The organism is Leifsonia sp. NCR5 (assembly GCF_002105485.1).
Taxonomy (GTDB): Bacteria; Actinomycetota; Actinomycetes; order Actinomycetales; family Microbacteriaceae; genus Leifsonia.
Genome location: NZ_NCSR01000009.1, coordinates 55,949 through 170,095, shown reverse-complemented (window position 1 = coordinate 170,095; position 114,147 = coordinate 55,949). Strand labels below are relative to the sequence as shown.

Annotated in this window: 106 protein-coding genes, 1 pseudogene and 1 riboswitch (1 of these 108 running past the window's edge); of the genes and pseudogenes, 73 read left to right on the top strand and 34 right to left on the bottom strand. The window is 69.2% G+C overall.

What is annotated here, in order from left to right; genetic code table 11:
* A pseudogene (locus B7438_RS09990) lies at window positions 1–189 on the bottom strand (hypothetical protein); the annotation flags it as partial.
* A gap of 157 nt (window positions 190–346) precedes the next feature.
* On the opposite strand from B7438_RS09990, the gene argS reads away from it, so the two are divergent.
* The 8 genes from argS to prfA all read left to right on the top strand — a co-directional run bounded on the left by argS (window position 347) and on the right by prfA (window position 11,418).
* Window positions 347–2,029: an arginine--tRNA ligase gene (gene argS / locus B7438_RS09985; RefSeq protein WP_085369411.1), complete on the top strand. Its 1,683-nt coding sequence runs from the start codon at window positions 347–349 to the stop codon at window positions 2,027–2,029.
* 10 nt (window positions 2,030–2,039) lie between these two features.
* On the top strand, window positions 2,040–2,834 hold the full coding sequence (locus B7438_RS09980; protein WP_085369395.1) for a DUF2993 domain-containing protein: 795 nt from the start codon (window positions 2,040–2,042) through the stop codon (window positions 2,832–2,834).
* Between the two features lie 148 nt (window positions 2,835–2,982).
* Complete coding sequence (gene lysA / locus B7438_RS09975; protein WP_085369394.1) at window positions 2,983–4,410, top strand: diaminopimelate decarboxylase; 1,428 nt, start codon at window positions 2,983–2,985, stop codon at window positions 4,408–4,410.
* Window positions 4,407–5,777, top strand: coding sequence for a homoserine dehydrogenase (locus tag B7438_RS09970; protein ID WP_085369393.1), 1,371 nt, complete (start codon window positions 4,407–4,409; stop codon window positions 5,775–5,777). Before lysA ends, B7438_RS09970 begins: the two co-directional genes overlap by 4 nt.
* Window positions 5,777–6,883, top strand: a complete 1,107-nt coding sequence (gene thrC / locus B7438_RS09965; RefSeq protein WP_085369392.1) for a threonine synthase — start codon at window positions 5,777–5,779, stop codon at window positions 6,881–6,883. The genes B7438_RS09970 and thrC overlap by 1 nt, the downstream gene beginning before the upstream one ends.
* Window positions 6,880–7,842, top strand: coding sequence for a homoserine kinase (gene thrB / locus B7438_RS09960; RefSeq protein ID WP_085369391.1), 963 nt, complete (start codon window positions 6,880–6,882; stop codon window positions 7,840–7,842). Before thrC ends, thrB begins: the two co-directional genes overlap by 4 nt.
* 219 nt (window positions 7,843–8,061) lie before the next feature.
* Window positions 8,062–10,248 (top strand): transcription termination factor Rho, encoded by a 2,187-nt coding sequence (gene rho, locus B7438_RS09955; RefSeq protein WP_085369390.1) that lies wholly within the window; start codon window positions 8,062–8,064, stop codon window positions 10,246–10,248.
* Window positions 10,249–10,341: 93 nt separating this feature from the next.
* Window positions 10,342–11,418 carry a peptide chain release factor 1 gene (gene prfA / locus B7438_RS09950; protein ID WP_085369389.1) on the top strand — a complete coding sequence of 359 codons (1,077 nt, stop codon included), beginning with the start codon at window positions 10,342–10,344 and terminating at the stop codon, window positions 11,416–11,418.
* Window positions 11,419–11,501: 83 nt separating this feature from the next.
* Here the strand turns inward: prfA and epsC are convergent, their stop codons facing one another.
* Both epsC and cysK read right to left on the bottom strand, forming a co-directional pair.
* Window positions 11,502–12,074 (bottom strand): serine O-acetyltransferase EpsC, encoded by a 573-nt coding sequence (gene epsC, locus B7438_RS09945; RefSeq protein ID WP_085369388.1) that lies wholly within the window; start codon window positions 12,072–12,074, stop codon window positions 11,502–11,504.
* A gap of 4 nt (window positions 12,075–12,078) precedes the next feature.
* Complete coding sequence (gene cysK / locus B7438_RS09940) at window positions 12,079–13,017, bottom strand: cysteine synthase A (protein WP_085369387.1); 939 nt, start codon at window positions 13,015–13,017, stop codon at window positions 12,079–12,081.
* Window positions 13,018–13,130: 113 nt separating this feature from the next.
* On the opposite strand from cysK, the gene prmC reads away from it, so the two are divergent.
* A complete protein-coding gene (gene prmC, locus B7438_RS09935; protein ID WP_085369386.1) occupies window positions 13,131–14,009 on the top strand; it encodes a peptide chain release factor N(5)-glutamine methyltransferase in 879 nt (292 codons plus the stop codon).
* A gap of 18 nt (window positions 14,010–14,027) precedes the next feature.
* Here the strand turns inward: prmC and B7438_RS09930 are convergent, their stop codons facing one another.
* Window positions 14,028–14,972, bottom strand: a complete 945-nt coding sequence (locus B7438_RS09930; RefSeq protein WP_085369385.1) for a TetR/AcrR family transcriptional regulator — start codon at window positions 14,970–14,972, stop codon at window positions 14,028–14,030.
* A 119-nt stretch (window positions 14,973–15,091) separates the two neighbouring features.
* Between B7438_RS09930 and B7438_RS09925 the strand changes: the two genes are divergently transcribed.
* Entirely contained in the window at window positions 15,092–16,015 is a 924-nt protein-coding gene (locus B7438_RS09925) for an ATP-binding cassette domain-containing protein (RefSeq protein WP_085369384.1), read from the top strand.
* Window positions 16,012–16,827 (top strand): ABC transporter permease, encoded by an 816-nt coding sequence (locus B7438_RS09920; RefSeq protein ID WP_085369383.1) that lies wholly within the window; start codon window positions 16,012–16,014, stop codon window positions 16,825–16,827. Before B7438_RS09925 ends, B7438_RS09920 begins: the two co-directional genes overlap by 4 nt.
* A 40-nt stretch (window positions 16,828–16,867) precedes the next feature.
* Here the strand turns inward: B7438_RS09920 and B7438_RS09915 are convergent, their stop codons facing one another.
* Window positions 16,868–17,503, bottom strand: coding sequence for an HAD family phosphatase (locus B7438_RS09915; protein ID WP_085369382.1), 636 nt, complete (start codon window positions 17,501–17,503; stop codon window positions 16,868–16,870).
* A gap of 63 nt (window positions 17,504–17,566) precedes the next feature.
* Between B7438_RS09915 and B7438_RS09910 the strand changes: the two genes are divergently transcribed.
* The 13 genes from B7438_RS09910 to B7438_RS09850 all read left to right on the top strand — a co-directional run bounded on the left by B7438_RS09910 (window position 17,567) and on the right by B7438_RS09850 (window position 28,441).
* Window positions 17,567–18,289 (top strand): L-threonylcarbamoyladenylate synthase, encoded by a 723-nt coding sequence (locus tag B7438_RS09910; RefSeq protein ID WP_085369410.1) that lies wholly within the window; start codon window positions 17,567–17,569, stop codon window positions 18,287–18,289.
* A 3-nt stretch (window positions 18,290–18,292) separates the two neighbouring features.
* Window positions 18,293–19,549, top strand: coding sequence for an MraY family glycosyltransferase (locus B7438_RS09905; RefSeq protein WP_085369381.1), 1,257 nt, complete (start codon window positions 18,293–18,295; stop codon window positions 19,547–19,549).
* Complete coding sequence (locus B7438_RS09900; protein WP_085369380.1) at window positions 19,546–20,064, top strand: hypothetical protein; 519 nt, start codon at window positions 19,546–19,548, stop codon at window positions 20,062–20,064. Before B7438_RS09905 ends, B7438_RS09900 begins: the two co-directional genes overlap by 4 nt.
* Before the next feature lie 172 nt (window positions 20,065–20,236).
* Entirely contained in the window at window positions 20,237–21,034 is a 798-nt protein-coding gene (gene atpB, locus B7438_RS09895) for a F0F1 ATP synthase subunit A (protein ID WP_085369379.1), read from the top strand.
* Window positions 21,035–21,085: 51 nt separating this feature from the next.
* Window positions 21,086–21,316 carry an ATP synthase F0 subunit C gene (gene atpE / locus B7438_RS09890; RefSeq protein ID WP_085369378.1) on the top strand — a complete coding sequence of 77 codons (231 nt, stop codon included), beginning with the start codon at window positions 21,086–21,088 and terminating at the stop codon, window positions 21,314–21,316.
* A gap of 32 nt (window positions 21,317–21,348) precedes the next feature.
* On the top strand, window positions 21,349–21,906 hold the full coding sequence (locus B7438_RS09885) for a F0F1 ATP synthase subunit B (protein ID WP_085369377.1): 558 nt from the start codon (window positions 21,349–21,351) through the stop codon (window positions 21,904–21,906).
* On the top strand, window positions 21,906–22,700 hold the full coding sequence (locus tag B7438_RS09880; protein ID WP_085369376.1) for a F0F1 ATP synthase subunit delta: 795 nt from the start codon (window positions 21,906–21,908) through the stop codon (window positions 22,698–22,700). Before B7438_RS09885 ends, B7438_RS09880 begins: the two co-directional genes overlap by 1 nt.
* 23 nt (window positions 22,701–22,723) lie before the next feature.
* Complete coding sequence (atpA, locus tag B7438_RS09875; protein WP_085369375.1) at window positions 22,724–24,361, top strand: F0F1 ATP synthase subunit alpha; 1,638 nt, start codon at window positions 22,724–22,726, stop codon at window positions 24,359–24,361.
* 45 nt (window positions 24,362–24,406) lie between these two features.
* The gene (locus B7438_RS09870; protein ID WP_085369374.1) at window positions 24,407–25,306 is read left to right on the top strand and encodes a F0F1 ATP synthase subunit gamma; all 900 of its coding nucleotides are present in this window, start codon (window positions 24,407–24,409) and stop codon (window positions 25,304–25,306) included.
* A gap of 41 nt (window positions 25,307–25,347) precedes the next feature.
* Entirely contained in the window at window positions 25,348–26,811 is a 1,464-nt protein-coding gene (gene atpD / locus B7438_RS09865) for a F0F1 ATP synthase subunit beta (RefSeq protein WP_085369373.1), read from the top strand.
* Window positions 26,812–26,813: 2 nt separating this feature from the next.
* Entirely contained in the window at window positions 26,814–27,074 is a 261-nt protein-coding gene (locus B7438_RS09860; RefSeq protein ID WP_055892062.1) for a F0F1 ATP synthase subunit epsilon, read from the top strand.
* Between the two features lies 1 nt (window position 27,075).
* Window positions 27,076–27,633, top strand: a complete 558-nt coding sequence (locus tag B7438_RS09855; protein WP_085369372.1) for an ATP-binding protein — start codon at window positions 27,076–27,078, stop codon at window positions 27,631–27,633.
* 1 nt (window position 27,634) lies between these two features.
* On the top strand, window positions 27,635–28,441 hold the full coding sequence (locus B7438_RS09850; protein ID WP_085369371.1) for a YaaA family protein: 807 nt from the start codon (window positions 27,635–27,637) through the stop codon (window positions 28,439–28,441).
* A gap of 391 nt (window positions 28,442–28,832) precedes the next feature.
* Here the strand turns inward: B7438_RS09850 and B7438_RS09845 are convergent, their stop codons facing one another.
* Both B7438_RS09845 and B7438_RS09840 read right to left on the bottom strand, forming a co-directional pair.
* Entirely contained in the window at window positions 28,833–29,471 is a 639-nt protein-coding gene (locus B7438_RS09845) for a DNA-3-methyladenine glycosylase I (protein ID WP_085369370.1), read from the bottom strand.
* Window positions 29,468–29,965, bottom strand: a complete 498-nt coding sequence (locus B7438_RS09840; RefSeq protein WP_085369369.1) for a methylated-DNA--[protein]-cysteine S-methyltransferase — start codon at window positions 29,963–29,965, stop codon at window positions 29,468–29,470. The genes B7438_RS09845 and B7438_RS09840 overlap by 4 nt, the downstream gene beginning before the upstream one ends.
* A gap of 113 nt (window positions 29,966–30,078) precedes the next feature.
* Here B7438_RS09840 and B7438_RS09835 point away from each other — a divergent pair, with 113 nt between their 5' ends.
* From B7438_RS09835 to B7438_RS09820, 4 genes are all read left to right on the top strand, one after another.
* On the top strand, window positions 30,079–31,050 hold the full coding sequence (locus B7438_RS09835; RefSeq protein ID WP_085369368.1) for an aldo/keto reductase: 972 nt from the start codon (window positions 30,079–30,081) through the stop codon (window positions 31,048–31,050).
* A gap of 122 nt (window positions 31,051–31,172) precedes the next feature.
* Entirely contained in the window at window positions 31,173–31,847 is a 675-nt protein-coding gene (locus B7438_RS09830) for a TetR/AcrR family transcriptional regulator (protein WP_247597337.1), read from the top strand.
* 20 nt (window positions 31,848–31,867) lie between these two features.
* The gene (locus B7438_RS09825; RefSeq protein WP_085369367.1) at window positions 31,868–33,601 is read left to right on the top strand and encodes an ABC transporter ATP-binding protein; all 1,734 of its coding nucleotides are present in this window, start codon (window positions 31,868–31,870) and stop codon (window positions 33,599–33,601) included.
* The gene (locus B7438_RS09820; protein WP_085369366.1) at window positions 33,598–35,580 is read left to right on the top strand and encodes an ABC transporter ATP-binding protein; all 1,983 of its coding nucleotides are present in this window, start codon (window positions 33,598–33,600) and stop codon (window positions 35,578–35,580) included. The genes B7438_RS09825 and B7438_RS09820 overlap by 4 nt, the downstream gene beginning before the upstream one ends.
* A gap of 97 nt (window positions 35,581–35,677) precedes the next feature.
* On the opposite strand, the gene B7438_RS09815 is transcribed toward B7438_RS09820, so the two are convergent.
* From B7438_RS09815 to B7438_RS09805, 3 genes are all read right to left on the bottom strand, one after another.
* On the bottom strand, window positions 35,678–37,072 hold the full coding sequence (locus B7438_RS09815; protein WP_256921961.1) for an FAD-binding oxidoreductase: 1,395 nt from the start codon (window positions 37,070–37,072) through the stop codon (window positions 35,678–35,680).
* 99 nt (window positions 37,073–37,171) lie between these two features.
* Window positions 37,172–38,584 (bottom strand): aspartate aminotransferase family protein, encoded by a 1,413-nt coding sequence (locus B7438_RS09810; protein ID WP_085369365.1) that lies wholly within the window; start codon window positions 38,582–38,584, stop codon window positions 37,172–37,174.
* Window positions 38,581–39,063 (bottom strand): Lrp/AsnC family transcriptional regulator, encoded by a 483-nt coding sequence (locus tag B7438_RS09805; RefSeq protein ID WP_055892090.1) that lies wholly within the window; start codon window positions 39,061–39,063, stop codon window positions 38,581–38,583. The genes B7438_RS09810 and B7438_RS09805 overlap by 4 nt, the downstream gene beginning before the upstream one ends.
* An 88-nt stretch (window positions 39,064–39,151) precedes the next feature.
* Here B7438_RS09805 and B7438_RS09800 point away from each other — a divergent pair, with 88 nt between their 5' ends.
* The 9 genes from B7438_RS09800 (at window position 39,152) to B7438_RS09760 (ending at window position 55,581) form a co-directional block, all read left to right on the top strand.
* Entirely contained in the window at window positions 39,152–40,585 is a 1,434-nt protein-coding gene (locus B7438_RS09800) for a gamma-aminobutyraldehyde dehydrogenase (RefSeq protein ID WP_085369364.1), read from the top strand.
* 80 nt (window positions 40,586–40,665) lie between these two features.
* The gene (locus tag B7438_RS09795; RefSeq protein ID WP_085369363.1) at window positions 40,666–41,895 is read left to right on the top strand and encodes an FHA domain-containing protein; all 1,230 of its coding nucleotides are present in this window, start codon (window positions 40,666–40,668) and stop codon (window positions 41,893–41,895) included.
* Window positions 41,892–42,728 carry a protein phosphatase 2C domain-containing protein gene (locus tag B7438_RS09790; protein WP_085369362.1) on the top strand — a complete coding sequence of 279 codons (837 nt, stop codon included), beginning with the start codon at window positions 41,892–41,894 and terminating at the stop codon, window positions 42,726–42,728. The genes B7438_RS09795 and B7438_RS09790 overlap by 4 nt, the downstream gene beginning before the upstream one ends.
* Window positions 42,729–42,926: 198 nt before the next feature.
* The gene (locus B7438_RS09785; protein ID WP_256921960.1) at window positions 42,927–44,297 is read left to right on the top strand and encodes a serine/threonine-protein kinase; all 1,371 of its coding nucleotides are present in this window, start codon (window positions 42,927–42,929) and stop codon (window positions 44,295–44,297) included.
* A complete protein-coding gene (locus tag B7438_RS09780) occupies window positions 44,294–50,248 on the top strand; it encodes an Ig-like domain-containing protein (RefSeq protein WP_143465761.1) in 5,955 nt (1,984 codons plus the stop codon). Before B7438_RS09785 ends, B7438_RS09780 begins: the two co-directional genes overlap by 4 nt.
* Before the next feature lie 92 nt (window positions 50,249–50,340).
* On the top strand, window positions 50,341–51,312 hold the full coding sequence (locus B7438_RS09775) for a MoxR family ATPase (RefSeq protein WP_085369359.1): 972 nt from the start codon (window positions 50,341–50,343) through the stop codon (window positions 51,310–51,312).
* Complete coding sequence (locus B7438_RS09770; protein WP_085369358.1) at window positions 51,309–52,652, top strand: DUF58 domain-containing protein; 1,344 nt, start codon at window positions 51,309–51,311, stop codon at window positions 52,650–52,652. The genes B7438_RS09775 and B7438_RS09770 overlap by 4 nt, the downstream gene beginning before the upstream one ends.
* Window positions 52,652–55,012: a transglutaminase domain-containing protein gene (locus tag B7438_RS09765; protein WP_143465759.1), complete on the top strand. Its 2,361-nt coding sequence runs from the start codon at window positions 52,652–52,654 to the stop codon at window positions 55,010–55,012. Before B7438_RS09770 ends, B7438_RS09765 begins: the two co-directional genes overlap by 1 nt.
* 23 nt (window positions 55,013–55,035) lie before the next feature.
* Window positions 55,036–55,581, top strand: a complete 546-nt coding sequence (locus B7438_RS09760; protein ID WP_256921959.1) for a hypothetical protein — start codon at window positions 55,036–55,038, stop codon at window positions 55,579–55,581.
* 35 nt (window positions 55,582–55,616) lie between these two features.
* On the opposite strand, the gene ald is transcribed toward B7438_RS09760, so the two are convergent.
* Window positions 55,617–56,732 (bottom strand): alanine dehydrogenase, encoded by a 1,116-nt coding sequence (gene ald / locus B7438_RS09755; RefSeq protein ID WP_085369356.1) that lies wholly within the window; start codon window positions 56,730–56,732, stop codon window positions 55,617–55,619.
* A gap of 419 nt (window positions 56,733–57,151) precedes the next feature.
* On the opposite strand from ald, the gene B7438_RS09750 reads away from it, so the two are divergent.
* The 4 genes from B7438_RS09750 to B7438_RS09735 are packed head-to-tail and all read left to right on the top strand — an operon-like array spanning window position 57,152 to window position 61,225.
* Window positions 57,152–58,297, top strand: a complete 1,146-nt coding sequence (locus tag B7438_RS09750; protein ID WP_247597340.1) for a PotD/PotF family extracellular solute-binding protein — start codon at window positions 57,152–57,154, stop codon at window positions 58,295–58,297.
* Window positions 58,297–59,496: an ABC transporter ATP-binding protein gene (locus B7438_RS09745; protein WP_085369355.1), complete on the top strand. Its 1,200-nt coding sequence runs from the start codon at window positions 58,297–58,299 to the stop codon at window positions 59,494–59,496. The genes B7438_RS09750 and B7438_RS09745 overlap by 1 nt, the downstream gene beginning before the upstream one ends.
* Window positions 59,496–60,422, top strand: a complete 927-nt coding sequence (locus B7438_RS09740; RefSeq protein ID WP_085369354.1) for an ABC transporter permease — start codon at window positions 59,496–59,498, stop codon at window positions 60,420–60,422. Before B7438_RS09745 ends, B7438_RS09740 begins: the two co-directional genes overlap by 1 nt.
* Window positions 60,419–61,225 carry an ABC transporter permease gene (locus B7438_RS09735; protein ID WP_085369353.1) on the top strand — a complete coding sequence of 269 codons (807 nt, stop codon included), beginning with the start codon at window positions 60,419–60,421 and terminating at the stop codon, window positions 61,223–61,225. The genes B7438_RS09740 and B7438_RS09735 overlap by 4 nt, the downstream gene beginning before the upstream one ends.
* 85 nt (window positions 61,226–61,310) lie before the next feature.
* Here B7438_RS09735 and B7438_RS09730 read toward each other — a convergent pair whose 3' ends face one another.
* The 6 genes from B7438_RS09730 to gabT form a co-directional block, all read right to left on the bottom strand.
* Window positions 61,311–62,111: an energy-coupling factor transporter transmembrane protein EcfT gene (locus B7438_RS09730; RefSeq protein ID WP_085369352.1), complete on the bottom strand. Its 801-nt coding sequence runs from the start codon at window positions 62,109–62,111 to the stop codon at window positions 61,311–61,313.
* Window positions 62,108–63,748, bottom strand: a complete 1,641-nt coding sequence (locus B7438_RS09725) for an ABC transporter ATP-binding protein (RefSeq protein ID WP_085369351.1) — start codon at window positions 63,746–63,748, stop codon at window positions 62,108–62,110. Before B7438_RS09725 ends, B7438_RS09730 begins: the two co-directional genes overlap by 4 nt.
* Complete coding sequence (locus B7438_RS09720; protein ID WP_085369350.1) at window positions 63,745–64,338, bottom strand: ECF transporter S component; 594 nt, start codon at window positions 64,336–64,338, stop codon at window positions 63,745–63,747. Before B7438_RS09720 ends, B7438_RS09725 begins: the two co-directional genes overlap by 4 nt.
* Complete coding sequence (locus B7438_RS09715) at window positions 64,335–64,961, bottom strand: Ykof family thiamine-binding protein (RefSeq protein ID WP_256921958.1); 627 nt, start codon at window positions 64,959–64,961, stop codon at window positions 64,335–64,337. Before B7438_RS09715 ends, B7438_RS09720 begins: the two co-directional genes overlap by 4 nt.
* A 57-nt stretch (window positions 64,962–65,018) precedes the next feature.
* Window positions 65,019–65,128: riboswitch (TPP riboswitch) on the bottom strand.
* 46 nt (window positions 65,129–65,174) lie between these two features.
* Window positions 65,175–66,170, bottom strand: a complete 996-nt coding sequence (locus B7438_RS09710) for an asparaginase (protein ID WP_085369349.1) — start codon at window positions 66,168–66,170, stop codon at window positions 65,175–65,177.
* Window positions 66,167–67,528, bottom strand: coding sequence for a 4-aminobutyrate--2-oxoglutarate transaminase (gabT, locus tag B7438_RS09705; protein WP_085369348.1), 1,362 nt, complete (start codon window positions 67,526–67,528; stop codon window positions 66,167–66,169). Before gabT ends, B7438_RS09710 begins: the two co-directional genes overlap by 4 nt.
* A 37-nt stretch (window positions 67,529–67,565) precedes the next feature.
* Between gabT and B7438_RS09700 the strand changes: the two genes are divergently transcribed.
* A complete protein-coding gene (locus B7438_RS09700; RefSeq protein ID WP_085369347.1) occupies window positions 67,566–68,039 on the top strand; it encodes an OsmC family protein in 474 nt (157 codons plus the stop codon).
* A 3-nt stretch (window positions 68,040–68,042) separates the two neighbouring features.
* Here B7438_RS09700 and B7438_RS09695 read toward each other — a convergent pair whose 3' ends face one another.
* Window positions 68,043–68,261, bottom strand: coding sequence for a hypothetical protein (locus B7438_RS09695; RefSeq protein WP_179150777.1), 219 nt, complete (start codon window positions 68,259–68,261; stop codon window positions 68,043–68,045).
* Window positions 68,262–68,328: 67 nt separating this feature from the next.
* Here B7438_RS09695 and B7438_RS09690 point away from each other — a divergent pair, with 67 nt between their 5' ends.
* Window positions 68,329–68,853, top strand: a complete 525-nt coding sequence (locus B7438_RS09690) for a CGNR zinc finger domain-containing protein (RefSeq protein ID WP_085369346.1) — start codon at window positions 68,329–68,331, stop codon at window positions 68,851–68,853.
* Here the strand turns inward: B7438_RS09690 and B7438_RS09685 are convergent.
* From B7438_RS09685 to B7438_RS09675, 3 genes are read right to left on the bottom strand one after another with little or no spacing between them, the layout of a single operon-like run.
* Window positions 68,822–69,580, bottom strand: coding sequence for a 1-acyl-sn-glycerol-3-phosphate acyltransferase (locus B7438_RS09685; protein WP_085369345.1), 759 nt, complete (start codon window positions 69,578–69,580; stop codon window positions 68,822–68,824). The two genes, B7438_RS09690 and B7438_RS09685, sit on opposite strands and share 32 nt — an antisense overlap.
* Window positions 69,581–69,630: 50 nt before the next feature.
* Window positions 69,631–70,497, bottom strand: coding sequence for a hypothetical protein (locus B7438_RS09680; RefSeq protein ID WP_085369344.1), 867 nt, complete (start codon window positions 70,495–70,497; stop codon window positions 69,631–69,633).
* 7 nt (window positions 70,498–70,504) lie between these two features.
* Window positions 70,505–71,851, bottom strand: coding sequence for an aminotransferase class III-fold pyridoxal phosphate-dependent enzyme (locus tag B7438_RS09675; protein WP_085369343.1), 1,347 nt, complete (start codon window positions 71,849–71,851; stop codon window positions 70,505–70,507).
* An 83-nt stretch (window positions 71,852–71,934) separates the two neighbouring features.
* On the opposite strand from B7438_RS09675, the gene B7438_RS09670 reads away from it, so the two are divergent.
* From B7438_RS09670 to ispG, 4 genes are read left to right on the top strand one after another with little or no spacing between them, the layout of a single operon-like run.
* Complete coding sequence (locus B7438_RS09670) at window positions 71,935–72,900, top strand: FKBP-type peptidyl-prolyl cis-trans isomerase (RefSeq protein WP_256921957.1); 966 nt, start codon at window positions 71,935–71,937, stop codon at window positions 72,898–72,900.
* Between the two features lie 35 nt (window positions 72,901–72,935).
* On the top strand, window positions 72,936–74,018 hold the full coding sequence (locus B7438_RS09665) for a 1-deoxy-D-xylulose-5-phosphate reductoisomerase (RefSeq protein WP_085369342.1): 1,083 nt from the start codon (window positions 72,936–72,938) through the stop codon (window positions 74,016–74,018).
* A 58-nt stretch (window positions 74,019–74,076) separates the two neighbouring features.
* Window positions 74,077–75,408 (top strand): RIP metalloprotease, encoded by a 1,332-nt coding sequence (locus B7438_RS09660; RefSeq protein ID WP_179150776.1) that lies wholly within the window; start codon window positions 74,077–74,079, stop codon window positions 75,406–75,408.
* Window positions 75,409–75,463: 55 nt separating this feature from the next.
* Entirely contained in the window at window positions 75,464–76,618 is a 1,155-nt protein-coding gene (gene ispG, locus B7438_RS09655) for a flavodoxin-dependent (E)-4-hydroxy-3-methylbut-2-enyl-diphosphate synthase (RefSeq protein WP_179150775.1), read from the top strand.
* A gap of 29 nt (window positions 76,619–76,647) precedes the next feature.
* Here the strand turns inward: ispG and B7438_RS09650 are convergent, their stop codons facing one another.
* Window positions 76,648–78,075: an RNB domain-containing ribonuclease gene (locus tag B7438_RS09650; RefSeq protein WP_085369339.1), complete on the bottom strand. Its 1,428-nt coding sequence runs from the start codon at window positions 78,073–78,075 to the stop codon at window positions 76,648–76,650.
* 59 nt (window positions 78,076–78,134) lie between these two features.
* On the opposite strand from B7438_RS09650, the gene B7438_RS09645 reads away from it, so the two are divergent.
* Complete coding sequence (locus B7438_RS09645; RefSeq protein WP_179150774.1) at window positions 78,135–79,901, top strand: proline--tRNA ligase; 1,767 nt, start codon at window positions 78,135–78,137, stop codon at window positions 79,899–79,901.
* 18 nt (window positions 79,902–79,919) lie between these two features.
* On the opposite strand, the gene B7438_RS09640 is transcribed toward B7438_RS09645, so the two are convergent.
* Window positions 79,920–80,708: a DUF1206 domain-containing protein gene (locus tag B7438_RS09640; RefSeq protein WP_085369338.1), complete on the bottom strand. Its 789-nt coding sequence runs from the start codon at window positions 80,706–80,708 to the stop codon at window positions 79,920–79,922.
* A gap of 106 nt (window positions 80,709–80,814) precedes the next feature.
* Here B7438_RS09640 and nusA point away from each other — a divergent pair, with 106 nt between their 5' ends.
* The 4 genes from nusA to rbfA all read left to right on the top strand — a co-directional run bounded on the left by nusA (window position 80,815) and on the right by rbfA (window position 85,575).
* Window positions 80,815–81,822, top strand: coding sequence for a transcription termination factor NusA (gene nusA, locus B7438_RS09635; protein WP_085369337.1), 1,008 nt, complete (start codon window positions 80,815–80,817; stop codon window positions 81,820–81,822).
* Between the two features lie 33 nt (window positions 81,823–81,855).
* Complete coding sequence (locus B7438_RS09630) at window positions 81,856–82,134, top strand: YlxR family protein (protein WP_085369402.1); 279 nt, start codon at window positions 81,856–81,858, stop codon at window positions 82,132–82,134.
* Window positions 82,135–82,217: 83 nt separating this feature from the next.
* Complete coding sequence (infB, locus tag B7438_RS09625; protein ID WP_085369336.1) at window positions 82,218–85,052, top strand: translation initiation factor IF-2; 2,835 nt, start codon at window positions 82,218–82,220, stop codon at window positions 85,050–85,052.
* Window positions 85,053–85,137: 85 nt separating this feature from the next.
* Window positions 85,138–85,575: a 30S ribosome-binding factor RbfA gene (gene rbfA / locus B7438_RS09620; protein WP_085369335.1), complete on the top strand. Its 438-nt coding sequence runs from the start codon at window positions 85,138–85,140 to the stop codon at window positions 85,573–85,575.
* Between the two features lie 104 nt (window positions 85,576–85,679).
* On the opposite strand, the gene B7438_RS09615 is transcribed toward rbfA, so the two are convergent.
* Window positions 85,680–86,555 carry an A/G-specific adenine glycosylase gene (locus B7438_RS09615; RefSeq protein WP_085369334.1) on the bottom strand — a complete coding sequence of 292 codons (876 nt, stop codon included), beginning with the start codon at window positions 86,553–86,555 and terminating at the stop codon, window positions 85,680–85,682.
* Between the two features lie 42 nt (window positions 86,556–86,597).
* Here B7438_RS09615 and B7438_RS09610 point away from each other — a divergent pair, with 42 nt between their 5' ends.
* The gene (locus B7438_RS09610; protein ID WP_085369333.1) at window positions 86,598–87,185 is read left to right on the top strand and encodes a hypothetical protein; all 588 of its coding nucleotides are present in this window, start codon (window positions 86,598–86,600) and stop codon (window positions 87,183–87,185) included.
* Here the strand turns inward: B7438_RS09610 and B7438_RS09605 are convergent.
* Window positions 87,182–88,183: a ketopantoate reductase family protein gene (locus tag B7438_RS09605; protein WP_085369332.1), complete on the bottom strand. Its 1,002-nt coding sequence runs from the start codon at window positions 88,181–88,183 to the stop codon at window positions 87,182–87,184. The two genes, B7438_RS09610 and B7438_RS09605, sit on opposite strands and share 4 nt — an antisense overlap.
* A gap of 55 nt (window positions 88,184–88,238) precedes the next feature.
* Window positions 88,239–89,705: a DHA2 family efflux MFS transporter permease subunit gene (locus B7438_RS09600; RefSeq protein ID WP_085369331.1), complete on the bottom strand. Its 1,467-nt coding sequence runs from the start codon at window positions 89,703–89,705 to the stop codon at window positions 88,239–88,241.
* Window positions 89,706–89,795: 90 nt separating this feature from the next.
* On the opposite strand from B7438_RS09600, the gene B7438_RS09595 reads away from it, so the two are divergent.
* From B7438_RS09595 to B7438_RS09570, 6 genes are read left to right on the top strand one after another with little or no spacing between them, the layout of a single operon-like run.
* Entirely contained in the window at window positions 89,796–90,422 is a 627-nt protein-coding gene (locus B7438_RS09595; RefSeq protein ID WP_085369330.1) for a TetR/AcrR family transcriptional regulator, read from the top strand.
* Window positions 90,419–91,327: a tRNA pseudouridine(55) synthase TruB gene (gene truB, locus B7438_RS09590; RefSeq protein WP_085369329.1), complete on the top strand. Its 909-nt coding sequence runs from the start codon at window positions 90,419–90,421 to the stop codon at window positions 91,325–91,327. Before B7438_RS09595 ends, truB begins: the two co-directional genes overlap by 4 nt.
* Complete coding sequence (locus B7438_RS09585; RefSeq protein ID WP_085369328.1) at window positions 91,324–91,692, top strand: hypothetical protein; 369 nt, start codon at window positions 91,324–91,326, stop codon at window positions 91,690–91,692. The genes truB and B7438_RS09585 overlap by 4 nt, the downstream gene beginning before the upstream one ends.
* A gap of 25 nt (window positions 91,693–91,717) precedes the next feature.
* On the top strand, window positions 91,718–92,194 hold the full coding sequence (locus B7438_RS09580) for a hypothetical protein (protein ID WP_085369327.1): 477 nt from the start codon (window positions 91,718–91,720) through the stop codon (window positions 92,192–92,194).
* Window positions 92,191–93,135, top strand: coding sequence for a bifunctional riboflavin kinase/FAD synthetase (locus tag B7438_RS09575; protein ID WP_085369326.1), 945 nt, complete (start codon window positions 92,191–92,193; stop codon window positions 93,133–93,135). Before B7438_RS09580 ends, B7438_RS09575 begins: the two co-directional genes overlap by 4 nt.
* Complete coding sequence (locus B7438_RS09570; RefSeq protein WP_085369325.1) at window positions 93,135–94,355, top strand: CynX/NimT family MFS transporter; 1,221 nt, start codon at window positions 93,135–93,137, stop codon at window positions 94,353–94,355. The genes B7438_RS09575 and B7438_RS09570 overlap by 1 nt, the downstream gene beginning before the upstream one ends.
* A 66-nt stretch (window positions 94,356–94,421) precedes the next feature.
* Here the strand turns inward: B7438_RS09570 and B7438_RS09565 are convergent, their stop codons facing one another.
* The gene (locus tag B7438_RS09565; protein ID WP_085369324.1) at window positions 94,422–95,363 is read right to left on the bottom strand and encodes an ROK family protein; all 942 of its coding nucleotides are present in this window, start codon (window positions 95,361–95,363) and stop codon (window positions 94,422–94,424) included.
* 98 nt (window positions 95,364–95,461) lie between these two features.
* On the opposite strand from B7438_RS09565, the gene B7438_RS09560 reads away from it, so the two are divergent.
* From B7438_RS09560 to B7438_RS09540, 5 genes are all read left to right on the top strand, one after another.
* Window positions 95,462–96,412, top strand: coding sequence for a sugar-binding transcriptional regulator (locus tag B7438_RS09560; protein ID WP_168690811.1), 951 nt, complete (start codon window positions 95,462–95,464; stop codon window positions 96,410–96,412).
* 13 nt (window positions 96,413–96,425) lie between these two features.
* Window positions 96,426–97,457, top strand: a complete 1,032-nt coding sequence (gene deoC, locus B7438_RS09555) for a deoxyribose-phosphate aldolase (protein ID WP_085369322.1) — start codon at window positions 96,426–96,428, stop codon at window positions 97,455–97,457.
* A 24-nt stretch (window positions 97,458–97,481) separates the two neighbouring features.
* Window positions 97,482–98,990: an aldehyde dehydrogenase family protein gene (locus tag B7438_RS09550; protein ID WP_085369321.1), complete on the top strand. Its 1,509-nt coding sequence runs from the start codon at window positions 97,482–97,484 to the stop codon at window positions 98,988–98,990.
* On the top strand, window positions 98,987–99,847 hold the full coding sequence (locus B7438_RS09545) for an aldehyde dehydrogenase (RefSeq protein WP_085369320.1): 861 nt from the start codon (window positions 98,987–98,989) through the stop codon (window positions 99,845–99,847). The genes B7438_RS09550 and B7438_RS09545 overlap by 4 nt, the downstream gene beginning before the upstream one ends.
* A gap of 113 nt (window positions 99,848–99,960) precedes the next feature.
* Window positions 99,961–100,554: a GDSL-type esterase/lipase family protein gene (locus tag B7438_RS09540; protein ID WP_085369319.1), complete on the top strand. Its 594-nt coding sequence runs from the start codon at window positions 99,961–99,963 to the stop codon at window positions 100,552–100,554.
* An 82-nt stretch (window positions 100,555–100,636) separates the two neighbouring features.
* Here the strand turns inward: B7438_RS09540 and B7438_RS09535 are convergent, their stop codons facing one another.
* The 3 genes from B7438_RS09535 to B7438_RS09525 are packed head-to-tail and all read right to left on the bottom strand — an operon-like array spanning window position 100,637 to window position 102,788.
* Window positions 100,637–101,983, bottom strand: coding sequence for a M20/M25/M40 family metallo-hydrolase (locus B7438_RS09535; RefSeq protein WP_256921956.1), 1,347 nt, complete (start codon window positions 101,981–101,983; stop codon window positions 100,637–100,639).
* On the bottom strand, window positions 101,980–102,507 hold the full coding sequence (locus B7438_RS09530; protein ID WP_085369318.1) for an O-acetyl-ADP-ribose deacetylase: 528 nt from the start codon (window positions 102,505–102,507) through the stop codon (window positions 101,980–101,982). Before B7438_RS09530 ends, B7438_RS09535 begins: the two co-directional genes overlap by 4 nt.
* A 2-nt stretch (window positions 102,508–102,509) precedes the next feature.
* Window positions 102,510–102,788, bottom strand: coding sequence for a metal-sensitive transcriptional regulator (locus tag B7438_RS09525; protein ID WP_085369317.1), 279 nt, complete (start codon window positions 102,786–102,788; stop codon window positions 102,510–102,512).
* A 61-nt stretch (window positions 102,789–102,849) separates the two neighbouring features.
* On the opposite strand from B7438_RS09525, the gene B7438_RS09520 reads away from it, so the two are divergent.
* The 5 genes from B7438_RS09520 (at window position 102,850) to B7438_RS09500 (ending at window position 108,663) form a co-directional block, all read left to right on the top strand.
* The gene (locus B7438_RS09520; protein WP_085369316.1) at window positions 102,850–103,074 is read left to right on the top strand and encodes a heavy-metal-associated domain-containing protein; all 225 of its coding nucleotides are present in this window, start codon (window positions 102,850–102,852) and stop codon (window positions 103,072–103,074) included.
* Window positions 103,071–105,293: a cation-translocating P-type ATPase gene (locus B7438_RS09515; RefSeq protein WP_256921955.1), complete on the top strand. Its 2,223-nt coding sequence runs from the start codon at window positions 103,071–103,073 to the stop codon at window positions 105,291–105,293. The genes B7438_RS09520 and B7438_RS09515 overlap by 4 nt, the downstream gene beginning before the upstream one ends.
* Window positions 105,294–105,473: 180 nt before the next feature.
* Complete coding sequence (locus B7438_RS09510; protein WP_085369314.1) at window positions 105,474–105,899, top strand: RbsD/FucU family protein; 426 nt, start codon at window positions 105,474–105,476, stop codon at window positions 105,897–105,899.
* 93 nt (window positions 105,900–105,992) lie between these two features.
* Window positions 105,993–106,334, top strand: a complete 342-nt coding sequence (locus B7438_RS09505; protein WP_256921954.1) for a DUF6804 family protein — start codon at window positions 105,993–105,995, stop codon at window positions 106,332–106,334.
* A 172-nt stretch (window positions 106,335–106,506) separates the two neighbouring features.
* Entirely contained in the window at window positions 106,507–108,663 is a 2,157-nt protein-coding gene (locus B7438_RS09500) for a DEAD/DEAH box helicase (RefSeq protein ID WP_085369312.1), read from the top strand.
* Between the two features lie 26 nt (window positions 108,664–108,689).
* Here the strand turns inward: B7438_RS09500 and B7438_RS09495 are convergent, their stop codons facing one another.
* Together B7438_RS09495 and B7438_RS09490 are read right to left on the bottom strand one after the other, a co-directional pair.
* The gene (locus tag B7438_RS09495) at window positions 108,690–108,884 is read right to left on the bottom strand and encodes a hypothetical protein (protein ID WP_085369311.1); all 195 of its coding nucleotides are present in this window, start codon (window positions 108,882–108,884) and stop codon (window positions 108,690–108,692) included.
* Between the two features lie 45 nt (window positions 108,885–108,929).
* On the bottom strand, window positions 108,930–109,322 hold the full coding sequence (locus B7438_RS09490; protein ID WP_085369310.1) for a DUF3224 domain-containing protein: 393 nt from the start codon (window positions 109,320–109,322) through the stop codon (window positions 108,930–108,932).
* A 75-nt stretch (window positions 109,323–109,397) separates the two neighbouring features.
* Here B7438_RS09490 and B7438_RS09485 point away from each other — a divergent pair, with 75 nt between their 5' ends.
* From B7438_RS09485 to B7438_RS09470, 4 genes are all read left to right on the top strand, one after another.
* Window positions 109,398–110,027 carry a CYTH domain-containing protein gene (locus B7438_RS09485; RefSeq protein ID WP_085369309.1) on the top strand — a complete coding sequence of 210 codons (630 nt, stop codon included), beginning with the start codon at window positions 109,398–109,400 and terminating at the stop codon, window positions 110,025–110,027.
* 96 nt (window positions 110,028–110,123) lie between these two features.
* Window positions 110,124–111,152, top strand: a complete 1,029-nt coding sequence (locus B7438_RS09480; protein ID WP_085369308.1) for a 6-phosphofructokinase — start codon at window positions 110,124–110,126, stop codon at window positions 111,150–111,152.
* Window positions 111,153–111,195: 43 nt separating this feature from the next.
* The gene (locus B7438_RS09475; protein WP_085369307.1) at window positions 111,196–112,119 is read left to right on the top strand and encodes an NADP-dependent oxidoreductase; all 924 of its coding nucleotides are present in this window, start codon (window positions 111,196–111,198) and stop codon (window positions 112,117–112,119) included.
* Between the two features lie 98 nt (window positions 112,120–112,217).
* Window positions 112,218–112,625, top strand: coding sequence for a hypothetical protein (locus B7438_RS09470; protein WP_085369306.1), 408 nt, complete (start codon window positions 112,218–112,220; stop codon window positions 112,623–112,625).
* A 52-nt stretch (window positions 112,626–112,677) separates the two neighbouring features.
* Here B7438_RS09470 and B7438_RS09465 read toward each other — a convergent pair whose 3' ends face one another.
* Together B7438_RS09465 and B7438_RS09460 are read right to left on the bottom strand one after the other, a co-directional pair.
* Entirely contained in the window at window positions 112,678–113,955 is a 1,278-nt protein-coding gene (locus tag B7438_RS09465) for an alpha-hydroxy-acid oxidizing protein (RefSeq protein WP_085369305.1), read from the bottom strand.
* Window positions 113,956–113,997: 42 nt separating this feature from the next.
* A protein-coding gene (locus B7438_RS09460) for a LysR family substrate-binding domain-containing protein (protein ID WP_085369304.1) crosses the window boundary here: on the bottom strand, window positions 113,998–114,147 show its 3' end. The gene runs 582 nt beyond the window's last position; the window shows 150 of its 732 coding nt (coding positions 583–732); its start codon lies off the right edge, out of view — the gene reads right to left on this strand; its stop codon occupies window positions 113,998–114,000.

Genomic DNA, 114,147 nt, shown 5'->3' with positions numbered 1-114,147 from the left:
GTCCGTCGGCGTCGGGGTGGGGGTCGGCGTCGGCGCCTTCGTGCCTCCCGCGTTCGCGGACGCGGAGGGGGACGATGAGCCGCCCGCGCTCTTCGACGGGCCGGCGCACGCGGTCATGGCCAGGGTGCAGGCGAGGATCGCCGTGACGGCAGCCGCTGCTCGGGCGGCGGTTCTGGTGGGGTTGGCCATGCGTGTTCGTTCTCCGTCGGATGGTCGGGATTCACTGCGAGTGGATGCGCGGCGGCGCACATCGCGATGACCCTATCAAGCCGGGCGGAGAGGACCCGCCGTCGCGGCCCGTTCGTTAGGCAATCGATGCAGCGCGTGCCCGGTAGAATCGTTGATCGTGACTCCTGCTGACCTCTCTGCTGCCCTGCTCGACATCGTGACCTCCGTTGTCGAGCGGCGACGCGGGGACGGCGCGGAGGGTGCAGGGGATGCTGTCGTCGTCACGATCGACGACGTCCCCCTCGAGCGCCCCAAGAACCGCGAGCACGGCGACTGGGCGTCCAACGTCGCCATGCGCCTGGCGAAGAAGGTCGGCGCCAACCCGCGGGAGCTGGCCACCGAGATCGCCGAGGCCGCCGCATCCATCGACGGCGTCGCCTCCGCAGAGGTCGCCGGTCCTGGCTTCATCAACTTCCGGCTGGATGCTGCTGCGGCCGGCCAGCTGGCGAAGACCATCGTCGAGGCGGGCGACGACTACGGCAACGGGCACCTCTACGACGGCCTGACCGTCAACCTGGAGTTCGTCTCCGCCAACCCGACCGGCCCCATCCACATGGGCGGCGTGCGCTGGGCGGCCGTCGGCGACAGCCTCGCGCGCATCCTCAAGGCCGAGGGCGCGGACGTCACGCGCGAGTACTACTTCAACGATCACGGCTCGCAGATCGACCGCTTCGCCAGGAGCCTCCTCGCCGCATACCTGGGTGAGCCGACGCCGGAGGACGGTTACGGCGGAGCGTACATCTCCGACATCGCCGCCCAGGTGGTCGAGCGCTACGACGGCGACATCTCCTCCCTGTCGCGCGACGAGCAGCAGGAGGTGTTCCGTTCGGTTGGCACCGAGCTGATGTTCGCCGAGATCAAGGAGAAGCTGCACGGTTTCGGCGTCGACTTCGACGTGTACTTCCACGAGGACTCGCTGCACGAGTCCGGGGCCGTCGAGCGCGCCATCGAGCGACTGCGCGAGCAGGGCCACATCTTCGAGGAGGACGGAGCCGTCTGGCTCCGCACCACCACGTTCGGCGACGACCGCGACCGCGTCGTCATCCGCTCGAACGGAGAGCCGGCGTACATCTCCGGCGACCTCGGCTACTACCTGAACAAGCGCGAGCGCGGCTTCGAGCAGAACCTCATCATGCTCGGCGCCGACCACCACGGCTACGTCGCGCGGCTCCAGGCCGCCGTCGAGGCGTTCGGCGACGTCCCGAACGTCAACCTGCAGATCCTGATCGGCCAGATGGTCAACCTGGTCCGCGACGGTGAGCCCGTCAAGATGTCGAAGCGCGCCGGCACCATCGTCACGCTCGACGACCTGGTGGATGCGGTGGGCGTCGACGCAGGCCGCTACGCCCTGGTGCGCTCGTCCAGCGATTCGCAGCTCGACATCGACCTCGACCTGCTGAGCAAGCGCAGCAACGAGAACCCCGTCTTCTACGTGCAGTACGCCCACGCCCGCACCCGGTCCGTCGCCGCCAACGCCGCGGCCGCCGGTGTCGACCGCAGCGCGTTCGCGCCGGAACTGCTCACGCACGAGAGCGAGTCCGCTCTGCTCGGCGGGCTGCAGGAGTTCCCGCGGATCGTCGCGCAGGCGGCCGAACTGCGCGAGCCGCACCGGGTCGCCCGCTACATCGAGGAGCTCGCTGGGCTCTACCACACCTGGTACGCAGCGACCCGCGTCATCCCGCTCGGCGACGAGCCCGTCACCGACCTGCACCGCACCCGCCTGTGGCTGAACGACGCCACCGGCCAGGTCATCCGGAACGGTCTCGGGCTCCTCGGGGTCTCCGCTCCGGACAGAATGTGAGCATCCGCCGATGACTGACACGCAGGCGACTGAGGTGATCGTGGAGACGGCCAGGCCGCCGAAGCGGAGGCGCACGCTGCGGCTGGTGCTGTGGATCGTCATCCCGATCGTCGTGCTCGTCGGGCTGTTCTTCGTCGCGGACGCCATCGTGCGCCAGGTGGCGCAGCAGCGCATCTCGGCCGAGGTGGAGAAGAGCCTCCCCGCCGAGGTGAAGGGCGACGTGTCGACCAGCATCGGCGGCGTCTCCGTGCTGCAGCAGTATCTGAGCGGCCGGTTCGAGAAGGTTGTCCTGGATGCGCCGGCGCTGAGTGTCAACGGCTCGCCCATCCACGCCAAGGTCACGGCCACCGGCGTGCCCGCCGACTTCTCCAAGCCGGTGCAGAGCATCGACGGTGCGCTGACCATCTCGCAGTCGTCGCTGAACAAGCTGGTCACGGTCCCCGGCGTCGACGGCGATCTCGCCCTCGGTAAGGGCACCATCAGCTACGACGGCACCGCCTCGCTCCTCGGCCTGCCGATCGGCTACCAGGTCACCGTCTCCCCGGAGGCGGCGGGCAAGACGGTCAACCTGCTCCCGGTGGATGCGAAGGTCACCACGGGCGCGGCCGACACGGCCCTCGACCTCTCCACCCTCGTCAAAGCGCTGACCAACCGCGGCCCCATCCCGGTCTGCGTCGCCCAGTACCTCCCGGACGGCGTGCTGGTGAACGACATTGCGATCAGCAAGGGCATGGCCACGGTCACCCTGAACGCGCAGGACTTCGTGGTGAACGAGAAGTCGCTGAAGAGCAAGGGCAGTTGCTGAGGGGCGACGCCCCCGGTCCGTAACACGGGCGAATCCCCAGCCCGGCCCCCGATAGACTTCCGGTACTTCTCCACCGGCTTCAGGGACCAATCCGGGTCCGCTCGCCTCCGAGAGATCCCCACTCGATTCATTCCGTGAGGTTTTCCCAGTGGCCTTTGACACGCACGCGGCAGCCAATCCGCTCGCCCCCGAATGGCTCGCCGTTCCCGGCGACGCCAACGCCCTCCATCCCGGCCTCTGGTCGCGCACGGTGGAACGACGGGACGGCGAGCTCGTCGTCGGCGGTGTGAGCGCCGCCGAACTCGCCGCCCGCTACGGCACCCCTGTCTACATCGTCGACGAAGTGGATGCGCGGGAGCGCGCTACCGAGGTGCGCTCCGCCCTGGTCGGCGCTTTCGAGCGCGTCGGGGGCTCCGCGAAGGTCTACTACGCGGGCAAGGCGTTCCTCAGCATCGAGGTCGCGCGCTGGATGAGCGAGGCCGGCCTCAACATCGACGTCTGCAGCGGTGGGGAGCTGGCCGTCGCCGTCGCAGCGGGCGTCGCCCCGGAGCGTCTGGGCTTCCACGGGAACAACAAGTCCCTCGCCGAGATCGACAGGGCTGTCTCGCTCGGCATCGGCGCCATCATCATCGACAGCGTGCAGGAGATCGAGCGCGTCGCAGAGGCCGCCGCCAGGCACGGTCGCGTCCAGTCGGTGCGGCTGCGCGTCAACAGCGGGGTGCACGCGCACACGCACGCCTTCCTCGCGACCGCGCACGAGGATCAGAAGTTCGGGATCGGGCTGGCGGCCGCCGCGGACGCCGCCGCGCGCATCCGGAGCCACGCGTCGCTGAACTTCCTCGGCCTGCACTGTCACATCGGCTCGCAGATCTTCGGGGCGGACGGCTTCGCGGAGTCCGCCGCCCGGCTGCTCGCCGTGCACACCGAGCTCCTGGCCGGTGGGCCGGTTCCCGAGCTGAACCTGGGCGGCGGCTTCGGCATCGCGTACACGTCCGTCGACGACCCGACGCCGATCGAGGAGCTGGCGGAGACCATCGCGCAGACGGTCGCCGCGGGCTGCGCCGAGCTGGGCATCCCGCTCCCCGTCGTGGCGTTCGAGCCCGGCCGGGCGATCATCGGACGGGCGGGGCTCACGCTCTACACCGCCGGCACGACCAAGGATGTGCCCGTGGCGTTCCAGGACGACGGGGAGACCGCGATCCGCCGCTACGTGAGCGTCGACGGCGGCATGAGCGACAACGCGCGGCTCGCGCTCTACGGGGCCGACTACTCCGTGCGCATCGCCGGACGGCAGTCCGTCGCGCCCGCCGAGCTGGTGCGCATCGCCGGCAAGCACTGCGAGAGCGGAGACATCGTCGTCGACGCCGACTACCTTCCCGGCGACGTCGCCCCCGGCGACCTGCTCGCCGTCCCTGCGACCGGCGCATACTGCTGGTCGCTCGCGAGCAACTACAACCACGTGGGCAGGCCGGCCGTGATCGCCGTCCGCGACGGCGCATCCCGCGTCATCGTGCGCGGAGAGACCGAGCACGACCTGCTGATGCGCGACGCTGCGTACGAAGGAGCCGACGCATGATCGAGTACCGCAACCTCCGGGTCGCCCTCCTGGGCGCAGGCTCCGTCGGATCGCAGGTGGCACGGCTGCTGCTGGAACAGGGAGACGAGTTCGCCTCCCGGGTCGGCGCGAAGCTCGAACTGGTCGGCATCGCCGTCCGCGACCTGGATGCGCAGCGCGACGTCGACCTGCCGCGCGAGCTGTTCACCACCGACGCTGCCTCCCTGATCCTCGGCGCGGACATCGTGGTCGAACTCATGGGCGGCGTCGAGCCTGCCCGCGGCTACGTGCTGCAGGCCATCAACTCCGGCGCGGACGTGATCACCGCCAACAAGGCGCTGCTGGCCACGCACGGTCCCGAGCTGTTCGAGGCGGCGGAGCAGGTCGGCGCCCAGCTCTACTACGAGGCGGCCGTCGCCGGAGCCATCCCGATCATCCGGCCGCTGCGCGACAGCCTCGCCGGCGACAGGGTCAACCGCATCCTCGGCATCGTGAACGGCACCACCAACTTCATCCTCGACCGCATGGATGTGAACGGCGAGTCCCTGCAGGACGCCCTCGCCACCGCCACCGACCGGGGTTACGCCGAGGCGGACCCGACGGCCGACATCGGCGGATACGATGCCGCGCAGAAGGCCGCGATCCTCGCGAGCCTCGCCTTCCACACCACGGTGCCGCTCGAATCCGTCTACCGCGAGGGCATCACCTCGGTCACCACGGCGCAGGTCGACGCGGCCAGGGAGGCGGGGTCCGTGATCAAGCTGCTCGCGATCTGCGAGCGCCTCACCGACCCGGAGACCGGCCAAGAGGGCGTGTCCGCGCGGGTGTATCCCGCGCTGATCAGCCGCGACCATCCACTGGCTGCCGTGCACGGCGCGCACAACGCGGTGTTCGTGCAGTCCGCCGCCGCCGGCGACCTCATGTTCTACGGTGCGGGCGCCGGGGGAGTGGAGACGGCGTCCGCCGTGCTCGGCGACCTCGTCTCTGCGGCCAGGCGGCACGTGGTCGGCGGCCCGGGCGTCGCGGAGTCGACGCACGCGCAGCTTCCCGTGCTCGACATCGGCCGCGTCGTCACCCGCTACCAGATCACTCTGGATGTGGCGGACCAGCCCGGCGTGCTGGCCGCGGTCGCGCGCATCCTGAGCGATGGCGGCGTGAGCGTGGAGACGGTGCAGCAGTCCGTGCCGAGCACCACAGGGCCCGTCACGATCCCGAGCGCTGTCATCGCAGGTAACGCTGCGGTTCACGGCAACGGCGCGCCCACCGCTACCCTGGTTATCGGCACCCACGAGGCCGAGGAGGCCGCACTCGCGGCCACCGTTGAGGCTCTCGCGGCGAGCGACGCCGTGACAGCCATCTCATCCGTACTCCGAGTCGAAGGATCGTAATGCCCGAGAAAGCGAATAGTCGTCAGTGGCGGGGCGTCCTGCGTGAATACGCGGACCGCCTGAACATCAGCGATGCCACTCCGATCGTGACGCTCGGCGAAGGCGGCACGCCGCTGCTGCCCGCTCCTGCGCTCTCCGCGCGCACGGGTGCGAACGTGTTCGTCAAGTTCGAGGGTATGAACCCCACCGGCTCCTTCAAGGACCGCGGCATGACGATGGCCATCTCGAAGGCCGTCGAGCACGGCGCGAAGGCCGTCATCTGCGCATCCACCGGCAACACCTCCGCGTCGGCCGCGGCGTACGCGACGCACGCGGGCATCCAGGCCGTCGTGCTGGTGCCGGAGGGCAAGATCGCGATGGGCAAGCTCAGCCAGGCCATCGCGCACAACGCGCAGCTGCTGCAGGTGCAGGGCAACTTCGACGACTGTCTCGACATCGCCCGCGAACTCGCGACCAACTACCCGGTCCACCTCGTCAACTCGGTGAACCCCGACCGCATCGAGGGCCAGAAGACGGCAGCGTTCGAGGTCGTCGAGGTGCTCGGCGACGCCCCGGACTTCCACATCGTCCCCGTCGGCAACGCGGGCAACTACACGGCGTACCACCGCGGATACACCGAGGAGCTGCAGCGCGGAGAGGCCACCAAGCTGCCCAGGATGTTCGGCTTCCAGGCCGCAGGCAGCGCCCCGATCGTTCTCGGCCAGCCCGTCAAGGACCCGGACACCATCGCCACGGCCATCCGCATCGGCAACCCGGCGTCGTGGGAGCTCGCGCTCAACGCGCGCGACGACAGCGACGGCTACTTCGGCGCGATCTCGGACGAGCACATCCTCGAAGCGCAGCGCATCCTGTCCGCCGAGGTCGGCATCTTCGTCGAGCCGGCCTCCGCGATCAGCGTCGCCGGTCTGCTGGAGCGCTCGGCCGCCGGGGTCATCCCCGCCGGCGCGACCGTCGTCCTCACCGTCACCGGCCACGGCCTGAAGGACCCGCAGTGGGCCCTCCGCACCGCTGACGGCTCCGACGTCCAGCCCACCGTCGTCCCCGTGGACACCACCGCCATCGCCGACGTGCTCGGTCTGGTGGCGAGCGAAAAGGCAACCGCGTGACCTCGCAGGCCGCCGACCTGAGCGGCCGCGCCGTCACGGTCAAGGTTCCGGCGACCAGCGCCAACCTCGGCCCGGGCTTCGACACCCTCGGTCTCGCCCTCGCGCTCTACGACGAACTGCAGGTGTCGGTCCGCGACGAGCCCGGCGCGACCGTCGAGGTCATCGGCGTCGGAGCCGGCGAGGTGCCCACCGACGAGAGCAACCTCGTGGTCCGGGCCATCGCGCACACCTTCGAGTCCGTCGGCATCCCGATGCCCGGGCTGCAGCTCGTCGCCCGCAACAACATCCCGCACGGCAGGGGACTCGGTTCCTCCGGTGCCGCCATCGTCTCCGGCATCATGGCGGCGAAGGGGCTGCTCGACGGCATCGTCGACATCGACGCCCAGGGTCTCCTCGCGCTCGCCAACGACATGGAGGGCCACCCGGACAACGTGGCCCCCGCGCTCTTCGGAGGACTCACCATCGCGTGGGTCACCCCCGAGGGCCCGCGGTTCAAGAAGCTGATCGTGCACCGCGGCGTCTCTCCGCTCGTGCTCGTGCCGCAGCACGTCATGTCGACGGCGCTCGCCCGCAGCCTGCAGCCGCAGTCCGTGCCCCACGAGGATGCGGTCTTCAACGTCTCGCGGTCCGCGCTGCTGGTCGCCGCCCTCATCCAGAGCCCAGAGCTGCTGCACGCCGCAACGGAGGACAAGCTCCACCAGAGCTACCGCGCCTCCGCCATGCCGGAGACCGACCGGCTGATCACGCTGCTGCGGGAGAACGGCTTCGCCGCTGTCGTCTCGGGAGCAGGTCCGTCGATCCTCGTGCTCTGCAGTGACCCGAGCCAGCGGCTCGCCGCCGCCGAGCTGGTGGCCGCGCAGTCGGAGACGCCCTGGCAGGCGCTCATGCTCGCGGTCGACTTCAAGGGCGCAACGGTCTCGCAGCTCGCCGCGAAAGCGCTGGACACGCCGGTCGCGTAGCGTCAAGAGCAGTCCCGCATCAGTGGTAAACTGTGCGTGCACCCGCAGAAACCTCTCCATGAGCGAATCTGATCTTCGGGTGATTTCTAGCAATCATGCCGTCACTCCTACCTGTGCACCCGAGTACCTTTCGGTGACACCCCAGAACCGGTAGTTCATGTGACGAGTGCTCCAGAACGACGGCGAGAATCGCGCGTCGGGGGAAAGGAATCCTCTTCAGTGACTGATGTCGAACTCCACGCCGGGGGCGTGGACACCAGCGACCTGACCTCCCTCAAGGTGGCAGAGCTTCAGGCTCTCGCCGCCCAGTTGGGACTTCAGGGAGCAACCAAGCTTCGCAAGGGCGAACTCGTGACGGCCATCGCCGCCGCGCGTGCGGAGGCCGCGGGTTCCGCGACCCCCGCAGCCGAAGCACCCGCTGCCGCACCGGCAGCGGAGAACGCCCGTGCAGCATCCCAGGTCCTCATCGAGCCGCTCATCGCAGAGCCGGCATCGGAGGAGCCGCACGTCGGAGAGCCCGTGCTGCCGGACGCAGCCACCGCTCCCGCCGAGCAGGCGCCCCGCCGCCGCGGCTCGCGCCGCGTGTCGAGTGCAGACGGCACCGGGATCGCAGCAGCGACCCACGTGAACACCGGCGCGACCGGCGTCGACTCGCTCATCCCGGATGTGGATGCACTGCTCGACTCCGCGCTCGCCAACCGCGAGTCCGCCGCCCAGCAGGCCGGCGCCGACGGCGACAAGCAGCCGGAGCAGGGCCAGGGTCAGAGCCGCAACCGCCGCCGCGGACGTGGACGGGACGCCGACCAGAACGCCCAGCAGGACCAGGGCGAGAAGGCCGACAACGGCGCAGGATCGCAGGATGCGGGCGACGCGCAGGCTCAGGGCGACGCCCAGGGCGACGGCGACCAGCAGCCCCGTCAGGGCCGCAACCGCAACAGGAACCGCAACAAGAACGGTCAGGGCCAGAACGGCCAGCAGGGCGGAGACGCCCAGCAGGCGCAGAACCAGCAGGGCGGCCAGCAGGCCGACCGCGACAGGGACCGCGACGACCAGAAGCAGGGCGGCCAGAACGGCCAGCAGAACCGCAACGGTCAGCAGAACCGCAACGGCGGCCAGGACACCCAGGCCGACGGCGACCGCGCAGGCCGCAGCCGCTACCGCGACCGCAAGCGCCGCGGAAGCACCGGAGCAGACGAGCTCGAGCCCGAGATCAGCGATGACGACGTGCTCATCCCCGTCGCGGGCATCCTGGATGTGCTCGACAACTACGCGTTCGTCCGCACCTCCGGCTACCTGCCGGGTGCCAGCGACGTCTACGTCTCCCTCGGCCAGGTCAAGAAGTACAACCTGCGCAAGGGCGACGCCGTCGTCGGAGCGATCCGCCAGCCGCGCGAAGGCGAGAACAACACCCGTCAGAAGTACAACGCCATCGTCAAGGTCGACTCGATCAACGGCCAGACCATCGACGAGGCGGCAGGCCGCGTCGAGTTCGGCAAGCTGACCCCGCTCTACCCGCAGGAGCGCCTGCGCCTCGAGACGGAGCCCGGCAAGCTGACGCAGCGCATCATCGACCTGGTCGCCCCGATCGGGAAGGGCCAGCGCGGCCTCATCGTCGCGCCGCCGAAGGCCGGCAAGACGATCGTCATGCAGCAGATCGCGAACGCCATCACCACGAACAACCCTGAGGTGCACCTCATGGTCGTCCTGGTCGACGAGCGTCCGGAAGAGGTCACCGACATGCAGCGCACGGTGAAGGGTGAGGTCATCGCCTCCACCTTCGACCGTCCGGCAGAAGACCACACCACGGTCGCCGAGCTCGCCATCGAGCGTGCGAAGCGTCTGGTGGAGCTCGGCCACGACGTCGTCGTGCTGCTCGACTCGATCACCCGCCTGGGCCGCGCGTACAACCTGGCTGCCCCCGCATCCGGTCGCATCCTCTCCGGTGGTGTCGACGCCTCTGCGCTGTACCCGCCGAAGCGCTTCTTCGGAGCCGCCCGCAACATCGAGCACGGCGGATCGCTCACGATCCTCGCTTCTGCGCTCGTCGAGACCGGTTCCAAGATGGACGAGGTCATCTTCGAGGAGTTCAAGGGCACCGGCAACATGGAGCTCCGCCTGTCCCGCCAGCTGGCGGACAAGCGCATCTTCCCCGCTGTCGACGTCAACGCATCCGGCACCCGCCGCGAAGAGATGCTGATGGGCGCGGACGAGGTCAAGATCACCTGGAAGCTGCGTCGTGCCCTCGCCGGCCTCGACCAGCAGCAGGCGCTCGAGATCGTGCTCGGCCGTCTCAAGGAGACCTCGAGCAACGTCGAGTTCCTGATGCAGGTCCAGAAGTCGATGCCCGCGCCGGCCAACGGCCACGGCACCGCGCACTCGCACGGCCACGAGAACGACCACCGCTAGCTGAGAAGTGCCCGCCGACCCCGCAGAACCGCGGAGTCGACGGGCACTTTTCCGTTCCCGGACACGCTCGTACCCACTCAGAAAGAAGACGCAATGTTCGAATCGGTGAACAGCCTGATCGCCGAGCACGACGACCTGCAGGAGCAGCTCGCCGACCCGGAGCTGCACAGCGATCCCGTGCGCTCCAAGAAGGTCAACCGGCGCTATGCGGAACTCAGCCGCATCGTCGCCGCGTACCACCAGTGGAAGCAGCTGGAGGACGACCTCGCGGCGGCGAAGGAGCTGGCAGCGGAGGACGAGGCGTTCGCCGAGGAGGTGCCAGGGCTCGAAGCGAGCCTGGAGGAGTCCGGCGAGAAGCTGCGCAGGCTGCTGATCCCGCGCGACCCCAACGACAGCCGCGACGTCATCATGGAGATCAAGATGGGCGAGGGCGGGGCGGAGTCCGCGCTGTTCGCCGCCGACCTGCTCCGGATGTACCTGCACTACGCGGAGTCGAAGAAGTGGAAGACCGAGATCCTGGAGCAGACCTCCAGCGACCTCGGCGGCATCAAAGACGTCCAGCTCGCGATCAAGGGCTCGTCCAGCGACCCGGCGGAGGGCGTCTGGGCGCACCTCAAGTACGAGGGCGGGGTGCACCGCGTGCAGCGGGTGCCGGCGACCGAGTCGCAGGGACGCATCCACACGTCGGCGGCGGGCGTGCTCGTCTTCCCCGAGGTGGATGAGCCGGAGGAGGTCGAGATCAACCAGAACGACCTGAAGATCGACGTCTACCGGTCGAGCGGCCCCGGCGGCCAGTCGGTCAACACGACGGACTCCGCCGTGCGCATCACGCACCTCCCGACCGGCATCGTCGTGGCGATGCAGAACGAGAAGAGCCAGCTGCAGAACCGCGAGGCCGGGATGCGCGTGCTGCGCGCCCGAGTGCTCGCGCGCCAGCAGGAGGAACTGGATGCGGAGGCCGCCGCCGTGCGCAAGAGCCAGATCCGCACGATGGACCGTTCAGAGCGCATCCGCACGTACAACTTCCCGGAGAACCGGATCGCCGACCACCGCACCGGCTACAAGGCGTACAACCTCGACGCCGTCATGAACGGTGCCCTGGAGCCGGTCATCGACTCCTGCATCCAGGCCGACGAGGAGTCCCGCCTGGCCGACCTCGCCACCGACTGAAAAAATCGAGTCCGAAGTTGTTCACGCGACACGCCGGTGTCGGGCGTGAACAACTTCGGACTCGATTGCTTGGGGGCCGCGCGTCAGATGTAGATGGCCGGGTCGAGGAAGTCGTCGCCGGGGATCTGCTCGTGGCCGGTGCGCGGGCGAGCGCGGGCCGGGACGCCGGTGAGGACGGACCCCGACGGGGAGTCGTGGATGACGACGGCGTTCGCGCCGATCACGGTGTGCGACCCGATCGAGATCGCGCCGAGCACCTTCGCCCCTGCGCCGACGATCACACCGTCGCCGATCGTCGGGTGCCGCTTGCCGTGACCGCTGCCCTTCCCGCCCAGGGTGACGCCGTGGTACAGCATCACGTCGTCGCCGACGAAGGTGGTCTCGCCGATCACCACGCCCATCCCGTGGTCGATGAAGAAGCGCCGTCCGATCGTGGCGCCCGGGTGGATCTCGATGCCGGTCAGGAACCGGGTGAACTGCGACAGGAACCGCGCAGGCATCTTCAGTCCTGACCGCCACAGCCGGTGGGCGAGGCGGTAGGACCAGATCGCGTGCAGGCCGGAGTACGCCGTGAAGACCTCGAAACCGCTGCGCGCTGCAGGATCGTGTCTGCGCGCGTTCGCGATGTCCTCACGGATGCGGGAGATGAACGCCAATGGATCAGTCCAGCAGGTCGGCCCAGAGCGGGGTCGAGATGTAGCGCTCACCGGTGTCGCACACCACGGCGACGATGGTCTTGCCCGCGTTCTCCGGCCGCTTCGCGAGCTGCAGGGCAGCCCAGACGATCGCTCCGGACGAGATCCCGGCGAGGATGCCCTCCTCGCTGGCGAGCTTCTTCGCGATGTCGAGAGCGTCGTCGAACGACACGTCGACGACCTCGTCGTAGATCGTGGTGTCCAGGATCTCCGGCACGAAGTTCGCGCCGATGCCCTGGATCTTGTGCGGCCCTGGCTTGCCGCCGTTCAGGATGGGGGAGTCGATCGGCTCCACGGCGACCACCTGCACGCCGGGCTTCCGCTCCTTCAGCACCTGGCCGACACCGGTGATGGTGCCTCCTGTGCCGACGCCGGCGACGAAGATGTCGACACCGCCGTCGGTGTCCTCCCAGATCTCCTCCGCGGTCGTCGCGCGGTGGATGGCGGGGTTGGCCTCGTTCGCGAACTGTTGCGCCCAGATGGCGTTCTCGGTGTTCGCGACGATCTCCATGGCTTTCTCGACCGCTCCGCGCATCCCGTCCGGTCCCGGCGTGAGCATGATCTCCGCGCCGAACGCGCGCAGCAGCACGCGGCGTTCCTTGCTCATCGTCTCCGGCATGGTCAGGATCACCTTGTATCCGCGGGCGGCGCCGACCATCGCGAGCGCGATGCCGGTGTTGCCGCTCGTGCCCTCGACGACGGTGCCGCCCGGACGCAGCGCTCCCGCCTTCTCCGCCGCGTCGATGATCGCGACGCCGATGCGGTCTTTGACGCTGCCGGCCGGGTTGTAGAACTCCAGCTTGCCGAGCACCGTCGCGCCGACGCCTTCGGCGATGCGATTGAGCTTGACGAGCGGGGTCCTTCCGACCGCCTCGGTGATGTTCTCGTAGACGTGACCAGTCATGGCTCTTCCTCGTTGACGCGGGTGGACGGTGTGAAAGCCCTACAACTCTATTCCCGTCGCGGCGGGTAACCGTCTGTGTGACTCCTGGGGGCGTGCCGTAGGCTCGACGGGCGATGTCATCCGAAGCCAGCTCCCCTCCGTCCGTCCGCTCCGTCAGAGACGAGGTCGCAGCGCTCCTCGCGCGCGCGGGCGTCCCCGACCCGGAGGTCGACGCCGACCTGCTCGTCGGCCATGTGCTCGGCGAGGGGCGCGGGCGCGTGCAGGCGCTCATCCACCTGGATGCGACGGTCCAGGATGCGGACGTGTCGCGCATCAGAGAACTCGCAGAACGCCGCGCCACCCGCGAGCCGTTGCAGCACATCACCGGCACCGCCCCGTTCCGCTCGCTGGAGCTGGCCGTCGGGCCCGGCGTGTTCGTCCCGCGGCCCGAGACCGAGCAGGTGGTGCAGTTCGCGATCGACGCGCTGCGCTCCGTGCCGAGTGCAGAGCCGATCGGCGTCGACCTCGGCACAGGGAGCGGGGCGATCGCGCTGGCGATGGCGACGGAGGTGCCGCACGCGCGCATCCACGCCGTCGAGAACTCGCCGGAGGCGTTCATCTGGGCCAGACGCAACGTGGAGGAGTCCGGCGTCACGAACGCCAGGGTCGTGTTCGTGGACCTGGCCGACGCGCTGCCCGAACTCGACGGCACGGTCGACGTCGTCATCTCCAACCCGCCGTACATCCCAGCCGAGGCGATCCCGCGCGACCCGGAGGTGCGGCTCTACGACCCGCCGGCCGCGCTGTACGGCGGCCAGGACGGCCTCGACGTCGTCCGGACGATCTCGCGCGTCGCCCAGCGGCTGCTGCACGACGGGGGAACACTCGTCCTGGAGCACGGCGAGCTGCAGGGGGCCGAGATCCGGGAGCTGCTCACCGCGGACGGATGGCGTGCCGCCGCGACGCACCGCGATCTGACGACGCGCGACCGCACGACGACCGCGATCCGCTAGTCCTTCTGCCGCGAGCCGCTAGCCCTTCTGCCGCGCGCGGCGCTCCTCCTCCTTCGCCAGCCGCTCGCGCACCTTCGCGATCACCTCGCGCTCCCGCTTCCGCGCCTCCCGCAGCTGCGACTCCGCCTCCCTGCGGGCCTTCGCCGCCTCGCGGATCGCCTTGTCGTTCGGCACAGGCTCCGGCCGGGGCTCGTAGGCCGTGACCGGCTCGCCGCTGCGCCGGGACGACACGTAGTGCTCGATGCCGTCCAGGATGCGTTCCAGCCCGAACGCGAAGTCGTCCTGGTCGTCGTCGCCCTCTGCGTCCGAGTACGTGCCGGAGAGCACAAGCGGCGACAGGTATGGGAAGCGCTCCGGGGTGACGAGCTCGGCCAGCGCCGCGGTGAACGCCTCGCCGCGCTGCGGAGGGCCTTCCAGCTGCCGGGAGCGGGTCACATCCCGTTCGACCACCGCGGTCGCGCGCGCGTACGAGCTGAGCAGCAGGGCCGTCGACATCTTTTCCGGCTCGGTGAGCGGCAGGTCCTTCATCACCCGCAGTCCCCAGTCGAGCACCGCGAGGTTGTTCGGCATCAGCGGCATCCCCGCGATCGGGATGTCGGGGAACCAGGGGTGCGCCTGGACCACCTGGATGCTCGCCATCGCCCAGAGCCGCAGCCCGCTGCGCCAGTCGGTGTCCTCCTCCTCGGAGGGGATCGGCACGGCGCAGACCGCATCCTGCATCAGGGCGAGCACGTCGTCCTTGCTGGTGACGTAGCGGTAGAGGGACATCGTGGTGAAGCCGAGCGCCGTCGCGATCTTGCTCATCGAGACTGCCGCGAGGCCCTCGTCGTCGGCGAGCTGGATCGCAGCATCGACGATCCGCTCGATGCTGAGCTCGCGTTTCGGCCCGCGCTGCGGGCGCTCTGCGACTCCCCAGCTGAGCGCTACGGCTCGGGGGAGTGCTTCTTCGACGGCATCGGCCATGTCGCGCCCTTTCGGTTGTTGACACCCATCCTAGAACTGTGTATACCTTAAACAAAACAGTGTGCACCATAAACAGTTTGCGTCGTACTCAGAAGAGTGGATGCAGAAAGGAACCGATCATGACAGCTCAAGCGATCCAGATCGCCGGCCTCCGGAAGTCCTTCGGCGACCAGCGTGTGCTGGACGGCATCGACCTCAGCGTCGCGGCGGGAAGCGTGTTCGCGCTGCTCGGGCCGAACGGCGCAGGCAAGACGACGCTGATCAACATCCTGTCCACTCTGGTGGCTCCGGATGCAGGCCAGGCCACCGTCTGCGGCCACGACGTCGTGCACGACAGGGAGGGCGTCAAGCGCTCGATCAGCCTCACCGGTCAGTCCGCCGCCGTCGACGACGTGCTCACCGGCGAGGAGAACCTGCGCATGATGGCGAGGCTCTCCGGATACACCGCAGCAGGAGCGCGGACGCGGACGGCGGAGCTCATCGAGCGCTTCGACCTCGGCGACGCGGCCCGCAAGCGCGTCAAGGCGTACTCCGGCGGGATGCGCAGGCGTCTCGACCTCGCCATCAGCCTGGTCGCGACCCCGCCGGTCATCTTCCTCGACGAGCCGACCACCGGACTCGACACCCGCAGCAGGCAGACGCTGTGGGCGATGATCCTCGACCTCGCTGCACAGGGCATCACCATCCTCCTCACCACGCAGTACCTGGAGGAGGCCGACCAGCTCGCCGACCGCATCGCCGTGATCGACCACGGCGTCGTCGTCGCGGAGGGCACGGCCGCCGAGCTCAAGGCGCGCGTCGGGGGAGAGGTCGTCGAGCTGAGGGACGCCGACGACGAGATCGTCCGCGAGCTCCCCACCGACGGCACCGTCCACGGACTCCGCGCCGCCATCGATCAGCTGGATGCGCACCTCCTGCCCGGCGGCAGCGTCAGCATCCGCAAGCCCAGCATGGACGACGTGTTCCTCGCGCTCACGTCGAGCCCCGCGTCACCCGCATCCACCGCATCCCGTGCAGCAGAAGAAATGGAGGTCACCCGATGACCGTCGCACTGGACACCCGCCCGACCGCGGCCCCCGCCGCCGTCGACCGTACCGTCTCCCGCCTCACGAGCACCGTCGTGTTCGTCGGCCGCAGCCTCCGCCACACCGTGCGCAACGTCGAAGCGCTCACGATGGCGATCCTGCTCCCGATCATGCTCATGCTGCTGTTCACGTACGTGTTCGGCGGCGCGATCGACGGAGGAGGGGACTACGTGAACTACGTCGTCCCCGGCATCATCCTGCTCTGCGCGGGCTTCGGCTCGTCGAGCACCGCGGTCGACGTGGCCGACGACATGACGAACGGCATCGTCGACCGGTTCCGCACCATGCCGTTGCACGCCAACGGGGTCATCACCGGCCACGTGGTGGCGAGCCTCGTGCGCAACCTCCTGGCCACCGGCGTCGTGATCGGCGTGGCCCTCGCGGTCGGCTTCCGGCCGACGGCGAACGCGGCGCAGTGGCTCGGCGCCATCGCGGTGATCGCCCTGTTCATCCTCGCGATCACCTGGCTGTACGCCGCGATCGGGCTGGCCGCGAAGAACCCGACGGCCGCGAACGGCTACGGCTTCGCCCTGCTGTTCCTGCCGTACCTGTCGAGCGCGTTCGTGCCGACGGACACGATGCCGACCTGGCTGCAGTGGATCGCCGAGAACCAGCCGATCACGCCCATCATCGAGACGATCCGCAGCCTCCTCTTCGGCACGGACGCAGGCACCCGCCCGCTCTGGGCGATCGGCTGGTGCCTCGCGATCATCGTCGGCGCCTACCTCTGGGCGGCCATCCAGTTCCGTCGCAAGGCCGGCCGCCGCTGACCGGCGATCCCGTCCCCGCCCAGATGGCTGCGCTCGACGGCTATGGGCGGGGACGGGTGGAGAAGGTGTGGATGGCGGCGCGGAGGCCGTCGGTGTCGAAGGTGCCGTCGGCCAGCTTGGTGAAGTGGAAAGCGTGCATCCCGGCCTCGCGGGCGCCCTCGACGTTGGCGAGGGAGTCGTCGAACAGGATCGCGTCTGCAGGGTCGACGCCGAACCGGCCGAGCGCCCTGGTGAAGATGCGCCGCTCCGGCTTGCGGGCGCCGAGCACCGCGGAGACGAGGTCGTTGCCCTGCAGCACGTCGACGATCTCGGGGGTCAGCACCGGCAGCGAGTCCTTGAACGGGATCGGGTTGTTGGACAGCAGAGAGACCGTGCCGAGCGTCGCCGCCTCGTGCAGGGCGTCGATCGATCCCTGGATCGGTGTCATGGCCGCTTTTCTGGCCTGCTGCCACTGCTCCAGCGTGAGGCGGGCGCCCGTCACGTCGGCGAACGCATCCAGGTATTCGGCGCTCGTGGAGTACTCGCCGATCTCCGCCGCGCGCTCGAACCCTCCCGCCCACCAGCTGGAGGCCAGGCGGTACTGGCTCACGCCGCCGAGCTGCGCCAGCGCGGGCAGGCGCTTGTGGAAGTCGTAGTCGTAGAGGGTCTTGTCGCAATCGAAGAAGTAGACATCCATCAGGACAAGTATCGACCTTCCAGCAGGGAACGCCCTGATCGCTCATCTATCATGGTGGGCGACATGTCTCCCATCTACGACTGCTCCGTCGACTCCGAACTCCTCACCGGCATGCGGCTCGCGCGCGCCGCCATCGGGCGGGGCGAACTCGTCGTGATACCGACGGACACGGTCTACGGGGTCGCGGCGGACGCCTTCAACCCCGCCGCCGTGCAGCGCCTCCTGGATGCGAAGGGTCGCGGCCGTCAGTCGCCTCCCCCCGTGCTCATCCCCGGCATCCCGACCCTCGCCGCCCTGGCTGAAGAGGTCCCGCAGGCCGTGACCGACCTCGTCCAGGAGTTCTGGCCGGGCGGGCTGACCGTCGTGCTGCCCGCGCAGCCGTCGCTGGTCTGGGACCTGGGGGAGACCCGCGGAACGGTCGCCCTGCGCATGCCGAGCGACACCATCGCCCTCGAACTCCTCTCCGAGACCGGCCCGCTCGCGGTCTCCTCCGCCAACCTCACCGGCCGCCCCGCCGCCCGCACCGCCGCGGAAGCAGAGGCCATGCTCACCGACTCCGTCTCCGTGTACCTCGACGGGGGAGAGGCGGGCGCCGGGTACGACCGCGTCGACGGCAAGGACAGCTCGTCCACCATCGTCGACGCGACCGCGCTGGCCGCAGGAACGGGAAAGCTCCGCATCCTGCGTCACGGCGTGATCTCGGCGGAGCAGATCCGTGCCGTCGTCGGCGACCAGCTCGCGGACGACAGCGTGGTGGAGCCCACCGATTCCTCCCCGGGCGCCTGAGCCGTGACCCTCCTCCTCGCCCTCGCGCTGATCTCGGCCGTCATCACCTTCGGGATGTCGCTCGTCGTCTACAAGCTGAGCCTCAAGTACCGGCTGTACCCGAAGATCCGGGAACGGGATGTGCACACCAGGCCGACTCCGCGGCTCGGCGGCATCGCGATGTTCCTCGGCATCCTGGTCGCGTTCGGCGTCGCCTGGCTGCTGTCCAGCCAGTTCGGCGTGCTGACGTTGATCTTCTCCGACTCCGGGCCGATCATCGCCATCCTGGGCGCCTCGCTGCTGATCGTGGTCATCGGCGTCGCCGACGATATCTGGGACCTCGACTGGATGACCAAGCTGGCCGGGCAGTTCGTGGCGGCCGGGCTCGTGGCCTGGCTGGGCGTGCAGATCTACTCCCTGCCGATCGGCGGCCTGACCGTCGGGTCGCCGGTGATGAGCATCATCATCACGCTGTTCGCCATCGTGCTCGTGATGAACGCCATCAACTTCATCGACGGCCTGGATGGTCTCGTGGCGGGCGTGGCGCTCATCGCCAACGGCTCGTTCCTCGTCTACACCTATCTGCTGCAGCGCGAGATCAGCCCGCAGAACTACTTCAGCCTCGCCGGCGTCATCGCGGCCATCCTGGTCGGAGCGTGCGCCGGGTTCCTGCCGCTCAACTGGCATCCGGCGAAGATGTTCATGGGAGACGCGGGAGCGCTCCTGATCGGGCTGCTCATGGCCACCTCGGCCATCTCGGTCACCGGCACGATCAACCCGGAGGCGCTGCAGACCCTCGGCAAGTCGTCGCTCGTCCCCGCGTTCGTGCCGATCATCGTCCCGTTCGCCGTGCTGATCGTGCCGCTCCTCGACTTCGGGCTCGCCGTCATCCGGCGGCTGCGGGCGGGGAAGTCGCCGTTCAGCGCCGACCGCAAGCACCTGCACCACCGGCTCCTCGACATGGGGCACACCCACCTGCACGCCGTGCTGATCTTCTACGGCTGGACCGCCGTGCTGTCGATCGGCTGCCTGCTGTTCTTCTTCGACCCGTACTGGATGGCGATCGTGTTCATCGCCGTCGGCCTGGTGGTGTGCGCGGCGTTCACGCTCGCCCCACTGAGCCGCAGGAAGGCCAACGAGGCCGCGGCGGAGCTCGCCCCGGCCGGAACGGACGAGGCGGACGCGACCGCCCGCTACGACCAGCTGGACGCCGCGAGCGAGCACGCCCCCACCACCGCGCCCACCCCGGCGACCACCCCCCTCAGCAAGGAGACACAATGACCGACCACGACGGCGGAACCCCCGCCGACGGCCGGCCCGACGAACCCGCCGCACCGCAGCAGGCGGCGCCCGCCCAGCCATCGTCGACCCCCATCCTCAAGGACGTGCTGAAGTACGGCCTCATCCTCGCGCTGGTCATCGCCGTCGTCGGCGCGATCCTCGGCGGCGTCTTCGCCGGATGGATCGGCGTGACCAGCGCCCTCATCGGCACGCTGATGGCCGTGGTGTTCCTCAGCATCACCGCTCTGAGCATCCTGATCGCCAACAAATTCGTCGGCACCGATCTGTTCGTCGGCCTGTTCTTCGGCATCGTGCTCGGCGGCTGGCTGCTCAAGTTCGTACTGTTCCTCGTGCTCGCCTTCGTGCTCAGGGACCAGCCGTGGATCAACCCGATCGTGCTCTTCCTGAGCCTGATCGCAGGGGTCATCGGGTCGCTAGTCGTCGACATGATCGTCGTCTTCCGGTCCCGCGTGCCATACGCCAGCGACGTCACGCTGCCCGGTGAGAAGCGCTGACCCGTGTCCGATTCGTTACCCTGCGAAAACTCTTGTAGAGTTGTGGTGATTCCCCACCCGCATAGCGCCTCAGGCTTCAATCGGCGCATGATCCCGGGTGTCCAAATGTTCGTCGCTGCGAGAGCTTTGGCTCGACGCCCCGAAACAGGAGATAGCGCTGTTAGCTAACGCTGTGAACCTGCTGGTCCAGACCGCAAGCTCCGATGATGGTAGCTTCCACGGTCCGTCGATCGATGAGTTCTTCCCGCCCGCAATCTTTTCCATCGGTGGCTTCGAGGTCAACCGGATCATGGTCATCCGCTTCATCGCGGTCCTGGCCATCGTCCTGATCTTCTGGCTCGGCACCCGTCGCATGAAGGTCGTCCCCGGACGCTTCCAGTCGATCGTGGAGATGGGGCTCGACTTCGTTCGGGTCAACATCGCAGAGGACCTCCTCGGCAAGAAGGACGGTCGTCGCTTCCTGCCGATCCTCACCACCATCTTCTTCATGGTGCTGTTCATGAACCTGACGGGCATCATCCCCGGCCTGAACATCGCGGGCACCTCGGTGATCGGTGTCCCGCTGGTGCTCGCCATCGTCGCGTACATCTCGTTCATTTACGCGGGCATCAAGGCGAGCCCGGGCAACTTCTTCAAGAACTCGCTGTTCCCGCCCGGTGTGCCGAAGGCGCTCTACATCATCGTGACGCCGATCGAGTTCATCTCGACTTTCATCCTGCGCCCGATCACGCTGACGCTCCGACTTCTGATGAACATGGTCGTCGGCCACCTGCTGCTGGTGCTGTTCTTCAGCGCGACGGCGTTCTTCCTCTTCACCGCCGGAAGCTGGTGGTCGCTCTTCGGAATCGGCACCTTCGCGTTCGGCTTCGCATTCACCCTGTTCGAAATCCTGGTCGCAGTCCTCCAGGCCTACGTCTTCGCGCTGCTCACGGCTGTCTACATTCAGCTCGCAGTCGCCGAGGAACACTAATAACGTTCCGCGCACTCGCACGGAACGCCATCACGGAAGGAAACACATAACGTGGACATCGCTGCTATCTCCGGCAACATTGCCACCGTTGGATACGGTCTCGCGGCCATCGGCCCGGCCATCGGCGTCGGCATCGTCGTCGGCAAGACCATCGAGGGCGTCGCTCGCCAGCCCGAGCTCGCCGGCCGTCTCCAGGTTCTGATGTACATCGGTATCGCGTTCACCGAGGCGCTCGCGTTCATCGGTATCGCTACGTACTTCATCTTCACCACCGGCCAGTAGTCCTCTTTATCACTCTTCAGTAAGGAGGAACGATGCTCTACGGTTTGGTTCACGCCGCCGCGGAGGCCGAGCAGCGCAATCCGCTCATCCCCGAGTGGTATGACGTCGTCGGTTCATTCATCTGCTTCGTCATCATCCTGTTCTTCTTCTGGAAGCTCGTGCTTCCGCGGATGAAGAAGCTCCTGGATGAGCGCGCAGAGGCGATCGAAGGCAACATCGCGAAGGCCGACGAGGCTCAGCACAAGGCGGAGGCACTCCTCGAGGAGTACACCGCCCAGCTCGCCGACGCCCGCGCAGAAGCGGCCAAGATCCGTGAGCAGGCTCGCACCGACGGACAGAAGATCGTCGCAGAGGCGAAGGACAACGCGACGGTCGAGGCCGCCCGCGTCACCTCCAACGCCCAGGCGCAGATCGAGGCAGAGCGCCAGTCCGCCGTCGTCGCTCTCCGCAGCGAAGTCGGCTCGCTCGCCATCGACCTGGCATCGGGTGTCATCGGTGAGGCTCTCAACGACGACAAGAAGTCGCAGGCGATCGTCGACCGCTTCCTGGCCGACCTCGACGCCAGCGAAAAGGCAGGGTCGAACAAGTAATGGGAAGCGCCTCCAGAGAAGCACTGGCCAGGTCCGTGTCGGCTCTCGCCGCTCAGGGCTCCAAGGCCGATCTGGCGACGGCCGAAGACCTGTTCGCCGCAGGACGGGTCGTCGCAGACTCCGCCCAGCTCCGAGCGGTCGTCAGCGATCCCTCGGCCGACTCGGCGGGCAAGACCGCGCTCGTGCAGCGCGTCTTCGGCTCGCTCTCGGCGCCGGCCGTCGAGCTGCTGGGTGTCGTCGCGTCCGAGCGCTGGTCGAGCCAGGACGACGTCCTGGCCGCGATCGAAGAGCTCGGTGTCCGGTCGATCGCCCAGTCGGCGCCGAAAGACGTCGACATCGCCGCAGAGCTGTTCGCCTTCGGAGGCGCCGTGACCTCCAACGCGCAGCTCGAACTCGCACTGCGCAGCAAGCTCGCAGACCCGGCATCCAAGAGCGCGCTCGTCGAGCGCCTGCTCGACGGCAAGGCCTCCGTTCAGACGGTCGCCATCGTGCGCCAGCTGGTGCTGCAGCCTCGCGGCCGCAGCATCCGCGAGGGTCTGCGCGAAGCAGCCCGCGTCGTCGCGGCCCAGTCGGGACTCACCGTCGCGACGGTGTTCACCGCGAAGCCGCTCCCCGCCGCGCAGGCCGAGCGCCTGCAGGCGGGCCTCGCAGCGAAGTACGGACAGAAACTCAAGATCAACCAGGTCGTCGACCCCACCGTCCTCGGTGGACTGCGTGTGCAGATCGGCGACGACGTGATCGACGGCAGCATCGCCTCGCGCATCACCGATTTACGACTTCAGCTGGCGGGCTGACCGCCCCAAGATAGGGAACAACGATGGCAGAACTAACGATCAGCCCCGACGAGATCCGGGACGCGCTCAAGGACTTCGTCACCAAGTACGAGCCCACCAAGGCAGCGACCACCGAGGTCGGACACGTCATCGACGCGTCCGACGGCATCGCGCACGTCGAGGGTCTCCCCGGCGTGATGGCGAACGAGCTCATCCGCTTCTCCGACGGCACCCTGGGCCTCGCCCAGAACCTCGACGAGAACGAGATCGGCGTCGTCGTCCTCGGCGAGTTCGACGGCATCGTCGAAGGCATGGAGGTGACCCGCACCGGCGAGGTCCTCTCCGTCCCCGTCGGCGACGGCTACCTCGGTCGCGTCGTCGACCCGCTGGGCAAGCCGATCGACGGCCTGGGCGACATCGCCTCCGAGGGTCGCCGCGCACTCGAACTGCAGGCGCCCGGCGTCATGCAGCGCAAGAGCGTGCACGAGCCGCTCCAGACCGGCATCAAGGCCATTGACGCGATGATCCCGGTCGGCCGCGGCCAGCGCCAGCTCATCATCGGCGACCGCCAGACCGGCAAGACGGCCATCGCGATCGACACGATCATCAACCAGAAGGCCAACTGGGACTCGGGCGACGTCAACAAGCAGGTTCGCTGCATCTACGTCGCCATCGGCCAGAAGGGCTCGACCATCGCCTCGGTGAAGGGCGCGCTCGAGGATGCAGGCGCGATGGAGTACACCACCATCGTCGCGGCTCCCGCCTCCGACCCCGCCGGCTTCAAGTACCTCGCTCCGTACACCGGCTCGGCCATCGGCCAGCACTGGATGTACGGCGGCAAGCACGTCCTGATCATCTTCGACGACCTGTCGAAGCAGGCAGAGGCCTACCGCGCCGTGTCGCTCCTCCTCCGTCGTCCGCCGGGACGCGAGGCATACCCGGGTGACGTGTTCTACCTGCACTCCCGTCTGCTGGAGCGTTGCGCCAAGCTGTCCGACGAGCTGGGCGCCGGCTCGATGACCGGTCTCCCGATCATCGAGACCAAGGCGAACGACGTCTCGGCGTACATTCCGACCAACGTGATCTCGATCACCGACGGCCAGATCTTCCTGCAGTCCGACCTCTTCAACGCCAACCAGCGTCCGGCGGTCGACGTGGGTATCTCGGTCTCGCGCGTCGGTGGCGACGCGCAGGTCAAATCGATCAAGAAGGTGTCGGGCACGCTCAAGCTCGAGCTGGCCCAGTACCGCTCCCTCGAAGCCTTCGCGATGTTCGCGTCCGACCTGGATGCGGCCAGCCGTCGTCAGCTCGCCCGTGGCGCACGCCTCACCGAGCTCCTGAAGCAGCCGCAGTACTCGCCGTTCCCCGTCGAGGAGCAGGTCGTCTCGATCTGGGCCGGCACCAACGGCAAGCTCGACGAGGTCGCTGTGGAAGACATCCTGCGCTTCGAGGCAGAGCTGCTCGACCACCTCCGTCGCAACACGGACGTCTTGAACGTGCTGCGCGAGACCAACCAGCTGTCCGACGAGACCGTCGCGACGCTCGAGGCAGAGGTCGACAAGTTCAAGCTCGAGTTCCAGACCGGAGAGGGCAAGCCGCTCGCCTCCGTCGGGCGCGAAGAGTTCGAAGCGATCGCCGAAGAGGATGTCAACCAGGAGCGCATCGTCAAGGCGAAGCGCTGAGCCGCGGCATCGCCCGGCGACAGCAGATAGTTACGTAGGAGAGACATGGGAGCGCAACTTCGGGTCTACCGGCAGAAGATCAAGTCTGCCCAGACGACCAAGAAGATCACTCGGGCCATGGAGCTGATCTCCGCCTCACGCATCCAGAAGGCGCAGGCGAGGGTCGCCGCTTCAACGCCGTACGCCCGCGCCATCACGCGCGCGGTGTCGGCCGTGGCGACGTACTCGAACGTCGAGCACGTGCTCACGACGGAGCCGGAGAAGATCGAGCGCGCAGCGATCGTCATCTTCTCCTCCGACCGTGGACTCGCAGGCGCGTTCAACTCGAACGTGCTGAAGGAGTCCGAGCAGCTCGCAGAGCTGCTCCGGAGCCAGGGCAAGGATGTCGTCTACTTCCTGATCGGACGCAAGGCGAGCGGATACTTCAGCTTCCGCCGCCGCGCGTTCGAGCGGGTGTGGACGGGCGGCACGGACGCTCCGGAGTTCGAGCAGGCCAAGGAGATCAGCGACGCGATCCTCGAGTCCTTCCTCCGCGACTCCGCGGACGGCGGGGTCGACGAGATCCACATCATCTACAACCGCTTCGTGAGCATGCTCACGCAGGAGCCGGAGGTCGTCCGACTGCTTCCGCTCGAGGTCGTGGAAGGTGTGGAGGAGCCTGGCGACAAGCAGATCCTCCCGCTCTACGAGTTCGAGCCGGATGTCGGCACCGTTCTCGACTCGCTCCTCCCGGTGTACATCGAGAGCCGCATCTTCAACGCCATGTTGCAGTCGGCTGCGTCGAAGCACGCTGCGACGCAGAAGGCGATGAAGTCCGCGAGCGACAACGCGGACAAGCTCATCACCGACTACACCCGCCTGGCCAACAACGCGCGCCAGTCCGAGATCACCCAGCAGATTTCCGAGATCGTCGGCGGTGCGGACGCACTGAGCTCCGCCAAGTAACTCGGACGACACACGTTTAGCAAACGAGAAGAGAAGACACCATGACTACCGCAACCGCCGAAGCTCAGGCTTCGACCGCGCAGCCGGCCGGCGTCGGGCGCATCGCCCGCGTCACCGGCCCTGTCGTCGACATCGAGTTCCCCCACGACTCGATCCCTGGCATCTACAACGCGCTCAAGACCACGATCACGATCGGCGAGGAGTCGACCGAGATCACCCTCGAGGTCGCACAGCACCTCGGAGACGACCTGGTCCGCGCCATCGCGCTCAAGCCGACCGACGGCCTGGTCCGTGGCGGAGAGGTCCGCGACACCGGAGCACCGATCTCGGTGCCCGTCGGTGACGTGACCAAGGGCAAGGTGTTCAACGTCACGGGCGACGTTCTCAACGCAGAGCCCGGCGAGACCATCGAGATCACCGAGCGCTGGCCCATCCACCGCCAGCCGCCGGCGTTCGACCAGCTGGAGTCGAAGACGCAGCTCTTCGAGACCGGTATCAAGGTCATCGACCTCCTCACCCCGTACGTGCAGGGTGGAAAGATCGGCCTCTTTGGTGGTGCGGGCGTCGGCAAGACCGTCCTCATCCAGGAGATGATCCAGCGCGTCGCGCAGGACCACGGTGGTGTGTCGGTGTTCGCCGGTGTCGGCGAGCGCACCCGTGAGGGCAACGACCTCATCCACGAGATGGAGGAGGCGGGCGTCTTCGACAAGACCGCCCTCGTCTTCGGCCAGATGGACGAGCCGCCGGGAACGCGTCTGCGCGTCGCCCTGTCCGCCCTGACCATGGCGGAGTACTTCCGCGATGTGCAGAAGCAGGACGTGCTGCTCTTCATCGACAACATCTTCCGCTTCACGCAGGCCGGTTCCGAGGTCTCCACGCTGCTCGGCCGCATGCCGTCCGCGGTGGGCTACCAGCCGAACCTCGCCGACGAGATGGGCCTCCTCCAGGAGCGCATCACCTCGACCCGCGGTCACTCGATCACCTCGCTGCAGGCGATCTACGTTCCCGCCGACGACTACACCGACCCGGCTCCGGCGACCACGTTCGCCCACCTCGACGCCACCACCGAGCTTTCGCGTGAGATCGCGTCGAAGGGTCTGTACCCGGCCGTCGACCCGCTGACCTCGACGTCGCGCATCCTCGACCCCCGTTACTTGGGCGAGGACCACTACCGCGTCGCCACCACGGTCAAGCAGATCCTCCAGAAGAACAAGGAACTGCAGGAGATCATCGCCATCCTCGGTGTCGACGAGCTCTCCGAGGAAGACAAGATCACGGTGTCGCGTGCGCGCCGCATCCAGCAGTTCCTCTCGCAGAACACCTACATGGCGAAGAAGTTCACCGGTGTCGAGGGTTCGACGGTTCCGCTCAAGGACACCATCGAGTCGTTCGACGCCATCGCCAAGGGCGAGTTCGACCACGTCGCGGAGCAGGCGTTCTTCAACGTCGGCCCGATCAGCGACGTGGAAGAGAAGTGGGCTCAGATCCAGAAGGAGAACGGCTAACAATGGCTGTCCTCAACGTCAGCGTCGTCGCCGCCGACCACGAAGTGTGGTCGGGCGAGGCGAGCATGGTCGTCGCGAAGACGGTCGAGGGTGAGATCGGTATCCTCCCCGGCCACGAACCGCTGCTGGCCATCCTCGCCTCCGGCGAGGTGCGCGTGACCCTGAACGGCGGGGAGTCGATCAAGGCCCAGGCCGACGACGGCTTCCTGTCCGTGGAGAACAACACGGTCACGGTGGTGGCACGCCAGGCGGAGCTCGTCTGACATGGCCGAGCAGCCCGTCAGCGTCGAGCGTCAGTTCGGCGACGTGCGCGTCCCCATCCTGATCGCGATGGCGGGCCTGCCCGGCTCAGGCAAGTCGACGCTCGCCGAGATCATCGGCGCCAGGCTCGGCGCCACGACGGTGTCCGTGGACCCGATCGAGGCGTCGATCCTGCGCGCCGGCATCGACTCCGACCAGCCGACGGGCCTCGCGGCCTACCTGGTCGCCGAGACGATGGCGGAGCAGGTGCTGCAGTCCGGTCACTCGGTGATCGTGGATGCCGTCAACGCCGTCGAGCCGGCTCGGCTGCAGTGGCGCGACCTCGCTGAGCGTTCCGGCGTGAAGCTGCGCGTGATCGAGGTGGTCTGCTCCGACGACGAGCTGCACCAGTCGCGGCTGGCGAAGCGCACCGGTCTCACGGCCGCGTACGCGGTGGAGCAAAGCGTCGACGAGTACGACGAGTGGAGGGGCGCCTGCGCCACCCTCCCGCGCGTCACGATCGACACCGCAGCACCGCTCGGCCAGAACGTCGAGATCGCTCTCGACTTCCTGGTGGCCTAGTTTGCTCATCCTCCTCCCGCCCTCCGAGACCAAGCGCGACGGGGGAGCGGGAGCTCCGCTCGACCTCGATGGCCTCCGCTTCGGCGAACTGAAGCCGGTGCGCAGGAACGTGCTCGCCGCGGTGGCCGCGCTGTCCAGGAACCGCGAGCACAGCATCCGCGCCCTGAAGCTCGGACCCAAGCAGGCGGCGGAGGTCGACCGCAACCGCGCGATCCGTTCGTCGCCCACGATGCCGGCGCTGAGCCGGTACACCGGAGTGCTCTACGACGCTCTGGATGCGCAGACCCTCACCGACGACCAGTGGGCGTTCGCCGGTTCGACCGTCGTGGTGCAGTCGGCTCTGCTCGGCCCGGTGGCCGCCACCGACCTCATCCCGGCCTACCGGCTGTCGTTCGACTCCCGGTTGTCGCTCGAGAAGGGCGTCGCGACGCTCAAGAAGCGGTGGGCGCCGGCTGCGAGCGCGGTGTTCCACGCGCATCCCGGGCTCATCGTGGACCTGCGGTCGGAGGGCTATGCGGCGCTAGGGCCGCTCCCTGGGCGGCCGGATGCGCACTATGTGCGCGTGCTCGCCCGCGACGGCGACGGCCACGTGCGCGCGCTCAACCACTTCAACAAGCAGGCGAAAGGCCTGTTCACGCGCGCACTCATCGAGGCGGGGACGGACTTCGCTACCACGGACGAGCTGCTCGCCTGGGCGGCCGCCGAGGGCTACGAGCTGCGCGCGGCCGGGGACGGATCGGCGGAGCTGGAGCTGATCGTGCCCGAGGTGGCGGGGGAGCCCGGCGCGTTGATGGCTGTGCTGCGCTGAGGCGGTCCCGGCGCACATCCGGAGCTGGATGGATGTCGAGATTGTGCGTGAATCAGTGGTGGACTTCCAAAAACTGAGATATGCTCAACCCTAGGTGAAGCGTCTCGGATAGCTTCGCATCGGGCAATGCGAGCAATGAGGAGGAGCCAGCCAGCCAGCCGGGGTCAGTGGGTGCGTTCGAAGTCGAACGGCCACCTCACCTCGTCTATCAGTCGGGCCGACGTAACGGAAACCCGGCGTGATCCCCTCACGCCGATCTCCTGGCCGGATGCGCGATGACACAACAGATTCCGCCTGCGGTCGGGCACGTGCGGACGTGACATCGCCAGCGAGAATCCGGTGCTATTAACGAGTACCGTCGTCGGCCCGACCCTCTCCTGGGTGGTGAGCTTCACGCGTGAGCGCGGAAGCAGCCGGTGAAATGGTCGTCGACCATTCCGGTGGCCTGCATCAGGGCATACATGGTGGTCGGGCCGACGAAGCGGAAGCCGCGGCGGCGCAGCTCTTTGCTGAGGGCGGTGGACTCGGGCGTGACGGCGGGGACCTCCGACCACGCGTTGGGGCGCCGGCGGCCCGTGGCGGGCGGGGCGAAGCTCCACATGAGTTCGTCGAGCGGCATGTCGAGGGCGAGCACGGCGTGCGCGTTGGAGATGGTGGCCTGGATCTTGCCGCGGTGGCGGATGATGCGCGCATCCTGGAGCAGTCGCTCGATGTCGGACTCGGTCATGGCGGCGACGGCGACGGGGTCGAAGCCGTGGAAGACCTCGCGGAAGGCGGGGCGGCGGCGCAGGATGGTGATCCAGGAGAGGCCGGCCTGGAATCCTTCGAGGCAGAGCTTCTCGTAGAGGGCGCGCGGGTCGTGCTGCTCGCGGCCCCACTCCTCGTCGTGGTAGCGGCGGTACTCCGGGTCGCTCGCCGACCAGGAGCAGCGGGCCAGGCCGTCGTCGCCGACGATCACGGCCGCGCGCGGGGGGAAGGATGGCTCGGCAGCAGCGGCAGGAGTGGCGGGGGCGGTGGTCTCGGTGCTCATGCGGCCAGCATGATCCCTTCGTGGGTGAGGAGCCAGAGTTTGGTGGGGATGCCGTCGCCTCCGCTGTAGCCGGTGATCTTGCCGGAGGAGGAGAGCACGCGATGGCAGCCGACGATGATCGGGATGGGGTTGGCGCCGACAGCGCCGCCGATCGCGCGGCCGGAGCCGGGGCGACCGATGCCGAGACCCAGCTCCCCGTATGACGTGTATGTGCCGAACTCGAGGCCGGCCAGTTGTTCCCAGACCGCGAGCTGGAAGGCTGTGCCGTCGAGCTTCACGGGGAGGTCGAAGTCTTTGCGGTCTCCCGAGAAGTACTCCTGCAGCTGCAGTTCGGCACGCTCCAGGACCTCGGTGGTGCGTTCCTCGTGCTGTTCGAGCGGGAGGTGGCCGGAGCGTTCGATGGAGAGGGAGGTGATGGCGTGACCGTCGCTGGTCAGCTCGATGCGGCCGATCGGACTCGGCATCCGTGTGAGGTAAGCGAAAGAAGTGGTCATGGGAAGACTCTACGGGGGGCCACCGACGTGTTCTCGCGGAAAACGGACATGGGGGATAAGTCGGGAGGGGGCCGTGGCTGTGGAGGGATCCGTGGCCTGCATAGACTCGGAGCATGGCAGAAATCGACTATCGTCCTCTCGGGAATTCGGGGCTCATTGTCTCAACCATCGGCCTCGGCTGCAACAACTTCGGGCGCGAGGGAACCGCATCCGAGACCCAGGAGGGGACGGACGCGGTGATCGGCGCCGCGATCGACGCCGGGGTCACCCTCTTCGACACCGCCGACATCTACGGCAAAGAGCGCGGCCTCTCCGAGACGCTGATGGGTAAGTCGCTCGCCGGGAAACGCGACCAGATCGTCCTCGCCACCAAGTTCGGGATGGACATGGCCGGAACGAACGGACCCGACTGGGGTGTGCGGGGGTCGCGCCGCTACATCCGGCTCGCGGTCGAGGCGTCGCTGAGGAGGCTCCGCACCGACTGGATCGACCTTTACCAGCTGCACCAGCCCGACCCGATCACGCCCATCGAGGAGACTCTCGAAACGCTGGACGACCTCATCGCCGAGGGCAAGATCCGGTACATCGGGCACTCGAACCTGGCCGGCTGGCAGATCGCGGAGGCGGAGTTCACTGCCCAGCTGAACGGGCATCCCAAGTTCATCTCGTCGCAGAACGAGTACAGCCTGCTTGTGCGGGATGCGGAGCGCGAGGTGCTCCCGGCCGTCAATCAGTACGGGCTCGGCTTCCTGCCGTACTTCCCGCTCTACAACGGCCTCTTCACCGGCAAGTTCTCGCGGGACGGCGGCCCGTCGGACAGCCGCATCATGATGATCAGGCGGCACCTGGTCGACAATGCGCCGTGGGATGTCATCGAGCGCTACCAGGCGTTCTGCGACGAGCGCGGCGTGACGATGCTGGCCGCGACGTTCGCCTGGCTGCTCGCCCAGCCCGGGCTGACGAGCGTAATCGCCGGCGCCACCAAGCCGGAGCAGATCACGGCGAACGCCGAGGCGGCGACCGCCTGGCGCGCCACTCCGGAGGACATCGCGGCCATCACGGCGATCTTCACCCCCGCCGCCTGACCGGTGTCTGGCGCCCGCCAGGACTCGCCCGTTTTCCTGCGGGGGAGTCCTGGCGATTGTTCGCTCAGGGCGAACACGCCGAGCGTTGTGAGTGAGCACTCACTCCGCGTAGGATCGCTGCCGTGGATACGGCGGAGGACGAACTCGAGGACGCGGCGGAGCGAGACGCCAAGCGTCCGCCGCGCGCGCAGCCGCTCAGCCCGGATGACCGGAGGGCGATGATCGTCGACGCCGTTATCCCGTTGCTCGTCGAGCACGGACGCGGGGTCACCTCCAAGCAGATCGCGGAGGCCGCCGGGATCGCGGAGGGCACGATCTTCCGCGCGTTCGGCGACAAGGAGACGCTGGTCCAGGCCGCGATCGAGAAGTACCTGGATCCCGAACCGCTCAGGAACGCGCTCAGAGCCATCGACCCGTCGCTGCCGTTCGAGCACAAAATCCGCGCCATCCTGTATCTGCTGCGCGAGCGGTTCGAGAGCGTCATGCGGATCATGGCCGTCGTCGGCCCGCAGCGCCCGCCCGTGCCGCAGGAGCGCGGCGAGTTCGCGAGGATCATCGCGCAGGTGCTCGAACCGGAAGCGGAGCAGCTCAACTGGCCTCCGGAGCGGGTGGCGCACCTGCTGAGGCTGATCAGCTTCTCGTCGGCATTCCCGATGCTCAACGAGGGCATCGAGTTCAGCATCGACGACCTCGCCCGCTTCACGATGGTCGGCGTCGCCGGGCGCCCGATCGACTTCGACGCGCAGAGCGCCGGTCTGGGACCGGCGACGGCAAGCGCGTCCCCATTCGCACCATAACCCGCATCCAAGGAGACCCCATGTTGCTCAAACTCCTCGGCCGGTTCCTCCGACCGCACTGGCCGCTCCTCATCGGGGTGGTGGTCTTCCAGCTCGCCCAATCGCTGCTGTCGCTGTGGCTGCCGACGCTCAACGCCGATATCACCGACAACGGCATCGCGAAGGGCGACACCAACTACATCGTCTGGGTGGGCGCAGGGATGCTCGGGGTCACCCTCGTGCAGGTCGCCTGCTCGATCACGGCCGTCTACTTCGGCGCGAAGGTCGCCATGCGGGTCGGCCGCGATCTGCGTGGCGCGATCTTCCAGAAGGTGGGCGAGTTCTCCGAGCGGGAGGTGTCGAAGTTCGGCGCTCCGTCGCTGATCACCCGCAACACGAACGACGTGCAGCAGGTGCAGATGCTCGTGCTGATGACCTGCACCCTGCTGGTGTCCGCGCCGATCCTGGCGATCGGCGGCATCATCCTGGCCATGCAGCAGGACATCCAGCTGTCCTGGCTGATCGCCGTGAGCGTGCCCATCCTGCTGGTGGCCGTCGGCCTCATCATCACCAGGATGGTGCCGCTGTTCCGCACCATGCAGGAGCGGATCGACCGGGTCAACCGGGTGCTGCGCGAACAGCTGACGGGCATCAGGGTGGTGCGCGCGTTCGTGCGGGAGGACATCGAGACCGGGCGGTTCAGGAAGGCGAACGCCGACGTCACGGACACCGCGCTCCGCGCCGGCCGGCTGTTCGCGCTGATGTTCCCGATCGTGATGCTCGTGCTCAACGTGTCGAGCGTCGCCGTGATCTGGTTCGGCGCGTTCCGCGTGCAGGACGGCTCGATGCAGATCGGCACGCTGACCGCGTTCCTGCAGTACCTCATGCAGATCCTGATGGCGGTGATGATGGCGACGTTCATGGCCGTGCTCGTGCCGCGCGCCGCCGTCTGCGCCGACCGGATCGGGGAGGTGCTCGGCACGGAGTCCTCCGTGCGCATCCCGAAATCGCCGGTCACCGAGCTGGAGGCGCACGGGACGCTGGAGTTCGTGGATGTCGGGTTCTCGTATCCGGGAGCCGAGCAGCCTGTGCTCAGCGACGTGACCTTCCTCGCCAAAACCGGGCAGACCACCGCGATCATCGGCAGCACGGGAGCGGGCAAGACCACGCTGGTCAACCTCATCCCGAGGCTGTTCGACGCCACCAGCGGACTGGTGCTGGTGGACGGCGTGGATGTGGCGGAACTCGACCCCGATCTGCTCTGGTCGCGCATCGGGCTGGTGCCGCAGAAGCCGTACCTGTTCTCCGGCACGATCGCGTCGAACCTGCGCTACGGCAAGCCGGACGCCACGGACGACGAGCTCTGGCAGGCGCTCGAGATCGCGCAGGCGCGCGACTTCGTCGAAGCGATGACCGACCGACTGGATGCGCCGATCGCCCAGGGAGGCACGAACGTCTCCGGCGGCCAGCGTCAGAGGCTCGCCATCGCGCGCGCCCTGGTCAAACGCCCCGAGATCTACGTGTTCGACGACTCGTTCTCCGCCCTGGACACGGCGACGGATGCGCGGCTGAGGCAGGCGCTGTCGCGTCAGGTCGCCGGCGCCACCATGATCGTCGTGGCCCAGCGGGTGTCGACCATCGTCGACGCCGACCAGATCATCGTGCTCGACGACGGCCGCGTGGTCGGCCGCGGGACGCACGACGAACTCCTGCAGACCAATGAGACGTACGCGGAGATCGTGTCGTCGCAGCTCACCGCGGAGGAAGCAGCATGAGCGACAACACCGAGACGGAAGAACGCGTCCCCGCCCGCCCGCCTGTGCGCCGCGGCCCGGGTGGCGGCGGCCCCTTCGGCGGGATGCAGGGACCGGTCGAGAAGTCGATGAACTTCGGCCCGTCCGCCAAGCGCCTCGTCGGGAGACTGCGGCCAGAAGCCATCGGGATCGCGTTCGTCACCCTGCTCGCGGTGGTGAGCGTGGTGTTCGCAGTGCTCGGGCCGAAACTGCTCGGCAACGCGATCAACCTGGTGTTCGCCGGAGCGCTGTCGCTGCAGTTCCCGAAAGGGGCGACGCAGGAGCAGGTGATCGCCGGTCTCCGGGCCAGTCACCAGACGCAGCTGGCCGATCTGCTCTCCGGCACCACCTTCACGCCGGGCGCGGGGATCGACTTCACCGCTGTCGGCGGTGTGCTGATGTGGGTGCTCGCGCTCTACGTCCTGTCGTCGGTGTTCAGCTACCTGCAGGCGTACGTGCTCAACGGGATCACCCAGCGCACCGTCTACCGCCTCCGCGAAGAGGTCGAGGCGAAGATCCATCGCCTGCCGCTGCGCTACTTCGACGGGATGCAGCGCGGCGAGCTGCTGAGCCGGGTCACCAACGACATCGACAACATCTCGCAGACGCTGCAGCAGTCGATGAGCCAGCTGCTCACCTCGCTGCTGACCGTGATCGGCGTCGTCGTGATGATGTTCGTGGTGTCCCCGCTGCTCGCGGTGATCGCGCTCATCACGATCCCGCTGACGCTCATCATCACCACCGTGATCGCCAAGCGGTCGCAGAAGCTGTTCGTCGCCCAGTGGAAGAACACCGGCGAGCTGAACGGCCAGATCGAGGAGGCGTTCACCGGCCACGCCCTGGTGAAGGTGTTCGGTCGTCACCGCGAGGTGGAGGAGCAGTTCCGGCAGAAGAACCAGGAGATGTACGAGGCGAGCTTCGGCGCCCAGTTCATCTCGGGCATCATCATGCCGGCGATGATGTTCGTCGGGAACCTGATGTACGTGGTGATCGCGGTCGTCGGCGGTCTGCAGGTGGCGAGCGGCGCGATGCAGCTCGGTGACGTGACGGCGTTCATCCAGTACTCGCGTCAGTTCACGCAGCCGCTCACGCAGCTGGGCTCGATGGCCAACCTGCTGCAGTCCGGCGTCGCGTCGTCCGAGCGTGTGTTCGAGCTGCTGGATGCGGACGAGCAGTCCGCAGACCCCGCCGACCCGGAGAGCCCTCAGGGCACGAAGGGACGCCTGGCGTTCGAGGACGTGTCGTTCCGGTACACGGAGGACAAGCCGCTCATCGAGGACCTGTCGCTCGTCGCGGAGCCCGGCCAGACCGTCGCCATCGTCGGCCCGACCGGTGCAGGCAAGACCACCCTGGTCAACCTGATGATGCGCTTCTACGAGCTCGACTCGGGCCGGATCACGCTCGACGGCGTCGACATCGCCTCGATGACCAGGCTCGACCTGCGCAGCAGGATGGGCATGGTGCTGCAGGACACCTGGCTGTTCAACGGGACGATCCGCGAGAACATCGCGTACGGGCGTCCGGATGCGACGGAGGAGGAGATCCTGGATGCGGCCCGCGCCACATACGTGGACCGATTCGTGCACTCGCTCCCCGACGGCTACGACACGGTGCTCGACGACGAGGGCGGCAACGTCTCCGCGGGTGAGAAGCAGCTGCTGACCATCGCGCGGGCCTTCCTCGCCCGGCCGAGCGTGCTCATCCTGGACGAGGCGACCTCCTCGGTCGACACCCGCACGGAGGTGCTGGTGCAGAAGGCGATGGCGGCGCTCCGCAGCGACCGCACGTCGTTCGTGATCGCGCACCGGCTGTCGACGATCCGGGATGCCGACCTCATCCTGGTGATGGAGGCGGGCCGGATCGTGGAGCAGGGCACGCACAACGAGCTGTTGGCCGCGGGCGGCGCGTACTACACGCTGTACAACGCGCAGTTCGCCGCCCCGGTCTCCGACGAGGCCTGACCGCCGCAGCCATCGAGCCGGGACTTGTGTACGCGCGCCGCGGCGTGTCGCGTGCATAAGTCCCGGCTCGATTGTTTGGGGGCCGGGTTGGGGCGGGTCAGTGACCGGTGAGGGGAGCCATCAGGCGGGCGGCGATCGAGGGGCGGCCGGTGACGCGCTCCTCGAGGTCGGCCAGCTCGGTGCCGACGAGGCCGGCGTTCGCACCGGCGAAGCGGAGCGGCTCCGGCTCCCACTGCGGGGAGCGGTGGCCGACCCACGGCAGTGCCGTGAGCGCGGTGCGGCGGCCGCCGAGGAGGTCGGCGACCGTGCGGCCCGCGAGGTTCGTGGTGCTGAGGCCGTCACCGACGTAGCCGCCCGCCCAGGCTTCCCGCGCATCCGGATCGTGGCCGACGCTCGCGTGCCAGTCGCGGGGGACGCCGAGCGGGCCGCCCCAGTGGTGGGTAATGCGCGCGCCGGCCGCATCCGGGAACAGGTCGAACAGCGCGCGGGTGAGGTGCTCGCGCACGCGGGGTGCGCGGTCGTACTCGGGCAGGATCGTGCTGCCGAGGTGATAGCGGGCGCCGCGTCCACCGAACGCGAAGCGGTTGTCGGCCGTGCGCTGGCCGTAGATGATGAGGTGCCGGAAGTCGGCGAAGGTCTGGCCGTGCTGGATGCCGATGCTGTCCCAGACCTCGTCGGGGAGCGGCTCGGTGGCGATCATCAGCGAGTACAGCGGCAGGATGCGCCTGCCCACCTGGGGCAGCTGCGAGCCGTAGCCCTCCGTGGCGTTCACCACGGTCCCTGCTCGGACAGTGCGGACCAGGCCGCCGGACACCGCGGTGACCACGCCGTCCGACCAGGACAGCACCTCCGTCTGCTCCGCGATGGTCGCGCCGCGCGCCTCGACGACCCGCGCCAGGCCGCGCACCAGCTTGGCCGGGTGGATGCGCGCACAGTCCGGCGTGAACGTCGCCGCCACCGCATCCCGCGCCCCGAACCGGTCGGTCACGGTGTCCGTGCCGAGGATGGAGACCGTGTCGACGCCGAACTCCTTCGCCTCCGCGTATTCGGCGCGGGCGGCAGCGAGCTGCACGCGCGAGCGGGCGAACGTGACGGTGCCGCCGCGCACGTAGTCGCAGTCGATGCCCTCGGCGGAGACGACGCGGCCGACCTCGCCGACGGTGTCGATCATCGCGCGGCGCTGGGCGACGGCGGCCGCCAGGCCGTAGCGCGCACGCAGCGCGGACGCCGACCACGGGAACAGCGCGGAGCACCAGCCGCCGTTCCTGCCGGAGGCGCCGAAGCCGGCGACCTCCTTCTCGAGCAGCACGATGCGCAGCGACGGGTCGGCCTCCTGCAGGTAGTACGCGGTCCACAGGCCGGTGAGCCCTGCACCGACGATCGCGACGTCCGCATCCACGTCGTCGCCCAGCCCCGCGCGGGGCCGGAAGCCGTCCTCCGCCTCACTGATCGACTCGAACCAGAATCCGACCCGTTCGTAGCTCACGCGCATCCCTCTCGTCTCGCCAAAAGATCGAGTCCGGACTTGTGCACGCGACACGCCGTGAAACGCGTGCACAAGTCCGGACTCGATTGTGTGTGTGGTGGGTGGTTACAGGTGGTTCTCGGCCTCGGTGAGGACGGACTCGAGGATCTGGCGGATCTCGGTGAACTCGGCCGGGCCGATGGTCAGCGGAGGCGCGAGCTGGACGACGGGGTCGCCACGGTCGTCTGCGCGGCAGTAGAGGCCGGCGTCGAAGAGCGCCTTCGACAGGAAGCCGCGCAGCAGGCGCTCGGACTCGTCGTCGTCGAACGTCTCCTTCGTGGTCTTGTCCTTGACCAGCTCGATGCCGAAGAAGTAGCCGTCGCCGCGCACGTCGCCGACGATCGGCAGCGCGAGCAGCTTCTCCAGCTCCGCGCGGAACAGCGGCGAGTTCTCGCGGACGCGCTCGTTGAGCCCCTCCTCCTCGAAGATGTCCAGGTTCTCCATCGCGACAGCGGCGGAGACCGGGTGACCGCCGAACGTGTAGCCGTGGTAGAACGACGTGTTCCCGTGCTTGAACGGTTCGTACAGCTTGTCGCTGATGATCGTCGCGCCGATGGGGGAGTACCCGCTGGTCATCGCCTTGGCGCAGGTGATCATGTCCGGGACGTAGCCGTACTCGTCGCACGCGAACATGTGGCCGATGCGGCCGAAGGCACAGATGACCTCGTCGCTGACCATGAGCACGTCGTACTTGTCGCAGATCTCCCGCACGCGCTGGAAGTATCCGGGAGGCGGAGGGAAGCACCCACCCGAGTTCTGCACCGGCTCGAGGAAGATCGCCGCGACGGTCTCCGGACCCTCGAACTGGATCATCTCCTCGATGCGGTTCGCCGCCCACACGCCGAACTGCTCGATGTCGTCCGTCGGAGCCCCCATCTCGCCCGCGCGGTAGAAGTTGGTGTTCGGGACGCGGAAACCACCGGGCGTCAGCGGCTCGAACATCTCCTTCATGGCCGGGATGCCCGTGATGGCCAGAGCGCCCTGTGGCGTGCCGTGGTACGCGACGGCGCGCGACAGCACCTTGTGCTTGGTGGGGCGGCCCTGCAGCTTCCAGTAGTACTTGGCGAGCTTGAACGCGGTCTCCACCGCCTCGCCTCCACCGGTCGAGAAGAACACCCGGTTGAGGTCGCCCGGCGCGTAGTGCGCGAGCCGGTCCGCCAGCTCGATGGCGTTCGGGTGCGCGTACGACCAGATCGGGAAGAACGCGAGCTCCTCCGCCTGCTTGGCGGCAGCGGCGGCGAGGCGCTTGCGTCCGTGACCGGCGTTGACCACGAACAGCCCGGAGAGGCCGTCGATGTACTTCCTGCCGCGGGAGTCGAAGATGTGGTGGCCCTCGCCGCGGGTGATGATGGGGACGCCGTGGCCGTCCTCCATCACCGACTGGCGCGCGAAGTGCATCCAGAGGTGGTCCTTCGCCTTGGCCTGGAGGGCGTCCTCGTCTGCCGTCGAGATGGCGGGGTCTTCTGTGGTGATTGTCATCGTGTTCCCCAGTTGTAGAACTGCTTGTGGAGTTTGAGATAGACGAACGTCTCCGTCGAAAGCACGCCTTCGATCGTCCGGATCTCGGAATTGAGCATGGTGATGAGGTCGAGGTCGTTCTCGCAGACCACTTCGGCCAGGATGTCGAACGTCCCGGCCGTGAGGACCACGTAGTCGACGGACGGCATGGCGGCCAGCTTGTCCGCCACCGCCCTGGTGTCCCCGGTCACCCGCACGCCGATCATCGCCTGCCGGTAGAACCCGAGCTGCATCGGGTCGGTGACGGCGACGATCTGCATGACCCCCGACTCGGTCAGTTTCTGCACGCGCTGGCGCACCGCCGCCTCGCTGAGACCGACGGCTTTGCCGATCTCCGCGTATGAGCGACGGCCGTCCACCTGCAGCTGCTCGATGATCGCCTTGGAGACGTCGTCGATCTGGACAGGCTTGGCGGCAGTGACTGCCCGAGGGGAACTCATGGAGCGATTCTGTCAGTGAGATAGTCGTCGGGCAAGCGAATCCGCACGAATCTGTGTCGTTTTCTATCGAAATCAGTAGACTTCCGGCATGACAACGCGAGAACTCCGCAATTTCGTCAACGGCGCTTTCTCCGAATCCCGGGCGACGGAGCGCATCCCGCTGATCGACCCGGCGACCGAAGAGGTCTACGCGACGGCACCGGTGTCAACAGCGGATGACGTCGCCGACGCGTACGCCGCCGCACGGGATGCGTTCGAGGTCTGGGGAGAGACCACGCCGGCCGAACGCCAGCTCGCGCTGTTCCGGATCGCCGACGCGATGGAGCAGAGGGCGGAGGAGTTCGCCGACGCGGAGTCCCAGGACACCGGCAAGCCGCGCGCCACGCTGGTCGACGACGAGATCCTGTTGTCGGTCGATCAGATCCGCTTCTTCGCCGGGGCGGCCCGCAACCTGGAGGGCCGGTCGGCGGGGGAGTACCTGAAAGACCACACCTCGTTCATCCGGCGCGAACCGATCGGCGTGGTCGGCCAGGTGACGCCGTGGAACTACCCGCTGAACATGGCGGTCTGGAAGTTCGCCCCGGCGCTCGCCGCGGGGAACACGACGGTGCTGAAGCCGTCGGACACGACGCCGCTCTCCACGCTGCTGCTCGCCGAGGTGGCCGCCGAGTTCCTGCCGGCCGGCGTGCTCAATGTGGTGACGGGGGACAGGACGACGGGCGCCGCGATGACGGCAGACCCCATCCCGCAGCTGATCTCGATCACCGGCTCGGTGCGGGCCGGGATGGAGGTGGCACGCGCCGCATCGTTCGACCTCAAGCGGGTGCACCTGGAGCTCGGCGGGAAGGCGCCGGTGATCGTGTTCGACGACGCGGACATCGCGCAGGCCGTTGAGGGCATCGTGGCCGCCGGCTACTTCAACGCCGGCCAGGACTGCACGGCGGCGACCCGCCTGCTGGTGCAGGAGGGCATCCACGACGAGTTCGTGGCCGCGCTCACCGCGTACGCGCGCGAGAACGCCCGGACGGGGGCTCCTCGTGAGGACGGCATCCTGTTCGGCCCGGTGAACAACGCCAATCAACTCGCCCAGGTGAGCGGATTCGTCGACCGGCTGCCCGACCACGCCACGGTCGAGCTCGGCGGCCACCGCCAGGGCGACAAGGGCTACTTCTACGAGGCGACGATTGTCTCCGGCCTCCGCCAGAACGACGAGGCGGTGCAGAACGAGATCTTCGGGCCGGTGCAGACGGTCCAGAAGTTCACCAACGAGGCGGAGGCACTGCGCTGGGCGAACGGCGTGCAATACGGTCTGGCCTCCTCGGTCTGGACGAAAGACCACGGCCGCGCGATGCGCTTCGCGAAGAACCTCGACTTCGGCTGCGTCTGGATCAACACGCACATCCCGATCGTGGCGGAGATGCCGCACGGCGGGTTCAAGCACTCCGGGTACGGGAAAGACCTCTCGATGTACGGGTTCGAGGACTACACGCGAGTGAAGCACGTGATGTCGTTCATCGGGTGAGTGATTACACTCGGATCAGCACGTTATGAGCCAGGTCGGGTCTCACCCCACCACGACGACAGCCACGGGAGGAAACCTCGGTGTCTCCCGGATACGTGAGGTACGCCCCGGTCGCCGGGCCGTCGCGGTGGCTGCTGATCGCCGGGCGGCGGTTCGTCGCCGCCGTCGAGAGCTCTGTCGCCGACTCGATCGTCGACACGGTGTGGTGGCTGGCCGACTCCGACCTGGCGACCATCGAGTCGGTCGTCGGCGCGTTTCCGCTGGTGGGCCAGGATGCCGTGCGCTCGTTCGCCGTCGCCGAGCTGAGTGAGCCGAACGCCGCAGGCGAGGTGCTCGTGACGGCCGTCGTGCGCGGGACGGCGGCCATCGACGTCTTCTCCGTCGGCGGATCCCGGCGGTTCTCCGCCGCCGGGGTGCAGCCGTGGGTGCTCGCCGAGTTCCGTTCGGTGACCGGGCTGGTGATCGGCGGGGACGACCTGCCGACCGGTCCCGTCGCCCGGCTGAGCGTCGGGTCGCTTCCGGTGGGGCTCGGCGTCGTGGACGGCGAGCTGCTGACCTGGACGCTGTCGCCGATCGAGCGCGTCGAGCGCACGGCGCCGGGGCGGTACGTGGGCGGCGCGCAGAACGCAGGCGGCGCGACCGACGCGGGCGCAGCATCCGGCACCAGCACCAGCAGCACCACCACCACCGACGACGACGCCCTCTCCGACGAGACCATCATCCGGGCCAGGCGCGGCGCCGTCATTTTCGCGCGCGACACCGAGGTCGCCCCCGCGGCCTCCGTCGTCCCCGCCGGCCACGAACTGCCCGGTGCCGTGGACATCGAGCCGCCCTCCGACACGCCCGGACCGTTCGCGACGCCCATCACCGGCGATGCCGACGCGCAGACCCAGCCCGTCATCCTCCCTCCCGCACCGGCGCAATACGCGATCCGTCTCGCATCCGGTGAGGTGTTCGACCTCGATCTGCCCGTCCTGATCGGCAGGCGGCCGTCCGCTCCACGCATCGAGCAGGGGGCTCCTCCCCGCCTGGTCGCTGTCGCGTCGCCGGAGCACGAGGTGTCGTCGACCCACGTCAGGATCGAGCAGGAGGGGGACGCCGTGGTCGTCACCGACCTGCGTTCCACCAACGGCACCATCGTCACCGCAGCTGCGGGAACGGAGTCCCGGCTGCGGCCTGGACAGTCCGTCGTCGTGCTCGCGGGGGCCACCGTGGAGATCGGCGACGGTAATATCATCGAGATCACTGCCGTGGGCCAGCGCGCCGACGGCGACGCATCGGCCGAACCGACCAGAAGAGGACGCGAGTGACCCAGATCGGTCGCAGCAACAGACGCCACACCGTGGTCGTCCCCGGCGATTCCGACGCGCGGATCAGCCTCGCCTGGGCGGCGCTGAGCGACAAAGGCTACCGGCGCTCCGTCAACGAGGACAGCCTGCTCGCCCGCTCGCCGATCTTCTCCGTCGCCGACGGAATGGGCGGCCACACCGCGGGGGACTTCGCCAGCACCGCCGTTGTCACCCGGCTGGCCGAGCAGGTCTCCGTCGACTTCGTCGGCCAGGATGCGCTGACCAGCGCGCTCCGCTCCGCCGTCGACGACATGGGCCGCGGCGTCGGCCACACCGACCTCGGCACGGGGACGACCGTGACCGGCATCGCCCTCACGCTGGTCGACGGCTCTCCGTACTGGCTGGTCTTCAACATCGGCGACTCCCGCGTGTACAGCTATCACGACGGCACGCTCGAACAGGTCACCGTCGACCACTCGATCGTGCAGGAACTGCTCGACTCCGGCGCGATCACCCCGGCAGAGGCCGAGGTGCACCCGCACAGCAACGTGATCACCAGGGCCGTCGGCTTCAACGAAGACCCCGTTCCCGACTTCTTCTTCATCCCGATCGTCGCCGGTTCCCGGCTGCTGGTCTGCTCCGACGGGCTCACCAAGGAGCTCACCGAGCACGGCATCCGGTATTTCCTCGGTGAGGGCGCCTCCCCGCTTGACGCGGCGCAGCAGCTGATGGATGCGGCACTCGGCAACGGCGGACGGGACAACGTCACCGTCGTGGTCGTCGACGTGCTCGCCACCCCGGAGAGCGGACCGCACGGCGACGGCGTGCCCCGGCGGGCAGCGCGCCGCCACTGACCGGCTCGCCGCATCCGATTGCTGGCCCCCGAGTTGGGGGTAGGTATCCTGTCCCCAGTCCGGGACCTGGCCCGATCCGCCCAGCAGGCCCTGCCTACAATTGGGGGACCGTTTTGTGCTTCAACCGACCCGGGAGGCGATATGGCCCGGCGATTGCCGTCACAGCCGCCTAATCTTCCCGGGTTCTCGTACGTTCGTGTGCTCGGCTCCGGCGGCTTCGCCGACGTGTTCCTGTACGAGCAGAACATGCCGCGCCGCCAGGTGGCGGTCAAGGTCATGCTCGCCGAAGTGGTCACCAGCCAGGTCAAGCAGATGTTCCAGGCGGAGGCCAACCTGATGGCCCAGCTGAGCACGCACCCGTCGATCCTCACCGTCTACCAGGCGAGTGTCTCCGCCGACGGCCGCCCGTATCTGGTGATGGAGCTGTGCTCGTCGGCGATCGGCCAGCGCTACCGGATGGACCCCCTCCCCGTCGCCGAGGCGCTGAGCATCGGCGTGCGGATCGCCAGCGCGGTCGAGACGGCGCACAGGGCCGGCGTGCTGCACCGGGACATCAAGCCGTCGAACATCCTGACCACCGCATACGGGCATCCGGTGCTGAGCGACTTCGGGATCGCCGCCACCCTGGGGGAGGCCGAGGTGACGGAGGCGATCGGGCTGTCCATCCCGTGGTCGGCGCCCGAGGTGCTCCTCGACGAGACCAGCGGCACCATCGCGAGCGAGATCTGGGCGCTCGGCGCGACCATATACTCGCTGCTCGCCGGCCGTTCGCCGTTCGAGGTGATCGGCAAGGAGAACACCTCCTCCGAGCTCATCTCGCGCATCACCAAGGGACGCCCGCAGCCGATCGGCCGCGTCGACGTTCCTCCGCGGCTGGAGCAGGTGCTGCAGAAGGCGATGTCGAAGAAGCCGTCGGCCAGGCAGCGCAGCGTGATCGAGTTCATCCGGGAGCTGCAGGCGGTGGAGACCGAGCTCGGCCTGCCGCAGACGCCGATCGAGGTCGCGATGGACGACTGGGCGCTCGCCACGGCGGAGGACCCGGAGGACAGGACCCGCGTGAAGGGCCTGGTCTCCGTCGACCCGTCCGCCACGCGCCGGCGGCGCAGGAACGCGTCGGCGGCGACCGTCATGCGCGCCCCGACGAGGACCGTGGTGCGCGAGAGCGCAGGAAGCATGCCGAGCAGCACGGCGCCTCCGCCTGCCCGATGGTCGCGCGCACTGGTGCTCTCGCTGGTCGCCTGCGCGATCCTGGTGGTCGCGCTGGCCGTGACGGCCACGTTCGTGCTGGTGAAGGTGTCGTCGAGCGGGGAGATCCCGACGGTGCGCGACCTCTCCGGCCGGGTGTCGTCCGGGACCATCGTGTTCAGCTGGACCGACCCCGGCCTGCAGCCAGACGACACCTATCAGGTGGCGGTCGGGGACGAGCCGCCGAGCAGCCAGCACGCCACCGAGTTCCGGGTGGATGCGAAACCCGGCGAGACCGTGTGCGTCACCGTCACCGTCAACAGGGACGGCAAGACCGGCGCCCCCAGCGGCCAGAAGTGCGTTCAGAGAGCCGACAGCCCGTGATCGGTGCCTGGATCGCGGCGCACAAGTCGCTCGTGGCGACCGTGACGAGCAGCACGGCTGTCGTCGCGCTCGTGACGACGCTCGCCGTCGTCTCCGGCGGATACAGCGCCCAGCACCTGCAGCTCGGCGATGCGGCCGTCTGGGTGGCGAGCGGAGCGAAGAAGTCGCTCGGCAGGGCCAACACCGAGATCGACAAGCTCAACTCCGTGGTCACCGGCACGGGGGAGGCCATCGACGTCGTCCAGGACGGCTCGAACGTGCTGCTGCTCGACAAAGAGACGAACACCCTCGCCGTCGTCGACCCTGCCACTAGCGAGGCGGGCAAGTCCGTCGCGCTTCCCCCGCGCTCGCCGCGGGTCGACATCTCCGGCGACCACGTCTCGCTGCTCTCGCAGGCGACGGGGCAGCTCTGGCTGACGACGGTGCCGCAGCTCGACCAGTTCAACGCGGGCTCCGGCTCGACCATCGACCTCGGCGGACGGACCATCGCGGCGATGGATCCCGCCGGCGCCCTGTTCGCCTACCTGCCGGACACGAAGACGGTCACCAGGATCGACGTGACGGGCTCCGAGCCGACGACCACCTCGCAGAAGGTGCCGACGACGGGCGACGGAGCCGCGGCGGCGCTCACCGTCGTCGGTGGCAAGTGGGCGCTCTTCGATCCGGATGCGCGTGCCGTCTACCTGGCGGGGAGGACCGTCGACCTCTCCGGCTTCCTCCGCACGGGCGACGACGCCGTCGTGCAGCAGCCGTCCGCCTCCGGGGACGCGGTGTGGATCGCGACCAACTCCGGGCTCATCGAAGTGCCACTCGACGGCACGAAGCCGTCCCGCGCGTTCGCGGACGCGTCCGGCGCCCCAGCGGCTCCCATCACGGTCGGCGACTGCACGTACGCCGCGTGGGCCGGAGGAGCTGCGTGGTCGACGTGCGACGCATCCGGTGCAGGAAAAGCCTCGACGCTCAGCGAGGTTCCCGGCGGAGCGGCGCTCGCCTTCCGCGCCAACACGGGCAGGGTCGTGCTGAACGACGCCAAGTCCGGCGTCTCCTGGGCCGTGCAGAGCGGCAACACGCGCATCGACAACTGGGACGAGCTCGTCGCCAAGAAGAACACGAAGGAACTCGTCGACCAGTCCAGGCAGGACACGACGCCGCAGTACGAGAAGCAGCAGCAGCCACCAGTGGCCGTCGACGATCAGTTCGGCGCGCGGCCGGGACGCGTAACGCCGCTGCCCGTGCTGCTCAACGACTACGACCCGAACGGCGATGTGCTCACGATCGACTCGTTCACGGGCATCCCGGTGGAGCAGGGCACCCTCGAGCTGACCAACAGCAACCAGCAGCTGCAGATCACCCTGCCGGACACGGCGAGTGGCACGATCGCGTTCGACTACACCATCTCGGACGGCAGGGGAGGCACGGCGTCCGCCCACGTGGTGGTGAGCGTGCGCCTGCCCACCGAGAACTCCCCGCCGGTCTGCGCCAGGGCGGCGAAGGCCGTCGTGCAGGCGGGAGGCCGGGTCACCAGCTCGGTGCTCAGCGAGTGCTACGACCCGGATGGCGACTCCTTCTTCCTCGCCGGGGCGAGCGTTCCCGGCCCGGACACCGTGACGTTCACGCCGCAGGGCCAGGTCGCGTTCTCCGACCACGGCCAGGGCGGCGACCTCAAAGACGTGAGCCTGGTGGTGTCCGACGCCCTCGCCCAGGGAACGGGAACACTCGCCGTGACCGTGCGCGCGCCCGGCCAGGTGCCGATCATCGCCGACCCGTTCGCCGTGCTCGCCTATCAGGGCCAGGAGGTGACGGTGCAGCCGCTCGCGCACGTGCGCGGCGGGAACGGCACCGTGCGGCTGAGCAACGTCCCGAGCAAGGCCGACGCGACGATCACTCCCGACTACCAGGGCGGCACGTTCCGCTTCGACTCCGACCAGGTCGGGACGCACAACATCGAGTACACGGTCTCCGACGGCGTCGTCACCTCCACCGGCACGGTCCGGATCGACGTGAAGGCCCCGCCCGGCGCCAAGACGGCGCCCATCGCGGTGCCGCACACCGCGTTCATCCGGGAGCAGACCACCCAGGACGTGGATGTGCTCTCCACCGACATCGACCCGTCCGGTGGCGTGCTGCTGGTCACCGGGGTGACCGCCCCGCCGCCGACCAGCGGCGTCCGCGTCGAGATCCTCGGCCAGCGCACGCTGCGCGTGACGCTCAACCGTCCGCTCGCCGGCCCGATGGACTTCCACTACCAGCTGAGCAACGGGCTCGCCGACGCGGTCGGCACCGTGACGGTCGTGCAGCTGCCGCCGCTGACCGTGCACCAGCCGCCGATCGCGGCGCCGGACTCCGTCTCGGTGCGCGTGGACGACGTGGTCGACATCCCGGTGCTCACCAACGACATCCAGCCGGACGGCGACAAGCTCACCCTCGACCCGACGCTGGCGACGCCGCTGCCGTCCGGCGCCGGCCTGCTCTTCGCGAGCGGCAGCCAGCTGCGCTACCTCGCGCCGTCGAAGCCGGGCAACTTCACGGCGGCGTACAAGGTGTTCGGCGAGGACGGCCAGTGGGCGACCGCCGAGGTCAACATCGCCGTCCGCGAGCGCGACGAGGCCACGAACAACCCGCCCGTGCCGAAGACGGTGACGGCGCGCGTGCTCGCCGGTGACACGGTCCGCATCACGGTGCCGCTGTCCGGCATCGACCCCGACGGCGACTCCGTGCAGTTCATCGGGCAGGAGACGAACCCACAGAAGGGCGCCGTGATCGCCTCCGGTGCGGACTGGATGGACTTCCAGGCCGGAGACTACGCGGCAGGCACCGACACCTTCAGCTACGCGGTGGTGGATGCGCTCGGCGCGCGAGCCACGGGGACGGTCAGGGTCGGCATCGCCCCGCGCGTCGACGGAGCGCGGAACCCCGTCGCGGTCGAGGACGACGTGACGACCAGGCCGGGCAAGACCCTGAACATCCAGGTGCTCGCCAACGACAGCGACCCCGACGGCAGTCCGCTGACGGTCAGCAAGGTGTCGTCGCTCGACGGCAAGGCGAAGGCGAAGATCACCGACGACATCGTGGTCGTCACGGCACCGAAGGCCGAGGGGACGTACGGCTTCCTCTACACGATCCAGAACCAGCGCGGCGGCACGAGCGAGAACTTCGTGCGCGTGACGGTCAGCGCGAACGCCCCTCCCGCGCGTCCGGTGGTCTCCGACACGTCGCTCGGCCTGTCGGACATCCTGGGCAAGGACAGGGTCAACGTCAACGTGCTGGCCAACGTGTTCTTCGCGGACGGGCCGGTCTCCTCACTCAAGCTGCAGCTCGTGCCCGGCTACGGCACCAGCGCCCAGGTGACGGCCAACAAGCGGATCAGGATCACGATCGGCGCCAAGAGCCAGATCATCCCGTTCAAGGTCACCAACCCGGACGACGAGTCGATCTCCGGCTACGGGTTCGTGCACATCCCCGGATACAACGACGCCCTTCCGCAGGTGAAGCGCGGCGCCCCCGACCTCACGGTGGTCAGCGAGAAGACGCTGACGATCCACCTCAACGACTACATCGTGGCCGTCGGCGGACGCAAGGTGCGGCTGACCGACGCGGCGACCGTGCGGGCGACGCACGCGAACGGCGACGACCTCGTCGTCAACAACGACACCCTGCAGTACACGAGCACGTCGCGCTACTTCGGGCCGGCATCCATCTCGTTCCAGGTGACGGACGGCACGTCGGCCGGCGACCCGAACGGCAACGTCGCCACCATCGTGCTGCCGATCCAGGTCACGGCGCGGCAGAACCAGCCCCCGGTGTTCACCGGGGCGCTGATCGATTTCGAGCCCGGGCAGACGAAGACGGTCGACCTCACGAAGCTCACCAGCTACCCGTATGCGAAAGACCAGAACGAGCTGGCCTTCAGCATCCAGGACCCGAAGCCCGACGGCGTCTCCGTCTCGCTCGACGGGCGCAAACTCACGATCGCGGTCGCCGCCGGCACCGCGAAGGGCGCGCATCCCTCGATCGCGATCGGGGTGCGGGATGCGGTCAACGCCGGGCAGCCAGGACGCATCGACCTCAACGTGGTGCCGTCCACCAGGCCGCTGGCGAGTCCGCAGTCCGACACCGTGATCGCGCCCCGCGGCCAGACGACGAGCGTGGATGTGCTCGCCAACGACAAGGCGACCAACCCGTTCCCCGACAAGCCGCTCAGGGTCGTCGGCGTGCGCGGGCTGGGCAGCAGCGACCTGCCGAGCGGGGTCACCATCACGCCGAGCGCGGACAACTCGACCCTGAGCATCCAGGTGTCTGCGACGGCGGCGCCCGCCGACGCGACGGTGCAGTACGAGGTGGCGGATGCGACGGGCGACCCCGACAGGTACACCTGGGGAACGGTGACGGTGTCCGTGCAGGACAAGCCGGCCCCGGTCTCGAACGTGCAGATCACGGCGTTCGCCGACCGGTCGCTGACGGTGTCGTGGATCCCCGGCGCGTTCAACAACTCGCCGATCACCGGATTCGAGGTGACGGTCGCGAACGCGGCGACGGGCCAGGTCTTCTCCACCACGCCGTGCGCGACGACCAGCTGCGCCGTCCAGACGCCGGGCAACGGCCCGGACAACGCCGTCACCATCGCCGTGCGGGCGAAGAACGCACTCGGGCTGTCCGACCCGACCGCATACACAGAGCCGGTCTGGTCGGACGTGATCCCCGGAGCCCCGTCCGGGCTGTCGTCGCAGCCGCTCGACCATGGACTGCGGATCAGCTGGACCAAGCCGGCCGACGTGCCGGGCGCCAGCCCGATCAGCTCGTACGTGGTCACCCTCGGCGGACAGACCGCCTCGCTCGCCGTGCAGCGCGGCGACGCGGTCGGCACCCAGTACTCGCTCAACCTCGCGGACGGCAGCATCGCGAACGGCGCAGCCATCGGATACGCGGTGTCGTCCCGCAACGACTTCTACGCCGGGCGCACCAGCTGGAACCAGAGCCAGAGCAGCGGCGTGCCCGCCGGCGCTCCGCTCGTCACCGGCCCCGCGCCGACGGCGACGCCGAGCATGACGGACGGGTCGACGGCCACGCTCAGCTGGCCGACGGTGTTCAGCGACAACGGCAAGGCGATCACGCGCTACTACGCCGGTGTCTTCCAGGGCTCGGCGATACCGAACTGCTCGGTCACGGGTGTCGAGTCCGGCAACCCCGTGCTGCAGGTGGACCCCACCTCGTCGTCGTTCGTCTCGACGGCGGGCACGAGCACCACGTTCCGGGGGCTGCAGCCGAACACGAGCTACAACTTCGTGGTCTACGCGTACAACGGACAGGGATGCACACGCAGCAGTGTCGTCACGGCAACACCGCGGCAGGCACCGGGGGCTCCGACCGCCGTGAGCGTGTCCGGGCCGGTGTCGAGCTCCCAGGATCGGTACGACTTCCGGCTCGACGGCGTGACGTACCGCGCGGGCAGCGGTGCCAACCCGGTCGTCTCCTACCGACTGACCGGCGCCGGCGTCAACGAGTCCGGCACGCTCAGGGGCACCTCGGGGCTACTGACCGGCGCGGGCGGCAACCACTACGGCATACCGCTCACCCTCACGATCACCCGGATCTGCGAGGGCTACCCGGACAACTCGCAGCTGTGCAGCGATCCGGGCGCCCAGCTCAGCGTGCCGCTCGGGGTGGCCGTCGCGACCGACCTCGGCGGGGTTCGATTCACCACCACGCCGGTCCCGGACACCGACCCGGTGACCTACACCTACGCGTACACCTGGACGTCGTGGCCGACCGGCTCCTACGACTCGGTGACGTACAGCTGCGACGGCGGCGTCACCCAGACGCCGATGCCCGCCGTCGGTCAGACCGCATCCTGTGCCCCGGTGGACCCGAGCTTCCCGCTGGTCGTCTCCGTGACCGTCGGCGGCAGCACGTACACCCAGAGCTACGCGAGTTCTGCCGTGCCGCAAGGGTAGGAACGGCCATACTGAATGACAATGCCCGCAATGCAGACGAACCCCCACGGCACCGGCCGCGGCACCACCCAGAAGACGCTGAGAGGCCACGCATGACAATGACCCCCGAGCAGGCGACGTGGTTCTCCGGCGTCTTCGAGCGGCTGGTGTCGAACATCGACAGGGTGCTGCTCGGCAAGGCGCACATCATCCGGCTGTCCCTCACGGCGCTGTTCAGCGAAGGGCACCTGCTGCTGGAGGACTTCCCCGGCACGGGCAAGACGTCGCTGGCGCGCGCCATCGCGCAGAGCGTCCGCGGCACGAGCAACCGGGTGCAGTTCACCCCCGACCTGCTGCCGGGCGATATCACCGGCGTCAACATCTTCGACCAGCGCACCGGCGCGTTCGAGTTCCACCGCGGCCCGGTCTTCGCGAACATCGTGCTCGCCGACGAGATCAACAGGGCGAGTCCCAAGACCCAGTCGGCGCTGCTCGAAGTGATGGAGGAGGAGCAGGTCACGGTCGACGGCGTCCGCCACCAGGTCGGCGCCCCGTTCATGGTCATCGCCACGCAGAACCCGATCGAGCAGGCGGGGACGTACCGGCTTCCGGAGGCGCAGCTCGACCGGTTCCTGATGAAGGCGTCGATCGGCTACCCGGACCACGAGGCGACCCTGCGCATCCTGGAGGGGTCGGAGCACCGGGCGCACGAGATCGTCGTGCCGGAGGTCATCTCGGCGGCCACGGTGGTGGAGATGGCCGGCATGGCGCGCACCGTTCACGTCGACGCCACGATCAACGACTACGTCTCCCGGCTGGTGGATGCGACGCGCACGGCCGACGAGATCCGTCTCGGCGTCAGCGTGCGCGGCGCGCTCGCGCTCGTACGCGCGTCCAAGACGCTCGCTGCGTCGGCCGGCCGGTACTACGTGACGCCCGACGACGTGAAGGCGCTGGCGGAGCCGGTGCTCGCCCACCGCCTCGTGCTCGACCCCGAGGCCGAGTTCGAGGGTGTGACAGCGTCGAGCGTGGTCGCCCAGATCCTGATCGAGACGCCGCCGCCCGGGGATCGGGTCGCCGTGTGAGCACCACCGTCAGTCGCACCCAGGCGGAGCTCACCAACGCCAGGGCGAGGATCGTCGGCACCAGGGACGGATTCCTGGCCGACGTGATCGTGCTGGTCGTGCGGTCGACCTCTGCCGCCTGGCGGGCGGTTTCCGGGGTGGCGCGCAGGATCGGCTCGGTGGTCACGCCGCTCGGCTGGGCTCTCGCCGTCGTCGCGATCCTCGGGCTGACCTCCGGCTATGTGTACGGCTGGCTGGAGGCGGTGGTGGTCGGCTGGTCGGCCGTCGCCCTGCTGGTGGTGGCCTCCGGCTACCTGGCGGGGCGCAACGCGTACCGGGTGCAGCTGGCCCTGCCATCGAACCGCGTCGTGGTGGGGGAGAAGGCGCCCGGCGAGGTGATCGTGCGGAACCCCGTGCGTCGGAGGCTCCCCGGTGTGCGGGTCGAGGTGCCGGTCGGGCACGGTCTCGCCGAGTTCGCCGCTCCGTCGCTGGCCGGAGGCGAGGAGCACTCCGACGTCTTCCTGGTGCCGACCACACGCAGAGGCATCGTGCCGATCGGCCCCGTGCGCACGGTGCGCGCCGACCCGGTGGGCGTCGTGCGGCGCGAGATGGTGTGGGCGGAGTCGCTCGACCTGTTCGTGCATCCGCGGACCATCGCCATCCCGAGCATGAGCACGGGGTTCGTGCGCGACCTGGAAGGCGCCCCGACGCGCGACCTGACCGCGAGCGACATCGCGTTCCACGCGCTGCGCGAGTACGTTCCGGGCGACGAGCGCAGGAACATCCACTGGAAGTCGACGGCGAAGACCGGCAGCTACATGGTGCGGCAGTTCGAGGAGACGAGGCGCAGCCACCTGCTGGTCGCCCTCAGCCTGTCGAGCTCCGATTACGGCAACGACGAGGAGTTCGAGCTGGCGGTGAGCGCCGCCGGTTCGCTCGGCGTGCGCGCCATGCTCGACTCGCGCACCGTGTCCGTGGTCGCGAGCGCACGCACGCCGGACTTCGCGAAGAAGATCGTGCACACCGTCCGGCGCCTCAGCGTCGTGAACAGGGGCAGGCTGCTCGACGACCTCGCTAGTGTCGAGCTGGCGCCGACGGCACTCCGGCTGCCGGAGCTCGCGCAGATCGCGGCGGAGGAATCGACGGGCACCTCCATCGCGTTCCTCGTCTGCGGCTCGACCGTGACCGCTACGCAGCTGCGCGCCTCCGCATCGCACTTCCCGCTCGGCGTCGACGTGGTCGCCGTGGTCTGCGACGAGGGGGCGGTGCCCGCCCTGCGCAGGGTGTCCGACCTCAGCGTGCTCACCATCGGCTACCTGGAAGACCTGCAGAAGAGCCTGGCGAAACGGCTGGCGACCTGATGGCAGTGCAGCAGAAGACGAAGCGCACGACCGTCTCCGCCGTGGATGCGCGGAAGCGGCTGGCGGGCGCCGCCGTCGACACCACGTTCGCGATCGTCGCCACCGGGCTGGCCGCCGCGGCCTTCTGGCCGGTGTACCAGTCGTCCGCGTTCGCGGTGATGCTCGGCGTGACCCTCTTGGTCGGGGCCGCCATCGCCGTGCTCGGCGCGGTGTTCCGCTGGCCGAGCATCGTCGTCGCTCCGCTCGTCGTACTGGTGTACCTCGGCCTCGGCACCCAGCTGGCGGTGCCGGGGGAGACGACGGCGCGCGGCCTGCTGCCCACCGCGCAGGGCTTCGGCGATCTGGTGCGCGCCACCTGGCTCAGCTGGAAGCAGCTCGTCACGATCTCGCTGCCGGTCGGCTCGTACCAGGCGCTGCTCGTCCCCGCGTTCATCCTGATCCTCGTCGCCGTCGTGGCGACGGTGTCGACGGCGCTGCGCGCCAAGCGGGGAGAGCTGGCCGCCATCCCGCCCATCCTCCTGATGCTGGCGGGCATCCTGCTCGGCTCCGGCACCTCCGCCGTCCCGCTCTGGCTGGCGCTGACCCTGTTCGCGGTGCTGCTCGGCTGGATGATCCGGTTCCGGCTGCGCAGACGCGCGGCGTCGGTGCGCAGTCTCACCGAGCAGAGCGGCGTCATCGTCGAGTCGGCCCGCGACAGGAGGAGGACCGTCGGCCGCACCCTCGTCGGCGCGGCCGTCATCGTGGCCATCGCCTGCGTCGCCGGCACCGCCGCCGCCGTGCTCGCCCCACCGGACCGCGAGCGCCAGGTGGTGCGCACCGCCGTCGAGCAGCCGTTCGATCCCCGCTCGTACCCGACGCCGCTGAGCGGCTTCCGCTCCTACCTCGAACCGGCCAAGGCCGACGAGCCGATGCTCACGGTCGACGGGCTCCCGTCCGACCGGCGCCTGCGCATCGCGACGCTCGACACCTACGACGGCGTGACGTACTCGGTCGGCACCGACGCGGTGACCAGCGCATCCGGATCGTTCACCCGCGTGCCGTACCGGATGGACCAGAACGGCGTCACCGGAACGCGCGACACCATCGCGGTGACCGTGCGCGACTACCGCGGCCCCTGGGTCCCCGGCAGCGGCCAGCTGCAGCAGATCACCTTCCACGGCTCGAACGCGCCGACGCTCTCCGGCGCGTTCTTCTACAACGACGTCACCGGCACAGGCGCCGTCACCCGCAGCCTCGCATCCGGAGACAGCTACACGATGGATGCGGTGGTCAAGCCCGAGGTCACCGCCGCCGGCCTCACGAAGGCGGAGCCGGGCAGCGCGGTGGTTCCGAAGCCGGCGATCATCCCGGACGAGCTGTCGCAGACGCTGCAGAAGTACACCGCGGGCGTGACCGGCGCCGGCGCGAAGCTCGCAGCAGCGCTCGACGGGCTCGCGGCCGACGGGTACATCAGCCACGGCATCGGACCGGACGAGCCGCCGAGCAGGTCGGGGCACGGAGCAGACCGCATCACGGAGCTGCTCACCGACATCCCGATGCTGGGCGACCAGGAGCAGTACGCCGTGACCGCTGCCCTGATGGCGAGGCAGCTGGGCTTCCCGGCCCGCGTCGTCGTCGGATTCGTCGCTCCGAAGGACCAGGCGAGCTCGGCGAGCGTCACCCTCACCGGCTCGGACATCTCGGCGTGGATCGAAGTGCAGACGGCGGACGGCTGGGTCACGGTCGACCCGACACCGCCGCTGCGCCCCGTCCCGCCGAAGCAGCCGGACCAGCCGACGCAGATCACGCGCCCGCAGACCAACGTGCAGCCTCCCGTCGACGACACACCCGCGCAGCGCGACGACCCGCCGCAGGCGCAGGTCGACAAGAGCAACACCCCGCAGCCCAACCCGCTCCTGGATGCGATCCTCACGGTGCTCACCATCCTCGGCTGGGTGGTGCTCGGCCTGGCGATCCTCTCCGCGCCGTTCCTCGCCGTCCTCGCCGCGAAGTGGCGGCGCAGGGCGCTGCGCAGGCGAGCGCCGACCTCGGTGGAGCGCATCGCGGGAGGGTGGCGCGAATTCGCGGACACCGCGGTCGACCACGGCTACGACCCGCCGCCCGCTGCGACCAGGAAGGAGTTCGCCGGCACAATCGGCGGCTCCCGGGCGAGCGCCCTGGCGGCGGTCGCCGACCGGGCGGTGTTCAGCCCGATCGCCCCCACCGAGGAGGAGGCGGACACGGTCTGGAAGGCCGTCGACGAACTGCGCGGCCAGCTCGGCAAGCGCGACACACGGTGGAAGCGCCTGCTGGCGGCGGTTTCGCTCCGCTCGCTCGGCTACCGTGGGTGGAAGGGCAACGGAAGGAAAGGCAGACGATGAACTGTCGGGTGTGTGGCAGCGAATTGTCGGACGGAACCCTGTTCTGCGGCAACTGCGGAAGCTCGGTGACGGCGGCGCGCGTTCGGCCGCCTGCCGTCGCGGACTCCCGGCCCTCCGACACCTCCATTGTGGAGCGCCTGCCCAAGCCGGCGGTCGCCGGACGGTTCCCGGGAGCGGAGTCCCTGGACGACGCGCCGATCCTGGTCGAAGACCTCGACGCGGCGCCCCCGGTCGAGCAGGCACAGGTGACGTACACGCTCAGCTTCTCCACCGGACCGAGCGTCGAGGTGTCGGGCACCGGCCTGATCGGCCGCCGCCCGATCACGCAGCCGGGGGAGCAGGTCGACCAGCTGATCACCGTCGACGACCCGGCCAGGAGCGTCTCGAAGACGCACCTCGAGTTCGGCATCGAGGCGGGGGAGCTGTGGATCTGCGACCGGTACTCCGGGAACGGGACGGTCGCGCATCCACTCGGCGGCGTCGCCCGCCTCTGTGAGGCAGGACGACGCTACCGCGTGACGCGCGGCACCCGCGTGGAGATCGGCGACCAGTGGTTCGACGTCAGCTGAGCTGACGTCGCAGCGCCCCCGCCCGGGATGCGCGGCTAGGCGAGTGCGTCGGCGACCGTCCCGGAGGTGAGGCCGTGGGCCTCTGCCACGGCGGAGTTGGTCACCGTGCCTGCGTGCACGTTCAGGCCGAGCGCGAGGGAGGCGTCAGCAGACAGCGCCTCGCGCCAGCCGCGGTTGGCGATGGCGCGCGCGTACGGCAGCGTCGCGTTGGTCAGCGCGTACGTCGAGGTGTGCGGCACCGCGCCCGGCATGTTCGCGACGCAGTAGAACAGCGACTGGTGCACTGTGAACGTCGGGTCGGCGTGGGTGGTCGGGTGGGAGTCCGCGAAGCAGCCGCCCTGGTCGACGGCGATGTCGACGAGCACGCTCCCCGGCTTCATCCTGGACACCAGCTCGTTGCTCACCAGCTTCGGCGCCTTCGCGCCGGGAACGAGCACGGAGCCGATGACGAGGTCCGAGGCGACGACCGCCTTCTCGATCTCGAAGCTGTTCGAGGCGATGGTCTTGATGCGTCCCGCGTAGAGCGCATCCAGTTCGCGCAGGCGGGCGATGTTGGTGTCGAGCACCGTCACCTCCGCGCCGAGGCCGACGGCCACCGAGGTCGCGTTCGTGCCCGCGACGCCGCCGCCGAGCACCGTGACGACGGCCGGGTGCGTGCCGGGAACGCCGGGGACCAGGAGGCCGGGACCGCCGTTCGGCTTGAGCATCGTGTTCGCGCCGACGATCGGGGCGAGGCGTCCGGCCACCTCGCTCATCGGGGCGAGCAGGGGGAGCGCGCGGGACGGCAGCTGCACGGTCTCGTACGCGATGGCGGTGACGCCGGAGTCGATGAGCGCGCGGGTGAGGTTCTCCTCCGCGGCGAGGTGCAGGTAGGTGAACAGCACGAGGCCGGCACGGAAGTGCTGGTACTCGCTCTCGATCGGCTCCTTGACCTTGAGCACCAGGTCCGCGATCTGCCAGGTGGATACGGCGTCCGGCAGGATCGTGGCGCCCGCCGAGGCGTAGAGCTCGTCGGGGATGGAGGAACCGACACCTGCCTCGGTCTCGACGTAGACCTCGTGCCCGTTCGCGACGAGGTCGTGCACGCCGGCCGGGGTGATCGCCACCCGGAACTCGTTGTTCTTGATTTCGCGGGGGATCGCGACCTTCATGGGGCTCCTTACACGTCGACGTGGTGGTTCGATGATCACCCTAGCCCGAACACAACGACGATTTCGACTGTCCCTTGGTCGTATTTGTGCTGATTTCGTGAATTCGCAGGGGAGAGGGCGCGGATTCCGCCAGCGGGCCTCCCTCGGAAGGGGCTGCACAACGGTTTCCCCGTCGAAAACGACGATCCGAAACGGATTTCGTGAAGATTGTGTTTCGGAATGGACGTTTTCCCCATTGGATGATGCGCACAGCACCGGCCATGTGCCAGTATCGACCCACCGCACGGGCACATCGAAGTGCCGGCGGGTTGTTGTGCGTGATCGTGTTCGACCCCGAAGGAGCACCACTCGTGAATTCCAGGCAGCTTCCGCAAGACCCGATGATCCAGAAACTGGTGGAATCCGCCAGGCGTTCTCAGATGACACGCCGCGGGCTCCTCGCCGGTGCCGGCGCCAGCGCTGCGGCGCTCGCCCTGGCCGCCTGCTCCACCGGCGGAGCGTCGAGCAAGCCGACCGCGGCCAAGGACGTGTCGTCGTCGGACAAGACGCTGACCTGGGCCAACTGGCAGGCATACCTCGACCAGGACGACAACGGCAAGTACCCGACGCTCATGGCGTTCGAGAAGCAGACCGGCATCACGGTCAAATACGACGTGGCCGTCGACGACAACAACACCTACTACGCCAAGGTGAAGGACCAGCTCGCCCTCGGCAAGGACATCGGGGCCGACACCGTCTGCCTCACCGACTGGATGGTCGCCCGCCTCATCCGGTTCGGCTACGTGCAGACCTTCGACGAGTCGGCCATCCCGAACAAGAAGAACCTGTCGCCGTCGCTTCAGGATGCCGACTTCGACCCTGGACGCAAGAAGTCCCTGCCCTGGCAGAGCGGTTTCGCCGGCATCTGCTGGAACAAGTCCAAGCTGCCGAACGGCCTCAAGTCGGTCGACGACCTGTGGAAGCCCGAGCTCAAGGGCAAGGTCGGCGTGCTGAGCGAGATGCGCGACACGATGGGGCTGCTCATGCTGCAGCAGGGCGTCGACATCTCGAAGAAGTTCAGCGACGACGACTTCAACAAGGCCATCGACAAACTGACCAAGGAGGTCAGCGACGGGCAGATCCGCAACATCAAGGGCAACTCGTACCTCAACGACCTCAAGAGCGGGGACACCCTCGCCGCGATCTGCTGGTCGGGCGACATCACCCAGCTGAACGCCGAGGCTGGAGACAACTGGGAGTTCATCCTGCCGGAGGCGGGCGGCACCCTGTGGAGCGACAACTTCGTCATCCCGATCGGCTCGCCGCGCAAGGCGAACGCCGAGAAGCTGATCGACTACTACTACCAGCCGGAGGTCGCAGCGGAGGTGGCCGCCTGGGTGAACTACATCACCCCGGTGGTCGGTGCGAAGGAGGCCGCGGTCAAGATCGACCCGGAGCTCGCAGACAACCAGCTGATCTTCCCGGACGACACCACCCTCTCGAACGCGCACATCTTCCGCACCCTCACCCCGGCGGAGGAGCAGAAGTACCAGGCGGCGTTCCAGAAGGTCATCCTGGGCGCCTGATGGCACGCGGAGCATTCGCCGAGTCCGGCGCCGACCTGCAGCTGGTCGGGATCAAGAAGCGCTTCCCGGGGTTCACGGCGATCGAGAACCTCGACCTCACCATCCCGGCCGGTTCGTTCTTCGCCCTGCTCGGGCCGAGTGGATGCGGGAAGACCACCACCCTGCGCCTCGTCGCCGGGCTCGAAGAGCCGACGGAGGGTCAGATCCTCATCGGCGGCAAGGACGTCACCAAGACCAAGCCGTTCCAGCGCCCGGTCAACACGGTGTTCCAGAGCTACGCGCTCTTCCCGCACATGACAATCCTGGAGAACGTGGCGTTCGGGCTGCGCCGCCGCAAGATCGGCGACCCTGTACAGAAGGCGCACGAGGCGCTGCGCCTGGTGGAGCTCGACCACCTCGCCTCCCGGCGGCCCGCCCAGCTGTCCGGCGGTCAGCAGCAGCGCGTCGCCCTGGCCCGCGCCGTCGTCAACCGGCCCGCCCTGCTGCTGCTCGACGAGCCGCTCGGCGCGCTCGACCTCAAGCTGCGCCGCCAGATGCAGCTGGAGCTGAAGTCGATCCAGAACGAGGTCGGCCTCACCTTCGTGCACGTCACGCACGACCAGGAGGAGGCCATGACGATGGCCGACACCGTCGCCGTGATGAACAAGGGCGAGATCGAGCAGATGGGCGCCCCCGCTGTGCTCTACGAGCTTCCGGCCACCGTGTTCGTGGCGAACTTCCTCGGCCAGTCCAACCTGTTCGTCGGCCCGATCCTGGACGGGGGAGGAGACGCGCTCGGCGTGGATGTTGCCGGGCAGCGCATCCAGGTTCCCCGGTCGCGCGCTCAGCGGCACACCGGAACGGTCACGGTCGGCGTCCGTCCGGAGAAGCTGTCGCTGTTCTCCGACCCGTCCGCGATCCCCGGCGGCTCGAACATCCTGGGCCCAGGCCGGGTGATCGACGTGTCGTTCAGCGGTGTGAGCACGCAGTACCTGGTGCAGGTGCCCGGCGCAGGCACGATCGTCGTGTTCGCGCAGAACCTGTCGAGCGGTCCCGTCGCCACCCTCGGCGGCGAGGTGTGGATCGCGTGGGACCCGTCGCACACCTTCGTGCTCGCCGACGAACCACCGGCGGACGGCCGGTTCGCCGACGACTCCGACACCCAGATGATCGCGACGCAGGCCAAGGAGCGCATGCTGACGGAGCTCGAGGAGGCCTGATGGCGCTCGCCACCTTCTCGTCGGCCGCGCCGCCGACGGCGCAGGACCAGGAACCGCCGCAGCGGCGCAGGAGCGGCATCGCGCTCGTGCTGCTGCTGCCGGGCATCCTGTACCTGGTGCTGTTCTTCCTCACGCCGCTGGTGTCGCTCATCATCACGTCGTTCCAGACTCCCGTGGTGGATGGGGACATCGGGCAGTACCAGGCCGCGTTCCAATGGCAGAACTACACGGACGCGATCGCGGAGTACTGGCCGCAGATCATCCGGTCGTTCGTCTACGCGATCATCGCGACGGCCGCCGCTCTGGTGATCAGCTATCCCCTCGCGTACTTCATCGGCGTGAAGGTGCGGAAGTACCCCCTGCTGCAGAACCTCCTGATGACGCTCGTCATCGCACCGTTCTTCATCAGCTTCCTGCTCCGCACGCTGGCCTGGAAGCAGCTGCTCTCCGACGACTCCTGGTTCACCAGCTCGCTCAAGGCGCTGTCGATCCTGCCACCGGATGCGCACGTCACCGGCACGGCGTTCTCCGTCATCTTCGGTCTGACGTACAACTTCATCCCGTTCATGACGCTGCCGCTGTACTCGACGCTCGAACGACTGGATGTGCGCTACCTGGAGGCGGGAGCCGACCTGTACGCGAGTGCCTGGACGACGTTCCGCAAGGTCACCATCCCGCTGTCGATGCCCGGAATCGTCTCCGGCACGCTGCTGACCTTCATCCCGGCGGCCGGCGACTACATCAACGCGTCGCAGGACTTCCTCGGCGGCTCGGACACCTCGATGATCGGTAACGTCATCGAGACGAACTTCCTGGTGCTGCAGAACTACCCGACGGCCGCGGCCATGTCCGTGGTGCTGATGGCGGTCATCCTGGCGGTGGTCGGCGTCTATGTGAAGCGCAGTGGGACGGAGGATCTGCTGTGAAGGGCTTCCGGTTCAAGGGCCTCGGCCTCGGCGTCTACGCGTTCCTCGCGCTGGCGTTCCTGCTCATCCCGATCGTCTACACGTTCATCTTCTCGTTCAACGACGCGCTCAAGAACAACATCGCCTGGCGCGGGTTCACCTTCCGCAACTGGACGAACGTGTGCGACGCCGCCGGCATCTGCGACGCGTTCATGGCGAGCATCATCATCGGCATCGTGGCGACGGTGATCGCGACGGTGCTCGGCACGATGATCGCCATCGCGCTGATGCGCTACCGCTTCCGGTTCCGGTCGCAGACCAGCCTGCTGCTGTTCCTGCCGATGGCGAGCCCGGAGGTCGTGCTCGGCGCCGGCCTCGCCGCGCAGTTCCTCAGCCTGAGCGTGAACAAGGGCTTCGGCACGATCATCATCGCCCACGTGATGTTCTGCATCAGCTTCGTGGTGGTCACGGTGAAGGCGCGCGTCGCGAGCCTGGACCCTGCCCTGGAGGAGGCGGGACGCGACCTGTACGGGTCTCCGATCGCCGTGTTCTGGCGCATCACGTTCCCGCTGCTGCTCCCCGGCATCCTGTCGGCGGCGCTGCTGTCGTTCTCGCTCAGCTTCGACGACTTCATCATCACCAACTTCAACGCAGGTGCCGTGACGACGTTCCCGATGTACATCTACATCGCGGCGTCCCGCGGCATCCCCGCCCAGGCGAACGTGATCGCCTCCGCCGTGTTCATCATCACCATTCTCGTGGTGCTGATTACCCAGCTCACGGCGGCGGCACGAGCGAAACGGCTCGCCAGGAACGTGGGCTGACCGCTTCCGGTACCCGAGCCGAAGCACCCAGACCCCCAAAGGCGAGACGGCCCGACAGCACCCAGCTGCCGGGTCGTCGCGTCGTTCAGAACAAAGCGCCCGGGCCCCGCAGCACCCCGGATGCCGCCGCCCCGGCCAGGATCGCCGCCAGCACGGCGAGCGAGACGGCGAAGTACACGGCGTCCGCCCTGCCGAGCGGGACCGGCCGCCAGACAGTCCTCGGGCTGCGGCCGAGTCCGCGCAGCTCCAGCGTGCCGGCCACCCGTTCTCCCCGGCGGATCGAGCCGACGAGCAGCGCGAACACCGCGGCGGCCAGCAGGCGCGGTCGCGCCCTGCGTCGTCCGGAGCGGCCGACCGGGCTGCGCACGAGCTGCGCCTGCCTGATCGTCGTCCACTCCGCTCCGAGGTCTTGGAGCATCCGGTATCCGGCGAGGATCGCGTATGTGACGCGCACGCTGAGCCCGGCGTGCTGGTGCAGGCTGTTCACCAGGGCGACGCCGTCTGTCGAGACGAGGAACGCGACGGCGAGCAGGCCGGTTAGCATGGTGCGTCCGGCGAGCGCGAGCCCGACCAGCACGCCCTCGGTCGTGACCCTGAGCATCCCGGCCTGCCAGAGCACGTCGCCCGGCCGGGTGAGGACGTTCACCACGAAGACGCTGACGGCGAAGAGCAGGAATGGCGCGAGCGACCGGGCGAGCGCCGTCACCCGCATCCCGGTGCCGGCCACGACGGCGGCGAACGCCACCAGCAGGAGCACGGCGGGCGTGACGGGGTCGAGCACGAACATCACGGCGACGGACACCACCAGCATCAGTAGGAGCTTGACGCTCGGGTTGCGTCTGGCCAGCGGCGAGTCGGCCACCTCTCGCACGAACGACGCGGTCACGACGGGACCCGCGCCCGGTCGACGGCGGTGACCGCCGCGCGCAGCTGGGCGGCGGTGTCGCAGCGGGCGGCGAACCAGCGCAGCAGCCGGGAGGGATGCACGCCCGCCGCGTCGACCAGGGCCGGCCGGGCGAGGAGCCCGGGCAGGTCGCCGTCGTATGCGATGCCGCCGTCCGCCACGACCACGACGCGGTCGGCCAGAGCGGCGACGAGCCGGAGGTCGTGGCTGGCGAACACGACGGCGCGCCCGGCGTCCGCCGTGCGGCGCAGCACCTCGGCGACGGAGACCGTGTCCCTCCTGTCCAGACCGAAGGTCGGCTCGTCCGCCAGCAGCACGCCGCGGGCATGGGCGAGCATCGCCGCGAGGCTCAGGCGGCGCTTCTCCCCGCCGGACAGCTGGTGCGGGTGCCGCTGGGCGAGCGCGGTGAGGCGGTGCTCGGCGAGCACGCCCTGCACGTCGAGGCGTCGGAGGCTCCGCGCATCCAGGCCGTAGACCAGTTCGCGCTCGACCGTGCCGGCGACGAACTGGTGCTCCGGATTCTGGAAGACGAGCGCGGGACGGTCGCCCTCCACCCGCCCGGCGAGCGGCCGGAGCAGCCCGGCGAGCGTGCGCAGCACCGTCGACTTGCCCGCGCCGTTGGCGCCCAGCACCGCGACCGTCTCCCCGGCGTGCACGGCGAGGTCGATGCCGGAGACCGCCGGGGCGCCGCGGCGGCCCGCTGTGACGCCCACCGCCGTGAGCACCGCGTCGCCGAGCGGGCGCCCGGCCGCCTCCGCTTCCGCCTCTGCCCGCTCCGGGATGCACGAGGAGAGGAAGTCGTCGAACGTCCCGTCCTCCACGCGGCCCTCCCTGCCCGTGATGGCCTGCAGCTCGGTGTCGAGCGGCAGCCAGCAGCCGAGCGAATGCAGCCGCGCTGCGTTGGGGGAGAGGACGGCGTCGGTCGGTCCGTCCATCAGCACCGTCCCGTCGTCGCCGACCGCGACGGCCCGCTCCGGCAGCCCGGCCGTCCCCGCGTCGCCCGCGAACTCGTCCAGCCGGTGCTCGACCAGCACGACGGCCGGGCTCGTCTCGCGCACCGCGTCGTCGATCGCCTGCCGGACGGCGCGCACGCCGCGCGCATCGAGCATCGAGGTCGGCTCGTCGAGCAGCAGCACGGGCGGTTCGCCGACCACGGCGGCGGCCAGCGCCACCCGCTGCAGCTCGCCGCCGGACAGCTCCGCCGTCGAGCGCCCCTCGAGCGCCGCGGCCCCCGCCAGCCGGAGGGCGGAGCGCACCCTGCCGTCGATCTCGGAGGGAGGCACCGCCGCGTTCTCCAGGACCAGGGCGAGTTCGGCATCCACCTGGGGGAGGCACACGCCCGCAGCGGGATCCTGACCGACCATCCCGATGACGGGGGAGCGCTCCACCACGGTGCTCGCCTCCGTGACGCCGTCGCCGATCCGCACGGACCCGTCGAGCACGGCGTGGACGCTGTGCGGGATGCTCCCCGCCAGCACCTGCAGCAGCGTCGACTTGCCGGAGCCGGACGGCCCGAACACCAGCACGCGCTCACCGGCGGCGACCCGGAGGTCCACGCCGTTCAGCACGGGATGCTCCTGCCGCCGGTAGCGGACGGCGACGGCGTCGAGCGCGATCACCTGGCCGCCGCCGCGTCCCGTCCGATGGCGAAGTTGTCGACGGCGCCGGTGCGCTCCACCGCCCGCACCAGCACCTTCGCGAGCAGCCCGCCGATGATGGCGCCGGACAGCACCTGGATGATCAGCCTGGTCCAGAACAGGTCGGTGCCGTACCAGCCCGCCCGGAACGCCGAGTAGAAGAACACCGCACCGGCCCCGAGCGCGCCGGACAGCGTGTACCGCAGCCAGCCGAACCGCCGGTAGCGCCCGGCCGCGAACGGCAGCTCGCTGCCAGCACCCTGGATCGCGGCCGCGATCAGCAGCGTCGGCCCGACGGCCGAGCCGAGGAACACCACCTCGATCACGGAGGCGATCACCTCCGCCAGCACGCCGGCGAACGGCCGCCGCACGATCGCGATGGCGAGCGGCGCCACCAGCAGCCAGCCACCGAGCAGCACGTGCTGCACCAGGTCGCCGAACGGTCCGGCCAGCGCGGACAGGGCGATCCAGCCCTGCACCAGCGCCCAGTAGAGAAAGCCGAAGACGACCCCGAGCACGACGACCAGCATCAGATCGCGCAGCGACCAGCCTCGCCGGACACCGGCGCTCATCGGGTCACGCTCGGGCTATTGACGGAGATGGTGGCGTGCGTCGTCACGTGCGCGACGGAGCGGCCGACCGCCGCCCAGGTGCCGGCGATGGTGCCGACGATGTCTCCGACGTCGCCGGAGAGCCTGGTGACGTAGTGGTCGCTGCCGACGTACGTGCCCTTCGCTTTCGCGTCGTCGATGGCCGCGTAGATGTCGCGCATGTGGTCGGCGGTGCGCTCAGGGGTGCCGTGGTCGTCGAGCGGGTAGAGCGCCCACTGGGCCAGCGCATCCATGCCGGTCTGCGGCACGTCCAGCGGGGCGTCCGAGAACACCGGGGGATGCTCCGGACGCTCGCAGGTGACCTCGCCCGGGCAGCCGCGGGAGAGCATCACGGTGGCGACGACATGGTGGCCGCCGGCGGAGGCGGCGGAGATCAGGGCGCTGAAGTAGCGCGCGATGTCCTGCTCGTGGCCGGTGACCCAGGTGCTGATCGGGTCGGTCTCGACCGTCAGCCCGGTGCTCGGCGTCGCGTCGAGAGCGCCGAGGATGACCTCGACGTAGTCGTCGCTCATCACCGAGAGGGTGATCCTGCCGCCGACGCCGAACGCGCGCGGCTCGATGGGTGGGGTGGGTGTTGCGTGCACTGTCGTGCCCTTCCTGTCGGAGGTGGGGCACGGGAAACACCGTCGCGGACGCGACGATATGCGAGAATTCAGCCTCCCTGCGCTGGCATGATCCAGATCAGGTTCGACGGTCGAAGCGTTCGACGCTTCCTCTCAGCCCGGTTCACCGGACTCCCGTGTTCGGGACCACCTTAGCGCGGTCCCGGACACGGTGCGTACGTCACGGCGCGTGCGTCACACGTACGACGCGCGGATCTCCCCGACCTGCTCGCCGCGGCCGTACACCGCGAGGTCGAGTCTCGGAGCGATGGCGTCGACCGCCTGGCGCTCGATCGCCCCGGCGTCCGCCAGCAGCGACAGGGCGACGATGCTCGCCGCGCGCAGGCTGCCGTCGAGGATCTTGAGCGCGACGGTGGTGCCGTCGAGGGCGGCCATCACCATCACGCCCTCTGCGCCGAGCTTGGCGAAGACGCCGAGCTCGTCGATCACCAGGGTGTTGGCGCGGCCGGGGCCGTCGATCGCCCAGCCGTTCGCCAGTACCGCGTTCTTGAGCGTCGCCGCGTTGCGGTAGAGCGCGAACGGGGAGCCCTCCGATGCGGTGGCGATGCGCTGGATGCCGCGGGCGAGGGTGCTGAGGGCCATCGCGAACACCGGGGCTCCGCAGCCGTCGATGCCGGTCGCGACGACCTTGTCCCCTGTCAGCCGCTCGACCACATCCCGCACCTGCTGCTGCATGGGGTGCTGCGGGTCGAGGTAGCTCTCGGTGGGCCAGCCGTTGACCATGCAGGCCAGCAGCATGGCGGCGTGCTTGCCCGAGCAGTTCATGAACAGCGGCTGCTTGTGGTCGCCCGCCCGGATCGCGTCGTCGCGCGCCGCGGTGTCGAGCGGCCAGTCGTTCGGACACTGCAAGGCGTCCTCGGTGAGCTGCGCCTGCGCGAGCAGGCCGCGCACGACGGACAGGTGGGCGGGCGTCCCTCCGTGGCTGGCCGTGGCGAGCACGGCCGCGGCGCCCTCCAGCGGGACGCCGGCGCCCATGACCGCGATGGCCTGGAACGGCTTCATGCTCGACCGGGGGAAGACGGGAGCGCTCGGTGCGCCGAGCGACCGGACGACGCTGCCGTCCGGTCCGAGCACGATGGCGGAGCCGACGTGACGGGACTCGATGAAACCGCTGCGCTCGACGACCGCCAGCTCGACGGCCTCCTCGCCGGTGAAGACCGCGGGGCTCACAGGGCGGAGAAGGCGTCGTCGAGCACCTGGACGGCGTCGGCGATCAGCGCGTCGGAGACGGCCAGGCTGGGCAGGAAGCGGAGGACGTTCCCGTACGTTCCCGCCGACAGGACGAGCAGCCCGTGCTGGGCCGCGTACGCCACGATTGCCGTGACGGCCTCGGGGTTCGGCTCCTTGCTCGTGGATGCCGTGCCCGGCTGCACGAGCTCGATCGCCAGCATCGCGCCGATGCCGCGCACGTCGCCGATGATGTCGTACTTCTCCTGCAGGGCGAGCAGCGCGGGCTTGAGGGAGTTCTCGATGCGCTTGCCCTCGGCGAGGAGGTGGTTCTTCTCGATCGACTCGAACACCGCGACGGCGGCCGCGGCGGCGACGGGGTTGCCGCCGAACGTGCCGCCGAGCCCGCCGGGCTGCGCGGAGTCCATGATCTCGGCGCGGCCGGTGACCGCAGCGAGGGGGAGCCCGCCGGCGATGCCCTTGGCGCTCAGCACCAGGTCGGGCACGAGACCGAAGTGCTCGCTGGCGTAGTACGCACCCGTGCGCGCCATGCCGCTCTGGATCTCGTCGGCGATGAACACGACGCCGTTGGCCGTGCACCACTCCTGCAGCGCGGGCAGGTAGCCGTCAGCAGGAACCATGAAGCCGCCCTCGCCCTGAATGGGCTCGGCGACGAGGCAGGCGAGGTCGGATGCGCCGACGACCTTCTCGAGGTATGCGATGGTGCGCGCTGCCGCCTCCGCACCGCTGAGACCGTCGTGATACGGGTACGAGCTGGGGGCGTGGTAGACGTCGCCGGCGAACGGGCCGAAGCCGGTCGCATACGGCATCGCCTTGAAGTTCATCGCCATCGTGAGGTTGGTGCGCCCGTGGTACGCGTGGTCGAGCACAGCGACGGCACGGCGGCCGGTGTGCTTGCGGGCGATCTTGACACCGTTCTCCACGGCCTCGGCGCCCGAGTTGACGAGCACCGTCTTCTTGGCGTGGTCGCCCGGCGTGTGCGCGGCGAGCAGCTCGGCGACGCGCACGTACTCCTCGTACGGCGTGATCGTGAAGAGCGTGTGGATGACGTCCTGCAGCTGAGCGGCAGCAGCATCCACGACGGCCGTCTCGGTGTGGCCGACCGTCGTCACGCCGATGCCGGCGCCGAAGTCGACGAACTGGTTGCCGTCGACGTCGACCAGGATGGCGCCGTTCGCCTTGGCGATGTAGACGGGAAGGGTGGACGAGACGCCGGTGGGAACCACTGCCAGGCGTCGCTGGTGCAGCTCCTGGGACTTCGGGCCGGGTACGGCCGTGACGATTCGGCGTTCTTGCGCAACGCTGTAAACGGGCGCGCTGGTGCTCAGAGTGTCGGTCATGATGAGACGAGTTTAGCTCCGGTGGCAGAATCGGACCATGAGGCTCGAGCACAGCTACGCGATCGACATCGAATGGACCGGCAACCGCGGAACCGGGACGAGCGGCTACAAGGACTACGGGCGGGAGCACGTCGTCACGGCCGAGGGGAAGCACCCCATCGAGGGCTCGGCCGACCGCACGTTCTTCGGCGACCGCGACCGCTGGAACCCCGAGGAACTGCTGCTCGCGGCGCTCAGCCAGTGCCACATGCTCAGCTATCTTGCCGAGGCGGCACTGGCCGGGGTCGTCGTGGTGGGATACACGGATGCAGCGACCGGAGTGATGGAGCAGACCGGCAACGGGGGAGGCCACTTCACCAGCGCCACCCTGCGCCCGCGCGTCACGATCGCCGACCCTGCTCAGGCCGAGCTGGCCGCCTCCCTGCACGCCCCTGCCGCGGCCAAGTGCTTCATCGCGGCGTCGGTGAACTTCCCCGTCGCCCACGCCCCCGAAATCCTCACCCTCGCCTGATCACTACGCGTGGCGGGTGCGGGCTGTGGTGGGGACGGCGGCGGGCGCGGACGCGCGCTCTTCCTCTGCCCAGCGGTGGATGGCGGCCGCCCAGCGGCCGTCGCGGGTGAGCGGTGGAGGCTGCTCGGTGCCGGAGTCGCGGCGGGCGCGGAGCAGTGCCTGTTCGCGTTCGCGCTCGCCGAGTTCGGCGATCGACGTCAGCCACAGAGTGAGCGGATGCATGATAACCACCTAACTTGTTTTGGTGGTTAGAGCATACCGTAACCAGTTATCGAGTTACAATGGTTACATGCGTACGAATGCAGTCGAGCTCGGTGCCGACCTCCTGGTCGACTTCCTCAACACCTACGACGTCGAGGACGGCGTCGACGCCATCGACGACGCCGCCGGATTCGCCGCCTGGGCGGAGGCGCGCGGCGTCGAGCCCGGCGACACCGAGGAGGCCAGGCGGGTGCGGGATGCGCTGCGGTCCGTGATCGACGGGGACGCCGCATCCCTGCCGTCCGTCGAGCTGGAGACCACCTGCGGGGAGCGCAGCGTCGGGCTCACCGCCCGCACCGCTGCGCAGGCGGCGGTCGCGAGCTCGGTCATCCTGAGCATCCAGGGCAGGCTCGAACGCGTGAAGTTGTGCGGGGCGGACGACTGCCGCTGGGCGTTCTACGACAAGTCGCGCAACGGATCACGCACCTGGTGCAGCATGGGCGTCTGCGGCAACAGGCAGAAGGCGCGCACCTACCGCTCGAAGGCGACGGATGCGGAAGCCGACACCGACGCCGCCGACGCTACCGACGCTCGGGGTGGAACGCCCGCTTGACGCGCTCGACCGCGTTGGCCGGGGGAGCCTCGTTGTACCGCTCGGCCAGCTCCTGCCCGGTGAGCCCGTGGATGGCCGCCATGATCTCGTCCGTCGCCTGACGGCGAGCGCGACCAGACTCCGCCGACCCGTATTTGCTTACGTCGATCGGCTCGCCGAACTTCACCGTGAACTTCCGGATGCGCGGCACCTTCGAGCCCACCGGCTGCAACTCGTTCGTGCCGATCAGGCCCACCGGCACGACCAGTGCGCCCGTGGTGAGGGCGAGCCAGGCGACGCCCGTCCGCCCCTTGTACAGACGTCCGTCGAGCGAGCGCGTGCCCTCCGGGTACAGCGCGAACGCCGCTCCGGTGTCGATGATCCGCTTGGACTGCTCCAGCGCATCCTGAGCGGCCTGCCCTGCGCCGCGCTCGACGCCGACGGCTCCGATCGCCGTGAAGAACGTGCGGGACACCCAGCCCTTGAAACCGGTGCCCTCGAAGTAGTGCGACTTGGCGAGGAACTGCACGCGCCGCGGAGCCATCAGCGGGATGACGATGCTGTCGATGAACGACAGGTGGTTGCTCGCCAGGATGATCTTGCCGGTGCGCGGCACGTTCTTGCGGCCGATGATCGTCGGCCGGTAGAGCAGCCGGGCGATGGGCCCGATGACCGAGCGCCCGAGCAGGTAGACGAAACCGGGCTTCTTCACCTCGGTCGTCCCATCGTCGGGTGCGGTCTGTGTCACGGATACGAGCGTAGTCTCGGGTGTATTCCGCGAACGGAATGCGTGCGGCCTCACCCGCCGTCGAACGGCCGGACCGGTTCGCAGCCGAACCCGCCGGTGTAGATCAGGCAGGCCGGGACGAACCCGGTGAACCGCACAGCGAGGGGCGAGCCGAACCAGGCGTTGTACAGCCGGGAGAAGTTGAGGTTGCCGAAGGTGGAGCACGCGCCGGCCGGTCCCGTCGGCTTCGCCAGGGTCTCGGCGTTCGGCTGGTACGGCGTGTAGTTGTAGAGGTTGGCCGTCGCCTGGTTGGCGATGGTCACCGTGCTCGTGCCGCAGGTGGCGTCCGGGTGGTACTGGATGCTGTTCTTGCCGATCCGGTATCGCCAGTCACCGGGATGCACGGTGTACTCCCGGAACTGCCACGCCGCCCGGTACACCTGGTTGAAGAACCCGAAGAACTTCGCGTCGCACTCCGCGGTGTCCGGGCACGCGTATCCCGTTGCCTTCTGGTATCCGGATGCGCTCGGCGCGGTGAGCAGCGACTGCTCCTTCTGCAGCAGCACGAGCAGCACCCGCGGGCTGATCGTGCACGCGGCGGCGACCCGCGCGATGACGTTGCTCGCCCGCTCGTTGCGCTGGCCGCGGAGCGCCGTGCAGCGCTCGGGGGAGGCCGCGACATCCGGGGTGTCGACGCGGTAGCGCGACAGGCAGGGCACGCCGTCCTTGGGTTTGCACGGGCGAGCAGCCAGGAACTTCTGGATGTCGGCCTGCGTCATCGAGTTCGGGTTGAAGAAACTGTCGTCGCTGATGATGTCGCCGGGATCGAACGACGCCTTCTGCTCGGCGAACACGCCGACGGCGGGCACCAGGGTGAAGACGGCGGCCAGGGCGGCCACCCCGGAGAGTGCGCGCCACCGTCGGCGAAGGAATCCCACGTCAGGCTCAGCCGAAGGTGGCGAGGGCTTCTTCGATCACGGACGCCGCGTCGTCGATCAGCTCCTCGCTGATGACGACCGACGGCAGCAGGCGCAACACGCTGTCCCAGCTTCCGGCGTCGAGCGGGATGACGCCGTTCGCGGTCGCGTGCGCGAGGATCGCCTTCAGCGCATCCGGGTTCGGGGTCTTCGTGCCTGGGATGACCAGCTCGACGCCGAACATCGCGCCCTTGCCGCGCACCTCGCCGACCACGGCGAAGCGGTCCGCCCAGTCGCCGATGCGCGCCCAGAGCGCCTTCTCGACCCGCTGCGCCTCGGCGAGCAGGTCCTCTTTCTCGAAGACATCGAAGACGGCGAGCGCTGCCGCGGTGGAGACCGGGTTGCCGCCGAACGTTCCTCCGATGCCGCCCGGCTGCACAGCATCCATGATCTCGGCGCGGCCGGTGACCGCCGCGAGCGGGAAGCCGCCCGCGATGCCCTTGGCGCTCGTGACGAGGTCGGGGACGACGCCGTGGTGCTCGATCGAGTACCACGTGCCCGTTCGGCCGATACCCGCCTGGATCTCGTCGGCGACGAAGACGATGCCGTTCTCCGTGCAGAACTCGGACAGCCGCTTGAAGTATCCGGGGGCCGGGATGATGATGCCGCCGTCGCCCTGGATCGGCTCGACGAACAGCGCCGCCAGCTCGGTGGCTCCGATGTGGGTGTTGATGTAGTCGATGGTGCGCTCTGCCGCCTCCTCGCCCGTCATCCCCTCCGGGTCGCGGAACGGGTAGCTGATCGGCACGCTGTAGATCTCGCCGGGGAACGGGCCCATCCCTGCGCGCTCCGGCCAGGGCCGGTACGTCATCGCCATCGTCAGGTTGGTGCGGCCGTGGAAGGCGTGGTCGAGCGTGGCGATGGCGCGGCGGCCGGTGAACTTGCGGGCGATCTTCACCGCGTTCTCGACGGCCTCCGCGCCCGAGTTGACCAGGATGCTGTGCTTCTCGAAGTCGCCGGGGGTGATCTCGGCCAGCTTCTCGGCGACGCGCACGTAGTTCTCGTACGGCGTGACCGTGAACAGGGTGTGCGTGAGCTTCGACGCCTGCTCGAACGCGGCGGCGGCGACCTCGGGATGCGCGTGACCGATGGTCGTCACGCCGATGCCGCAGCCGAGGTCGATCAGCCTGTTGCCGTCGACGTCGACCAGGATCGCTCCGGAGCCCGACTCCATGTAGATGTTCGCGAGGGTGCCCGCCCCGCGGCTGACCGACGCGACCCTGCGCTCCTGCAGCTCGATGGAGCGAGGGCCGGGAAGAGCGGTGACGAGGTTGCGGGTCTGCGGGACCGAGAATTCGCGAGTCATGTGTTCCATCGTATGCGGCGCTCGCTGTCAGGTTGGGCAAAGGAGGATGCGGCAGACTGGGTACTCCTGCCCGCATTCCGGAAAGTATCACTGTGCGCAAAACTCTCTCGATCGTCACCGCCGCCCTCGTCGTGGCCGGGCTCGCCGCCTGCAGCTCGGGGGCGCCGAACGCTTCGGCGACACCGGATGCGAACGGTTGCCTGAACATCCAGCCGGGAGACACGTCGAAGTCGATCACGGTGGATGGGAAGTTCGGTGCGACGCCGAAGGTCACCATCCCGACGCCGCTGAAGACCACGGACATCGAGCGCAGCGTCGTGATCAAGGGCAACGGAGCCATGGTCAAGGGCGGAGACAGCATCGGCATCGCGCTGGTCGCGTACAACGGCACCACCGGCAAGGAGCTGACGCCCGCCGCCGGGTTCGACGGCCAGCCGGCGCAGTCGATCAAGGTGGACGACAAGGCGTTCGTCCCTGGGCTCGTCCGCGCCGTCGAGTGCCTGCCGCTCAAGTCGCGCGTCGTGCTCACCTCCACCACCAAGGAGGCCTTCGGCGATGCGGACGTCTCGTCGCTCAAGCTCAAGGCCAGCGACCCTGTCGTCTTCGTCGCCGACCTCGTCGAGAAAGAGCCGACCAGGGCCACCGGCAAGTCCGTCACTCCGCCTGAGGGCTTCCCGACGGTGAAGCTCGCGAAGGATGGCGCGCCGACGGTCACCATCCCGAAGACCGACCCGCCCACCGAGACGAAGATCGGCGTCCTCAAGCAGGGCGACGGCGCTGAGGTGAAGGCTACGGACACGGTCACCATCCAGTACTCCGGCCTGCTCTGGCGCAATGGCCAGGTCTTCGACTCCACATGGGCGAAGGGGCAGGCATACTCCGGCGTCGCCTCCCAGTTCGTCCCCGGATTCACCAAGGCTCTCGTCGGCCAGAAGGTCGGCTCGCAGATCATCGCGATCATCCCGCCCGCCGACGGCTACGGAAGCAAGGGCAACGGCGACATCAAGGGCACGGACACGATGGTGTTCGTGGTCGACATCCTGAAAGCCGTCGGCTAGCACCGCTGATACGCCGGGTTCCGTAGGCTGGACCCGTGCGCAGAGTCATCATCCTCGGTTCCACCGGTTCGATCGGCACCCAAGCCCTCGACGTCATCCAGGCGAACCCCGACCGCTTCACCGTGGTCGGGCTCACCGCCGGCAGCAACGCGGACGAGCTCGCCGCGCAGGCCGAGCGGTTCGGGGTGCGGGAGACCGCGCTCGGGGCCGACGACTCCGAGCGGCTGGTGCGCGGCGTCGAGGCCGATGTCGTGCTCAACGGGATCACCGGCTCCGTCGGCCTGGGCCCGACGCTCGCCGCGCTGGAGACGGGCGCGAGCCTGGCACTCGCCAACAAGGAGTCGCTGATCGTGGGCGGAGCGCTCGTGAAGGCGGCGGCCGCCCCTGGGCAGATCGTCCCCGTCGACTCCGAGCACTCCGCCATCGCGCAGGCGCTGCGTTCCGGCACGCACAGCGAGGTGCGGCGGCTGGTGCTGACCGCATCCGGTGGGCCGTTCCGGGGCAGAAGCCGCGCATCCCTCGCGGACGTCACCCCCGGGGAGGCGCTCGCGCACCCCACCTGGGACATGGGACTCGTCGTCACCACGAACTCGTCGACCCTGGTCAACAAGGGGCTCGAAGTGATCGAGGCGCACCTGCTGTTCGATGTGCCGTACGACAGGATCGAGGTGACGGTGCACCCGCAGTCCGTCATCCACTCGATGGTGGAGTTCGTGGACGGCTCGACCATCGCGCAGGCTTCTCCTCCGGACATGCGGCTCCCGATCTCGCTCGGCCTCCACTGGCCGAACCGGGTGCCGGGCGTCGGCGTCCCCCTCGACTGGACCGCCGCGCACAGCTGGACCTTCGAGCCGCTCGACGCCGAGGCGTTCCCCGCCGTCGCGCTGGCGAAACGCGTCGGAGAGGCGGGGGAGACGTACCCGGCCGTGTTCAACGCCGCGAACGAGCAGGCCGTCGCCGCCTTCCACGCCGGGGCCATCGGCTACCTCGACATCGTCGACACCGTCGAACGGGTGGTGGAGGCGCACCGCCCGGCCGGCGAGCTCACCCGCGAGAGCCTCGCGGAGGCCGAGCGCTGGGCGCGGGATGCCGCCGACCGGTTGATCGCCGCCGCATAGCTTTACCGCATAGCTTTCCCCCGGCTGGTTCCAAGCTGATCGCGGCTAGCCTGTAGCCGTGGAATCCGTGCTGCTCTTCGTCCTCGGCGTCGTCATCATCCTGGTGGGCGTCGCACTGTCGATCGCGCTGCACGAGATCGGCCACCTCGTGCCGGCGAAGCTGTTCGGCGTCAAGGTGACGCAGTACATGATCGGCTTCGGCAAGACGCTGTTCTCGTTCCGTCGCGGCGAGACGGAGTACGGCGTGAAGGCCATCCCGCTCGGCGGCTACATCTCCATGATCGGGATGTTCCCCCCTGGCAAGGAGGGCGGCTCCGGCCGCAACGCCACCACCGGGTTCATGCAGTCGATGGCCCAGGATGCGCGGTCGGCGAGCGCAGAGACCGTGCTCGTCGGCGAGGAGAACCGCACCTTCTACAAGCTGCCGGTGTGGAAGCGCATCATCATCATGTTCGGCGGACCGTTCATGAACCTCCTCATCGGCGTCGTGCTGTTCGGCGTGCTGCTGATGGGCTTCGGCACCGCGCAGCAGTCGACGACGGTGGCGACCGTGAGCCAGTGTGTCATCGCGTCGAACAGCGCACGCCAGACCTGCGCGGCCGACGATCCCACCGCACCGGCCGCCGCGGCGGGCATCGAGCCGGGCGACACCATTGTGAGCATCGACGGCACGCCGATCACCAGCTGGGCGCAGTCCACCAAGATCATCCGCGAGTCCGCCGACCGCACCCTCTCCGTCGTCGTCCTGCGCGACGGCGCACAGAAGACGCTGACCCTCACCCCCAAGACCAACACGGTCGCCAAGACCGACGCATCCGGTGCCGTCGTCAAGGACGCGGACGGCAAGGTCGCAACGCTCACCGCCGGATTCGCCGGCATCGGGTCGCTGCAGAAGCTGGTGCCGCAGCCGATCACCTCGGTGCTCCCGGCGGTCGGGGCGCAGACCGGCGAGGTCGTCGGCGTGATCATCCACCTGCCGCAGCGCATGGTCGACGTCTGGAACGCGGCGTTCGGCTCGGGGGAGCGCGACCCGAACGGGCCGGTGAGCCTGGTCGGCATCGGGCGGGCGGCCGGTGAACTCACGGCGCTCGACGGCGTACCGGTGATCGACAAGGTGTACTCGATGATCGGGATCCTGGCGTCCCTGAACATCGCCCTGTTCGTCTTCAACCTCATCCCGTTGCTCCCGCTCGACGGCGGACACATCGCCGGGGCGGCGTGGGAGGGCATCCGGCGCACGTTCGCGAAGCTGTTCAAGCGTCGCGACCCCGGGCCCGTCGACATGGCCAAGCTGATGCCGCTGACCTTCGCGGTCGTGATCGTCCTCGGCGGGATGAGCGTGCTGCTGATGTACGCGGACATCGTCAAGCCGATCAACCTGTTCGGCTAGGCACCGCACACCCCGCGCCCAGCCGGTTCCCAAACAGCCGCGTAGGATTGGGGACGTGGCAGCAATCAACCTGGGGATGCCGAAGGTTCCCGAAACACTCGCACCCCGACGCAAGTCCCGTCAGATCAAGGTCGGCAAGGTCCTCGTCGGCGGCGACGCCCCGATCAGCGTCCAGTCGATGACCACGACGCCGACCACCAACATCAACGCGACCCTGCAGCAGATCGCCGAGCTCACCGCATCCGGATGCGACATCGTCCGGGTGGCCGTGCCGAGCCGCGACGACGCGGAGGCGCTGCCGATCATCGCGAAGAAGAGCCAGATCCCGGTCATCGCGGACATCCACTTCCAGCCCAACTACGTCTACGCGGCCATCGACGCCGGATGCGCGGCCGTGCGCGTCAACCCGGGCAACATCCGCAAGTTCGACGACCAGGTCGGCAAGATCGCCGCAGCCGCCAAGGCCGCGGGCGTCTCGCTGCGCATCGGCGTCAACGCCGGATCGCTCGAACCCAGCCTGCTGCAGAAGTACGGCAAGGCCACGCCGGAGGCGCTCGTCGAGAGCGCGGTCTGGGAGGCGAGCCTGTTCGAGGAGCACGACTTCCACGACTTCAAGATCTCGGTCAAGCACAACGACCCGATCGTGATGGTCAAGGCGTACCGCCAGCTCGCCGAGCGCGGCGACTGGCCCCTCCACCTCGGTGTCACGGAGGCCGGGCCGGAGTTCCAGGGCACGATCAAGTCGGCGACGGCGTTCGGCATCCTGCTCTCCGAGGGCATCGGCGACACGATCCGCGTCTCGCTCTCCGCTCCTCCCGCGCAGGAGGTCAAGGTCGGCCTGCAGATCCTGCAGTCACTCAACCTCCGCGAGCGCAAGCTTGAGATCGTCTCCTGCCCGAGCTGCGGACGCGCGCAGGTGGATGTGTACAAGCTCGCCAACGACGTCACCTCCGGCCTCGAAGGCATGAGCGTCCCGCTGCGCGTCGCCGTCATGGGCTGCGTCGTCAACGGACCGGGCGAGGCCCGCGAGGCCGACCTGGGTGTCGCATCCGGCAACGGCAAGGGCCAGATCTTCGTCAAGGGCGAGGTCATCAAGACCGTGCCGGAGGCCGAGATCGTGCAGACCCTGATCGCCGAGGCCAACCGCCTCGCGGCCGAGATGCCCGACGTGACCTCCGGTGAGCCGACGGTCACGGTGGGCGCGCACTAGGCGCGACGCTCCGTCACCCTCCGCCGCAGCTACACGACGACCAGCGCCACCCGCCCATCCGGGATGCTCGCGGCCGTGAGGCGCACCCGCACGACCGTTCCCGGCAGCACGGAGTCCGGGCGCGGCATCGACGCGACCACCGCAGGGTCGGCCAGCTGCACGGTCATGTCGCCGTTCCGGATGGCCAGCACCGTCGCGTCGAACTCGTCGCCGATCCTGCCGCGGAGCAGGGCGGCCTCGACGCGATCGACGCTCGCCGCGCCCAGCTGCGCCGCGACGCGCGACGATGTCCCCATGATCGCGGGAAGTTCGCCGAGCGAGTCCGTCACCCATTCCGGCACCGGTCGCCCAGCGCTCAGCGCCTCGCAGATCACCAGCACCCACCGGTCCACGAGCCTGCGCAGGGGAGCGGTGGTGTGCGCATACGGAGCGGCGACCGCCGACTGCAGAGGGTCGGCGGGCGCCTCGCCTGCCATCACCACGTAGCCGGCCCCGCGGAACAGCCCGGTGGCCGCCTGCATCACCGCGAGAGCGCGCGGGTCCCCGTGGTCCAGGGTGCGCAGATACTCGCCGTACGACACGTCCTGTGGCCAGGGAAGGCCGAGTGCTGCCGTCTGCGCGCGGAACCCGGCGATCGCGTCGTCGGAGGGAGGCGGCATCGTTCGCAGGATGCCGACCCGCGCATCCAGCATCAGTCCGGCTGCGGCCATCCCGGTGAGCAGCGAGATCTGGGCGTTCCACTCCTCGACCGGCAGGGGAGCCCGGCGCTCGAGCGTGTACGCGCCGTCGCGGAACACGATCTCCTCGTCCGGCGCGTTCAGGCTGGCGCCTCCGCGCTCCCGCTCGCACTGGATGCGCAGCAGGCCCACCTCCTTGAGCAGCTGCAGTGTCTCCGGCCCTGAGCCGTCGTCGATCGCGGCCTGCGCCTCCGGATACGACCACTGGCGGCGCGACCGGATGGCGGCGCGGGCGACGGAGACGGAGACCTGGCGGCCGTCGGCATCCAGGGCCAGCTCCCAGACGTACGCACTGCGGTCCTCGCCGGCGAGCAGCGAACCGGCCTGCTCGCCGATGGCCGACGGGTGCAGCGGGATGCGGCCGTCCGCCGCGTAGATTGTCTGCCCGCGCTTGCGCGCCTCGTCGTCGACCGCCCCGCCGGGACGGACGAGCGCAGGCACGTCGGCGATCGCGTACCGCACCAGGAAACCGTTGCCTGCCCGCTCGATCTGCACAGCCTGGTCGAGGTCGGTCGAGCCCTCCGGGTCGATGGTGAGGAACTCGACCGCCGTCAGATCCCGGGAGGGGAGTCGCAAGCTGCCCGCCGCGGCCGCCGCTTCGTCCTCGACGGCGGCCGGGAAGCCGTCGGGGAGGTCGAGCGAGGTGCGCAGCGCAGCCAATGCCTCCGCGAGCTCGCTCTGGGCTGCTGAGGCGGTGACGTGCGTTCTGCGGTCGGGCATGCGGTCAGCCTATTCCGGCGGTGCGACACCGCCCCGTCCCCGCCGTCTAACATGGAACGGTGCCTACACGCCTGACGAACTACTTCCTCCGCACCCTCCGTGAAGACCCCTCCGACGCCGAGGTCACCAGCCACAGGCTGCTGGTTCGCGCCGGATACATCCGACGCCAGGCGCCGGGCATCTTCGCGTGGCTGCCGCTCGGCCTGCGCGTCAAGGGCAAGATCGAGGCCATCATCCGCGAGGAGATGTCGGCCGCGGGAGCGCACGAGGTGCACTTCCCCGCGCTGCTGCCGCGTGAGCCGTACGAGGTCACCGGCCGCTGGGAGGAGTACGGCGACGCGCTCTTCCGCCTGCAGGACCGCAAGGGCGCGGACTACCTGCTCGCGCCGACGCACGAAGAGGCGTTCACGCTGCTCGTGAAAGACCTGTACTCCAGCTACAAGGATCTGCCGCTGGCGATCTACCAGATCCAGGACAAGTACCGCGACGAGGCACGCCCCCGCGCCGGCCTCCTGCGCGGCCGCGAGTTCACGATGAAGGACGCGTACACCTTCGACTACACCGACGCCGGTCTCGACGCCAGCTACCAGGCTCAGCGGGATGCGTACGAGCGCATCTTCACCAGGCTCGGCCTCTCCTACGTGATCGTGCAGGCGGACGCCGGTGCGATGGGCGGTTCGCGCAGCGAGGAGTTCCTGCACCCGACCGTGGTCGGCGAGGATACCTTCGTGCGCTCGGAGGGCGGATACGCGGCCAACGTCGAGGCGTTCACCACGCTCGCCCCCGCCGCCCGCTCGTACGAGAAGCTGACGCCGCAGGAGGTGCTCGACACCCCGAACACGCCCACCATCCAGACGCTGGTGGATGTGGCCAACGAGAAGCACCCGAGGCCGGACGGCCGCGCCTGGACGGCGGCGGACACGCTCAAGAACGTGGTGCTCGCCGTGACCCACCTCGACGGGACGCGCGAGCTGGTCGTCGTCGGACTGCCCGGCGACCGCGAGGTCGAGCTGAAGCGCGCAGAGGTGGCGTTCGCGCCCGGTGAGGTCGAGCCGGCGACGGACGCCGACTTCCAGAAGCACCCCGGCCTGGTCAAGGGCTACATCGGCCCGTGGGGCGCCGACGGCCCTGTGCTCGGCGAGGAGTCCGCCACGGGCATCCGGTATCTGGTCGACCCGCGCGTCGTGGACGGCTCCGGCTGGATCACCGGTGCGAACATCGACGGCAAGCACGTCTTCGGGCTCGTCGCCGGCCGCGACTTCTCGTGGGACGGCACCGTCGAGGTCGCCGAGGTCAAGGAGGGCGACCCCGCCCCGGACGGCTCCGGCCCCGTCGAGCTGGCGCGCGGAATGGAGATCGGTCACGTCTTCCAGCTCGGCCGCAAGTACGCGGACGCGTTCGGCCTCAAGGTGCTGGACGAGAACGGCAAGCTCGTCACGGTCACGATGGGCTCGTACGGGATCGGCGTCACGCGCATCCTGGCGATCATCGCCGAGGAGAACAACGACGACAAGGGCCTGATCTGGCCGGAGTCCGTCGCGCCGTTCGACGTGCACGTCGTCGCCGCCGGCCGCGATCAGGTGGCGTTCGACGTGGCGGAGCAGGTGACGGCGACTCTCGAGGAGGCCGGCCTGGACGTGCTGTTCGACGACCGCCCCAAGGTCTCGCCCGGCGTGAAGTTCGGCGACGCCGAGCTGATCGGCGTCCCGCGGGTGCTGGTGGTCGGCCGCGGTGCTGCCGACGGCGAGGTCGAGCTCTGGAACCGCAGGACGGGCTCCCGCGAGACCCTGCCGATCGTGGACGCGCTGGCTGCGCTCACGGCGTAGCCGGCCGGAGCGGGGCGGCTAGAGCCGGATGGCGACGGCCCTGACACACCAGAACAGGCCATAGGCGATCAGGCCGATGGCGATCAGGATGAGCAGGAACACGCCGAACGGAAGCTGGGTGAGCGACTTCAGCGCGCCGTCGAGACCGCCGGCCTTGCTCGGATCCACGGTGATCGCCGCGTAGACGACGAGGCCGCCGACGATGCCGAGGGCGACGCCTTTGGAGATGTAGCCGACGCGGCCGAGGGTCGTGGTGATGCCCGCCAGCGCGTTCGGTGGGAGGCGGAGGCCGCGCTCGAACTTGTGCGTGATCCCGTTGACCAGGAAGCCGACGCCGACGCCGACGATCGCCAGGCCGATCGCCGCCAGCAGGAAGACGCCGCCGGGGACGGCGATCAGCTTCGAGCTCGCCGACTTCTCCGAAGCAGACGAGTTGGAGCCCCCACCGGATGCGATGCTGATCGCGGTCACGGCGAGCACCGCGTAGACGACGCCCTTGCTGATCTCGACGACCCGGGTGCCCGCCTTGTGCGCCACGACGGTCTGCAGGATCTGCCACAGTGCGAGCGCGATCAGGCCGACGATCACCGCCCACACCACGAACAGCCCGCCCGGCACGTCGACGAGCGCCTTCAGGGCGCCGGACTGGTCGGCCTTGCCGCTCCCGCCTGCACCGAAGGCGACAGCGAGCGCGATGGCGCCGATCAGGATGTGCAGGATGCCGATGGCCGCATTTCCGACTCTGGCGAGGACGCGGACGGCTGGGATGCGCTCGACGCGTCTGGCGGCAGACGTGGGGGAGGTCATGTTGGGAACGGTACCCCCGTTCCGGCCGGTCGGAACATCGGGTACCGTAGTTAGTCGAGTCCGTCGCGCAGAACGCGGCGGCGAGATCTGAATAGAGGAGGCCGGCATGGACATCGACCTCAGCGTCTTGCGTCTCATGGAACGCGAGCGAGAGATTCCCTTCGATGAGCTGGTGCAGATCATCGAGCAGGCGATTCTGACCGCCTACCTGAAGCACACCGATCAGGCCGACCACAAGCACGGGCACACCGAAGAGCCGCCGGCGGCCCGCGTGCACCTCGACCGCAAGACCGGTCACGTGTCCGTGTACGTCCCCGAGAAGGACGACGAGGGCAACATCGTCGGCGAGGCCGAGGACAGCCCGAGCGACTTCGGCCGCATCGCGGCGTTCGCCGCCAAGCAGGTCATCAACCAGCGGCTCCGCGACATCGCGGACGACGCCGTGCTCGGCGAGTTCCGTGGCAGGGAGGGCGACATCGTCGCCGGTGTCATCCAGCAGGGGCCGAACCCCCGGATGATCCACGTCGACCTCGGCAGCGTCGAGGCGATCCTGCCGCCCGAGGAGCAGGTGCCCGGCGAGGAGTACACCCACGGGTCGCGCATCCGGGTGTACGTGACGAGTGTCTCGAAGGGCCTCAAGGGCCCGCAGATCACCGTGTCGCGCACGCACCCCGCGCTCGTGCGCAAGCTGTTCGCACTCGAGGTGCCGGAGATCGCAAGCGGCGTCGTCGAGATCGTGTCCCTGGCCCGCGAGGCCGGTCACCGCACCAAGATCGCGGTGCGGGCCACGGAGCCGGGAGTGAACGCCAAGGGCGCGTGCATCGGCGAGCTCGGACAGCGCGTCCGCGCCGTGACGGCCGAGCTGAACAACGAGAAGATCGACATCGTCGACTACTCGCCCGACCTCGCCACGTTCGTGTCGAGCGCCCTGTCGCCCGCCAAGGTCACCAGCGCGTTCGTCATCGACGAATCGCTCAAGGCCGTCCGCGCTCTCGTGCCCGACTACCAGCTCTCGCTCGCCATCGGCAAGGAGGGCCAGAACGCCCGTCTCGCCGCGAAATTAACTGGAGCGAAGATCGACATCCAGCCCGACTCGATCCTGGACAAGGAGTAGTCGCGCCCGACCGGGGTTGTGCGCGGGTGTAGGATGGAACCTGTTAGAACGTGCGTCGGATGCCGTTCTGGCGCTCCCCGATCCTCACTTCTGAGGGTCGTCGCCCAGAACTCGAAACTCGTGGTGGACCATTCCGCCACGCTTCCCGGGCGAGGCGCGTGGCTGCATCCGGTCGTCGGGTGTCTCGACAAAGCCTTGCAGAGGCGCGCCTTCGGGCGGGCCTTGAAGGTCGACGGGATGCTCGATACGACGGCCATCCAGGCCGCACTTGAAGAGAACAGGCTGAACGGCACAGTGAACTCAAATGAGTGACAACTAATGAGCGGCTCGAAATGAGACCCGTCCGTAACTAACGGTCTGCCCTGCTAGGGGTAGACCCCCTAGACAGGAGAATTGTGGCTGCAAAACCACGCGTACACGAGGTCGCAAGCGAACTCGGAGTCGACAGCAAGGTCGCCCTTGCGAAACTGAAAGAGATGGGCGAGTTCGTCAAGGGACCGTCCTCCAGCATCGAACCGCCGGTGGCGCGCAAGCTTCGCGCTGCCCTCGAGGCGGAAGGCTTCACGGCCGACAAGGCTGCAGCGGCAGCACCGGAGCAGAAGGCGGCAGCGCCGAAGTCCTCCGCTCCCGCGCCGGGCGCTTCGCGTCCGTCGTCTGCTCCCAACCCGGGCGGCACCGCTCCCAAGCCGGCGGCCCCGCTGTCGGTGGCAGAGCGCCAGGCCCTCGCGGAGCAGAAGGCTGCCGCCGAGAAGGCTGAGGCCGACAAGGCCGCGGCAGACGCCAAGGCCCAGGCGGCGAAGGACGCCCCTGCGGCCTCCGCAGATGCCGCTGCGCCCGCAGCGCCGTCGGACGCCGTCAAGCCGAACACCGCTCGCCCGGCAGGCGGAAACGCCGCGAGCAGCAGCATCCCGCGCCCCGGCGCACCGCGTCCGGGCAACAACCCGTTCGCATCCAACCAGGGCATGGGCCAGCGCCCGAGCGCACCGCGTCCCGGCAACAACCCCTTCGCGAGCTCGCAGGGCATGGGCCAGCGCCCGTCGCCCGGCAACATCCCGCGCCCGACGCCTCCGCGTCCCGGTTCGCCGCGCCCCGGTGCCCCCGGAGCGGGCGGCAACCGTCCCGGCCAGCGTCCTGGCGGCGGTGGTGGAGGCCGTCCCGGCTTCCAGCAGCGTCCGGGTAGCGGCGGTGGTGCAGGAGCCGGTGCAGGTGCAGGTGGCTTCCAGCGTCCAGGCGGCGGCTTCGGCGGCCCGCGCCCGGCAGGTGGCGGCGGCGGTCGTGGTCGTGGACCGGGCGGTGGAACCGCTGGTGCCTTCGGTCGCGGTGGCGGCAAGAGCAAGGCCCGCAAGTCGAAGCGCGCCAAGAGGCAGGAATTCGAGCTGAGGGAAGCTCCGTCGCTGGGCGGCGTGAGCGTACCCCGTGGCGACGGCAACACCGTCGTCCGGCTGCGCCGCGGTGCATCCATCTCGGACTTCGCCGACAAGATCGATGCCAGCCCCGGCAACCTGGTCACCGTGCTGTTCCACCTCGGTGAGATGGCGACGGCGACCGAGTCCCTCGACGAGGCGACCTTCGGCGTGCTGGGCGAGGAGCTCGGCTACAAGGTTCAGATCGTCTCTCCGGAGGACGAGGACAAGGAGCTGCTCGAAGGCTTCGACATCGACCTCGACCAGGAGCTCGAGGACGAGACGGACGAAGACCTCGAGATCCGTCCGCCCGTCGTCACGGTCATGGGCCACGTCGACCACGGTAAGACCCGTCTTCTCGACGCGATCCGCAACGCGAACGTCGTCGCCGGCGAGGCCGGTGGCATCACCCAGCACATCGGTGCGTACCAGGTGTGGACGGAGCACGAGGGCATCGAACGTGCCATCACCTTCATCGACACCCCGGGTCACGAGGCGTTCACCGCCATGCGTGCCCGTGGTGCGCAGGTCACCGACATCGCGATCCTCGTGGTCGCGGCGGACGACGGCATCATGCCGCAGACCATCGAGGCGCTCAACCACGCCCAGGCGGCCGGCGTGCCGATCGTGGTCGCGGTGAACAAGATCGACAAGCCGGACGCCAACCCGGCCAAGGTGCGCCAGCAGCTCACCGAGTTCGGTCTGGTCGCCGAGGAGTACGGCGGAGACGTCATGTTCGTCGACGTGTCAGCGCGGAACGACATCGGTATCCAGGACCTCCTGGACGCCGTGCTGCTCACCGCGGATGCCGGGCTCGACCTGCGCTCCAACCCCAACAAGGATGCGCGCGGTATCGCGATCGAGGCCAAGCTCGACAAGGGCCGCGGTGCAGTCGCGACCGTGCTCATCCAGTCGGGAACGCTGCGCGTCGGAGACTCGATCGTCGCCGGTACGGCCTATGGCCGCGTCCGTGCGATGGTCGACGAGAACGGCGACGCCGTTCACGAGGCGTACCCGTCGCGTCCTGTGCAGGTGCAGGGTCTGTCCAGCGTTCCACGAGCAGGCGACACCTTCCTCGTCACCGAGGAGGACCGCACGGCCCGTCAGATCGCTGAGAAGCGTGAAGCGGCCGAGCGCAACGCCATGCTGGCGAAGTCGCGCAAGCGCATCTCGCTGGAAGACTTCACCCGTGCTCTGGAAGAGGGCAAGGTCGAGGCGCTCAACCTCATCATCAAGGGCGACGTGTCCGGTGCCGTGGAGGCGCTGGAGGAGTCGCTCATGAAGATCGAGGTCGACGACTCGGTCCAGCTCCGCATCCTGCACCGCGGCGTCGGCGCGATCACCGAGTCGGACATCGACCTGGCGACCATCGACAACGCGATCGTGATCGGCTTCAACGTCCGCCCGGACGTCAAGGCCCGCGAGCGTGCGGCCCGCGAGGGTGTGGATGTGCGCTTCTACTCGGTCATCTACAACGCGATCGACGACATCGAGAGCTCGCTCAAGGGCATGCTCAAGCCGGAGTTCGAAGAGGTCCAGTCCGGTGTCGCCGAGATCCGCGAGGTGTTCCGCTCCTCCAAGTTCGGCAACATCGCCGGTGTCATCGTCCGCTCCGGGACGATCACGCGCAACGCCAAGGCGCGCGTCATCCGCGACGGCGTCGTGGTCGGGGACAACCTGGCCATCGAGTCGCTGCGTCGCTTCAAGGACGACGTCACCGAGGTTCGGACGGACTTCGAGGCCGGTATCGGTCTCGGCAAGTTCAACGACATCCAGGTCGGCGACGAGATCGAGACGACCGAAATGCGGGAGAAGCCCCGCGCGTAGGTGTGGAAAGGAGGTCCGGAGGGTTCGCCCTCCGGGCCTCCTCCCATCCCGCTCGGTGCTATCAGGGCAGTGAAGGAGAGACAACATGGCTGACCCGGCACGCGCGAGGAAGCTCGCGGACAGAATCAAGGTCATCATCGCCAAGCGGCTCGAACGCGGCGTCCGCGACCCGCGCATGGGCTTCGTGACCATCACGGATGTGCAGGTGACAGGCGATCTGCAGCACGCGTCGGTCTTCTACACGGTCTACGGCACCGACGAGGAGCGCACGGACACCGCTGCGGCCCTCGCTGCGGCCACCGGGATGCTGCGCAGCGAGGTGGGCAAGAACATCACCGCCCGCCTGACGCCGTCGCTCGAGTTCATCCTGGATGCGATCCCGGAGAACGCGGCGCACATCGAAGACCTGCTGCGCGAGGCGCGCCAGCGCGACACCGAGGTGGCCGGCCTGGCCGCCGGTGCCGCATACGCGGGCGACGAGGACCCGTACGTCAAGCCCCGCGAAGACGACGACGAAGACTGACCCCGGTCTTCCGCCTTCCCAGACAATCGAGCCGGGACTTGTGTACGCACCGCTACGGCGTGTCGCGTACACAAGTCCCGGCTCGATTGCTGCGTGCCGCTGGGTCAGGGGAGGGTGTAGCCGCCTGGGGCGGTGACGGCGAGGCCGTCGGCGAGGAGGCCCGCCAGGGCGCGGTCGCGCTGGGCGGCGTCCGGCCAGAGGGACTCGAGTTCGGCGGCGGTCACCGGGATGTGCGAGGCGCGCAGCTCGGCCAGGATGCGTCCGCGCACCTGCCGATCGCTGCCCTCGTACTTCTTCTGCACGGCCTTCTTCGGGCCGGCGTACTCCGGGTATCCGGCCAGCCGCCATGCGCACACGTCGGCGAGCGGGCACACGTCGCAGCGCGGCGTCCTGGCCACGCAGACCAGCGCGCCGAGCTCCATCATGCCCGCGTTGAAGGCGGCGGCTGCTGCGCGCTCGGAGGGGAGCAGCGCCTCCATCGCCGCGAGGTCGCGTCTGCTCGGCGGAGGAGGCTCGCCCTGGCCGTCGACGGCGCGGGCGATCACGCGCCGGATGTTCGTGTCGACCACCGGGTGCCGGTCGCCGTACGCGAACACCGCGACGGCGCGCGCCGTGTAGTCGCCGATGCCGGGGAGCGCGAGCAGCGCATCCACGTCGTCGGGGACGACACCGCCGTGACGCTCGGTGATGGCGACGGCGCAGGCGTGCAGCCAGAGTGCGCGGCGCGGGTAGCCGAGCGACTGCCAGGCGCGCACGGCCTCGCCGGGCGGGACGGCGGCGAGGTCCGCCGGCGTCGGCCAGCGGGTCAGCCACTCCTCGAGCCGAGGGATGACGCGGTTCACCGGGGTCTGCTGCAGCATGAACTCGCTGACCAGGGTGCCCCAGGCGGTGAATCCGTCGCGGCGCCACGGCAGGTCGCGACGGTTGGCATGGAACCAGTCGATGACGGAGGCGGAGAACGAGTCCTGAGCATCCACCATCGTTCCAGCGTAATCGGTGCGCGCGCGGCTTAGGCTCGTGCCATGAAGCTTCCACCGACGCCGCGCGTCCTGTTCCTCCGCGAACTGGTGGGCGAGGTGACGCGCAGTTATGGGCACGGCCGGACGATGGTGGCGGTGGACGGAGTGACGGACACCGCGCCGTTCGCCGACGACCTCGCCGAGGTGTTCCGCGAGGCGGGCTACGACACGTTCCGCGCGTCGATGACCGACTTCCACCGCCCGCGCGCCGACCGCACCAGGCTCGGGCCGGAGTCGGCACTCGACTACTACCGCGGCTCGTTCGACTACGTGACCTTCCGGCGGGTGCTCATCGACCCGTTCCGGATGGCGGGCAGCACCGGGTTCCAGACGGCGGCGTTCGACGAGCGCCGGGATGTGCCGATGGAGAGCCGCTGGGAGACGAGCGGCCAGGATGCGGTGCTCGTGGTCGACGGCGAGTTCCTGCTGCGGCCGGAGCTGCGCGGGATCTGGCACTACTCCGTCGCGCTGGTGAACACGCCGCAGGACGCGATCTACGAGAACGACGCGGAGCCGCGGATGTGGGCGAGCGCGCTGGTGGACGACAGCGACCCCGAGCTGCCGCGGAGGGTGTTCGCGGACAGCTGCTAGACGACCGCGCGCATCCGGTCGACGACCACGGCGGGCTCGATGAACGCGCGCGTGCGCTCCACCTCGTGCACCAGGTCGACGATGGCGGCGTTGATCGGCGCCTCCCTGCCCAGGTCGTGGGCTTCGCCGACGATGGCGCCGTTGAGGTAGTCGATCTCGGTCAGCTGGCCGCGCCGGATGCTCTGCAGCGTCGACCCGGGGTTGGGGGTTGCGCCCATCCTGCGCTTCATCATGAGCGGAACGAGCTGGCCCGCCCAGAGCGGGGAGACGGCGACGAACCGCAGGATGCCGTTGCTGAGCCCCTGGATGCTGCCGTAGTGGATGCCGCGGTCGAAGCCGACTCGCACCGCCTCGCGCATGCTGGCGGTGACGATGCGGCGGAGCCGGCGGTCGCCGAGCGAGTCCTGGGCGCTCAGGCCGGTGATGGCGGGCATGGCGTTGATCTGGTTGACGATGAGCTTGGTCCACTGGGCGCCGTCGAAGTTCTCGACGGCGAAGGCCGGCATCGCGGCGTCGAGGACACGGGTGGCGAAGACCGCGGCCTCCGGCGGCTCTCCGCTTCCGGCCCCGATGTACGTGTTCGCCGCCGTGGTCACGGTGACCCGGCCGGGGGAGAGGTAGCTGGCCGCGTAGAGGGCGAGGGCGCCGACGCACTGCGAGTCCGGGAGCATCGTCATGGCCTGGCGCAGCCCGGTCAGGCCGTTCTGCACCACGACGACCGGGATGCCGCCGAGCAGGTGCTGGTTCTCGCGGAGGGCGGCGGCCGCATCCTGGGCCTTCGTGCAGAGGAAGGCGAGTTCGGGCTGGGTGCGCAGCACCTCGTCAGCGGCCACCTGCGCGGTGTGCGAGCCCCACGCGCCGTCGAGACGCAGTCCGCTTTCGCGGATGGCGGCGAGCTGGGTGCCGCGCGCGGTGACCTCCACCTGGTGGCCGACGCGGTCGAGCAGGGCTGCGATGGTGCCGCCGATGGCTCCCGCTCCGATGACGCCGATCCGCATCCCCCCACCCTAGCCGCGCGGCAGGGGAGGAGGGATGCGGTGCGACCGGATGCGGTCAGTCGACCAGTGCTGCCGCCTGCGGGGAGCCTTCGGCCGCCGCCGCCTCCGCGAGCTCGGTCTCCGCATCCTGGTGGCCGCGGCGGCGGATGCCCGACGGCAGGGCCAGCGAGATGATCGCGGCCACTCCGAGCACTCCGGCGCCGACCCAGATGGCCGGGATGGCGGCATCCACGTAGCCGGTGGGGGTCAGCGATCCGCCCGCCCCCGTGAACACGGCGGTGAGCACGGCGATGCCGAGGGCGACGCCGATCTCCCGGAGGGTGGAGTTGGTGCCGGACGCCTTCGCGTGGTCCTCGGCCTTCATATTGGCGAGCACGGCGGTGGAGCTGGGGGCGAAGACCAGGCCCATGCCGATGCCGGCGAGGGCGAACGGCGGCCACATGGCCGAGTATTCGAGATCGGCGGACAGGGTGAGCGCGATCCAGGCCATCGCGACCGTGAGCAGGACCAGGCCGACGAGGATCGGCAGCCGGGTGCCTGTCCGGCCGGAGACGAGGCCGGTGAGTGGCGCGACCACCATCGGGGCGAGGGTCCACGGCATGGTCATCACACCGGCTTCGAGGGGCGTGTGGCCCTGCACCACCTGCAGGAACTGGATCAGGATGAAGACCGCCCCGAAGATCCCGAAGCTGAACGTCACGCCGACCAGGTTGGCCACGGTGAAGCTGCGGTCGCGGAACAGGCGCAGCGGCAGCAGCGGCGCGGAGGCGCGGCCCTCCCAGAAGACGAACGCCGCGAGCAGCACGGCGCCGGCGATCAGGGAGCCGAGCACCTCGAAACTGTCCCAGCCCGCGTCGTTGCCGCGCACGATCCCGAACACGATCCCGAGGACGCCTGGGCCGGCGAGCAGCAGGCCGACGATGTCCGCCCGGACGCGCTGGCCGAAGCTGTTCGGCAGGGCGGCGAGCACGAGGGGCACGGCGATGACGCCGAGCGGGACGTTCAGCCAGAAGATGGCCTGCCAGTTCCAGCCCTGCACGACGGCGCCGCCGATCAGCGGTCCCGTCGCGACGCCGAGGCCCGCGATGCCTCCCCAGATGCCGATGGCGGCCGGGCGCATCCTGACGCTGACGCTTCCGGCCAGGAGGGTGAGGGACAGCGGCATGAGAGCTGCTGCTCCGACGCCCTGCACGGCCCGGGCCAGGATGAGCATCCAGGGTTCCGTGGCGAGGGCGCTCGCCGCCGAGGCGAGGGTGAAGACGGCGATGCCGCTGAGGAACACGGTGCGGCGTCCGAACCGGTCGCCGAGGGCCACCGCCATGAGCATGAGGGTGGCGAAGCTGAGCGTGTATGCGTTGATGACCCACTGCAGTTCCTCGATGGAGGCGCTGAGGTCTTTGGCGATCACCGGCAGGGCGCTGGTGACGACGAGGTTGTCGAGGGTCGCCATGAACATCGGGAGCGATGCGGCGACGACGGCCAGCCAGATCGGGATGCGGCGGGCGGTGGAGGGGGACGACATGGCGGCACATCCTGTCGAAGTCACGGGAATGTTGTTATCGGATGATTACAACAAGACCGAGATTAGTAATCGACTGATAACCTGTCAAGCGTGACCGACAAAATCAGTGAGCGCATTCCGGCGGAGGAGCGCAGAGAGCAGATCCTCGCCGCCGCCAGCCTCGTCTTCGGGGAACGCGGATACGTCGGCGCCACCACCGACCAGATCGCCAAGGCGGCCGGCATCAGCCAGCCGTACGTCGTGCGGATGTTCGGCAGCAAGGAGAACCTCTTCGTCGAGGTGCTCTCGCGCGCCCTCGGCAAACTGCTCGTGACGTTCGAAGAGACCATCGCGGGCTGGAAGGCCGACGGCTCGCCCGACGACCAGATCGGCCGGCTGCTCGGCACGGCGTACGTCAACCTGATCGAGGACCGCGGGCTGCTGCTGTCGCTGATGCAGGCGTTCAGCATGGGCCACGACCCCGTCATCGGCGAGCAGGCCAGGCAGGGCTTCATCGCCATCTACACGATGCTGCGCGACGAGGCGGGCTTCGAACCGGAGCGCGTGCGTTCCTTCCTGGCGGAGGGGATGCTGCTGAACACGCTGCTCGGACTCCGACTCCCCGAGAAGTACGGGATCGACGAGGCGGCGACGGAGCTCCTCGAGTGCACGTTCCAGACCAAGCTGCAGCTGGTGCTCGACGTCGTCGGCACGCGAAGCGCCGAGAAGAGCGCATGACGGGCTCCGGCATCCTGCTCGTCGACAAGCCGCAGGGCTGGACGAGCCACGACATCGTCGCGCGCACCAGGAGGCTCGCGGGCACCCGCAAGGTGGGCCACGCCGGCACCCTCGACCCGATGGCCACCGGCCTGCTGATCGTCGGCCTCAACTCGTCCACGCGGCTGCTGACGTACATCGTCGGCACCGACAAGGAGTACCTCGCGACCATCCGGCTCGGCCAGAGCACCACGACGGACGACGCGGAGGGCGACATCGTCGACGAGGCGCCCCAGGATGCGGTCTCCGCGGTCACCGACGACGCCATCCGGTCCGGCATCGCCGACCTCACCGGCGAGATCGAGCAGGTTCCGAGCTCGGTCAGTGCGATCAAGGTCGACGGCAAGCGCGCGTATGCGCGGGTGCGGGCGGGGGAGGAGATCGTGCTGCAGGCGCGGCCGGTCACCGTCTCGGAGTTCGAGCTGCTCGCCACGCGGCGGCTGCCCGCCGCCATCGACCTCGACGTGCGGGTGGTCTGCTCGTCCGGCACGTACATCCGGTCGCTCGCCCGCGACCTGGGTGCCGCGCTCGGCGTCGGCGGGCACCTCACGGCGCTGCGGCGCACGCGGGTGGGCTCGTTCAGCGTGGAGGACGCGCGTCCCATCGAAGCCCTCGACGTCGCCTCGGCGCTCGTTCCGGCCGCCGAGGCCGCCACGACGCTGTTCGAGCGGTTCGACCTGACGGAGCAGCAGGCCATCGACCTGACCCACGGGAAACGCATCCACGTCGCGGACAGGGAGAATGGGGGAGGCGAACCGCTCGCGGCCATCGCACCGACCGGACACCTGGTGGGACTCATCGAGTTCCGCGGAAAGGAAGCAAGAACCCTCGTGAACTTCCCGACAGACGAGATCGCGACCGCATGATCGAGTGGTTCACGGCGACGCAGGTGATCGTCGCCGCCGTCGCAGGCGTGCTCTGCATCGTGCTCGGACTGGCCGGACGGGTGCCCGGCGACCTCAGCATGGGCGCCGTCGCGCTGGTCGAGGTGCTGCTCATCGCCCAGCTGATCGTGACCATCGTCGCCCCGGCGGTGGGCAACGAGCCGAGCGGCAGCCTGCCCGAGTTCTACATCTACCTGATCTCCGCGCTCATCCTGCCGCCCGCCGGAGCCTTCTGGGCCCTGATCGAGCGCAACAGGTGGTCGACAGTGATCCTGGGCGGCGTGTGCCTCGCCATCGCGGTGATGGTGTACCGGATGGGGCAGATCTGGTTCGTGCAGGGAGCCTGAGCCAGCGCGAATAGAATCGTAGGCGATGTCACACCACACCATGTCCGCGCGCGAACACCCGGAGAGCCCCACCGCCAGGCGGCGGATCACCGGCATCGGGCGTGTGCTCGTCTTCGTCTATGGAGTCCTCGCCCTCGCGGCGACTGGACGCAGCGTCTTCCAGATCATCGACCGCTTCCACGAGGCGCCGGTCGCGTTCACCCTCTCGGCGCTCGCCGCCGTCGTCTACATCGTGGCCACCGTCGCGCTGATCGCGCCGGGCGTGGCCTGGTACCGGGTGGCCTGGATCACCATCACCTTCGAGCTGGTGGGCGTGCTCGTGATCGGCTCGCTCAGCCTCTTCGCACCTGCGGCCCTCGGCTTGCACGACATCGACCCGTTCGGCAGGGATGCGACCGTCTGGTCGGTCTACGGCATGGGCTACCTGTTCATCCCGCTCGTCCTGCCGATCCTCGGGCTGATCTACCTGCGCGGGCACAAGCCGCGCCCGGCCGCATCGTGAAGGTCTTCCGGTCCGTTCAGGAGGTGCCGGACGGCTTCGGCCCGAGTGCGGTGACCATCGGCAAATTCGACGGGGTGCACACCGGCCACCGCGCGGTGATCGCGCGGCTCTGCGAGGTCGCGGCCTCCGGAGGGCTCACGCCGACGGTCATCACCTTCGACAGGAACCCACTGGAGCTTCTCGCGCCGGAGAAGTGCCCGACGGCGCTGGTCAGCGTCGAGCAGAAGCTCGACCTGCTCGCGGGCACGGGTGTCGAGGCGACGCTGATCGTGCCGTTCGACCGTGCGCTGGCCGACCTCAGCCCCGAGGAGTTCGTGCAGCACATCCTGGTGGACAGGCTGCACGCCGCCGCCGTGCTGGTCGGAAGCGACTTCCGGTTCGGCAAGCGCGGCGCCGGCGACGTGGAGATGCTGCGCGCGTTCGGCGAGACCTACGGCTTCGTCGTGCACCTCATCGACGACGTGCGCCCGGAGCACGGACGCCGCGTCTCCTCCACCTGGATCCGCGAACTGCTCGCCGACGGCGACGTGGCGCACGCGGGCGAACTGCTCGGCCACATCCCGACCCTGCGCGGCGTCGTGGTGCACGGGGCGAAGCGCGGCAGGGAGCTCGGCTTCCCGACGGCGAACCTGTCGCCGGAGTCGGAGGGGCTTATCCCGGCGGACGGCGTGTACGCGGGCTGGCTGACCGACGGCGGCGAACGGTACCCTGCCGCCATCTCGGTCGGCAACAACCCGACGTTCGAGGGCGTCCCGCAGAAGCAGGTCGAGGCGTACGTGCTCGACCGCGACCTCGACCTGTACGACCACCACGTCGAGATTTCGTTCGTCGAACGCATCAGGGGCATGGTCGCGTATGCGGGCATCGAGCCGCTGATCGCCCAGATCGCGGACGATGTCGCCAGGGCCAGGAGCATCCTGCAGCCCGAGAACGCCAACTGATGACGGAACTCCCCGCCAGGCCCCTGTGGCATGGCCGCGCCATCGCGCTCATCGGCATCCTGCTCGTCGCCAGCAACCTGCGCACGGCCGTCGCCGCCCTGTCGCCGATCTTCTCGGAGATCCGCACGGAGTTCGCGGTCACCAGCGTCGGCGTCGGGCTGCTCGGGATGCTCCCGCCCATCTTCTTCGCGCTGTTCGGCCTGCTCGCGCCGTCGCTGACCCGCAAGGCGAGCCTCGAGGGCGTGCTGATCGCGGCGCTCGGCGTGATGCTGCTCGGGCACGTCCTGCGGGCGACGGCCGGCTCGTTCGCCATGCTCGCCATCGGCTCCGCCGTGACCTTCGCGGGGATGGGTGTCGGCAACGTGCTGCTGCCCCCTCTGGTGAAGCGGTACTTCCCGGACAGGATCGGGCTGGTCACGTCGCTGTACGCGACCGTGATGTCGGTGAGCACGCTGCTGCCTCCGCTGGTCGCGGTGCCGGTGGCCGACGCATCCAACTGGCACGTCTCCGTGGGGATGTGGGGCGTGGTGAGCCTGCTGGCGATCCTGCCGTGGCTGCGCATCATCCTGACCAGGCGACCGGTGCATCCGGAGCACGACGTCGAGGTGGAGGGCGCTGAGCCCGGGATGCTGGGCAAGGTGTGGCACGCGCCGCTCGCCTGGGCGATGGCCGTGGTGTTCGCGGCGTCCAGCCTGAACGCGTACGCGATGTTCGCCTGGCTGCCGGAGATCCTGCACGACGTGGCCGGCTCGACGCCGGTGGAGGCTGGCGCGCTTCTCTCGTTGTACGCGGGCATGGGCATCCCGGCCGGGCTGCTGGTGCCGCTGCTGGCCGCCAGAATGCGCAACGTCGCCCTGCTGCTCTACGCGGGCGTTGCGTTCTTCGTGCTCGGCTATCTGGGCCTGATCATCGCGCCGGGCACGGCGACCTGGCTGTGGGTGGTGTTCGCCGGTCTCGGGCCGTTGCTGTTCCCGCTCTGCCTCGTGCTGATCAACGTGCGCACGCGCACGCACGAGGGCTCGGTCGCGCTCAGCGGCTTCACGCAGGGCCTCGGCTACACGCTCGGTGCGCTCGGCCCGCTCGCGGTCGGTGTGCTGCACCAGCTCACCGGCGACTGGACAGCGGCCCTCATCGTCCTCATCGGCACCGCGCTCGCTGCCGCCCTCGCCGGCACCGTCGTCGCCCGCCCGCACACCCTCGAAGACCACTTCCGCCCATAAAAATCGAGTCCGAAGTTGTTCACGCCCCTACTCGGCGTGTCGCGTGAATAGGTTCGGACTCGATTGTCAGGGGAGGAGGTGGGCGCGGTGGATGAGCGCGGCCGCGCCGATGAGCGGGCCCTCGGAGGAGAGGGCCGAGGGGATGATGCGCACCTTTCGCACGTACGGGAAGTAGTGGTTCTCGATGACGCGGCGCATGTGGTCGAACAGGTCGGGCGTCGAGTGCGAGAAGCCGCCGCCGATGGCGACGAGCTCGAGGTCGAGCAGGGCGGTCGCCGACGCGATGGCGCGGCCGACGGCCTCTCCGGTGCGCGCGATGGCCTGGTGGGCCACCTCGTCGCCCGCCGCGTACGCCGCCGCCAGTTCCTCGCCCGTGTTCCCGGTGAAGCCGTGGCGACGAGCCCAGGCGACGGTGTGCGGGCCCGAGGCGATTGCTTCGAGGGCGCTCGGGTTGCCGAACGTGTCCTCTCCGACCAGCTCTCCCACCTCAACGTGCCCGATGTGGCCGGCGTTGCCCGTCGGGCCGGTGATCACGCGGCCGCCAACGATGAGGCCGCCGCCGATGCCGGTCGAGACGACCATGCCCATCACGTTGTCGACGCCCTGTGCCGCTCCGACCCAGTGCTCGGCGAGCGTGATCGCCACGCCGTCCATCTCGAGCGTCACCGGGATGTCGAGCCCGGCGTCAGCGATGACGCCGGCGATGAAGTCGCGCATCGGGTAGTCGCGCCAGTGCGGGACGTTCAGCGGGGACACCAGGCCCCGGATGCGGTCGATCGGCCCGGCGCAGCCGATTCCCGCTCCGATGAGCGTCGCGCCGGCGGGCACGGAGGCGATGGCGTCGCGGACGACGCCGCCCACCGAGGCCTCGAGGTCGGCGACGGTCGCCGTGCGGCCCGTCGGGCGGCGGAAGCGGGACAATTCGAGCAGGCGACCGTCCGCATCGACGATGGCTGCTTCGACTTTGGTTCCGCCGAAGTCGACGGCGAGGGCGAGGGGAGTTGGCACGACCTTTACCCTAAACGAAACCGCCCGCGCTCATATGAGCAACATCCGCGCAACCGTTGCTCAGACGCGCATCCGGTTCCTAAGCTGGAACCGTGGCCATGAACGACACCGATGAGATTCTCGCCGTCAAAGCCGCTGAGCTGTACTACGAGGCGGGCAAAACCCAGGACGAGATCGGTCTCGCCCTCAGTGTCAGCCGCTGGAAGGTGGGACGGCTGCTCGTCGCAGCGCGCGAGCACGGCTTCGTGCGCATCGAGATCGTGCACCCGAGCGCCAGGCGGTTCTCGCTCGAACGCGAGCTGTGCGGCTTCTACGACCTGCAGGACGCCGTGGTCGTGCCGTCCCTCGACTCCGACTCGGACGTGCAGGCGCGCGTCGCGCAGGCCGCCGCCGACTACCTGACCACCCTGCGCCCCGTTCCCCGCACGCTCGGCGTGAGCTGGGGACGCACCCTGCACGCGGTGGCGGCGCGGCTGCGCCCCGGCTGGGCCGTCGGCGTCAACCCCGTGCAGATCAACGGCAGCGTGTCCAGCACCCGGCAGGCGACAGCGGCGGCGGACACCGCCGTCGTGATCGCCCGCAAGGCGCAGGGCACGGCCACCCTCCTGCCCAGCCCCGCCATCTTCGAGCACGCCGCCACCCGGCGCGCCATCGAGGCCGACCGCTCGGTGCAGAGCGTGCTGGCGCTGGCGAGGAGCGCCTCCGCGTACCTGTTCAGCGCGGGCGTGGTCGACACCAGCTCCGTGCACGTCGACTCCGGCTACCTGACCGCCGACGACGTCGCCTCCCTCGCCGCGAAGGGCGCCGTCGGAGACGTGGTCGGCCGGTTCATCACCGAGGACGGCCAGGTCGCCGATCCGGAGCTCGACGGAAGGACCCTCGGCATCTCGCTCGACGAGCTCCGCGCCGCGCGCACCAGCATCGCCGTGATCGCGGGGGAGACCAAGCACAGGGTGGCGCACGCGATCGTGTCCAGCGGGCTGTGCAGCACGATCATCACCGACGAATCCACCGCGAACCATCTGCTCGGCCGCTCAGCGGCCAGCTGAAAGAAGGAGTGACGTGACCATCGAAACGACGCCGCCCGTGCGAACCCTCGCACCGGCGGCCAGGGCCGTGGAGGTGCTCGGGGGCGACTTCACCGAAGCCTCCCTGCGCCGCTACCTGAACGGCATCCCCGGGGTCGACGCCGTCGGCCTCGAGCAGCGTGCCGCCGGGCTCGGAACGCGCTCCATCAAGACCACCAGCAAGGCCTGGGCGCTCGACAAGATCATCGAGCTCATCGACCTGACCACCCTCGAAGGCGCTGACACGCCCGGCAAGGTGCGCTCGCTCGTCGCGAAGGCGCTCACGCCGGACCCGAGCGACCTCACCGCTCCCCGGCCGGCCGCCGTCTGCGTGTACGGCGACATGGTGCCGTACGCGGTGGAGGCGCTCGGCGCATCCCATGCCGGACGCTCCGGCGGTGCCCCAGGCAGCGTGAACGTGGCCGCCGTGGCGACCGCGTTCCCGAGCGGGCGCGCATCCCTCGCCGTGAAGCTGGCGGACACGGCGGACGCCGTCGCCGCCGGTGCGGACGAGATCGACATGGTGATCGACCGCGGGGCGTTCCTCTCCGGGCGGTACGGGCTCGTCTTCGACGAGATCGTCGCCGTGAAGGAAGCCTGCCGCCGCGCAGACGGCAGCTACGCCCACCTCAAGGTGATCCTGGAGACCGGCGAGCTGAACACGTACGACAACGTGCGCCGCGCATCCTGGCTGGCGATCCTCGCCGGAGGAGACTTCATCAAGACGTCCACCGGCAAGGTGTCCCCGGCGGCGACGCTGCCCGTCACGCTGCTGATGCTGGAGGTCGTGCGCGACTGGCACAAGCTCACCGGCGAGGAGATCGGCGTGAAGCCGGCCGGCGGCATCCGGTCGTCGAAGGACGCCATCAAGTATCTGGTGACGGTCGCGGAGACGGTGGGCGAGCACTGGCTGCAGCCGCACCTGTTCCGGTTCGGAGCGTCCAGCCTGCTCAACGACGTGCTGCTGCAGCGTCAGAAGCTGAGCACCGGCCACTACTCCGGCGCCGACTACGTCACGATCGACTGACCAGCAGAGACCGAAGGCAGAACAATGAGTTTCCTCGAATACGCACCAGCGCCGGAGTCCAGGGCCATCCTGAACCTGCGCGACCAGTACGGCCTCTTCATCGACGGCGAGTTCGTCGAGGGCAACGGCACCCCGTTCCAGACCATCTCCCCGGCGACGGAGGAGCGCATCGCGACCATCGCGACGGCCAACGCCGCCGACGTGGATGCTGCCGTCGCCGCCGCGCGCCGGTCGTACGAGCGCGTGTGGTCGAAGATGAGCGGCAGCGACCGCGGCAAGTACCTGTTCCGCATCGCGCGCCTCGTCCAGGAGCGCGCCCGCGAACTCGCGGTGGCGGAGAGCCTCGACAACGGCAAGCCGATCAAGGAGAGCAGGGATGTGGACGTCCCGCTCGTCGCCGCCTGGTTCTTCTACTACGCGGGATGGGCGGACAAGCTCGACCACGCCGGTCTCGGCCCCGCACCGCGCGCGCTCGGCGTCGCCGCCCAGGTGATCCCGTGGAACTTCCCGCTGCTGATGCTCGCCTGGAAGATCGCCCCCGCGCTGGCGGCGGGCAACACCGTCGTGCTGAAGCCGGCGGAGACCACCCCGCTGACCGCGCTCCTGTTCGCCGAGATCGTGCAGCAGGCCGGCCTCCCCGCCGGCGTCGTCAACATCGTCACCGGTGCGGGCGAGACCGGTCGCGACCTGGTCAACCACCCGGATGTGAACAAGGTCGCCTTCACCGGCTCCACCGCGGTCGGCAGGGAGATCGCCCGCGCCGTCGCCGGAACCGACAAGAAGCTGACCCTCGAACTCGGCGGCAAGGCGGCGAACATCGTCTTCGACGACGCCCCGATCGACCAGGCCGTCGAGGGCATCGTCAACGGCATCTTCTTCAACCAGGGTCACGTCTGCTGCGCAGGCAGCCGCCTGCTGGTGCAGGAGAGCATCCACGACGAGGTCGTCGACCGCCTGAAGAGCCGCCTGTCGACACTGCGCCTCGGCGACCCGCTCGACAAGAACACCGACATCGGCGCGATCAACAGCGCGGAGCAGCTGCAGCGCATCCGGGAGCTGTCCGACATCGGGGAGGCGGAGGGGGCTGACCGCTGGACGGCCGACTGCGCCATCCCGGAGAACGGGTTCTGGTTCGCGCCGACGATCTTCGACAACGTCTCCACCAGCCACCGGATCGCCCGCGAGGAGATCTTCGGACCGGTGCTCTCCGTGCTCACCTTCCGCACGCCCGCCGAGGCCATCGCGAAGGCGAACAACACCCCGTACGGCCTGTCCGCCGGCATCTGGAGCGACAAGGGCAGCCGGATCCTGGCCGTGGCGGACAAGCTGCGCGCCGGTGTGATCTGGGCGAACACGTTCAACAGGTTCGACCCGGCCAGCCCGTTCGGTGGATACAAGGAATCCGGCTACGGCCGCGAGGGCGGTCGCCACGGGCTCGCCGCGTACCTGACGCCCGGCCGCGCGCTCGGCGGCTCGTCCGCCGCGGCGCTGACCTCCGCATCCACCACGACCCGCAAGGGAGCGAAGAAATGAGCCGCCTGACCGTGCCGAAGACCTACAAGCTCTACATCGGCGGCAAGTTCCCGCGCAGCGAGTCCGGTCGCACGTACGAGGTCGTCTCCGCGAAGGGCGCCTTCCTGGCCAACGCGGCGAAGGCGTCCCGCAAGGACGCCCGGGATGCCGTGGTCGCCGCCCGCGGAGCGCTCAGCGGCTGGGCGGGCGCCACCGCGTACAACCGCGGCCAGGTGCTCTACCGCATCGCCGAACTGATGGAGGGCCGTCGCGCCCAGTTCGTCGACGAGGTGCAGCAGACGGAGGGCGTCTCCGCCGCCGTCGCCGGCGCGCAGGTGGACGAGGCGATCGACCGCTGGGTCTGGTACGCGGGCTGGGCGGACAAGTTCGCGCAGGTCGTCGGAAACGCCAACCCGGTCGCCGGTCCGTACTTCAACATCTCGGTGCCGGAGCCCACCGGCGTGGTCGCGATCGTCGCCCCGCAGGACACCGGGCTGCTCGGCTTCGTGAGCGCCGTCGCCCCCGCGCTGGTGGCGGGCAATACGGTGGTCGTGGTGGCGAGCGAGCGCTTCCCGCTGTCCGCGATCAGCCTGAGCGAGGTGCTCGCGACGAGCGATGTGCCCGGCGGTGTGGTGAACATCCTGACCGGCTCCCCGGCCGAGATCGCACCGTGGCTCGCCTCGCACGCCGACGTCAACGCGCTCGACCTGGTCGGCGCGGGCGGCCTCGAGTGGATCGACCTGCAGATCGCGGCGGCCGACACGCTGAAGCGCGTCCTCGCCCCGGAGAACGGTCCGGATGCGGCAGCTCCGTCGCTCGACAGGATCGCGTTCTTCACCGAGACGAAGACGGTCTGGCACACCAAGTCGCTGATCTGATCCCGACCGTTCCGAGCATCCACGAGGGGTGTACCGCAGCCCTGCGCAGCGGTACACCCCTCGCGCCTTTGCGCATCATGGGGGAGGATGAAGGAAAGACTTAGGAGGTCCGGATGACGGATCAGGGGATGTCGGGTATGGGTCCGACCGCCCTCGTCGGAGACAGTCTCACGCAGGGCGGCGACTGGCAGGCGTGGATGCCGGGGGAGACCATCTACAACTTCGGGGTCGGGGGAGACACCACGGACGACGTGGTGGCCCGTCTGTGGGATGTGATCAACGCGCAGCCCACCGTCGTGGTGCTGCTGATCGGCACGAACGACCTCGCCTGGCGGCGCTCGGTCGAGCACATCGTGCGCAACGTGGAGACCATCCTGGTCACGCTGCGCAGGGAACTGCAGGAGACGCGCATCCTGGTGCAGTCGGTGCTGCCGCGCGGCCACGAGTTCGCGGACCAGATCCGCGACATCAACCGCCACCTGTGGCAGTTCGCGCCCACCGTGCACGCACAGTGGCTCGACCTGTGGCCCGCTCTGGCGCTGGAGGACGGCGAACTGAACCCCGCATACAGCGAGGACCGCCTGCACCTCAACGACGACGGATACCGCGTCTGGCTGAACGAACTGGTGCCCGCCCTGGAACGCCTGCGCCAGCAGCCGCCGACCAGCCGCGCGATCACGCTGCCGGACCTGGGCGGGGCGGCCTGACCCAAGCCATCGAGTCCGAAGTTGTCCACGCCCCCACCCGGCGTGTCGCGTGAATAACTTCGGACTCGATGGTGTGCGTGGGTTAGCGGGTGCGCAGCAGCGTCTCGTAGAAGCGGATGCCGCGGAGCCAGGTGGCCACGTGGATGCGCTCGTTGCGGGCGTGCAGCGTCGCCCGCTCCTCGCCGCTCATCTCGAACGGGGTGAAGCGGTAGACCGCGTCGCTGATCGTGGTGAAGTGGCGGCTGTCGCTGGCGCCGAGCATGATGTACGGCGTCACCACCGCATCCGGATGCACGGCCGCGATGCTGCCGGCGATCGCATCCCACTCCGGACCGGTGGTGGGGGACACCGGCGACGGTTCGCTCGGGTCGATCGCCTCGATGCGCACCAACGGGTCGCGGATGGCGCGGCGGAGGTGCGTCATGGTCTCGGCGACGCTCGACCCGACGGCGATGCGCACGTTGACGACCGCCTCGGCGGTCTCCGGCAGGGCGTTGGCGGCGAGGCTGCCGGACAGCTGCGTGACCGCCGTCGTCGTGCGTACGATCGCGCGGGTCTCGTCGCTCACCCGGCCGAGCACCGCGACCAGCGCGGGCTTCAGGCGCCGGGCGCGGATGAACACCGCGCGCAGCGGGCCGGTGGCGTGGGCTCCGAGCGTCTCCACCATCTGCAGGTTGGTCTCGCTGAGCCCGGCGGGGAACGGTTTTGCGTTCAGCCGCGTGATCGCGCGCGCCAGCCGCACCGTCGCGGTCAGCTTGGGCGGCGTGGAGGCGTGCCCTCCGTTCTGCTCGACCGTCAGCCGGACGCTCGTGATGCCCTTCTCGCTGACGCCGACGACCGCGATCGGCTTCGCGACGCCGGGGAAGATGCCCTCGACGACCGCACCGCCCTCGTCGAGCACCAGCGCCGGACGCACGCCGCGGTCGGCGAGGGAGGCGACGATCGTCTTCGCCCCGGACCCGACGGTCTCCTCGTCGTGGCCGAAGCTGAGGTAAACGTCCGCGGCGGGGGTGTGGCCGGCGGCGACCAGCGCATCCACTGCTTCGAGGATGGCGACGAGGGCTCCCTTGTCGTCGAGGGTGCCTCTGCTCCACAGCACGCGGGCGTCGCCTGTTCCGGTGATCTCGGCGCCGAACGGCGGGTGCTCCCAGCCGTCGTCGGTGGCCGGCACCACGTCGTAGTGCGCCATCAGGACGGTGGGGGCGCCGTCGCCCGCGCCGCGCCAGCGGTAGAGCAGGGAGTGGCCGTGCTGCTCGCGCTCCAGCGCGGCGTGCAGGTGCGGATACAGCTCGGGCAGCGTGGCGATGAAGGTGTCGAACGCCTCCCAGTCCGTCTGCTCGACCGCGTTGCGGGACATGGTCGGGATGCGCAGCAGCGTGCGGAAGCGGTCGATGGCGGCATCGTCGTCGATGCGCGCTGGATCGCTCACTCTCCCGCCGCCCGGCGGAACGCTGCGAGGGCGTCGTCGGAGTAGAGCACGAAGCGCACCAGCTCCACCGGCCCGAACGACGCGGCGAGCACCGCGCGGACCGTGCTGACCGCGATGCGGGCGGCGTCGTCCATCGGCCAGCCGTAGACCCCTGCGGAGATCGCAGGGAAGGCCACCGAGGTCGCGCCGACCTCGCGCGCGACGCGCAGCGATGAACGGTAGGCGTTCTGCAGCAGTTCCGTCCTGTCCTCCGTCGCCGACCAGACGGGGCCGACCGCGTGGATGACCCAGGTGGCGTCGAGCTCGCCGGCGATGGTGGCGACGGCCTGGCCGGTGGGGAGCCCATCCGGGAGCGTCGTCGCGCGCAGTTCGCGGCAAGCGTCGAGGATGGCCGGGCCGCCGCGGCGGTGGATGGCGCCGTCGACGCCCCCTCCGCCCAGGAGGGAGCTGTTCGCGGCGTTGACGATGGCGTCGACGTGCTCGTCGGTGATGTCGCCGCGGACGATCTGGATCAGGTCGTCCACCGTCAGCCCCTGTTGTTGGAGAGCTCGTACACCTTCAGAAGCTCGACGATGGCGTCGTCGCGCTGGCTGCCGCCCTCGTCGAACATCTCGGTGACGTGCGTCTTGAGATGGTTCTCGACGAGCAGCTTGTTGAGCGAGCCGAGCGACTTCTGGATGGCGAGGGACTGGGTGATGATGTCGATGCAGTAGTCCTCGTTCTCGATCATCTTCTCCAGGCCTCTCAGCTGGCCTTCGAGGATGCGCGTGCGGTGCATGGCGCGTTTCTTGATGTCTGCGATCACCCGTCCAGGATACCGCGCCGATCCCGTATACCCCTATGGGGTATGTGTTACAGTCGAAGATATGGAAACGAGCTACGACATCCAGGGCATGACCTGCGCGCACTGCGCGCACGCGGTGAGCGAAGAGCTGGGGGCGCTGGACGGCGTCACGGCCGTGGCGGTCGACGTGGCGGCAGGCACGGCGACGGTCACCAGCGACGCCGCTCTCGCATGGGATGCGGTCCAGAGCGCGGTCGAAGAGGCCGGGTACACGCTGGCCCACCCCCGACAGCTTCCCCTGCTGTGACGAGCGCAGACACGGCCGCTCCCGGCATCCAGCTCGACCTCGCGATCGACGGGATGACCTGCGCCAGCTGCGTCGCCCGCGTCGAGAAGCGGCTCGGCAGGATCGACGGCGTCACCGCCAGCGTCAACCTCGCCACCGAGCGGGCCAGGGTCACGGCCCCCGCGTCGCTCGATCCGGCACTGCTCGTGGCCGAGGTGCAGAAGGCCGGATACGGCGCGCACGTCATCGAAGCGGTGGAGCCTCCCAGGGAAGCATCGTCGTCGTCCGCCCTGCGCCTGCGGCTGATCGTCAGCGCGGCGCTCACCGTGCCCGTCGTGCTGCTGGCCATGATCCCGGCCTGGCAGTTCTGGGGCTGGCAGTGGGTGTCGCTGCTGCTGGCGACGCCGGTGGTGCTGTGGGGCGGCTGGCCGTTCCACCGCTCTGCGGCGATCAACCTGCGGCACGGGGCGGCCACGATGGACACGCTCGTGTCGCTCGGCACGGCCGCCGCCTACCTCTGGTCGGTGTGGGCTCTCGTCTTCGGCACGGCGGGCGAACTGGGGATGCGGCATCCGTTCACCCTCGTCGCGGAGCCGGGCAGCGCATCCGGGGCCATCTACCTGGAGGTCGCTGCCGGCGTCACGACGTTCCTGCTGCTCGGGCGGTTCGTGGAGGAGCGGTCGAAGCGGAAGGCGGGCGCCGCGCTGCGCGAACTGCTGCAGGCCGGGGCGAAAGACGTCGCGATCCTGACCGGCGACGGGTCGGAGACGCGCGTTCCGGTCTCCGCTCTCGCGGTCGGCGACCGGTTCGTGGTGCGGCCCGGCGAGCGCATCGCTGCGGACGGCGTCGTGCAGGACGGCGCCGCCGCCGTCGACACCAGCGCGATGACGGGGGAGTCCGTGCCGGTCGAGGTGGCGGAGGGCGACACGGTCGCCGGAGGCACCATTGCGCATGCCGGCACGCTGGTGGTGCGCGCATCCCGGGTCGGAGCGGACACGCAGCTGGCCAGGATGGCGAAATTGGTGGAGGAGGCCCAGCTCGGCAAGGCGGCCGTCCAGCGACTGGCCGACCGGATCTCCGGCGTCTTCGTGCCCGTGGTCATCGCGCTCGCCCTGGTTACCTTCGGTGTGTGGATGCTCCTCGGCGGCGGCACGTCCGCTGCGATCTCCGCCGCGGTCGCCGTGCTCATCGTCGCCTGCCCGTGCGCGCTCGGTCTTGCTACCCCGACCGCGCTGCTGGTCGGCACGGGACGCGCCGCCCAGCTCGGCATCCTGATCACCGGCCCGGAGGTGCTCGAACGCACGGGCCGCATCGACACGATCGTGTTCGACAAGACCGGAACGCTCACCACCGGAGCGATGACGGTCACCGGCGTCGTCACGGCGGATGGGGCGGATGCGCAGGAGGTGCTGCTGCTCGCCGCATCGGCCGAGCGCGGGTCGGAGCACCCGATCGGCCGGGCGATCGCTGCGGCAGTGGATGCGCACGCTCCCGTCACCGGATTCCGTGCCGTGGCCGGGTTCGGCGTGACGGCGCAAGTGGACGGACGGACGGTCGCCGTCGCACGCGCCGACGCGCACGCGACCCTCCCTGCCGTGCTCTCCGACGCGCTGCGCGACGCCAGGGCGGCGGGTGCCACGGCGGTCGTCGTCTCCGTCGACGACGCGCCGGCCGCGGTCCTCAGCGTCACGGACCCGCTGCGTCCGGATGCCGCAGAGGCGATCGGCCGGGTGCGGGCGCTCGGCCTGGAGCCCGTGGTGCTGAGCGGCGACCACGAGGAGACCGTACGGGCTGTGGTCGCGCCGTTGCGCATCCAGCGCGTGGTGGGCGGGGCGACGCCGGAGGGGAAGGCGCAGGCCGTCCGGCGGATGCAGGACGACGGCCGGTCGGTGGCGATGCTCGGGGACGGCGTCAACGACGCTGCGGCGCTCGCGGCCGCCGATCTGGGCATCGCGATGGGCTCGGGCTCGGATGTCGCCATCGAGGCGGGCGACCTCACGCTGCTGCGCTCGGATCCGGTGCTCGTGGCGGACGCGATCCGGCTGTCCAGGCGCACGGTGTCGATCATCAGGGGCAACCTGTTCTGGGCGTTCGCGTACAACGTCGCGGCCATCCCGATCGCGGCGTCCGGGCTGCTGAACCCGATGATCGCCGGGGCGGCGATGGCGTTCTCGAGCGTGTTCGTGGTGCTCAACAGCCTGCGGTTGCGACGGTTTTCCGGGCGTACGGTTTCTTCCTGACGCGGGCGTCATATTCGGCGCCGGGATGCGTCCATATCAGTGACCCTGTGTGCGATCTGAACAGTATCCCGGCGCGCCGCGTGCATTCACCCCTGAATGGGGGGTGGGGGAGGACATACTGCCGGGTCTATCCTCCACATAGGGGTTGAGAAATATTCGTTTTACAGGAAAGGCCCGACTTTGCTGAAGAACCTCAGCCCGCTGCTGTCCGGTGCGCTCTTGAGCGTCCTTGATTCCATGCACGATGGCGACATGCTTACCCTTGTCGGCAGCGGCTATCCACAAGAAGAAATAGTTTCACCCGTCATTCATCTCGGAGAGGTGACGACTGAAGCCGCGGCCGACGCGATTCTCAGCGTGTTCCCTCTCGACAACGACGATCCGTCGCCGATCACGTTCCTCGATCTCGCCGGTGAACCGTACGATGTCCCAGACGTGGCGTTCGCGGTGAACGGCATCGCTTCCGATGCCGAACTCCGTCGCGTGCCCATGACCCGTCTGGAGCTCGGCGAATTCGTCGAGCTCGCCCGCCATTCCGTTGTGACCGTGAGCGTGGGGTCGGACGCCCCACCATGCGCGTTCCTGTTGCGGAAAGGCCCCTGCTGAATCACACGCACAGCTGAACGTGGGCGTGCCGGAGCCTCATCGGCGCCGGCACGCCCCACCAGCGTGGATGCTCCTGCCGTAGACTCGGTGACCGTGTCCCGACCCACCCCGCAGCCGACCTTCAACCGCGCGGCTCTCGCGCCCGGCATCCTCGGGGCGATCGTCCTGATCGGCGGCCTCGCCCTGATCGGGGGCGAGTGGTACCTCTACGTGCAGTATGCGGTGAGCATCCTCGCGCTCATCCTCTGCGTCTTCGCCGGACAGGCCAAGCAGTGGTGGTGGCTGGCCGGTCTGATCCCCGTCGCCGTGCTCTGGAACCCGGTCTGGCCGATCACCTTCGGAGACGTGGTCATCCGTCTCCTGCACCTCGCGGGCGCCGTGCTCTTCGTCGCCGTCGCGGTCACCGTGAAGATCCCCGTCGATCCGCGTCGCTGATTCGCGCATCCTCGCGTAAACTGGTGGTCGCGTCGCGAGTTCCTGCACGACGCGTCCCCGGCGCTCACCGCGGCGGGCGGGTCCATTCGGTTCCCCGCCCGGACGCTGCGCCGGCCCTCACGCCATACGGCGTCCGCTCTTCGTCAGCGCGCGACGCTCCCCCTGGAGGACCATGTCTCGTTCCGGTCAACGCACCAGCTCGTCGCGCCAGCAGCAGCGACGCACCCGCCACGCGAACAACGACGGGCTGATCCCCGTCCTCGCGCGCAAAGTGCGGGAGGTGGAGGCGAAGGCCGCGGACGGCAAGAAGCTCGGACCGACCAATCGCACCAAGTTCCAGGTCATCGCGTTCCTCATGCGCGAGGAGCGGGCCAGGGCCAAGTCGGACCCCGAGCTGAGCGACGCAGCTCGCGCGGAGCAGCTGAAGCGCCTGGACGGCATCGCGACCATCCTGGCCAAGACGGCCGCGCGCGACACCTCGCTCATCGCCCTGCTGGAGAGCGAGTCTCCTCCCACGGCGACCGCGCAGACCATGCGCAGGGACTGGCTGCTCGAGTCGGGCACGGAGCTCTCTCCGGACGACCTCATCATCACGGTGGAGCGTCCCGTCGCCAAGCAGGACAGCGTCATCACGCCGGAGCTCGCCGAGAAGCAGGTCATCCCGCAGTCTGTGCGTGCCAGGCAGCTCTCGAACCCGTTCCTCGCCCCCGACTTCTCGAAGGCCACGGCCGCGCAGTCCGCTCCGCGGCGCCGTCTCGACTCGTGGGAGCTGCTCGGCCCGCTGTTCAAGTCGTTCGAGTACGGCTCCGGCGGCCAGGCGGCCAGCATGGAGCTGCCGCCCGCTCCGGCCATCGACCGGTATTCGCCTCCCGGCCTCGAGCTGATGCACCACCAGGCCCGCTTCGTGGAGAGCGTCCGGCTCGGCCACCGCAGCTTCCTGCTCGCCGACGAGCCGGGCCTCGGCAAGACGGCGCAGTCCGTCCTCGCAGCGAGTGTCGCCGGCGCGTATCCACTGCTCGCCGTCGTCCCGAACGTCGTCAAGATGAACTGGGCGCGCGAGGTGGAGCGCTGGACGCCGCACCGCAGGGCGACGGTCATCCACGGCGACGGCGAGGGCCTGGATGCGTTCGCCGACGTCGTCATCGTCAACTACGAGGTCCTGGATCGGCACCTCGCCTGGCTGAGCACGCTCGGCTTCAAGGGCATGGTCGTCGACGAGGCGCACTTCATCAAGAACCTGCACTCGCAGCGCTCCAAGTACGTGCTCGGGCTCGCGGACGCGATCAAGAAGACCGGCGACCCCCTGCTGATGGCGCTCACCGGCACCCCGCTGATCAACGACATCGACGACTTCAAGGCCATCTGGCAGTTCCTCGGCTGGATCGACGGCAACAAGCCGGCGCCCGCCCTGATGGAGAAGCTCGAGGAGACCGAGCTGACGCCGGCCGATTTCGGCTTCTACGCCGCGGCGCGCGAGGCCGTCATCGACATGGGCATCGTCCGCCGCCGCAAGATCGACGTGGCCGCCGACCTGCCGAGCCGCCGCGTGGTCGACCTGCCCGTCGAGCTGGACGACGACCTCGGCCGCAGCATCCGCCAGGCGGAGAAGGAGCTGGCTGCCCGCCTCGTCGCCAAGTTCCGCCGCGCATCCGCCGCCGGCCGGCCGGACTCGTTCGACGGAGACGACGACGCGCACCGTGCGCACCTCATCCGCCTCGTCGCCCAGTCGGAGCTCGAGGACGCACGCTCGTCCAAGAGCGGGGACAACGTCTTCACGATGGTCCGCAAGATCGGTCAGGCGAAGGCGGGGCTGGCCTCCGACTACGCAGCGCAGCTCGCGCGCTCCGTCGGCAAGGTGGTGTTCTTCGCCAAGCACATCGACGTGATGGATGCGGCGGAGGAGGCCTTCGCCGCCCGCGACCTCAAGACGATCTCGATCCGCGGAGACCAGACCGCGATCGCCCGCCAGCGGGAGATCGACGCGTTCAACAACGACCCGGAGGTGTCGGTGGCGGTGTGCTCGCTGACCGCCGCGGGCGTCGGGCTCAACCTGCAGGCGGCGTCCAACGTCGTCCTGGCCGAGCTGTCCTGGACGGCGGCGGAGCAGACCCAGGCCATCGACCGCGTGCACCGCATCGGCCAGGAGGAGCCGGTCACGGCGTGGAGGATCATCGCCGCGCAGACCATCGACTCCAAGATCGCCGAGCTGATCGACGCCAAGCAGGGCCTCGCGGCTCGCGCGCTCGACGGCTCGGATGTCGAGCCGGGCTCGGCGGACTCCGTGCAGCTGGATGCGCTCATCCACCTGCTGGAGGACGCGCTGGGGTAGTCGCCCGGGTGGGCGCCGGCGCCGCCTCAGGCGATGTCGGCGTCGTCCGGGTCGAGAGGCACCGGCCGGTCGTCGTCGGGGACGAGGTCGTCGTCCTGGTCGTCGGCGACGGGCAGGTCGTCCTCGTCGCGAACGATGGGGGCCGGCTCGTAGTCGGCCTCCTGGGCTTCGCGGAAGTCGTCCAGCTCGTCGTCGCCGCCGCGCGTGTCGCTCTCGGTCATGCACCGAGGGTACCTCTCGCGCCTGCCGCGGTCGAGAGGCTGGTGTCAGCCGAGCGTGAAGACGAAGTACGGCCCTCTGCCGTCGTGCAGGATGCGCGCCTGGCCGGAGAACGCGGCGAAATCGCCCGTCCCCGTGCCGGGGATGATGTAGCCGAACGCCGAGTCGTCGCTCGGGTGCTGCAGCGCGCCGTGGTGCACGGTGAACGAGCCGGTCCTGCCGTCGTCGAGGGTGCCCGTCACCCGCTCGGCCGCGAGGTAGCCGCGGCTCTCCTCCGTGCCGGACGACACGAAGTGCGCGACGGACTCTCCGACCAGTCCCTCCGTGTACGTCTTCCGCATGGTGATCGCTCCGACCCAGTCCCCGTCGATGCCGGAAAGCTCTGCCGGGTCCCAGCCGGTGACCTCGAATCGGGCGGTGATCGTCTCGTGCTCGCTCATCCCCTCACCATAGAGAGGGGGCCGGTCGCCGTCTTGTAATTTCGCGACAGAGCGAATCTGCACTAGACAAGGGGCATGCCACAGCACTCCCAGGTCGAGATCGAGCGCAAATACGACGTCGACGAGACCACGGCCCCTCCGCTGCTGGTGGGCGTCGGCGCTGTCGCGCTGCAGACGGAGCCGGAGACCGCCGAACTCGTCGCCACCTACTTCGACACCGCAGACCTCACCCTGGCGCGCGAGAGGATCGCGGTGCGCGTCCGCCGCGGGGGAGCCGACCAGGGCTGGCATGTGAAGCTGCCGGCCGAGGAAGGTCGCACAGAGCTGCACTGGCCGCTGACCGACGGGGACGACGTTCCGGAGGAGCTGATCGCCTCCGTCGCCGCCGTGGTCCCGGATGCGCGGATCGCGGAGGCCGAGCTGGTGCCGGTGGCCAGGGTCACCAACCGGCGCGTCACCGTCGTGCTGCAGGATGCGGCCGGGTTCGACCTCGCCGAGTTCTGCGACGACCACGTCACCAGCGAGAACCTCCGCAGCGGGGGCACCCAGTCGTGGCGCGAGTGGGAGGTCGAGCTGCTGAGCGGCGCACCCGACACCCGCTCCGGCCGCACCGCGCTGCTCGACGAGATCGAGGAGCGCGTGCTCGCCGCGGGCGCCGTGGTGTCGGCGAGCTCGTCCAAGCTGCAGCGCGCGCTCGGGCTCTAGCGGGCGGCGCCACCGGCCTCGTACCCGCGTTTTTGTGCTGGTGCCCGCCGTCAGGCATGATTCACAGGTAGCGAATATCACCCAGGGAGCAGCATTTTGAAGATCGGCATCCTCACCAGTGGCGGCGACTGTCCAGGACTGAACGCGGTCATCCGCGGCGCTGTCCTGAAGGGCGACCGCGTCCACGGCTCCGAGTTCGCCGGTTTCCGTTACGGCTGGCGCGGCGTCGTCGACGGCGACATCATGCCGCTCGACCGGCACAGCGTCCGTGGCCTCTCCCGTCAGGGCGGCACGATCCTCGGCTCCAGCCGCACCAACCCGTTCGAGGGCGAGAACGGCGGCCCGGAGCACATCCAGGCGATGATGGACGAGAACGGCATCGACGCCATCATCGCGATCGGCGGAGAGGGCACGCTGACCGCTGCCCGCCGTCTCACCGACGCCGGTCTCAAGATCGTCGGCGTCCCGAAGACCATCGACAACGACCTCGCCGCCACCGACTACTCGTTCGGCTTCGACACCGCCGTCGAGATCGCGACAGAGGCCATCGACCGGCTGCGCACCACCGCGGAGTCCCACCAGCGCTGCATGGTGGTGGAGGTCATGGGCCGCCACGTCGGCTGGATCGCCCTGCACTCCGGCATGGCGGGCGGCGCGCACGCCATCCTCATCCCCGAGCAGCCGCAGTCGATCGAGCAGATCATCGAGTGGGTCGAATCGGTCCGCGACCGCGGCCGCGCGCCGGTCATCGTCGTCTCCGAGGGCTTCCACCTCGACACGATGGAGGAGGCGCACTCCCACAAGGGCCTCGATGCGTTCAACCGTCCGCGCCTCGGCGGCATCGGCGAGATGCTCGCGCCGATGATCGAGGAGCGCACCGGCATCGAGGCGCGAGCCACCGTGCTCGGCCACATGCAGCGCGGAGGCGTCCCGAGCGCGTACGACAGGGTGCTCGCCACCCGCCTCGGCATGGCGGCGGTCGACGCCGTCTACGAGGGACGCTGGGGCTCGATGGTGTCGCTGCGCGGCACCGACGTCGTCAACGTGTCCATCGCCGACGCGACCGGCGGCCTGAAGACCGTTCCGCAGGCCAGGTACGACGAGGCTGCTCTGCTCTTCGGCTAGGCCGGCTGACTAGACTCCTCGTCACAGGCGTGAAGGAGTCGATGTGCCCAGGTGCGTTCAGTTCGACGAGTTCGGTTCCCGCGACGCTCTCCGGATCGTCGACACGGAGCGGCCGTGGCCGGGGCCCGGTGAGCTCGTCGTGCGGGTGATGGCGGCCGGCCTCAACGCCATCGACGCCAAGGCGTACCGGGATGCGGACGTCGCGTCCCGCTTCGGCGTCACCGTCCCGAGCTGTCTCGGCCAGGACTTCGCCGGGTTCGTCGAGGAGGTCGGTGAGGGGGTCACGCGCTTCACCGTCGGCGAGGCCGTGTTCGGCAGCGCGCCGTTCCGCACGTTCGCCGACTTCATCGTCGTGCAGGAGGACGGGGCCGTGCTGCACAAGCCGGACCCTCTCACCTTCGAGGTGGCCGGAGCGCTCGCGACGGTGGGCAGGACGGCCGTGGCGACCACGGCATCCATCGGCCTGACGGAGGACGACACGGTCCTGGTGAGCGCAGCGGCGGGAGGCGTCGGCGTGCTCGCCGCCCAGCTCGCGGTGCGCGCGGGAGCCACCGTGATCGGCACGGCGGCCTCGGAGAACCACGCGTATCTCGACGGGCTCGGGATCGTGCCCGTCGCCTACGGGGACGGCCTCGCCGACCGGGTGCTGGCCGCGCTCGACGGCGGCGCGCTGACGGCCGTGCTCGACAACCACGGCAGGGAGACCATCGAGGCGGGGATCGCGCTCGGCGTGCCGGTGGAGCGCATCAACACCATCGCCGCGTTCGGCCCCGACGCCCTCGGTGCGCGCACGGTCGGAGGGGCGGCGGCGGGCAACGAGGAGCTGGCCTGGCTGGCCGGGCTGCTCGCGGAAGACGAGTGCATCCTGCCGATCGACTCGATCTTCCCGATCGAGCGCGTCATCGAGGCGTTCGCCCGGCTGGAGGCCGGGCACGTGCGCGGGAAGATCGTACTGGTCACGGACTGAGACACCGACGTGTGCCGGGCGGGCACGCTCTGGGTTTCGCAGGGTCGGGAGCCTAGAATCGCGGACATGGTTCTCACGAGCAGGCTCAGGAGCATCCGATGATCGCAGACGACACCGCCCGCCAGTTGCGTGCAGCAGGGCTCCGCTGGCGCCCGCAGTCCGGGGACACGTTCGCGATCGACCGCGACGAGCTCGCCGGCGACCGGTTCACGGTGAGCGACATGACCATCGAGCCGCACGAGTTCGACACGGGCACGATCCTCGGCTTCAACGGCACGACCGAGTGGGCCCTCGACTCGCTCGCCGTCGAAGACGCCCTGTGGATCCCGCGCGAAGACCAGCTGCGCGAACTCCTCGGCGGCTCCTTCCTGCACCTGGCGCGCACCCCGGACGGCTACCGCGTCAGCATCGCCATCGGCGGCGAGGAGCGCATGTTCGAGGACGAGGATGCGGCGACCGCGTACGCGCAGGCACTGCTGTCGCTGATCGGGGCGTCGGTGTCCTGAGCCGGTGGCGGGTGCCGGTGCCTGTGTCGGTTCCGGTGCCGGGCACCCAGGGTCAGGCGAAGATCGACGCGTCCAGCTCGGCGACGCTGCGCACACCGGCGAGCCCGAGGGTGATGTCCAGTTCCGCGATGGTGTTGCGCAACAGCTCCCGCACGCCCGCCTCGCCGGCGAGTGCGAGCGCGTAGACGTAGGGGCGGCCGATCGCGACCGCCCGCGCGCCCAGGGCGAGCGCGACCACCGCGTCCGCGCCGCTGCGCACGCCGCTGTCGAACAGCACCGGGATGCGTCCGGCCACCGCCTCGACCACGCGGGGGAGCGCATCCAGTGCGGGCTGCTCATTGTCGATCTGGCGCCCACCGTGCGTCGACACCTGCACGGCGTCCATGCCCGCGTCGATCGCGCGAACAGCGTCGTCGGGGTGCAGCACGCCTTTGAGCACGATCGGCAGCGCGGTGCGCTCGCGCAGGAACGCGAGGTCGGCCCAGGTGAGCGCCGGGTTCGCGAACACGTCGAGGAACGTCTCGATGGCCGCGAGCGGCTCAGCAGAGCGGAGGTTGTCGCGCAGGCGGCCGGGGTGGTGGCGCAGGATGCTCGCGAACGAGGCGATCGTCGCGGGGGTGACGGGCGTGCGCTCCCTCGGGTGTCCCGCGGCGATCCGTTCGCGCACGAGGCGCTGGAAGACGGGGTCGCTCGTGTACTGCGCGATCCCGCGGCCCCGGCTGAACGGCAGGTAGCCGAGGTCGAGGTCGCGCGGCCGCCAGCCGAGCACGTGCGTGTCGAGGGTGACGACGATGGCCTCGCAGCCGGACAGCTCCGCGCGGGAGACGAGACTCTCGACCAGCTCGTTCGACGAACTCCAGTACAGCTGGAACCAGCGGCTCGCGCCCTGGCTCACCGCATCCATGTCCCGGGCGACGGTCTCCATCGGCGTCGACGCCTGGTTGGACAGGACGGCCGGGATGCCGACCGCGGCGGCGGCACGGGCCGCTCCGCTGTCGGCCGATGGATGCGCGAGGTCGAGCACCCCGATCGGCGCGAGCAGCAGCGGGGTGGGCCTGTGACGCCCGAACAGCTCGATGCCGAGGTCGCGCGACGACACGTCACGGAGCACCCGCGGCACGATCCGGTGGCTGCCGAACGCTGCCGTGTCCGCCCTGTCGGTGCGTTCGAGCCCTGCGGATCCCGCGACGTACGCGAACGCCGCCCGCGACATGCGCCGCTCGGCCGCCCGCTCCAGCGCGGTGAAACCGACCGGGATGCGCGGGGTGCGCCCCGCAACGCCCGCGCGGTAGATGGCGGACTGGGCTTCACGACCGGCGCTGAGCGACATGGCAACATTCTGCACCGTGAGTGGAGGACCGGGCGATGCGGCTCAGTGGGAGCGGCGGCCACCTCCGCGGCGCGGCGGGCGGCGCGGGCCGCCGGTCGGGCGCCTCGTCTGCTTCGAGCCCGGACCGTTTGGGCCGGACGCCGGGCGCTTGCCGCCGTCCTTCTTGCCGCTGTCCTTCTTGCCCCCGTCCTT

Coding starts and splice junctions, on each gene's coding strand:
- ald (WP_085369356.1), bottom strand. CDS start 56,732: ATGAAGGTCGCGATCCCCCGCGAAATCAAGAACAACGAGTTCCGGGTG.
- B7438_RS09520 (WP_085369316.1), top strand. CDS start 102,850: ATGGAAACGAGCTACGACATCCAGGGCATGACCTGCGCGCACTGCGCG.
- B7438_RS09690 (WP_085369346.1), top strand. CDS start 68,329: ATGCGTACGAATGCAGTCGAGCTCGGTGCCGACCTCCTGGTCGACTTC.
- B7438_RS09640 (WP_085369338.1), bottom strand. CDS start 80,708: ATGACCTCCCCCACGTCTGCCGCCAGACGCGTCGAGCGCATCCCAGCC.
- B7438_RS09805 (WP_055892090.1), bottom strand. CDS start 39,063: ATGAGTTCCCCTCGGGCAGTCACTGCCGCCAAGCCTGTCCAGATCGAC.
- B7438_RS09490 (WP_085369310.1), bottom strand. CDS start 109,322: ATGAGCGAGCACGAGACGATCACCGCCCGATTCGAGGTCACCGGCTGG.
- B7438_RS09495 (WP_085369311.1), bottom strand. CDS start 108,884: ATGACCGAGAGCGACACGCGCGGCGGCGACGACGAGCTGGACGACTTC.
- B7438_RS09860 (WP_055892062.1), top strand. CDS start 26,814: ATGGCTGTCCTCAACGTCAGCGTCGTCGCCGCCGACCACGAAGTGTGG.
- B7438_RS09605 (WP_085369332.1), bottom strand. CDS start 88,183: ATGCGGATCGGCGTCATCGGAGCGGGAGCCATCGGCGGCACCATCGCA.
- B7438_RS09485 (WP_085369309.1), top strand. CDS start 109,398: ATGCCACAGCACTCCCAGGTCGAGATCGAGCGCAAATACGACGTCGAC.
- B7438_RS09700 (WP_085369347.1), top strand. CDS start 67,566: ATGAGGCTCGAGCACAGCTACGCGATCGACATCGAATGGACCGGCAAC.
- thrC (WP_085369392.1), top strand. CDS start 5,777: ATGCCCGAGAAAGCGAATAGTCGTCAGTGGCGGGGCGTCCTGCGTGAA.
- truB (WP_085369329.1), top strand. CDS start 90,419: ATGACGGGCTCCGGCATCCTGCTCGTCGACAAGCCGCAGGGCTGGACG.
- B7438_RS09885 (WP_085369377.1), top strand. CDS start 21,349: ATGCTCTACGGTTTGGTTCACGCCGCCGCGGAGGCCGAGCAGCGCAAT.
- B7438_RS09800 (WP_085369364.1), top strand. CDS start 39,152: ATGACAACGCGAGAACTCCGCAATTTCGTCAACGGCGCTTTCTCCGAA.
- B7438_RS09855 (WP_085369372.1), top strand. CDS start 27,076: ATGGCCGAGCAGCCCGTCAGCGTCGAGCGTCAGTTCGGCGACGTGCGC.
- B7438_RS09465 (WP_085369305.1), bottom strand. CDS start 113,955: ATGTCGCTCAGCGCCGGTCGTGAAGCCCAGTCCGCCATCTACCGCGCG.
- B7438_RS09900 (WP_085369380.1), top strand. CDS start 19,546: ATGACCGACCACGACGGCGGAACCCCCGCCGACGGCCGGCCCGACGAA.
- B7438_RS09930 (WP_085369385.1), bottom strand. CDS start 14,972: ATGGCCGATGCCGTCGAAGAAGCACTCCCCCGAGCCGTAGCGCTCAGC.
- B7438_RS09840 (WP_085369369.1), bottom strand. CDS start 29,965: ATGACCACTTCTTTCGCTTACCTCACACGGATGCCGAGTCCGATCGGC.
- B7438_RS09545 (WP_085369320.1), top strand. CDS start 98,987: ATGAGCCGCCTGACCGTGCCGAAGACCTACAAGCTCTACATCGGCGGC.
- B7438_RS09880 (WP_085369376.1), top strand. CDS start 21,906: ATGGGAAGCGCCTCCAGAGAAGCACTGGCCAGGTCCGTGTCGGCTCTC.
- B7438_RS09910 (WP_085369410.1), top strand. CDS start 17,567: ATGTCTCCCATCTACGACTGCTCCGTCGACTCCGAACTCCTCACCGGC.
- B7438_RS09845 (WP_085369370.1), bottom strand. CDS start 29,471: ATGAGCACCGAGACCACCGCCCCCGCCACTCCTGCCGCTGCTGCCGAG.
- B7438_RS09980 (WP_085369395.1), top strand. CDS start 2,040: ATGACTGACACGCAGGCGACTGAGGTGATCGTGGAGACGGCCAGGCCG.
- B7438_RS09675 (WP_085369343.1), bottom strand. CDS start 71,851: ATGGAACACATGACTCGCGAATTCTCGGTCCCGCAGACCCGCAACCTC.
- B7438_RS09870 (WP_085369374.1), top strand. CDS start 24,407: ATGGGAGCGCAACTTCGGGTCTACCGGCAGAAGATCAAGTCTGCCCAG.
- B7438_RS09720 (WP_085369350.1), bottom strand. CDS start 64,338: ATGAGCGCCGGTGTCCGGCGAGGCTGGTCGCTGCGCGATCTGATGCTG.
- B7438_RS09740 (WP_085369354.1), top strand. CDS start 59,496: ATGGCGCTCGCCACCTTCTCGTCGGCCGCGCCGCCGACGGCGCAGGAC.
- B7438_RS09775 (WP_085369359.1), top strand. CDS start 50,341: ATGACAATGACCCCCGAGCAGGCGACGTGGTTCTCCGGCGTCTTCGAG.
- B7438_RS09970 (WP_085369393.1), top strand. CDS start 4,407: ATGATCGAGTACCGCAACCTCCGGGTCGCCCTCCTGGGCGCAGGCTCC.
- B7438_RS09750 (WP_247597340.1), top strand. CDS start 57,152: ATGACACGCCGCGGGCTCCTCGCCGGTGCCGGCGCCAGCGCTGCGGCG.
- B7438_RS09825 (WP_085369367.1), top strand. CDS start 31,868: ATGTTGCTCAAACTCCTCGGCCGGTTCCTCCGACCGCACTGGCCGCTC.
- B7438_RS09815 (WP_256921961.1), bottom strand. CDS start 37,072: ATGCGCGTGAGCTACGAACGGGTCGGATTCTGGTTCGAGTCGATCAGT.
- B7438_RS09550 (WP_085369321.1), top strand. CDS start 97,482: ATGAGTTTCCTCGAATACGCACCAGCGCCGGAGTCCAGGGCCATCCTG.
- B7438_RS09470 (WP_085369306.1), top strand. CDS start 112,218: ATGATCGCAGACGACACCGCCCGCCAGTTGCGTGCAGCAGGGCTCCGC.
- B7438_RS09810 (WP_085369365.1), bottom strand. CDS start 38,584: ATGACAATCACCACAGAAGACCCCGCCATCTCGACGGCAGACGAGGAC.
- B7438_RS09580 (WP_085369327.1), top strand. CDS start 91,718: ATGTCACACCACACCATGTCCGCGCGCGAACACCCGGAGAGCCCCACC.
- atpD (WP_085369373.1), top strand. CDS start 25,348: ATGACTACCGCAACCGCCGAAGCTCAGGCTTCGACCGCGCAGCCGGCC.
- B7438_RS09610 (WP_085369333.1), top strand. CDS start 86,598: ATGAAGCTTCCACCGACGCCGCGCGTCCTGTTCCTCCGCGAACTGGTG.
- B7438_RS09765 (WP_143465759.1), top strand. CDS start 52,652: ATGGCAGTGCAGCAGAAGACGAAGCGCACGACCGTCTCCGCCGTGGAT.
- B7438_RS09570 (WP_085369325.1), top strand. CDS start 93,135: ATGACGGAACTCCCCGCCAGGCCCCTGTGGCATGGCCGCGCCATCGCG.
- prmC (WP_085369386.1), top strand. CDS start 13,131: ATGTCATCCGAAGCCAGCTCCCCTCCGTCCGTCCGCTCCGTCAGAGAC.
- prfA (WP_085369389.1), top strand. CDS start 10,342: ATGTTCGAATCGGTGAACAGCCTGATCGCCGAGCACGACGACCTGCAG.
- gabT (WP_085369348.1), bottom strand. CDS start 67,528: ATGACCGACACTCTGAGCACCAGCGCGCCCGTTTACAGCGTTGCGCAA.
- B7438_RS09920 (WP_085369383.1), top strand. CDS start 16,012: ATGACCGTCGCACTGGACACCCGCCCGACCGCGGCCCCCGCCGCCGTC.
- atpA (WP_085369375.1), top strand. CDS start 22,724: ATGGCAGAACTAACGATCAGCCCCGACGAGATCCGGGACGCGCTCAAG.
- B7438_RS09615 (WP_085369334.1), bottom strand. CDS start 86,555: ATGGTGGATGCTCAGGACTCGTTCTCCGCCTCCGTCATCGACTGGTTC.
- B7438_RS09600 (WP_085369331.1), bottom strand. CDS start 89,705: ATGTCGTCCCCCTCCACCGCCCGCCGCATCCCGATCTGGCTGGCCGTC.
- B7438_RS09630 (WP_085369402.1), top strand. CDS start 81,856: ATGGAACCTGTTAGAACGTGCGTCGGATGCCGTTCTGGCGCTCCCCGA.
- B7438_RS09835 (WP_085369368.1), top strand. CDS start 30,079: ATGGCAGAAATCGACTATCGTCCTCTCGGGAATTCGGGGCTCATTGTC.
- B7438_RS09500 (WP_085369312.1), top strand. CDS start 106,507: ATGTCTCGTTCCGGTCAACGCACCAGCTCGTCGCGCCAGCAGCAGCGA.
- B7438_RS09560 (WP_168690811.1), top strand. CDS start 95,462: ATGAACGACACCGATGAGATTCTCGCCGTCAAAGCCGCTGAGCTGTAC.
- rbfA (WP_085369335.1), top strand. CDS start 85,138: ATGGCTGACCCGGCACGCGCGAGGAAGCTCGCGGACAGAATCAAGGTC.
- B7438_RS09925 (WP_085369384.1), top strand. CDS start 15,092: ATGACAGCTCAAGCGATCCAGATCGCCGGCCTCCGGAAGTCCTTCGGC.
- nusA (WP_085369337.1), top strand. CDS start 80,815: ATGGACATCGACCTCAGCGTCTTGCGTCTCATGGAACGCGAGCGAGAG.
- cysK (WP_085369387.1), bottom strand. CDS start 13,017: ATGACTGGTCACGTCTACGAGAACATCACCGAGGCGGTCGGAAGGACC.
- B7438_RS09745 (WP_085369355.1), top strand. CDS start 58,297: ATGGCACGCGGAGCATTCGCCGAGTCCGGCGCCGACCTGCAGCTGGTC.
- B7438_RS09650 (WP_085369339.1), bottom strand. CDS start 78,075: ATGCCCGACCGCAGAACGCACGTCACCGCCTCAGCAGCCCAGAGCGAG.
- B7438_RS09585 (WP_085369328.1), top strand. CDS start 91,324: ATGATCGAGTGGTTCACGGCGACGCAGGTGATCGTCGCCGCCGTCGCA.
- B7438_RS09540 (WP_085369319.1), top strand. CDS start 99,961: ATGACGGATCAGGGGATGTCGGGTATGGGTCCGACCGCCCTCGTCGGA.
- B7438_RS09820 (WP_085369366.1), top strand. CDS start 33,598: ATGAGCGACAACACCGAGACGGAAGAACGCGTCCCCGCCCGCCCGCCT.
- B7438_RS09915 (WP_085369382.1), bottom strand. CDS start 17,503: ATGGATGTCTACTTCTTCGATTGCGACAAGACCCTCTACGACTACGAC.
- B7438_RS09695 (WP_179150777.1), bottom strand. CDS start 68,261: ATGCATCCGCTCACTCTGTGGCTGACGTCGATCGCCGAACTCGGCGAG.